Raw genomic sequence first — 115,034 nt, forward strand, 5'->3', positions numbered from 1 at the left:
GTGGCCGAGCCCCAGCGCCGGGATGGAGCCACCGGGGCAGAAGCCGGCAATGCCCCAGCCGATGCCGAACAGCACCGAGCCACCGATCAGCCGCGCGTCGATGCGACCCTTGGCCGGGATGTGAAACATGGTGTCGAAGACCGGTCGCTGACGGCGGCGCTGGATCAGGACATAACCCGGCGCGGTGACGAGCAGCGCCCCCGCCATGACGAAGGCCAGGCTCGGGTCCCAGGTGCCGGCGATGTCAAAAAAGTTCATCACCTTGGCCGGATCGGCCATGCCGGCCAGCACGATGCCGATACCGAAGATGGCGCCAATGGCGACTGCGCTCAGATATTTCATCGGATCAGACCTTCTCAGAACACGTGACGGATGAGGTAGACGGTGACGAAAGCACCCGCCATGAAGCTTGCGGTCGCGGCGATGGATCGAGGCGAAAGCCGCGCCATGCCGCAGACACCGTGACCCGAAGTACAGCCGGAACCAAAGGTCACACCCAGGCCGGTGACGAGACCACCGACGATCAGGGCACCGAGCGAGATCGGCACGGAAAAGCTGGCCTCGTAGCCGGAAAGCGCCAGAAGCGCCGGGGCACCGATCGCGCCAACAAGAAAGGCCGCGCGCCAGGCCCAATCGGCCGACAATGGCGGAAAAACGCCGATGACGATAGCCGACATGCCGGCGATCCTGCCCCAGAAAGCCATCAGCAGGACGGCGGCAAGGCCGATGAGCGCGCCTCCGGCAAAGGAGAGTAGTGGCGTGAATTGGGTCATGCGGGCTTCCTGAAACGGTGCGACTGCCCGCCCATAGCGGAGGCGGGGCTTGGTCGCAATCTACAGCGCCGCCCGCCTGAGATATAGCAAAGACATTATATTTGCGGACACAACCGGGAAACGCTTTTGCGCACTATCACGCTGCGGCGAACAAAGGCGGCGCCTCGGCCGGCAGGGTCGCGCTCAGAAAGCGATCTTGACGTCCAGCGCACCGAGCGGTTTGACACCCGAAAGAAGAGCCCTCGCCTCGTCTTCGTCCTGGCGGATCTGGGCAACCAGCGGCTCCAATCCGGCAAACTTCAACTCGTCCCGCAGATGACCGAAGAAGGACACCCGACACGTCTCGCCATAGAGATCGCCGGAAAAATCGAAGACGAAGGTCTCCAGCAGGGCCGCACCGTCCTCGGTCACGGTCGGGCGATGGCCGAAGCTTGCGACGCCGTTGTGGAGGCTGCCGTCGGCACGGCGCAGCTTCACGGCATAGATACCCGGCTTCAGCTCGGCCTCCGGAGCAAGCGCCATGTTGGCAGTCGGATAGCCGAGCGTGCGGCCGAGTTGCTGCCCCTTGATCACTTCAGCCTCAATGGTGAAACGGTAGCCGAGCAGGCCCGCGGCCTGCGCCACATCGCCCTCGCCCAGCAGGCGGCGGATGCGGCTCGACGAGACGACATCAGCGCCCTCGTCGCGGAAGGCGTCGACCAGTGTCACGCCGAACCCATGCCGCCTGCCGGCCTCCATGAGATAGGCCGGACCGCCCTCGCGGCCTTTGCCGAAATGGAAGTCAAAGCCGGTGACGACTTCTGTCGCGCCGAGCCAATCGACCAGAATGGAGTCGACGAACTCCTGCGCCGAGCGGCCGGCAAATTCACGGTCGAACGGATATTCGATCACCGAATGAAAGCCCATAGCCTCGAGCAGGTGGGCGCGAAGTGGTGCCGGGGTCAGGCGAAAGACCGGCTTGTCAGGATTGAATACGGTACGCGGATGCGGCTCGAAGGTCAGCACGAGGGCGGGAACGCCCCGGGTCTTCGCCAGATCGAGCGCCCGCTTGAGCACAGTCTGGTGGCCGCGATGCACGCCGTCGAAATTGCCGATGGCGATCACGCCGCCCTTCAGCTTCTCCGGCAGCGGATTCTTCTTCTCGTTGCGATGAAAAACCGTCATCCCTATGCCCCGATCAGGCGAGCCTCTGCATCCAGTATTGCGGCTCGGCGTTCTCGCGCTTCAGGTAAGCGTTGAGGATGGCCTCGTCCGGCCGGCCGTTGACCGTGTATTCGGCGGCGTGGATGCCACCGGAGATGTAAAGCAGGTCGAGACCTGCATTGAGCGCACCACGCACGTCGGTCGGCATGCCGTCACCGATCGCCAGCACACGGCCCTTACCCGGCTCGGCGTGGCGATGATCGCTGGCTGCCGCAAGCGAGGCTGCATAGATCGGCGCGTGTGGCTTGCCGGCGATGCGGGTTTCACCGCCAAGCTGCTGGTAATAGGCGGCAACCGCCCCGGCGCAGGGAATCATCCGGCTGCCGCGCTCGACAATCAGGTCGGGATTGGCGCAGATCAGCGGCGCCTTCCGGGCGGCAAAAACCGTCAGCATGTCGTGATAATCTTCCGGCACTTCCGTCTCGTCGTCGAAGAAGCCGGTGCAGACGATAGCCTCGGCCTCTTCCGCACTGACGCGCACGACGTCAAGGCCGTCGAGCAGGTTGAGGTCGCGATCGGGGCCGAGGAAGAAGACCTTCTTCGGGCCGGCGGCGATCAGCGTACGGGTGACGTCGCCCGAGGTGACGATCCGGTCATAGGCCGTATCGGCGACGCCGATCATGCGAAGCTGGCTGATGACATCCTGCGAGCGACGCGGCGAATTGGTGATCAGCACGACCGTCACGCCCGCCGCACGTGCCGCCGTCAGCGCCTCGGAGGCGGCCGGGAAGGCATCGATGCCGTTGTGCAGTACGCCCCAGACGTCGCAGAGGATGACGTCATAACGTTCGGTGACATCGCTCAAGGTGGAAATGCGCTCGGCCATTCGCTGATCCTGACTGTAGTAAATGCAGGGCTGACATTGCAAAGGAATGCCGGGAAGGCAAGGGCCTTTGCGGCTTCCAGCGGAAATTTGGCAGGAGGCGGAGGCTCAGCGCAGTAGTCGGTAAAGGAGCCCGAGGCCCGCCGCGGCAATCAGGGTGCGGCCCATTCCCTGCTTCAGCACGAAGATCATCACAGCCGAGAGCACGGCCAGCCCCAGGGCTGCCGGATCGAGTGCCGTCGGGTCGGGCAGCGGCAGGGAGAAGGAAAAGAACGGGGCCGTCTCATCCACACCTTCTCGGGGGGACGGCCAGATAGTCCATCGGTCGACCTTGGCGAACAGCACATGCAGGGCGAACCAGACGGCAAGATTGAGAATAACGCCGACTACAGCCGCAGTGATTGTCGAGAGCGCGGCCGTGATCATACGATTGCCGCGCAACCGCTCGACATAGGGCGCACCGGCAAATATCCACACGAAACTCGGCACGAAGGTCGCCCAGGCGGCAAGCAGTCCGCCGAAAATTCCACCGAGGAAGGGCGGCATGCCGCCGGCATCACGAAAGCCGGCGAGGAAACCGACATAGGAGAGCACCAGTACCAGCGGCCCGGGCGTGGTCTCGGCCAGCGCCAGCCCGTCGAGCATCTCGCCGGGTTTCAGCCAGTGATACTGCTCAACCGCCACCTGCGCGACATAGGCGAGCACCGCATAGGCGCCGCCGAAGGTGACGAGTGCCATGCGGGAAAAGAAGGAAAAGATCTCGGCAAGGCCACTCGCGCCGGAGAGCAGCCAGAGGCCGAGGATCGGCGCCTGCCAGACGACAAGCCAGAACGCGAGTGTGACAAGAGAACGGACAAGCGGTCGACGTGGCACCTCGCCCAAATCCGCCCCTTCGTCCAAGCCGATGGCAGCGGGTTGCCCGTGGTGGGCCGCGGCCAGCGCCTCGGCCAGGCCCGCGACACCGGCAAAAAGCACGACAAGGGGAAAGGGTAGCGAAAAGACGAACAGGGCGACGAAGGCGGCAAAGGCGACGATGCGGTGGAAGCGCGTCGTCAAGGCACGGCGGCCGATGCGCACAACCGCCTCGACCACAATCGCCAGAATGGCCGCCTTCACCCCGAAGAACAGGCCGGCGACCCAACCAAGATCATGATAATGGGCATAGAGGGCGGAAAGTCCGAGAATGACGGCAAGCCCGGGCAGAACGAAGAGCAGGCCCGCCGCAATGCCGCCGCGCACGCCGTTCGTGAGCCAGCCGATATAGGTGGCGAGCTGCTGCGCCTCCGGGCCGGGCAGCAGCATGCAGAAGTTCAACGCGTGCAGGAACCGCGCCTCGGAAACCCAACGCCTTTCATCGACGCATATGCGGTGCATCAGCGCGATCTGGGCCGCCGGCCCGCCGAAGCTGAGGAGACCTATGCGCAGGAAAGCGGACAGTAATTCGCCGAAGCTCGGCTGTTGGATGGTTTCCTGTTCATCGGTCGTCACATGCTGCTCCCTGATCCGGCGCGCCACCAAAACGACAAATGCCCAAACGAATCAAGGCAAAAGGCGCGGCCCAGCGCCAGTATGGCGCAAGTCGTCATCAGGATTGCGAAGGGGACAGGCATCAAGAGACAGACAGCCACAGCCGATGCAGGTGTCGAGCTGGTCACGCAGCGCCGCCATGCTGGCGATCCGCGCATTGAGATCATCGCGCCAGCTGGCAGACAGGCGCCGCCAGTCAGCCGCAGTCGGCGGCCGGTCGGCGGGAAGTGTCGCCAAGGCCTCGGCGATCCGCGCAAGCGGCAAGCCCAGGCGCTGCGCGGTCTTGATGAGGGCGACGCGGCGCAGCACGCCGCGCGGATAGCGGCGCTGGTTTCCCGCACTGCGCCAGCTGCGGATCAGCCCCTCGCGCTCGTAGAAATGCAGGGCCGAAACCGCCACGCCGGCGCGTTCCGCCACCTCGCCGACGCTGAGCGACGCGATCGTTCCAGCTCGAGCCGGGGTTTCCAAATCTTTGCGCTTGATCTCAACCATTGTTGAGGTTCTACATTCCTGGGCGTCCATCGGCAACCAGCAAAGGAATTCCCGGATGAGCGCAACATTGCAGCACCAGATCGACACGACCGCCCAAGAGGCCATGGCGGCGCGATCGGCTTCCAGCATCTTCAGGATAGACACATTCGCATGCCCTATGGCGCACCAGTCCGTCTTCGAGGACCGACTGGCCATAATTCACGGCTATTTCGACACCCTGCCCGGCTGCCTCTATAATCGCGTGGTCCTGTCGGCGGATGAAAATGACAAGATGGTTAAGATTGCCACCATCATCGAGTGGCGCGACCGCCAGGCGTTGGACGCGGCAAAATCCGCCGTTAGCGCTTTCTATGCCAAGTCGGGTTTCGATCCCGCCGCATTCATGGCCGAGCGCGGCATAACAGGTATTTTCGGAGTCTTCCGGCCTATGGAGCGGTGAGCCACAGGCCTCGGATCCAGTGACCGCCAGCCCGTCTCGCAAACATGATCGCCATCCGTCAGGAGTGGCGATCTTTTTTCGAGCCCGCGCTTGACTCGCCCATGGCCCGTCCTTATCTCCAACCTGCTAGCACTCGCCCGAGGGGAGTGCTAATAATATCCACACGGGTCCTTTGCGGACCCGCCCGTGTCATTTGATCGAGGGATTAGACAATGGCAAGCACCAATTTCCGTCCGCTTCACGACCGCGTTGTAGTCAAGCGCGTCGAGTCCGAAGAAAAGACCAAGGGCGGCATCATCATTCCCGATACCGCCAAGGAAAAGCCGGCTGAAGGCGAAATCATCGCTGTCGGCTCCGGCGTTCGCGACGACCACGGCAAGATCGTTCCGCTCGACGTCAAGGTCGGCGACCGCGTTCTGTTCGGCAAGTGGTCGGGCACCGAAGTCAAGCTCGACGGCGTAGACCTTCTGATCATGAAGGAAGCCGACATCATGGGCGTTATCGGCTGATTGAGCCGGTTTACCCTTCCCGAAATCAACAATTCACCAAAGGGCTGATGCCCGGGAGTTTTGAAAATGGCAGCTAAAGAAATCAAATTCGGCCGCACCGCGCGCGAAAAGATGCTGCGCGGCGTCGACATCCTCGCAGACGCTGTGAAGGTTACGCTTGGCCCGAAGGGTCGTAACGTCATCATCGACAAGTCCTTCGGCGCTCCGCGCATCACCAAGGACGGCGTATCGGTCGCCAAGGAAATCGAACTCGAAGACAAGTTCGAAAACATGGGCGCCCAGATGGTCCGCGAAGTTGCTTCGAAGACCAACGACATCGCCGGCGACGGCACCACCACCGCAACGGTTCTCGCCCAGGCCATCGTTCGCGAAGGCGCCAAGGCAGTTGCTGCCGGCATGAACCCGATGGACCTGAAGCGCGGTATCGACCTCGCTGTTGCGGAAGTCGTCAAGGATCTCCAGGCCAAGGCCAAGAAGATCAACACTTCGGAAGAAGTCGCACAGGTCGGCACGATCTCGGCAAACGGCGAGCGTCAGATCGGCCTCGACATTGCTGAAGCCATGCAGAAGGTCGGCAATGAAGGCGTCATCACCGTCGAAGAAGCCAAGACCGCCGAAACCGAACTCGAAGTCGTTGAAGGCATGCAGTTCGACCGCGGTTACCTGTCGCCTTACTTCGTGACCAACCCGGAAAAGATGGTTGCGGACCTCGAAGACGCATACATCCTCCTTCACGAAAAGAAGCTCTCGAACCTCCAGGCCATGCTGCCGGTTCTTGAAGCTGTCGTTCAGACCGGCAAGCCGCTCGTCATCATCGCTGAAGACGTCGAAGGCGAAGCTCTTGCAACGCTCGTCGTCAACAAGCTGCGTGGCGGCCTGAAGATTGCTGCCGTCAAGGCTCCGGGCTTCGGCGATCGCCGCAAGGCCATGCTGGAAGACATCGCCATCCTCACGGGCGGCACCGTCATTTCCGAAGACCTCGGCATCAAGCTCGAAACGGTTACGCTCGACATGCTCGGCCGCGCCAAGAAGGTCTCGATCACCAAGGAAAACACCACTATCGTTGATGGTGCTGGCCAGAAGTCCGACATCGAAGGCCGCGTTGCCCAGATCAAGGCTCAGATCGAGGAAACCACTTCCGACTACGACCGCGAAAAGCTGCAGGAACGTCTTGCCAAGCTCGCTGGCGGTGTTGCCGTGATCCGCGTTGGCGGCTCGACGGAAATCGAAGTGAAGGAAAAGAAGGACCGCATCGACGACGCCCTGAACGCGACGCGCGCTGCTGTTCAGGAAGGCATCGTACCGGGCGGTGGTATCGCCCTGCTGCGTTCCTCGGTCAAGATCACCGTCAAGGGTGCCAACCAGGACCAGGAAGCCGGCATCAACATCGTTCGCCGCGCCCTGCAGGCTCCTTGCCGTCAGATCGCAGAGAACGCTGGTGACGAAGCCTCCATCGTTGTCGGCAAGATCCTCGACAAGGACCAGGAAAACTTCGGCTACAACGCTCAGACCAGCGAATATGGCGACATGATCGCCATGGGCATCATCGACCCGGTCAAGGTCGTTCGCACCGCCCTGCAGGACGCAGCTTCGGTTGCCGGCCTGCTGGTCACCACCGAAGCCATGATCGCCGAACTTCCGAAGAAGGAATCGGCCGGCGGCGGCATGCCTGACATGGGCGGCATGGGCGGCATGGGTGGCATGATGTAATAAGGCGACTGCCTTATTACTGAATAAAACCCCTAGAGCTTCACCCATGCCTATAAGGGGTTCAGCGCGTCAAGCGCGCTGAACTGGCGGCACGGGTGGCGTGATGTGATAGGCGAAAGCCTGCCACACGGACCCAAACGGTTACGGAAAGGGCGGTCTTCGGACCGCCCTTTTTGCTTTGTGCGATTCGACAGATGCATCGCCGACAAGCCGATCGGGGTCCTCCCGTCACAACGGCTTCATACAACCCCACGTCACTTCCGACCTTTCGTTTCTACTCACATTCGGACATATTAATGAAACCTGCAATATCGCTCGCCATCCCGGCGTCACCGACAGAAGCGCGTTTCAGCGCACTCTTTATCCGCCCGCCATCAGATGGATGACCTGCTCAGAGAGGTATCGCAATAGCCAGTTTTGTAACGCGCGGCCAACGAATGAAGCCTCCTCATATTCGGGTTTGCATGCTAACAGTGCCGAATCCCCTACTTCGATAGGGGGTAAGGCAGGCAAAAAAGCGAATATGTGCGATGTTCAAAAAATACACGCAAAGGTAAAAAATCGCATTGCGGACGGCGTGAAATATTTATAACGCTGCGATACAGAATTGAAATTCCATGGTGGAGGCTACGGGGGTGGCGCCACCATTGGTAACTGGCCGACGAGCCAGATACGACGGGGAACGGGGTGGTTGTAACCTATGCGCGAAGCGCCTACTCTACAGCATGCGTTTATGATTAGTTTATAATACTTCGCGCACCTTACGAGCCGCAGGCGTCTGTGACGGACATGTGGCTTGTTCGATCGCGAAAAGAATGAAATCGACGGGCGCTTTCACGCGGCCGAAATTGAAACTGATCCGAGAGCAATACGCGTAAATCGGCAAATGCCTGGGGACAGCCTTGTTTAAGATTGCCAGAGCCAGCCTTTCAGCACCGTTCAGCATGGGTTTTCCCGAGCGTGAGCGTGAAGACCGCGAGAGCAGTGTTTCCGCTCAGTTCTCCGTTTCGGAGGGCTGGGTCGGTGACCTATCCAATGGTGTAATCAAACTTGGCGAACGGGCAACCCAGCTGCATGGGCTCAACAACCCGGAGTGCGGTCTTCTCAGCATGATGCGCTGCTACGATCCCAATGACCGCTCTCATATTCTCGAGCTTTTCGAACAGGCGGCAACCGCGTCCTCGCACTTCTGCTATTCCACGACGATCAGCCTATCGAATGGCCATCGCCAGCCCGTTTTCTGCATCGGCGAGTCCGATGGACTGGAACAGTCGTGTGCCGGACGCATGCTCGGCATTTTCGTCTTCCCGCGCTTCAGGCTGGTCGCCCCGGCGACCGTTCGCGCCTACTCCTGATTCAATCCTTCCAAAGGTCGACCACAAGGACGGCAAAGGTGTATCCGCTCGCCCTCATCGTTTCTCTTTAGCGAACGATCAGTCAAAGATTGTCCGCCTATCGCCGACAATCAAGACATGAAACAACCGCTCCAGGAAATCAAACAGCAAGGCACGCGCCACTCCGGTCGCCCGTGCCCCAGGAGCCGAACATGTCCAACAGCAACAATGCCCTCATCCTTATCGCCCGCGTCCTTCTCTCCTTCATTTTCATCTATTCCGGCTTCGGCAAGCTGATCGACCCGGCCGGCACAGCCGGCATGATCACCGGTGCCGGCCTGCCCGCCGCGACTGCGCTTGCCTATCTCGCCGGCCTGTTCGAATTCGTCGCCGGCCTGTTCGTTCTCGTCGGCTTCCAGACCAAGATCGCCGGCTGGCTGCTCGCTCTCTTCTGTGTCTTCACCGGTCTCGTGTTCCATTCGGGCACCGTTGCCATCGAGGGCTGGCCGGAAGGTGCGCTCGGTTGGATCAACACGCTGAACCAGATCATGATGATGAAGAACATCACGCTGGCCGGCGCCTACATCCTGCTCGCCACCTTCGGCCCGGGCGCCTACTCGCTCGACGCCCGCCGCGGTGCCGCCGTCGCAGCCTGAGGTAGTCCCTGCCCTTCATCGTACGGATAGAGAAAGCCGCCGGAGCGATCCGGCGGCTTTTATTTGTATCGTCTTTCCGTTGTGACATAGTGCTGCGGCTGAACAACACGGGAGACAGCTGTGATGATACTGAAAGCCCTTTTTACATCCCTATCGCTTTCCCTGCTCGCGGGCGTTGCCGCGGCCGAAGACGTCGCCAAGCCGAAGCTTGGCCCGGAAGCTATTCCGATCACCACGGACCACGCTTACCTCAGCACAGCCGCAGCGCCCGACTACTGGGCAATCTCTCCCTATTACATCCACCAGCAAACCTCTTCCGCCTGCTCGCTGGCCTCGATCACGATTGCCGTTAACACCATGCGCGGACTGCCGGCGCTATCTGAAAACACGCTGGTGACGCAGAACAACCTTCTCGAAGCGACCAAGGATAAGCGCTGGGCCGAGCAGGCGGCAGAAGAGGGCGACGGCGTCACCTTCGCCGACCTGGTCGCGGACACAGCGCAAAGCCTGAAGGCATTCGACATCAAGGCCGAGGTAACGGCGGCACAGCCGACCAAGGACAAGGCCGCAACGCTTGAGGCTTTCCGGGCGATGCTGGTTGAAAACGAAACCTCGGCCAAGGACATGGTGCTGATCTACTTCAACCAGGGTGTCGTCACCGGCGACTGGGACGGGCCGCATGTCTCGCCAATCGGCGCCTATGACGCGGCGACCGATCGGGTCCTGATCATGGATGTCGACCGCGAATGGTATGTACCTTACTGGACCAAGACCGAAACGCTGTTCAAGGCCTTCCAGCGCCCGGCACCTGCCGACCAGGGCGTGCTCGCCGGCGAGACCGGCGGCTGGGTACGCATCACCAAGAGCTGAGCTGGACGAGCGGGGTTGCCTGATGCGAACGCGGGCAACCCTTCCCAAGAACAAGCCGGGCCTCGCCCTCCCCGCCCAAGGATCAAAGGATGGCGCGAACCGCTTCTATGATTCTTGCCACGGCGGCATTGCCCTCATGCTCGGCCTTGCGGGCCCGTACCAGGCAGGCCTCGGAGCGCAGGATCACGCCATCGGACAGGATCTTCAGATGGTTGGCCTTGAGCGTCGAGCCGGTCGAGGTGATGTCGACGATGATGTCTGCCTGGCCGGCAGCCGGGGCCCCTTCCGTCGCGCCGAGACTTTCGACGATGCGGTAGAGCTGAATGCCGTGCTGACGTGAGAAAAACTGCTGGGTGAGGCGCCAGTATTTGGTGGCGATCGCCAGCCGGCGACCATGGCGGGCACGGAAATCGGCAGCCACATCGCCGAGATCGGCCATGCTGTCAACGTCAAGCCAGATCTCCGGCACGGCGACAACCACGTCTGCATGGCCGAAGCCGAGACGGGCGCAGATCTCGACACGGCTGTCGGCTTCCGCCAGCCCCTCGCGGATCAGGTCCTCGCCGGTGACGCCGAAATCGACGGTGCCGGCGCCGATTTCCCGCGAGATTTCAGAGGCCGAGAGAAAAGCGATCTCGATGTCATCGGCACCTTCGACGCGACCACGATAGGAGCGGTCGTTGCCGACGGCGACGATCTTCATGCCGGCCTTTTCGAAAATGGCCGATGCGTCGTCCTTCATCCGGCCTTTGGAGGGCAACCCGATGGTGATGGTCATTTTGCCGCCCTCGCGGTTTCGATACGATCGAGCCAGAGCGAAAAGCCGACGGCCGGTATATGATCTTCGGCGCCCAACAGCGTCAACAGCCGGTCGAAACGACCGCCGCCGGCCAGAACTGCCGGCTCCTCGGCTATCCCGATCTCGAAGACGAGGCCGGTATAATAGTCGAGCGGACGGCCGAAGGCGGCGCGATAGTTGATCCGGCCAAGGTCGAGGCCGAGATTGGCAAGCGCCGCAACCCGCTCGTCGAAACGCGACAAGGCCGGGCCGAGCCGCAGGCCCGCCGCGTCGGCAAAGCCGGACAGTGCGGCCGAAGCTTCCGACAAGGGTAATTCGAGCGAGAGGAACTCGCGCAGCAAAAGAAGAGCTGCGCCATCAAGACGAGTCTCGGCCAGTTCCAGCTTCTCTTTGAGGCGCGTGGCGATCTCTCTTGGCGAACGGCTGGCATTGGTCGAATAGCCGGTCGCCTGCATGGTGTCGTCGAGGTGGGCGATCAGCGCCCTATCGTCGCCGGAAGCAAGCAGCGCCGTCACCATCGGGTCAAACCCCTGGACATGGTTGGGGCTTGCGAGTTTCTTCAGCAACTGGTCGAGCTGCTCGGAATTACCGAAGGCCTGAATCAGGCGCTTTTGCCAGCCTGCCGGCAAGCCGAGCGCCTTGACCACGGCTTCGAACACCGCCTGATCGCCGAGTGTCACCGCCAGCGGTTTTCCCGGCAGCAGGCGGGCAAGGACGGCGCAGGCATCACCGATGGCGCGGGCATCTGCGCTGGCAATGCCGGTATCGCCGAGATCCTCGATGCCGGCCTGGTAGAACTCATTGGCGCCATCGCGGCGCTGGCGAAAGACCTCGCCGAGATAGGCATAGCGCTTCGGCGTACCGGTCGCGGTCTCGATATGGCGCAGACAGACAGGAATGGTGAATTCTGGCCTGAGGCAAAGGCTTTCGCCGCGCTCGTTCTCGGTCATGAAAATGCGACGGCGCAGGTCTTCACCCGCCATGTCGAGAAAGGGCTCTGCCGGCTGGATGACAGGCGTGTCGACGCGCACAGTCGAGCGCGCGGCAAACTCATCGAGAAGCATGCCGGCAAAATCCGGCATATTGATCAATGGCATGGGAAGACTCCCTCCATGCTGAAGGCACGTCCCCTCTGACCCGCCAGCCATCTCCCCCACAAGCGGGGCGACGAAATGCCGTATCCGCTCGCGTGCATGGAAGCCTTGAGACGTGGTGTTTTTCCTGTTGCGCCTGGCGCACGTGCGATAGCGGGCAGTGGCCGCATCGCTGCGGCTTGCGGCAGGCTCCGACCTGACCTCTCCCCCTTGTGCGGAGGGGTGGGGAGGAGATAGCCCAAGAACTCAGACATCGGCCTGCTTCGCCCGGCGACGGTCCTCGGCCTGGGCGGCAAGGATTTCCCTGACCTTGGCGACCAGGTCTGCTTCCGACACCACCTCCTGCGCGACGCGGGCCTCGCGCCATTCGGCATTGTCGGAGATCTCACCCGACAGCCGCTTGCCCTCGATCAGGTCCTTGATCTGCACCACCCCTTGCGCACGCTCGTCGCCGCCCTGGATGATGGCAATCGGTGAGCCGCGGCGGTCGGCATATTTCAGCTGGTTGCCGAACTTCTTCCAATTGCCCTGATACATTTCGGCGCGGATGCCCTCGTTGCGCAGTGCCTGGGTGAAGCGCTGGTAGCGGCCCATGCTCTCGACATCGCCGTCCATGACGGTGACCAGCACCGGCGCCAGGACTTCGTCCGCGCCGAGCTTGCCGAGGTTCTTCAGAGCCGTCATCAGGCGCGAGACACCGATCGAGAAGCCCGTGGCCGGAACCGGCTGGCCCATGAAGCGCGAGACGAGCCCGTCATAACGCCCACCGCCGCCGACCGAACCGAAGACGACCTTCTCGCCCTTCTCATTGGTGACGTCGAAGGTGAGTTCGGCTTCGTAGACGGGGCCGGTATAGTATTCGAGGCCGCGAACGACAGACGGATCGATCTTGATGCGATCCGGACCATAGCCCGCTCCCATGACCAAGCTGCGGATGGTGTTCAGTTCGTCGACGCCTTCAACACCCTTCTCGGTACCTGCGACCAGTTCGGCCAGATGCACCGCGCTTTCGACGTAATCGGTGATGCCGACGAAGAAGAGGACCTTTTCGATTTGCTCCGCATTGAGGCCGGCTCCCTTGGTGAAGTCGCCAGACTCGTCCTTGCGGCCCTCGCCAAGCAAGAGCGTCACGCCTTCCGTCCCGAACTTGTCGAGCTTGTCGATGGCGCGCAGCACGGTCAAGCGGCGAGCAAAGTTCTCATCGCCGCCGACGCCGATCGCTTCCATCACGCCATCCAAAACCTTGCGGTTGTTGACGCGGATCACATAATCACCGCGCTTGATGCCGAGGGCTTCCATGGTATCGGCCATCATCATGCACATTTCGGCATCCGACTGGACGCCGGGGGCGCCGACGCTATCGGCATCGAACTGCATGAACTGGCGGAAACGGCCGGGGCCGGGCTTCTCGTTGCGGAAGACATAGCCGGCGCGGTAGGTGCGATAGGGCAGCTGGATCTCGTTGAAATTCTCAGCGACATGGCGAGCGAGCGGCGCAGTCAGGTCATAGCGCAGCGACATCCACTGCTCATCATCGTCCAGCAGCGAGAACACACCCTCGTTCGGCCGATCGGCATCAGGCAGGAATTTTCCCAGCGCGTCGGTATATTCAAACAGCGGCGTTTCGACCGGATCGAAGCCATAGCGCTCGTAGACCTCGCGGATCTTCGCAGTCATCTCGTTGACAGCGCGAATGTCGGCCGCTTCGCGATCAACGAAGCCGCGCGGCAGGCGGGCTTTGAGTTTTTGCGGCTTCTTGTTCTTTTCGCTCATGATGCGGGCACCGGATTCCATCGTTTTCAAGTGCCGGTGTCTTAGAGGATCAAGGATTTGGCGACAAGAGCCGAGAGACAGCGAAGGGGTGCCCAATGCCGGAAAGTGGTCGTGGCGAGTGGCATATTCGGGGATGAAAACAAAGAGCCGGCCTATTTGAAGAGAAATAGGCACGTCTCAAAGGCCCAAAACAGATTGCGGACGGCTTGCAGGGTTCGAGGCTCGACCAGTATTGGCGTTACCGGCTTGGCGACAACCGGATCATCTGCGATATCCACGATCATAAGCTGGTCGTGCTCATCATAGAGATCGACCAGTACTCGCAAGTCTACCGGTAGTCCATGATCCTCGAAGCCCTGAATTATGCCGCCAGCTGGCCACTGACCACGCCCGGTCATCGCCCTTTCATCCGCTATTCGGTCAATCTCTGGTCGCGGGCCGCCCGCTGTTCCAGCGACTGGCGGACGCACGAGGAAAACTGCAAGGCGGCAGTACTTGCGGCGGTAGCCGGGCTCAAGCAGCGGCGCACCGCCGTCGTGCTTGGTTCCGGCCTGCTGCGCGACGTGCCGATCATCGAGCTTTCGCGCGCTTTCGACACCGTGGTTCTGTTCGATCTGGTGCATCTTGCCAGCGTTCGGAGCTGGCTGGCCCGAAAGCGCCTTAAGAACATTCGGCTGATCGAGCGTGACCTTTCCGGCTACGCGGACCTTGCGGCCGGCAAGGAGCCCGATCCGCTCGGCTTTCTGCGACAGCTGCCCTATCTCGACTTCGTCGTCTCGGCCAATCTGCTGTCGCAGATCGGCATGGGGGCAAGCAAGCGGCTGGAACGGGATGCGAACCAAAGCACAATGCCGGACGATACAGTGGCGCGCCTGATCCGCGCCCATCTGGCCGGCCTGGGCAATCTTGCGGCCGACATCTGCCTGTTGACCGATATTGCCTACGAGGTGATCGATCGCACCGGCAAGGTCCACGAGCGCTTCGACCTGCTGCATGGCGTGGCGGTCCCCGAACATTGCGCGGAATGGCTGTGGCCGGTCGCGCCGCTCGGCGAAGAGAGCAAGGATTACCGGGTCGTACATCGGGTGATTGCGGCCTGAACCCTGCCGGACAGAGCGCAGATCACGAAATCGAGACCGGCCTTGCTTTCGACAAAAGCCCGCTTACCTTCGGCGTCATGAAATTGCTCGTCCGCACTTTTCTCGCGCTTGCCGCTCTGACCTATGCCGCCATGCCCTTTGCCGGCATGGCGGCGGTGACTCCGGCCGGTCCAGGCGGGGCCGTGGCGAACATGGTCGCAGAGGTGGTGGAAACCGGTCAGACCATGCCCGGCCATGCGAAGCAAGCCGTGGAAAAGGTGCCGATGGATACCGTTTCGTCAGACGCCGATTGCCCGCATACCGACTTGTCAACCGGCAAGTTGTCCGGCAAGTCTGATCGGGCGCTGCATTGCGCCGCCTGCCTGACCTTGGCGGCCGATCTTCGCATTGCGACTTTCGGCAGACAGGCGCGCGCCGCCGAGGCGCAGACGATCATGGTCGTCTTCACCTCCTGGCCGGCTGCGCCGCTCGATCCCCCTCCCCGCGTCTGACGAACCCGATTTCAAACCTGCGGCGCCTTTGCGCCGAGCTCTCAATTCCGTCTGATAGACAAAGGAAGCACAATGCTCACCAAAGCACTCTTTACAGCTTGCGCCGTTCTTATCGCCACCACCGCCTCAGCCGAGGACAGCAGCAGCCACGAAGGCCATACAGCAACAATGGACATGAGCCAGCCGGTCGGCGACCAGTCCCCCTCGAGCCACGCCTTCGCGGCGGTCAATGGCAAGATGCACACCGACATGGCGATCGAATATTCCGGCGATACCGATGCGGACTTCGTGCGCGGCATGATCCCCCATCATCAAGGTGCGATCGACATGGCGCGGATCGAACTGCAATACGGCAAGGATCCGGACATCCGCAAACTCGCCGAAGGGGTGATCAAGGCCCAGGAAGGCGAGATCGCTATGATGAAAGAATGGCTGGCCAAGCACGGCAAGTGATTTTCCTCAACCGGGAAAGCTAGGGCTCGTTCTTCCCCGGCAAGACCTCCCGGCTCATTTTTTCCAGCATGGACGCCGCCTGGCTTGGGCGGCGTTCCTTGTGCCGCAGGATGGAAAACTGCCGTGCAGGCAAGGCGAAGTTCGCCGCGACGACGTCGCCGTCGTGAAGCCGACCGGCAGCCGCCATCCCGGACACGACGGCAGCGCAACGACCGGCAACAACGGCCGAGAGCACCGCCTCATTGGATGGCAGCGTCAGCACGGTGCGCAAGCGTGCGGGATCCTCGCCCAGACGCCGCAGGGTCTCCTCGAACGTCGAACGGGTACCCGATCCCTCCTCGCGCATCACCCAGCCGCTCTCCTCGATCAGTTGACGCGGCGACAGGGGCCGCCCGTCGGCAAACGGATGGTCCGCTGCGGTCACGACCAGAAGAGCATCGTCTGCCACCTTGGCGACCGCGAGCGCGGGGTCATTGATCACTCCCTCGATGAAACCGACGTCGGCCTCGCCCTGGCTTACGGCCTGCGCGACCGAGCGGGTGTTGCCGATCGTCAGAGCGAGTTCGATGCCCGGATAGTTGGCATGAAAACGCATCAGCACCGGCGGCAGCCAATAGCTTGCCACCGTCTGGCTGGCATGGATGCCGATCCGGCCGCGCGACAGTCCGCCCAGTTCCGACAGCATCAGTTCGGCAGCCCGCGCCCGGGCAAGGGTCGCACGCGCCTCGTCGAGGAAAAGCCGCCCCTCGGCCGTCAATTCGATGCGGCGTCCGACACGATGAAACAGCGCCACCCGATAATAGGCCTCGAGATTGCGGATGGCGGCGCTGACCGCGGACGGCGTCAGACCGATCGCAGCCGCGGCGCGCGTCAGGTGCTCACGCTCGGCAACGGCGACGAAGATGGAAAGCTGTTCGAACGTCATGGCAAACCATTCGTTTTTATCGAATAATTCATACGGAATTATGCGATGGAAGTCGAGAGTTACACGCGCGACAACAGCCCGGTCATCAACTGGTCTCCGTCTTCATGATCTCCTCATCTCGCTTGCTCTCATATCTTCCCGGCCTTGCCCTGTCCGTCACGGTCGCAACCGCCGCCTTGCTTGTCGAAAAGGCCGAACTTGCGGTATTCGACACCCGTCCGATCGAAAGCCTGGTCTTTGCCATTCTTCTCGGCACGGCGCTGCGCTCCGGGTTCAGGCTTTCGCCCGCCTTCACCCCCGGTATCAATCTGTCGGCACATTTTCTGCTGGAATGCGCGATCGTCGCCCTTGGCGCCTCGATAAGCTTCACGGCCATTCGCGAGGCCGGGCCGCAGCTCGTGGCGGGTATTGGCGTGGTCGTGCTTCTGTCTATTGCGACCAGTTTTTCCCTCGGCCGCCTGCTCGGTCTTAAGCCGAAGCTCGCCTTTCTCATTGCCTTCGGCAATTCGATCTGCGGAAACTCCGCGATCGCCGCATCGGCGCCGGTGATCGGAGCCAGCGCCGAGGACGTGGCCGCGTCGATCGCCTTTACCGCCGTGCTCGGCGTGGTCGCCGTGCTGACCATGCCTCTAATGAGCATCGCCGCCCATCTCTCAGCGGTTCAATACGGGGTGTTTGCCGGGCTGACGGTCTATGCCGTACCGCAGGTTCTGGCGGCGACGGCACCGATCGGGCTTGTCAGCCTGCAAACCGGGACGCTGGTCAAGCTCACCCGCGTGCTGATGCTCGGTCCGCTGTTGTTCATCGTCGGCATCGCACGCGGCCTTGGCGGCCGGCGCGTGTCCATAACTCATGTCTTGCCCTGGTTCATCGTCGGCTTTGCCATCATGGCGGCGCTGCGATCAGCCGACCTCATTACACCCGCGCCGCTTGCGCTGCTCTCCGCAACCTCGAGCCTGCTGACCACCGTGGCCATGGCAGGGCTGGGCCTCTCCGTCGACGTGCGCAGCCTCAGGCAGGCGGGCGGGCGGGTGGTCCTGGCAGCGCTCGCCTCGCTTCTCGCGCTCGGTTGCCTCAGCATGACCATGATCACGCTGATCGGCGTGGCGTGATCATCACCTAGCCTCGCCATTGCCAAGATAAGGCGCTATTTTACATCATTCATCTGGCAATAGAGAGACCTGCATGAACACGCGACCCCTTGCCGTGATCGGCTTCGACGCCGACGACACACTCTGGCAAAACGAACAGTTCTACCGCCTGACGGAAGAGCATTTCCGCGGGCTGCTTGCGGATTTCGCCGAAGGCGAGCAGATCTCGCAGCGGCTACTGGAGGCAGAGAAGCGCAATCTTTCCCACTACGGCTTCGGCATCAAGGGCTTCACGCTGTCGATGATCGAGACCGCGCTGGATGTGACCGAGGGCCGGGTCCCGACAGAGGTGATCGGCCAGATCCTGTCGATCGGCCGGGACCTTCTCCGCCACCCGGTCGAGACCATGCCCCATGCCCGCGATGTTCTGGAGACGTTGGCAGGCGACTACTACCTGGTGCTGATCACCAAGGGCGATCTGTTCGATCAGGAGCGAAAGCTGGCCCAGTCAGGGCTCGGCGACTATTTCGACGCGGTGGAGATCGTCTCGGACAAATCGGCCACCACCTATCGTCGCATCTTCGGCAAGGCCGGCGACGGGCCGGAACGAGCGATGATGATCGGCAATTCGTTGAAATCCGACATCGTGCCCGCGATCGCCGCCGGAGCTTGGGGTGTGTTCGTGCCGCATGAGCTAACCTGGGTGCTGGAGCAGGTGGAAAAGCCGGCGGAGGCTCCACGCTTCCGCGAGATCGCCAACCTTGGCGAACTCCTTCCACTGATCCGCGAAATCGGCCGGTAGCACAGGGAACAGAAATGCGATCATTCGATGAAATCTGGAAGATTGCCGCCGACCGGAAGGGCGGTGATGGCGCGGTGGAAGCCGCACTGCAGTTTCCGAAGGCAAGGGACGAGATCGCCGCGACACCGGACGACCGTCTTCTGTCATTGATGACCAAGTGCATTTTCCAGTCCGGCTTCAACTGGAAGGTCGTGGAAGCCATGTGGCTGGGCTTCGAGGCGGTGTTCGACGGCTTCAACATCGCGCGCTGCGCCATGCTCCATGACGAGGATTTCGAACGGCTGGTCTCCGATACGCGCATTGTCCGGCATGGCCCGAAGATCCGCTCCGTTCAGCAAAACGCGGTCTTCCTGTCGGATCTGGCGCGCGAATACGGCAGCCCCGCCCGCTTCTTCGCCGACTGGCCGGCGGACGACTATTTCGGGCTCCTCGACATTATCAAGAAGCGCGGCTCACGGCTCGGAGGGAACACAGGCCAGTATTTCCTACGCTTTGCCGGCATCGACGGTTTCATCCTGTCGCAAGGCGTGGTGAATCGCCTGATCGCCGAGGGCGTGGTGGACAAGACGCCCTCCTCGGCAAAGGACAAGGCTGCGGCTCAGACCGCCTTCAACGGCTGGCGCGCGCAATCCGGCCGCTCGCTGACCGAGATCAGCCGGGTGCTGGCGATCAGCATCGACTGAACGGCATCATCACGGACGAACGAACTGCGCCCGCTGAACCTCCAGCGGCTCGCGACAGCAACAGCCCTCGATATGGTCGTTGACCAGGCCCATGGCCTGCATGAAGGCATAAACGGTGGTCGGGCCAACGAAGGACCAACCGCGTTTCTTCAGGTCCTTCGACAGGCGCACGGAGGTCGGCGAGGTCGGATTAGCCCTTAGCGTCGCCAGATCAATGCGAGCCGGGCGCTCGTCCGATTGTGGCTCGAAGCCCCAGAAATAGCGGGCGAGCGAACCGAACTCGGCCTGGATATCGATGGCACGACGCGCATTGTTGATGGTCGAGACAATCTTGCCGCGATGCCGGACGATGCCGGCATCGGCGAGACAGCGGGCGATGTCGTCATCGTCGAACTGAGCGACCTTGTGGAAATCGAAGCCGGCGAAGGCCGCGCGGAAATTCTCGCGCTTGCGCAGGATCGTCAGCCAGGAGAGGCCTGACTGGAACCCCTCCAGGCAGATCTTCTCGAACAAGCGGCGATCGTCGGTGACGGGCCTGCCCCATTCCTCGTCGTGGTAGCGACGATAGTCTTCGAGGCCACCATGCCAGAAGCAACGCTCCAGTCCGTCCTCCCCTGTAATCAGGCCTGTCGTTTCCATGCGTGGTGATTCCTTCGTCAGCTGAACGTCGTTTACCATGTTTACCATTTGTTCACTGTTTTTCCAAACGCGCCGCTAACCCTGATGAAAGGTTCACGGGCTCCGCGGCATTTTCATCAACCGCCGTTTACCAATTGTCGCGACGACGCTGGCACGATCGGAACGACAGCCTGACAAGGCTTGCTTCTTCGGTCCCATGTAGAGAGTTGTCCGATGTTCGATAAGTCCATTTTCCTGGCCACGCTTGTCGGCCTTTCCGTCACACTGCCCGCCGTTCAGCCCGCTCATGCGGGCGATCGCTATCAGAGCCGCCCGCCGGTCATAGTCAGCCCCGATCTCTCCGCCCCCTGGGTGATGCAGCTCGGCGGCGCCCAGCAACGACCGGTCGTCTATGCGCCGCGCGCCGCGCAGCCACAGGTTCGCACCTATCAGCGCCAGGTACAGCGCCGCGCGCCGCGCACCACGCTTGTCCAGCCGGCGGCCGTGCGGCCGAACAAGCCGGTGCGCACCCAGCTCGACCCGGCCTTCCTGCCGCAAATGGTGGCCTACGACACCCCGCAGAAGCCAGGAACCATCGTCATCGACACCAACAACCGCTTCCTCTATCTGGTGACCGGCAACGGTCAGGCGCGGCGCTACGGCGTTGGCGTCGGCAAGCCAGGTTTCGAATGGGCCGGCCAGCACAAGATCACCGCCAAGAAGGAATGGCCCAGCTGGACGCCGCCAGCCGAGATGATCACCCGCGAGGCGGCCAAAGGCCACTACCTCCCCGCCCGCATGGACGGTGGTCCGGAAAATCCGCTCGGCGCACGCGCCATGTATCTCGGTTCGACGCTCTACCGCATCCACGGCACCAACGCCCCTTGGACGATCGGCAACGGCGTTTCATCCGGGTGCATCCGCATGCGCAATGAAGACGTCGTTGACCTTTACGAGCGCGTCAATGTCGGCACCAGCGTGATTGTCATGTAGAGCCACGTGGTTCTTCTTGGCCGGACCAAGTCTCGGTCCGGCCTCCATTAAATTTTAATGAGACGATGCTTAAGGACTTGCATCGGCATGGGAGTTGGCTAGGCTCGCAACCCTTATGATTTGGGGGATTGCAGCATGAAGAAATACCTGGCCGCCGTTGCGGTCGCATCGATCGCCATCGGCGGTCTGATCGCACCGGCTTCTGCAGGCGCCTTTGGCGCCAACCATCCGGCAGCACCAAGCGATGTGACGCTCGTTGTCCAGCAGAAGCAACCGGCAGAGAAGTTCAAGCGTCGTGCCGTACGCCTGATCACCGACGAAAAGCCCGGCACGATCATCATCGATACCAACAACAAGTTCCTCTATTACATCGAAGGCAAGAACCGTGCGACCCGCTACGGTGTCGGCGTCGGACGTGAAGGCTTCGGCTGGTCGGGCGTGGTCAATATCGGCCGCAAGGAGGAATGGCCGAGTTGGCGTCCGCCGGCGGAAATGCGCCGTCGTGAAGCCGCAAAAGGTCACCATCTACCGATCGTGCAGGAAGGCGGCATCGATAATCCGCTCGGCGCGCGTGCCATGTATCTTTACAAGGGCGGCCGCGACACGATCTTCCGCATCCATGGCACCAACCAGCCCTGGACCATCGGCCTCAACATGTCGTCCGGCTGCATCCGAATGATGAATAAAGACGTCGAACACCTCTACCAGCGCGCCGACGTCGGCAACAAGGTTATCGTCGTCGGCCCCGGCAACCGCCAGGGCAAGGTGAGCTTCGAAGACAAGGGCATCGATATCCTGCGCACGATGTTCGGCGGCTGATTGTCGCCATTGGCTCTTCAACAGGCGCGGGAAGTGGCATGCTCCCGCGCCTGTTTGCGTCGTGACGGTCGATAGTCGATCGGCAGAACAGAAGAACGCACCACTTCGAAGTGACGATCGACAAAAAATGTCACCAATTTTGGTCGTTCCGAAAAAGGTGATGCAAAATGGAAACAGACTTGGCGGACAAAATCGCCTATCAAAATGGTGAACATAACCAGATTCGCGGATTGCACCCATGAACACCAAGCTTCGTATCCTGTTCGGCACCACCGCCGTGGCCAGCATCCTTGCCCTGTCTGCCTCCCTGGCCAACGCCGAGATGGCGATTTCGGTCTACGGCGGCGTCCAGTCGGCGCCGCACAGTGATGTCGAGGTCTCGGACCAGCCAGATTTCACCGCCGGTTGGGAAGGTCGTTCCTTCGAAATGCCGCCCTATTACGGCGTGCGCGGTACATGGTGGATGGAAGAACTCGGTCAGCCGAACATCGGTGTCTCGCTCGATTTCACCCATGCCAAGGTTTACGCCAACAAGAGCACGCTGGCAGAAGCCGGCTGGGATCATTTCGAGTTTTCCGACGGCATCAACCTTCTGACGCTGAACGCTCTCTATCGCATGCCGATCGAGGGTACGAAGTTCGTGCCTTATGTCGGCGCCGGCGTCGGCATCAACATTCCGCACGTCGAAGTGACGCGCGCCTCAGGCACGACCTTCGACTACCAGGTCGGCGGCGCCACCGTTCAGGCCCAGGCGGGCGTTGCCTACGACTTCACCAAGAACTGGTCCGGTTTCGTCGAATACAAGGGTAACTACTCCTGGGTCGACGTCGACATCGACAGCGGTGCGACGCTCAAGACCGACGTCATGACCAACGCCGTCAACGCCGGTATCAGCTATCGCTTCTAAGTCGGGTTGACCCGACCAAGGATTATTTGACTTCGCAGAATATCGCGGCCTCGTGCGACAGGATTATGTCGCGCGGGGCCGCTCTCTTTTCGTCGGCGCTTTCGACCGTCAATGTGTAGCGTCCGGTGAAGCGGTCGCGGTTGTCTGCGCTGGCATGTGTGGCGATCGACAGCTCGAAGGTCTGGAATGGCCTTGCGTCGCGGTTGTCGGTATAGATCCGCAGGCGCAGTTCGTCGCCATCCATCCACGACTGCCTCAACATGCCCGAATTGAGCTTGAGACTGGCAAAGGCGTCTGGTGCCTTATCGCTCATGAGGTCGACAATGCCACGGAAGTGGACCAGTCGCTTGCCATCCCGGGCGGCAAAAGCGCTCTCGATCGACATCTTTGCAGCCGGGTCTGAAGCAGCGCAATAAATGCGCGCCGTCGCGGCAGCCGGAAGGGCGCTCGCCGCCAAAAGCAGAGCCGCGGTGATTGTCTTGAGATACATCGGCGTCCTCCTTGCGGGACCTTCCAGGCCCCTTTTGCAGGAAGTACTTTATCAGCAACGCCTTAATGGTTTTGGCCCCGCCGCTCGACGTCCGGACAGCCGGGTGTGCCATTTCTGGGCACCCCGGCCTCTCTTTCTCGATCAGACGCCAAGCTTTGCCGGCTTTGCGCCGCCATAGGCCCAATCCAGCAATTCAATCGTGTGGACGATCGGCACCGCGGTTGCGGAGCCGATCTGCGTCATGCAGCCGATATTGCCGGTGGCGATGACATCCGGCCTTGTCGCCTCGAGATTCTTGACCTTGCGCACCTTCAGCTTTTCGGAAATCTCCGACTGCATGATGTTATAGGTGCCGGCCGAACCGCAGCACAAATGTCCTTCGGCCGGATCGCGCACGGTGAAGCCGGCGTTCTTCAGCAGGATTTTTGGCGCCGTGGTGATCTTCTGGCCATGCTGCATCGAGCAGGCCGAATGATAGGTGACGCTCAGATACTTCTTTTCCATCACCGGCAGATCGAGCGTCGAGAGATATTCGGTCACATCCCTGGCCAGCGCCGAGACGCGCATGGCCTTTTCAGCATAGGCCGGGTCGAGGCGCAGCATGTGGCCATAATCCTTGATCGTCGTGCCGCAGCCGGACGCCGTGATGATGATCGCATCGAGCCCACCACGCTCGATCTCGCGCGTCCAGACATCGACATTGCGCCGGGCGCTGTCGAGCGCCTGGGTCTCGCGACCCATGTGGTGGACCAGCGCGCCGCAGCAACCCTCGCCTTCCGGAACCACCACTTCGACGCCGAGGCGGGTCAGAAGGCGGATGGTGGCGGCATTGATACCGGGATCAAGGACCGGCTGTGCGCAGCCGGTGAGGATCGCCACGCGGCCGCGTTTGTCGGCCTGCGGTGCGTGGGTCGCGGGACGCGCGCTGTCGCCGGCGGCGGGGATGCTGCGCGGGGCCAGATCAAGCATGGCCCCCATCGGCTTCAGCGCCGGGATGCGCTTCAACAGGCCGGCGAAGGGGCGACCGAGCCGGGCAAGACCAAGAGCTGCCCGGAAACGCGCCGGATAGGGCAGCGTCATCGCCAGAATACCGCGCGTCAGCCGGTTGAGCAGCGGCCGCTTGTAGGTCTTTTCGATATGGATACGGGCATGGTCGACCAGGTGCATATAGTCGACGCCGGACGGGCAGGTCGTGGTGCAGGCCAGGCAAGAGAGACAGCGGTCGATATGGGTGACGACCTGCTTGTCGGCAGGGCGGCCGTTTTCCAGCATGTCCTTGATCAGGTAAATGCGGCCACGCGGGCTATCCAGCTCGTTGCCGAGCGTCACATAGGTCGGGCAGGTGGCGGTGCAGAAACCACAATGCACGCATTTGCGAAGAATAGCCTCGGCTTCCGCGACATGCGGATCGGCGAGCTGTTCGGCGGTGAAATTGGTCTGCACGTCGGTTCTCCCGAAGAGCGGCAGGCGACCTTTGTCGCCGCCGTGAAATAGTCAAATGGCTCACACCCACCAGGTCTCGGGCTTGGCGATGGCCTCACCCGCCGTCGCCTTCTGCAATCCGATGATGCAGCGAACGACGACCCAGACCACGGTGGCGACAGCCAAAAGCACGCCAATCACGGCCAGCGACAGGACGGCCGAGACCAGACCATAGAGCAGGCCGATCCAGAAGGTGCGGATGGCATAGGTGTAGTGACTGTCGATCCAGCCGCCCACCTTGCCACGATTGAGATAGGCGAAGACAAGGCCGATCAGACCGGAAATGCCGATCAGGAAACTGAGGAGATAGAGGGCGTAGACCAGCTGGACGTTCAGCTTGCCGGGCTCCAGCCAGCTTTCCGGCTGGCGCGGATCGGGCGAAGTCACAGGCTCGGTCATGCGACCTCTCCTCTGGCCATACGGCCCGGATTGAAGATGCCGCGCGGATCGAACTTCTCCTTCACCCGCTGGGAAAGCAGGGCGACGGCCGGCGATTGCGGCTCGAACGCCTGGACCTGGGCACGCGCCGCGTCAGACGCGCGGACGAGCGTCGCATGGCCGCCGCCGGCCGCCTTGATGTGGCGCCGCAGGAGGTCGGCTTCCAGATCCCCCTCGAGACGCATCCACACCAGTCCGCCCTGCCAGTCGTAGAAGGCGTCGACGCCGGCTTCGAGGCGAAGAGCGGCCACCAGCTTCCAGCCTTCGGACGGCGCGACCGACACGCGCCAGAGCGCACGCCGGGTGCCATCGGCATAGGGGTGCACATTGCGGATTTCGCGCCAGAGCGCCGCCGTATCGGCCGGCTCCAATCGCGACACCGGGCAGAAAGCGCTCATGGCAGCCGTCAGCGTGTCGGCACGGACGCTGACCGATGCCTCCAGACCTTCAATACGAAGCACCGTGGCGGCACCGTCCGGCAGAGCCCCGCCAATGAAACGACCACGCACGCTTTCCGGCAGATGAGCGGCACCCGAAACCTCGACCGACAGCGCCATGGCCGCCGCCATGGCGCGCACGGCCTGTTCGTCCTCCAGCCCTGACAGCACGATGGTGACGGCGGTCTTCGGCGCCGGCAGAACCTTGAAGGTCACTTCGGTCAGAAAACCGAGCGTGCCGTAAGAACCGGCGAGCACCTTGACCAGATCGAGCCCGGTGACGTTCTTCATCACCCGGCCACCGGCCTTGACGATCTCGCCATGGCCGTTGACGAAACGGACGCCAAGCAGATGGTCGCGGGCAGCGCCCGCCGTCATGCGTCGCGGGCCGGACGCATTGACGGAAAAGAGTCCGCCGATTGTCGGCTCGCCGGACGTACCCATCATGCCGCGATGGTCCGGCGGCTCGAAGGCAAGTGACTGGCCGTTGACGGCCACGGCCGCCTCGATCTCGGCCACCGGCGTGCCGGCGCGTGCGGTCAGCACCATTTCGGCCGGATTATAGGCAACGATGCCGGAAAGCCCGGTCGTGCCGAGCACGGTCGCGTTGGCGGTCAGGGGATTGCCGAAACCTGCGCGCGTTCCGCCGCCCAGGATGGCAAGCGGCGCGGAACGTTCGGCGTGATTGCGAATGAGGCTCGCCACCTCGGTTTCGTTTGCGGGGAGGAAAGCTTCGGTCATGCAGCACTCCGGCCGTCGAGCGGGAAAACCTTGGAGGGATTGAGGATCCAGTCGGCATCGAAGGCGGCCCGCACGGCCATCTGCTGCGCAAGGTCCGCTTCCGCATATTGATGCCGCATCAGGTCGCGCTTCTCGATGCCCACGCCATGTTCGCCAGTCAGGCAGCCGCCGGCATCAACGCACAGTTTGAGGATTTCCATGCCGGCCGCTTCGGCCTTGGCCGCGTCTTCCGGATCATTGATATTGTAGAGGATCAGCGGGTGCATATTACCGTCGCCAGCGTGGAAAACGTTGGCGACACGCAGGCCATAGCGGTCGGTGATCTCCGAGGTCTTCTTCAGCACATAGGCGAGCTGACTCAACGGCACCGTGCCATCCATGCAGATATAGTCGGCGATGCGGCCAGTCGCACCGAAGGCCGATTTGCGACCCTTCCAGATCAGCGCCGATTCCATCGCCGACTGGCTTTCGCGGACGGTCTTCACATCATGGCGCTTGGCGATCTCGACGATCGAGGCGAGCATGGCCTCCATCTCGGCTTCCGAGCCCTCGACCTCGATGATCAGCAAGGCCTCTGCATCGAGCGGATAGCCCGCATGGGCGAAGGCTTCGCAGATCTCGATCGCCTGCTTGTCCATAAACTCGATGGCGACCGGCACGATACCGGCGCCGATGACGTCGGCAACGCAGGAACCGGCAGCCTCGGCGCTGTCGAAACCGAACAACACCGGACGCGCGCCCTCCGGCTTGGCGATCAGGCGGACCGTCGCCTCCGTGATGATGCCGAGTTGGCCTTCGGAGCCGCAGACGAGGCCGAGCAGGTCATAGCCGGAGGCGTCAAGCGCCTTGCCACCAAGCTCGATCACAGTTCCGTCGACAAGCACCATCTTGACGCCGAGCAGGTTGTTGGTGGTGACGCCGTATTTCAGGCAATGCGCACCGCCGGAGTTCATGCCGATATTGCCGCCAATCGTGCAAGCGAGCTGGGAACTGGGATCGGGCGCATAGAAGAAGCCATCGCCGCCGACGGCATCGGAAATCGACAGGTTGGTCACCCCGGCCTGAACGGTGGCGCAGCGATTGGCATAGTCGACGTCGAGGATCTTCGTCATCGCCGACAGACCGAGCACGATTGCGTCTTCCTGGGGAATGGCGCCACCCGACAACGAGGTGCCGGCGCCGCGCGGTACGACCGGGATGGAATACTTGTGACAGTATTTCATGATCGCCGCGACCTGGGCCGTGGTTTCCGGCAGGACGACGGCCAGGGGGCGGCGGCGATAGGCGAGGAAACCGTCGGTCTCGAAGGGCACGAGTTCGATCGGCTCGTGCACCAGCCGCTCGGCCGGGACAAGCTCGGCGAGATCGGCGACGATCTCCTTGCGGCGCGACATGATCGCGGCATTCGGCTCAAGGAACTGGATGGCTTCGGACATAGACCCCTCCCTCGCTCATGGTCATCCCGCATACACCGCGGCACGCCTCGCAGCAATTGGTATTCTTTCTTTACCACTTCAACCATAGTCGCGCAAATGCTATGGACTTATGACGAAATCGGAAAGAATGAGCGAGCCCATGACCAATCTCGGCGATCTGGAAGTCTTTGCCCGGGTGATCTCGTCCGGCAGCATGTCGACGGCGGCGCGCGACCTCGGCCTGTCGCCTGCAGTGGTGTCGAAACGGATCAAGCGACTGGAGGACCGGCTCGGCACACGGCTCTTGCAACGCACCACGCGCCAGATCTCGCTCACCGAGGCCGGGCAGGGCTTTCACGAGCGGGTGCTGGCCGTTTTGGCGGGCCTGGAAGAGGCCGAGGCCTATGCCTCAGGGCGCTCCTCGGAAGTGGCCGGAACGCTGAAGATTTCCGCGCCGACCTCGTTTGGCCGCCTGCATATCGCGCCGCATCTGAAGGCTTTCATGGAAGCCCACCCTGACCTTGCCATCCATCTGGTGCTGACCGACGAATTCACCGACATCGTCGCCGGCGGCTTCGACTTGGCCATTCGCATCGCCGAATTGACGGATTCAACCCTTGTGGCGCGGCGCCTGGCACCGGTTCGCCGTATCCTTTGCGCCTCCCCCGAATATATCGCCGTCCATGGCATGCCGGAGACGATCGATGACCTGAAACAGCATCTTTGCCTGCCGGCGCACAATTACGACGCGTGGAAACTCGAGGGGCCGCAGGGTTCATTGAGCTTGCGGCCCGAGGGCAGGCTGATCACCAATTCGAGCGAGGTGATCCGCGAGGCGGTGATCGCCGGTCTCGGCATCGCACTACGCTCGACCTGGGATGTCGGTCCCGAACTGAAGGCCGGCAGACTGGTGCAGGTACTGCCCGCCTTCGAGGGATCGCGCGGCGTTTCGCTGTCCGCCGTTTATCCGAGCCGGCAGTTCCTGCCGGCCAAGGTGCGGCTGTTCATCGACTATCTCGCCGAGCTTTACGGCCCCGTCCCCTACTGGGAGCACTGAGCGCCGGCCTGATCAGCGCAAATCCTCCGGCACTTCGCTCCAGAAGCCGAACTTCTTCGGGTGGGTGCGGCGCAGGGTATCGACGAAGTCATCGTGATGCTGGAGCCGCGCATCGGCCGGCAAATGCGGCGCGAGACGGACAAGCTCTTTCAGGTAACGCGCGGCGAGGGGATAGGCGACACCGATGCCGCGGCGCAGAATATCGCTGATCAGGACGCGGTAGAGCACGGTCGCGGCCAGCGGCTGCTGGTCGGCCAAAGCCTCCGCCGCCGGCGCCAGATCCTCGTAGTAGCGCCCCTCCCAGCGATCCTTGTGGTGCAGAACCTGAGCGGCGGCGCGGTCGAGCTTCGGCCAGCAAACGAAGAAATCGAGCGCCGCATAAATGTCGTCGGACTCTTCAACCAGGGCAAATGCGCGGTCCATCTCGTCGAATTCGGCGAAATCGTCGAGCTTCGACAGATAGAGCTTCAGCACGACAGGATCGAGCGTTTCGGAAAACTCCCGCCAGCGCAGGTCCTGCGCATCGCCGCGGCGTTTCAGCTTGTCGAGGATTTCCGCCTCGAGAATGCGGCGCTCCCGTGCGCCATATTCCGGACCGACAGCAGCCAATTCCCCGTTGACCGGCAGGAGGCGCATGCCCGTCGGGCGGCGGCGCGCCCAGTCCAGCGCCTGCTCGTGGCGACCTGCGGCCTGCAGCATGGCGGCAACCGTCAGCGTGTCGCGGCGATTTTCCGCCTTTGCTTCTTCAAGCGCCACATAGCCGTCGACATCCCTCCGGTGCAGGGCAATCGCCTGAAGGAGATCGAGCGCGCCGAACTTCCCCGGCTCCTTCGGCATGGCCTCGCCAAGCGTGGCTTTCCACGCGTTGGCGGCAGGCTCGCTGATCGCACCCGTCAGAAGATGTAGGAAACCGGTATGCTCGCCATAGCGATCGCGCCGGCGCAAGGTCTCGAACTGTGGCACGAGCAGTACCTGGTCTTGCGCCGGGACCGAACGGATCAATTCGGCAGCGGCCACTTCCGCCTCATCGAACACTTTCCACAGGCGCGCACTATCGGAGACCAGCCGGGGCGAAAGAGAAAAACGCAAGCCGAGGAAGCGCAGCACACGCTGGGCGCCGGCCAGGGGATCCAAACCACCGAGCTCCGAGAGGATAGTGCGGGCAAGGCCGGCGAATTCGACCGCCAGGTCCTTGGCGCGCGCATTGTTGATCCGCGTCTTCGATTGCTCGTGCGTGTCGAGCCGCTTGTCGATCAGCCGGGCCATTTCCGCCGGGCCCGCCTCACCGGCCAGCGCCGCCTGAAGTCGCGCCTTCAGCGCCTTGTTCGCCGAGGCCTCCTCAAGCAAGATTTCGACCAGCTTGTCGAGACCAAGCCCACTCAGGCCCTTCTTGTCGAGTTTTGCGCGTTTCTGCCGGGTCATTCCGCTCTGTTTTGCATATCGATTTCAGGGACGTCCAAGGCCTTCAGGGCTCAGCCTGTTGGCAACCTATATCGGGCAGGAAGCGCTAGGGAGCAAGTTCGTTCACGTCGCAGAACATCCGCCCAGCAAGGCTGGAGGTCCATAAACCCCACGGCGGCGGCTTGCCATCTCAATGCCCCTCGCCGTGACGCTTTCGGATCCCGCGCACGACCCACCAGACGCTCAGAACGGCAAGCGGCACCGAAAGTCCGGTGATCACCGCCGGGTCGACCGGCAGCAAGTCATGGCTCACCGCCTTGGCGGCATAGCCGACGAGACCGACGATGTAATAGGAGATCGCCGCGACCGACAGTCCTTCGACCGTCTGCTGGAGGCGCAGCTGCATTTCGGCGCGGCGGTTCATCGTGGCCAGAAGTGCCGAGTTCTGCCGCTCCAGCTCGACGTCGATCCAGCTTCGCACGAGCGCCGTGGCGCGGGACAGCTTGCGCGACAGGTTGGCCTGACGCTCCTCAATCGACTGGCAGGTGCGCATGGCCGGCGCCAGGCGCCGCTCAAGAAAGGACCCGAGCGTCTCGTAGCCCGGCTTCGGCGTTTCATCGAGGGTCTTGATGCGTTCGCGCACGATGCCTTCATAGGCGCGGCTCGCGCCGAAACGGTAAAGGCTGAGCGCCGCATTAGCCTCAAGCTCGGCGGCCAGCCGCGTCAGTTCGGTCAGCATGGCATCGGCTTCTTCTCGGGCATGGGCCTTCATCCGCTGGGTGACCGCGGTCAGGCCGTCCTCGCTTCGGCGGATGTCCGGAGACAGTGTCTGCGCCAGCGGCAGGCCCAGCATGGCGAGCGTCCGATAGGTCTCGATGTCGAGCAGCCTCTGGACCAGGGCGCCGCGTCCGGCCTCGGACAGGCTCCTGTCAACAACGAGAATGCGGGTCAGCCCGTCGCCGTCCTGGCGAAAATCGGTCATCACCGTCGCCTGTCCATCCTTGACGTCGCTGTAGCAAAGGCTCGTCAGATCGAAGAGATCCATCGCGGCCGCTATTTCCGGCCCGTCGCGGCGGATCTCAAGACGGATCCCCGACATCAACGGCCCCGGTGCGGAAAAACCGTCGCCGAAAGGATGGGCGGGGATCTCTCCGCCGAAGGCGTCCGGCAGAGGGCCGTCCCAGAACCAGGTGGAGAACTCGGTGTGGCGCTCCCAGCGCAGCGTGCCCTGCCCCCAGGGCATGGCGTGATGACGGACATTACGATCGGGCACCGCGACGCCACGGGTGCGCGACAGTTCGGCCAATGCGCTATAGTGCACGGCCGACCCGCCATCCATCATGAAAGCGAGCTGGATGATGACCCGCTCGGATTTCACCAGCGCATAGGGCCGCGCGTGGACCTCTCCCAGTGCCAATGCCCGCTCCGGCGACACCGGAAACGCGAAACTGCCCTTCGCCATCAAGCGCTCTCCTTCGAACCTTTCACGCCTTTTAGCAAATGCGTGGGGCAAGCGGCAGAGGGATACGGCAATGAAGCGCAGAGATGGCGCAAGATCGCACCACAGCCTGAAAACAAGTGCATAACAGTCAAATATAAAAACATATCAATATGCATATTTAGCTGTTGTTGACGACCGCGAAGTCGACGAAAATAACTACCGGGCGCGTAATCGCCCTCACCTTTCCCTTTCCTGGATGATCGGCGCGTCGATGGGAAACACTGTTTCCGGCAGTGCCAGTCCCGCCGGCTGCACAATGGAGAAACGACATGAAGCGACTTATTCCGGCAACCCTGCTTGCGCTGTCGATCAGCCTGCCCGCCTTTGCCGGCGAGTTCGGCGACTTCGAAGCGAAACTGCGCGCCGCCTACGGCGACTATCGGACCGCCCTGTTCACCACCAACATGGGGAAGGGGCCGGAATCAAAGGCATCGCTCGGCAAGTTCGCCAAGGCATGGTCCGAGCTTTCGTCCGAACCCGCGCCGCCGCAATATGCGGATGATGCCGCCTATGCCGAAACACTGCAAGCCGTGACCAAGATCACTGAAGCCGCAACCGCCGAAGTCGCGGCAGGAGAGCTTTCCAAGGCACACGACACGTTGGAAGACATTCGCGGCCAAATCGGCGATCTCCACATCCGCAACGACATCTACAGCTTTTCGGACCGTATGAACGCCTATCACGCTCGCATGGAAGAGGTGATCGCCATGGACCCGGCGAATAGCGCCGGCGTGCATGCCCAAGCCGCGGTACTGAAATACCTGCTCGGCGACGTCGTCGCCCATCCGCCGAAGGAGGCGGACGCGAGCTACAAGGAATTGCTCGGCACCATGGAAGCGAGCGTGGCAAAGCTCGAGGCGGCATCGTCTAGCGGCGACGCAGCGGCGACCAAGGCCGCCATCGGCGGACTGAAGGCACCTTACTCCAAACTGTTCCTGAAGTTCGGCTGATGGCAAAGATAGCGTGGCTGAATCCGTCCTTCTCGCTGCCGCGCGTCTGACGATAGGCAACTGGACAAATTAATTGACCAATCCTTCGGCGGCTTGCTACACAAATCGCCGAGGGAGAATGTCGTGACCGACAAGGATGAAGGGCTTTTTGCCCAGATCAGCCACAGCCGCACCGCAAGCGAAGTGATCCAGCAAATCGAACTGCTGATCCTCGACGGGGTTTTGCGCGACGGTGACCGACTGCCGGGAGAGCGCGACCTCGCCCAGGATTTGGACGTGTCGCGGCCCATTCTGAGGGAAGCGCTGAAAGAACTCGAAGCGCGCGGGCTGCTCGTCGCCCATCATGGCGGCGGCACCTTTGTCGCCGACATCATCGGTCAGGTATTCTCCAGGCCGATCACCGAACTGATCTCCCGCCATGCCCGAGCCACGCGCGACTATCTCGAATACCGCCGCGAGCTTGAGGGGTTGACCGCCGAACTTGCCGCAAAACGCGCGACCGATACAGACCGGGCGCTCTTGAGCCGCATCATCGAGGACATGAAAGAGGCGCACGAGAGCGGCAATCCGGAAAACGAACTCTCCGCCGACGTCGAGTTCCACAACGCGATCGGCGAGGCGGCGCACAACATCATCCTGCTGCACACCATGCGGGCCTGTTACCGGCTGCTGTCGCAAGGGATCTTCTTCAATCGCAAAGCTGTGTTCGCGCTCGCCAACGCGCGCGAACGTCTGCTGGAACAGCATCTCGCCATTCACGCGGCCATTCTGTCCGGCGATGGCGATGGCGCCAAGCGCGCCGCCCAGGCCCATATCGATTTCGTTATGCAGGCGGTCGACGACGCGGCCCGCGCCGACGAATGGGGTCGGGTGGCGAAGCTTCGGCTCATCCGACGCGACAACAATCCGCAGAACGCACGAACGGCCCGCATCGGCGGCCAGGACAAGACGGAGACATCTTGATGACCGCACCTCAATCGCGCCCGCGCGTCGGATTGTTCGCCACCTGCCTGGTCGATCTCTTCCGTCCCAGCGTCGGCTTTTCCGCGGCGAAGCTGATTGAGGATGCAGGCTGTGAGGTGGATGTGCCGATGGCACAGACCTGCTGCGGCCAGCCGGCCTATAATTCCGGCGACCGCAAGGATGCGCGCGCGCTGGCGATCCAGGTGATCGAACTGTTCGAGGGCTATGACTATATCGTCGCCCCCTCCGGTTCCTGCGCGGCCATGCTCAAGCACCATTATCCGGAACTGTTCAAGGGCGACGCCAAATGGGAAGAGCGCTGTCGGCGCTTTTCGGACAAGGTGTTCGAGCTTGTGTCCTTCCTGACTGACGTCATGTTCGTGCCGAAGGTCGATGCAGCCTTCAAAGGCGCGATCACCTACCATGACAGCTGTTCGGGGCTTCGCGAACTTGGAGTCCAGACGCAGCCGCGCAAGCTTCTGGCGAGCGTCGAGGGACTGGAAATCAAAGAGATGGCCGGAAGCGACGTCTGTTGCGGCTTCGGCGGCACTTTCTGCGTCAAATATTCCGACATCTCCGGAACCATCGTTTCCAAGAAGACGGCGAACATCACCGCGACCGGCGCCGACATGCTGCTCGCCGGCGACATGGGCTGCCTGATGAACATGGCCGGCAAGCTGAAGCGCGAGGGCTCGAGCATCGAAGTGCGCCACGTCGCCGAAGTGCTGGCTGGCATGACCGACACGGCGCCGATCGCCGGCTCCGGCAAGTGAGGGAGGCAAGCCCATGCAGTTCACCGCCCCACAGTTCAAGGATAATGCCGCCAAGGCCCTTCATGACCCACAGCTGCAAAAGGCGCTGCTGAACGTCGAGAAAGGCTTCATCTACAAGAGGGCGACGGCGGTCGCCGCACTACCGGAATTCGATCAGTTGCGCGACAATGGTCGCGACATCAAGAACCATACCCTGGCCAATCTCGACCTCTATCTCGAGGCCTATGAGAAGAAGGTGACGGCTGCCGGCGGCCATGTGCACTGGGCGGAAAGCGCCGAAGACGCGCGCCGCATCGTCCTGGATATCTGCCGCAGGGTGAAGGCCAAGTCCGTCACCAAGGGCAAGTCGATGATCACCGAGGAGATCAACCTCAACGAATTTCTCGAGGCTGAGGGCATAGAGCCGGTCGAGACCGATCTCGGCGAATATATCATCCAGCTGCGCGGCGAACATCCGAGCCACATCATCGCCCCGGCGGTGCATCTCAACAAGGAGCAGGTGGAGGAGGATTTCCGCCGGGTCCACACCCACCTCCCCGCCGATCGCGACCTGACCGCGCCGGAGTCGCTTCTATCGGAAGCGCGCGAAGTGCTGCGCAAGCGCTATTTCCAGGCCGATGTCGGGATTACCGGGGCGAATTTCCTCATTGCCGAAACCGGCTCTTCGGTGATCGTCACCAACGAAGGCAACGGCGATCTCACCCAGACACTCGGCAAGGTGCATGTCGTGGTCGCCTCGATCGAGAAGATCGTGCCGACGCTGGAGGACTGTTCGCAGATCCTGCGCCTGCTCGCCCGCTCGGCGACCGGCCAGGACATGTCGGTCTACACCACGTTTTCGACCGGCCCGAAGCGGCCGGAAGACCCGGATGGTCCCGACGAGTACCATGTCGTGCTGCTCGACAACGGCCGCACCGCGATGCTCGGCACAGAGTTCCAGGAGATGCTGCGCTGCATCCGCTGCGGCGCCTGCATGAACCACTGTCCGGTCTACCACGCGGTCGGCGGCCACGCCTATGGCTCGGTCTATCCGGGCCCCATGGGCTCGGTGCTGACCCCATCGCTGTTCGGTGTCGAACAGTCGGCGCACCTGCCGAATGCTTCGACTTTCTGCGGGCGCTGCGAGAGCGTGTGCCCGATGCTTATCCCGCTGCCGAAGATGATGCGACATTGGCGCGAACGGGAGTTCGAGCGGCATCTGACCCCGGCCGCGACCCGCTATGGGCTTTCGGTCTGGGCCTTCTTCGCCAAGCGGCCCAGGCTCTACCGTATGGCCAGCTCGCTCGCCGCCTCCACTCTCTCCCTACTTGGCGGCAACAAACATCGGATCGCCGCGCTGCCGTTGGCCGGCGGCTGGACAAAGTATCGCGATCTGCCGGCGCCCGAGGGGCAGACCTTCGCCCAGGCCTGGGCCGCCCGCCAGGCGAAGCGACAGGGAGCATGACCATGGACGGCAGAACCGCGATCCTGACGAAAATCCGCGCCTCGCTCAAAGTCCCTGCCGACGACGACCAGCGCCGCGCCACTGTGGCCGCACGTCTGGCCCAGGCGCCGAAGGGCATCATCCCGGCCCGCGGTCAGTTGCCGGTGCAGGAGCGCATCGCGTTGTTTCGCGCCATGGCGGAAAAATACAATGCCACCACCGAAGCCATCGACAGCCTCGACATGTTGCCGACGGCCGTCTCTGCCTATCTGAAAGGCCGCAACCTGCCGGGCGCCATTCGGATCGGCGGCGACCCACGCCTTGCCACCGCGCCATGGACCGCTGAGGCCACGCTGGAAATCCGCCATGGCGCCTCCGACGGTCACGACCTCGCAGCCGTAAGCCACGCTTTCGGAGCCATTGCCGAGACCGGAACGCTCGTTCTGCTCTCCGGGCCAGACAATCCGGTGACGCTCAATTTCCTGCCCGAACATCACATCGTCGTCATCCGCGCCGACGAAATCTCGGGGGACATGGAGGCGATCTGGGCACGCCTTCGCGCAGCGCAGGGCTCATCGATGCCGCGTACGGTGAACCTCATCACCGGGCCGTCTCGCTCGGCCGACATCGAGCAGACCCTTTTGCTGGGCGCCCATGGTCCACGGGCATTGCATATCATCATCGCCGGCACAGCCGTGGATTGAAGCCTCTCTCCTCAGGGTCATTTTCGGGCCCTGAGGAGAAAATCGCCCGAAAGAAAATAATTCCGTCACAAAGGAACATTCCCGCCTCAGGCGTGTTTGCACCTTGTGTTTTTGGGACGAATTTTCTATTATGGGCGACATGACAAATTACAACGATGTGAATGCAGCGCCGCGGATCGCGCTCGTCTCTACCCATGGCTATGTTGCCGCACAGCCGCCCCTTGGCGCGGCTGATACCGGCGGCCAGGTTGTTTATGTCCTCGAATTGGCGAAGAAGCTCGCCCAACTAGGCCACAAGGTTGATATTTTCACCCGCCGCTTCGAAGACCAACCGGAAATCGACGAAGTCGACGCCGACGTGCGGGTTATCCGCATTCCCTGTGGTGGCCCGAACTTCATCCCGAAGGAATATCTGCATCGCCACCTCAACGAGTGGAACGAGAGGGCGCTGCGCTATATCAAGCGTGAGAACCTGTCCTACCTGTTCGTCAACAGCCATTACTGGGACGCCGGCGTCGCCGGACAGCGGCTTTCGGAGGCGCTCAGCATTCCACATATCCATACCCCGCACTCGCTCGGGCTATGGAAGAAGCGGCAGATGGAGACCGACTATCCCGAGAGGGCCGACAGGTTTGAAGCGGAGTTCAACTTCAAGGAACGGATCCAGCACGAGCTGATCATCTATCGCAGCTGCCAGCTGGTGGTCGCCACGACGCCGATCCAGCTCGACATGCTGATCGAGGACTATAGCGTGAGCCGCAACCGCGTGCACATGATACCGCCGGGTTACGACGACAATCGTTTCTATCCGGTGTCGGAATCCTCGAGGCAAATGATCCGACAGCGGTTTGGTTTCGAGGGCAAAGTTGTGCTCGCGCTTGGACGCCTTGCGACCAACAAGGGCTACGACCTGCTGGTCGACGGCTTTTCCGTGCTCGCCAGCCGCGTACCCGAGGCGCGGCTACGGCTGGCGCTTGGCGGGGAGAACCTTGATCCACAGGAACAGGGCATTCTCGACGGCCTGAAGCGTCAGGTCGCGGACCTTGGCCTGACCGATCGCGTCGATTTTTCCGGCTTCATCCCTGACGACGAACTGCCGGACTATTACCGTGCCGCCGACCTCTTCGTTCTGTCGAGCCGCTATGAGCCCTTCGGCATGACGGCGATCGAGGCGATGGCGAGCGGCACGCCGACAGTCGTCACGGTGCACGGTGGCCTGTTTCGTGCGGTGAGTTACGGCAGACATGCGCTGTTCGCCGACCCGTTCGACAAGGAGGATCTCGGCATCACGATGATGAAGCCGTTCCGCCACGCCCGCCTCTACGGCCGACTGTCGCGCATGGGGGCCCACAAGGCCCGCAGCCTGTTTACCTGGACCGGCATCGCCCAGCAGCTGGTGGCACTGGTCGAAGGGCGACCTGTGGCGCAGGCGCTTGAGGATGTCGATTGGGCGGAACCATGGAACGACGGCGATTGAGACCGGTCCGGCTGTTTTCAACCGACATTGACGGGACGGTTGCCGGCGATCGCGAGGCATCCAGGCGCTTCTCCGCATTCTGGCAGAGCCTCGAGCCTGAAGGGCGCCCGCTTCTCGTTTACAACAGCGGGCGGCTTGTCGATGACATCCTCTCGTTCACGGAGAAGGAAGACCTACCAGTCGCCGACTTCGTCATCGGCGGCGTTGGAACGATGATGTCCGGTGGCGCCATTTCCGGCATGGACGTGGAATATGCCGAGTTCATCGCCGAGGGCTATGATGCCGCGAGCATTGGCGTTCTGCTGAGCGACCTGCCCGACATCGTTCGACAGCCCGACCGCTTTCAGCATGAACGCAAGTCGAGCTGGTTTCTGCATGACGCGACGGCCGACCGGCTGTCTGCGCTGGGAGACCAACTCGAGGGCACCGGCCTCAAGGTCAAGATCGTCTATTCGAGCAATCGCGACCTCGACATTCTCCCCGCCAATGCCGACAAGGGCCAGGCGCTGACGTGGCTCTGCCGCAAGCTCGGCATCCGGCTGGACGAGGTGGTCGTCGCCGGCGATACCGGCAACGACAGCGACATGTTCACGCTCGACGGCGTGCGCGGCATCATCCCGGCCAATGGTCGCGACGAGTTGCGACTACGGTTTTCCCAAGACGACCGAGTGTATCACGCGAAAGGTCGCGAGGCCGACGGCGTGATCGAAGGCCTGTGGCATTGGCTCGGCGAGCGGACCGCATCCGGTTGACCAAAAAAGCACTATTGCGATGTGCCGCTTGACGCATTCGCGCAAGCGCACAAAATCGCCTGGAATCCCGTGCAATTGACGGTGGACTGTCGCGGTCAGGATGACCGCTTTCGGACGAATCAGAATAAGCTGATGTTAAATTGAGAATGAGGCGCACAAACCCTTGACCATTATGAGCCGGATCGCTTCTGACATGCAGTTGATGCTGCGGCGCCCGCCCCGCCAGCAGTATGCAGCGCTGTGCTTTCGCAAGCGCAAGAAGCAGCCGGCGCCTGAGGTTCTGCTTCTCACCAGCCGCGATACCGGACGATGGGTTATCCCGAAGGGTTGGCCCATGCCGGGCAAGAAGTCCCATATCGTTGCGGAGCGAGAAGCCTATGAAGAGGCGGGCGTGCGGGGCAAGGTCGAACGCGAACCGATTGGCTACTACAGCTACCAAAAGGGCATGAACGGCGGACTGAAGATCAACTGCCGTGTTCAGGTTCATGCCCTTGAGGTGAAGCAAATGCTGAAGGACTTCCCGGAAAAGGGAACCCGACGGCTGGAATGGGTCAACTGCGAGGAAGCGGCAAGCCGCGTGCAAGAGCCCGAGCTTAAAGTTCTCTTCCATATCTTCGCGCGGCGCTTCGCCAACGTCGAAAGCCGGCCAGAGGGCGAAGAAAGCACTGAATATTAGCCTGTCACATAACTGTCATATTGAAGCGATGCGCATTTGCTACTAGGCAGTCGCTAGACGGGAACGCATCGGCATGCCCTCTTGGATCAGCCGACCCCTCTCCGCAAACGAGACACCCGGACGCCGTCCTGATCGGCGCTCCGCAAGAGAGAACCTTTGATGGCCAAGTCAACGCCGAAGCTCGTCAAGCCGACCCTCGACAAGGACCTGGACAAGATCGCCTTCGTCGAGGAGGCCGCGCAGCATGTTTCGCGCAGCTATGCGCCGCTTGGTATCGGACTGATCTTCCTGATCCTAGCGACGCTCTTTTCCGGCCTTTACGTGATGAACCAGCCCGGTGCGATCATGGTGGTCGCGGCTGCCGCCATCGGCGCCTACATGGCGATGAACATCGGCGCAAACGACGTCACCAACAATGTCGGCCCCGCCGTTGGTTCGCGCGCCATGACGATGACCACCGCGCTGATCATCGCGGCGATCTTCGAGACGGCCGGCGCGATGATCGCCGGCGGCGACGTCGTTTCCACGATCTCCAAGGGCATCGTCGACCCGGCACAGGTTCCCGACGCGACCGTGTTCTCCATGGCGATGATGGCGGCTCTCCTCTCCTCGGCGCTTTGGGTCAACCTCGCCACCTGGATCGGCGCACCGGTCTCGACCACGCATGCCGTCGTCGGCGGTGTCATGGGCGCCGGCGTGGTCGCGGCGGGCTTCGGGGCCATCAACTGGGATTCCATGGCGGGTATCGCCGCGAGCTGGATCATATCGCCGCTGCTCGGCGGGGTCATCGCCGCGCTGTTCCTCGCCTTCATCAAGGAATTCATCATCTATCGCCCTGACAAGATTGCCTCGGCGAAGCGCTGGGTACCGGTGCTGAACGCCGTGATGGTCGGTTCGTTTGCCGCCTACCTGTCAATCAAGGGCCTGAACAAGCTCGTGTCGATCAGTCTCCTCTCGGCCCTGCTCATCGGCCTTGCCTTCGGCTGCCTGGCATGGCTTGCGAGCGTGCCGCTTATTCGCAAGCAGGCGATCGGCCTTGAAAACCGCAACCAGTCGCTGAGGAAATTGTTTCGCCTGCCGCTGATCATGTCGGCAGCCCTGCTTTCCTTCGCCCATGGCGCCAATGACGTGGCCAATGCCATCGGTCCGCTCTCGGCGATCGTCCACTCCGCCCAGGCCCATGAGATTGCCACCAAGGTGAGCATTCCGATCTGGGTCATGGTGATCGGTGCGGCCGGGATCTCGCTCGGATTGTTGCTGTTCGGCCCCCGGCTCATCCGCTTGGTCGGCGAACAGATCACCAAGCTCAACCCGATGCGCGCCTTTTGCGTCGCTCTGTCGGCCGCCCTGACCGTCATCGTCGCCTCCGGGCTCGGACTTCCGGTGAGCTCGACCCATATCGCCGTCGGCGCGGTGTTCGGCGTCGGCTTCTTCCGCGAGTGGTACACCCGCAATTCCAAGCGGCGCATCGAATACATGAAGATGAAGGCCGACTTCTGGGAGATCGAGGAGACGCGCGAGCGCAATCCCGACGAATTGCGCCGCCGCTATCTCGTCCGTCGATCGCACTTCATGACGATCGTCGCAGCCTGGATCATCACAGTTCCGGCCTCTGCCGTCCTTGCCGCACTGCTCTATTGGGTTATGTTCAAGCTCTTCCTCTAGGACGGACATCAGTATGCGCGCAAACTATCGGATGCAAAGGCTCTATCTCGATGCCACGCTCGGCCCCGGGGTGACCGTCGCGGTGAGTTCCGAACAATTCAACTATCTTGCCAACGTGCTGCGGCTTGCCGAAGACGCGGAGATCCTCGTCTTCAACGGACGCGACGGCGAATGGAAGGCGAAGCTTACCTTCCCCTCGCGCAAGAAGATCCTTCTGGTTCTGGTCGAGCAGACCCGCAGCCAGCCCGAGGATTGCGACCTGCAGTTCCTGTTCGCGCCGCTCAAGGTCGGTCGAATGGACTATCTCATCCAGAAGGCCGTTGAGATGGGCGCCGGGCTCCTGCAGCCGGTGATGACGCAGCATGTTCAGGGCAAGATCACCAGCCTTGAGCGCTTACAGGCCAATGCCGTCGAAGCGGCCGAGCAATGCGGCGTGCTGGCGATCCCCACGGTCTCTCCGCCGCAGAAACTGAGAGACGTGCTTGAACGCTGGCCCGCCGAGCGCCGCATCATCTTCTGCGACGAGGATAGCGAAACGCAGAACCCTCTGCCGGCGCTATCGCGTATCGCGGAGCGGAAGCTGGCGCTGCTGGTCGGTCCCGAAGGCGGTTTCTCCGACGAGGAACGCCTGTTGCTACGCTCCCTGCCTTTCGTCACCGCGATCCCGCTTGGCCCACGAATTCTCCGGGCAGATACAGCCGCGGTGGCCGCGCTTGCGGTGGTCCAGGCGGCAATCGGCGACTGGCGCTAGAACCCCACTCCCGTCCACTAAGACATTGGTGTCGGTCTTTCGCAGCCCGGTTTTTTTTGACCTGCCTTTAAGAGATTTTCACTTGCGCCGCCCCGAAATCCGGTCCAATCACCTTGCTCATTGGGCCGGTGCGCGCGCCGGCGACGCCAAACAAGGTCTATTCCATGGCTCGTGATACTACCGACGACACGCCCCTGACATCCGTCGCGCAGATGGCGGATTATCTCGCTTCGGGCTGCAAGCCGAAAGAGGCGTTCCGCATCGGTACCGAGCACGAAAAATTCGTCTTCTTCCGCGCCGACAATTCGCCCGTCCCCTATTACGGCGAAGCGAGCATCCAGGCGCTTCTCAACGGCATGCAGTCGAGACTCGGCTGGGAGCCGATCATGGACGGCACAAACATCATCGGCCTTGCCGAGGCGGATGGCATGGGCGCGATCTCGATCGAGCCGGGCGGTCAGTTCGAGCTTTCGGGCGCGCCGCTCGAAACGCTGCATGAGACCTGCCGGGAATCGAACCATCATCTGGCGACACTGCGCGAAGTAGCCGAGCCGCTGGGCATCCGCTTCCTCGGCATCGGCGGCAGCCCGAAATGGACGCTTGCCGAAACGCCGCGCATGCCCAAATCGCGATACGAGATCATGACGTGCTACATGCCTAAGGTCGGCAGCCACGGCCTCGACATGATGTACCGTACCTGCACGATCCAGGTGAACCTCGACTTCTCCTCCGAGGCCGACATGCGCCGCAAGATGCGGGTCGGCATGAAGCTCCAGCCGCTGGCGACGGCTCTGTTTGCCGCCTCGCCTTTCACCGAGGGCAAACCGAACGGGCTTTTGTCGTGGCGTGGCGAGATCTGGCGCGATACCGACAACGCCCGCGCCGGCATCCTGCCCTTCTCGCTCGCGGACGACTTCGGCTTTGCCGATTATGTCGAATGGGCGCTCGACGTGCCGATGTATTTCATCGTGCGGGACGGCCGTTACCACGACTGCACCCATGTGACCTTCCGCCAGTTCATGGCCGGAGCGCTGAAGGGAGAAGTCACGGCCTGGGAGCCGACGCTGGGCGACTGGACCAACCATCTGTCCACCCTGTTCCCGGACGTGCGGCTGAAGCGCTTCCTCGAAATGCGCGGTGCCGACGGTGGTCCATGGCGGCGCATCTGCGCCCTGCCCGCGTTCTGGGTCGGCTTGCTTTATGACGACGCCACCCTCGAAGCCGCCGACGCGCTGACCCGCGGCTGGAGCTACGCCGAGGTCAACGCGCTTCGCGACGCGGTGCCGGCGCAAGGACTGAAGGCAGAGATCGCCGGACGCGGCCTGCTCGACGTGGCGCGGGACGTTGTCTCCCTGTCTCGCCAGGGGCTCAAGAGCCGCGCCCGCCTCAACGGAGAAGGCCAGGACGAGAGCCTTTTCCTCGCGCCGCTCGATGAGGTCATCGCCAAGAAGGCGACGCTCGCCGACGACTTGCTCGGTCTCTACCACGGGCGGTGGAACGGTGAAGTCGACCACGTGTTCGACGAATACCAGTACTGATGTTTCGACGCCGGGGCAAATGCCCCGGCCCCTCCTCCCCGTGACGGCACCGGGCCGGAAAAACCGGTTTGCGCCCGGCCTTTTCCGGCTATAGTGCGTCGAACTGCTTTGCGAGCACGGAGAAGGGATGCCGATGTTGCCACTTTTTGATATGATGCTGCGGGCACAGAACGGAACGGGCATGGACGCCATGGCCAGCCAGTTCAACCTTGCCCAGGAGCAGGTGACGAAGGCCATGGCGGCGCTGATGCCGGCTTTTTCCTCCGGCTTCAAGCGCAACACCGCTAATCCCTACGATTTCTCCGCGCTGATCGGCGCCATGGCATCGGGTGGTTACGCCAAATATTTCGAGGACATGAGCAAGGCGTTTACGCCGCAGGGCATCGCCGATGGCAACCAGGTGCTGGAAAAACTGTTCGGCTCCAAAGAGGTGTCGCGTGCCGTCGCAGCCCAGGCCGCCCAGCTCACCGGGATCGGCCAGGAGGTCCTGAAGCAAATGCTGCCGGTCATGGCCGACACGATCATGGGCGGTCTGTTCAAGCAGACCACCGGCCAGATGGGCGACAGCAATCCCTTCGCTGGAACGCCGATGGCCGCGATGATGCAGCAGTGGCTGGAAAGCACCGGGTTCCAGCCCAAGCCGGCGCCGAAGCAGCCGAACATCTTCGACAACCCCTTCACCAAGGCCTTCCAGGACATGATGGGCGGCGCCCAAAAACCACAGGCGCAGGCTGCCAACCCGTTCTTCGACAATCCCTTCGCCAAGGCGTTCCAGGACATGATGCGCACCAGCTACGGCAATCAGGGCGCAGCCGCCGCGGCCAAGGAGGAGCCTTCGAAACCCGAGGCGGAAGCTGCCCCGGCGGCCAAGGTGACCGAACTGGTGAACGCCATGTTCGACAGCGGGCTTGTGGTTCAGAAGAGCTACCAGAAGAGCATGGAGCAGATCTTCGACAGCTATCTGTCCGCCAACGGGCAGAAGGCGCAGCCAGCACCGACTCCCGATGCTCCGCCGGAAGAGCCCAAGGCCTGACACAGGTCCGCGAAGACAGGACGGGCGGCAGCGGCACCTCCTTTGGCGAAGAAGCGGATCCCCGGCCGATAATGGCATAAAAACCGCCTGAAGCATGAGTGCTGCGGGCGCCTGTTTTGCCGACATATCTTCGTGCGGCATTCCACAAGCGCCACGGTTGCAAAATGTCCGTTCTTGCGACAACGCGTGACATCCCCTTTTGGCCCAAAGTGCTCATTCGGGGATATTGCCTTGAAACGGCATGCCTGTGTTCTTTTGGCTTTGATGAGAAGCAGTTGAAACAGACTGGAGACGTGCATGTTCAATGAAGGACGGACTGTCGTCGCGGGAGACGTCACGCTGTTTGTCTCCGAGGCTGGCAAGGCTGACGGGATGCCGATTGTCCTGCTGCACGGCGGCCTGGGAAGCCGTGAAGACTTCGGAGCGCTGGCTGCGCATATGGCGGCAGATTACCGATTGGTCGCAATCGACAGTCGTGGACATGGCCGTTCCACCATCGGCAGGGCAACAATGACCTACCGCCAATTGGCGGACGATATTGCAGCCGTTGTCGATCAGCTTGAACTAAGCGACGCCGGAATCATCGGCCACAGTGACGGCGGCATCCTCGCATTGCGTCTTACTGCTTCCGGGCTGCGGCAGCCCCGCTTCATCGTTGCGGTAGGGGCGCATTGGCAATTGCCGGATGATGACCCCACCCGCGAGACTTATCAGGGCATAACCGTCGAGGAGTGGCGTGGAATGTTCGGAGCACAGGTGGAACGATACGAATCCGAAAACCCCGATCCAGATTTTGCCCGGCTGTTTAAGGCAGCCCGGACCATGTGGCTCGGGAGCGGGCAAGACGCCTATCCGGGCGAGACGGTTCGCGCCATAACCGCACCGCTTCTGGTCGTTCATGGCGACAATGACTTTCTTGTGTCACGCGCGCAGGCTTTCAAACTTGCTGAAAAGGTCGAAGGTGCGCGGTTGCTTAACCTGCCTTTTGCATCGCACACGGTCCTAGAGGACAGCCCGGACGATGTCTTGCCCGCTCTCTCTGGCTTCATCACCAATGTATGCAACAGTGCGAAGGCAGAGTAACAACGGCAACGAAGCCCACACCGCCGCAGTGTCCACTGCCAAGGTATCGTCGTAAAATTCAGTCGCGAGGCAGTCGTTTTAGCTGAGAGCTTTGCAACAAGAGGTGGCAAATGAAAGCTGCGTCTACCGGCACTTTGGAAATTGCTTACAACGAAATAGGTGCGGCGGATGGCCTGCCAGTCGTCTTGTTGCACGGCTTCCCCTATGACATTCATGCCTATGACAAGGTTGCGGAGATACTGGCCGCATCGAACCACCGCTGCATCGTGCCTTTCCTCCGGGGCTTCGGATCCACTCGCTTTCTGTCGGAACACTCGCCCCGTTCCGGTGAGCAGGCGGCCTTGGGCGCGGACCTGTTAGGGCTATTGGATGCCCTTTCCATCGAAACAGCCATCCTCGGCGGTTATGATTGGGGCGGGCGTGCCGCTTGCATTGTCTCGGCCCTCTGGCCGTCTCGGGTGCGCGGCCTGGTGAGCTGTGGCGTTGGCTACAACATCCAGAATATTGCTCAGGCCGGAAAACCCGTACCTCCGGAGGAAGAAGCGCGGTATTGGTATCAATACTACTTCCACTCCGACAGGGGCCGTAGGGCTCTCGAAGAAAACCGCCGTGGAGTCTGCGAATTCATATGGAAGATCTGGTCGCCGACATGGGCCTTCACCCGGGATACTTTTGATCGCACAGCCGCCTCTTTCGAGAATCCCGACTTCGTCGACATTGTGGTCCACTCGTATAGGCATCGCTTTGGCGGCACCGCCGGCGATCCTGCACTTGCAGAGGTCGAGGCCCGACTAGCGAAGCAACCGCACATTCTCGTTCCAACGATCGTTCTTCAAGGGAGCGATGACGGCGTCGACCCTCCGGCATCGGTCGATGATGATGAACGCCATTTCAAAGCGGCGTACGAGCGGCGAATTGTGCCAGGCGTCGGACACAATCTCCCCCAGGAAGCCCCCGAAGCCTTCGCGCGGGCTGTTCTCGAGTTGTCGCGACATTCCTAATTCTGATACATCCGGAAGTCAGCTTACAAGCTGACGCGAAACTCTGGATGGCTTTCCCTGAACATTCTATGGGAAGCCGTCATCATAGATGGGATCGGGACTATGACACTGATGGCTTTGCTCATTTTTGCCGGTGCCTTGGCCGCTGACTCGATCAGTCCTGGACCGACTGTCAGCGCGCTCGTCGCTCGCGTCCTATCACAGGGCGTTCGTAACGTGCTGCCTTTTCTCATTGCTATATGGCTTGGTGAAGCCATCTGGCTGAGTGTCGCGTTGGCCGGCCTCGCTGCGCTGGCCGTATCCTTCCAACTGCTTTTCGAAATCATAAAGTGGGCGGGCGTGATTTACCTGTTCTATCTCGGCTGGGCGCTGTTCACCAGCAAGCCAATAATCGGCGACACCAAGCTTCCTATGAAAGGCGAGGGCATCACAGCTTTCCTATCCGGGCTTTCAATTTCGATAGGAAACCCAAAGAACATGCTATTCTACCTCACTCTTATGCCCTCGCTCATCGATATGCAAAGTGTGACCGCTATGGGTTGGCTGCAACTTGTGGCAACACTGCTCGTAGCGCTGGCTGCCGTCGATCTTTGCTGGGTTTTCCTGGCGGCAAAAGCGCGAACGTTCTTTCAGAACAGCCGCGCCATCCGGCGCGTTAATCAGGTCAGCGGAGCGGCTATGGCCTTGGCTGCGGCAGCCATAGCAACGCGGTAGACTGCCGATCGGGATAAGACGTTAAAAATACGCTCACCGACCATAAAACCGGGAGTTGCGCCTAATCGCGGGTTTTGAACAAGGCTATCGCTGGAGGAGCTTTCTGTGAAAACGGCAATCATATTCGATTGCGAGTTTCTTTGTATCGAAGGGTCGCAGCGCCGGTTTTGGTGTGCTGCGATCGATCCCGATCCGGTTATAGCTCAAGTCGGAGCCGTCAAGCTCGGCCTTGAAGGTAAATTCCCTATCTTGGAAACGTACAAAGCGTACGTCCGCCCGGTCAACCGATATGGCAAACGATACCCGCTCGATCCTTATTTCACGAACCTAACCGGCATCACCGAACAGAACATCGATGCCGAGGGTGTCGCCTTGGAAGATGCGCTTGCCGGTATCGAACGCTTCTCGAACGGTGCTCGGCTTTGGTCATGGGGTAAGGATGAGCTGAATATGATTGCCATCAGTTGCTATATCTCAGGGATCCTGCCCCCTATCCCGGCTGATCGGTTCGATAACGCCGTCAAGCTGCTGATCGCGGCGGGGATGCCGATCGAGGATTTGGCGAAAACACCCAGCAACAAGCTGGCTGATTACTACCATGTCGAACACCCTCCCTTGCAAGGGCATGACGCACTCGACGACGCTTTGTCCGTCTCATACACGCTGCAATATCTGATGAAGACCGGAAAACTGGCGCCCGAGGTGTTCGAACGGGCATAGTCTCGGAAATCCGCACTTTCGCGGCAGAATCGAGATTGTTGAGCGAATTGGAGAAATTCTGTTGCGAAAGTTGGCCGCAAGAGCCGGGGTTTTGCGACCATTTTCCATGGCAGTCAGTCTTCCACATTAGAGAGAGCGGCGCGTCTTTTCAGACGCGCCAAGGGCGCCGGTGACCGGCCCTTTCTCCTGTCGTTGCGATGCCTCTCTCAGAACTCTTCCCAGTTCTCCGCGTCCTTGCCTTTTGACGGCGGTGCGGACTTTCCGAAGCCGGTCGACAACTTGTCCAGCAGTGCCTTGGCCGGCGAGGAGAATGCCCGATTGTTCGGACCGGCCGGCGCCACGCGCGGCGGAAGCGACTTGACCGGCTTTGCCGGCGTTATCGGGGTAAAGGTGCGATCGGCCATGGAGAAGCTCTTGTCGCGCATGTCGGCGAATTTGCCGGCCGTCGACACCATGCCCTTCTCGACGGTGAACTGGCCCACGAGGCCCGCCAGGGTTTCGGCATCCCGGACCAGAGAGGCCATTTCGGCGTTGGTCTGTTCCGCAGCGCGGGCATTCTGCTGCGTCACGTCCTCCATACGGGCGACAGCGCCGGTGACTTCCTTGAGACCGGTCGACTGTTCGCGCGCCGCGCCGGCGATCGAATGGATGTGGTCGGCGATCTGCACCACCTGACCGGCGATCGAGGACAGAACCTCGCCCGTCTGCTTGACCAGGCCAACGCCGGACGCCACTTCCTCTCCCGACTTGGTGATCAGCGCCTTGATGTCCTTGGCGGCATTGGCGGAACGCTGCGCCAATTCACGCACTTCCTGCGCCACGACAGCAAAGCCCTTGCCGGCCTCGCCCGCACGGGCCGCCTCCACGCCGGCATTGAGCGCCAGAAGATTGGTCTGGAAGGCGATTTCGTCGATCACATTGATGATCTTGGAGATCTCGCTCGACGCGGTCTCGATCCGCTCCATGGCGTCGACGGCGCCGCCGACAATCTTGCCGGACCGGTCGGAATTGGTTCGCGCCTCAAGGGCCAGCTTCGAAGCGGTCTCGGCCTTGTCGGTCGAGTCGCGGATCGCGTCCATGATCTGCCGGACGGCAGTCGACGTCTGTTTCAGCGCCGCGGCCTGCTCTTCGCTGCGCTTGGACAGGTCAGAGGTGGCCGAGCCGACCTTGCCGCTTTTCTGATTGATCTCCTGCACGTTGCCATGCACGGCGGAAATGGTCTGCGACAGCCGTTCGAGCGAAGCGTTGAAATCGACGCGCAGACGGTCCAGTCCACTGCTGGCGAAGGGCTTGTCGATCGTCGCCGTCAGGTCACCGCTGGCCAGACGTTGCAAGGCGGCACCGAGAATCTCGACCGTTTCGGTGAGACGCGCCTGCTCGGCCGTCTTCTCGGCGTCGCGCGACCGGCGCTCGTCTTCGCTGGCCGAGCGGCGATGTTCGGTTTCGGCCTCCAGTTCGCGCTTCTCGACTTCCGCCTGGCGGAACACCGCCACCGAGCGAGCCATGTCGCCAATCTCATCCTCACGCGTCTCGCCCTGCAAGGCGATATCCGTATTACCGCCGGCGAGTTCCTCCATCGAGTGAACCAAACTGGAGATGGGACGGGTCAGGCTGCGCGCATAGACGACGGCAACGGCCGAGCCGACGATGATCAGAAGGAAACCAACTCCGACCGAAGCCAGAGCATTCGACCAGAGATCCGCACTGACCTCGGCCTCGGAGATCAACGCGATCACGGCGAACTGCGCACCGCCGAACTCGAGCGGCGAGGCGGCAGCATAGCTCTCCATCCCGCGATAGCCGGCGACAGTTCCCACAGCTTCGCGACCGGCAATAGCCTCGGCGACAAGCGGAGAGTCAACCTGCGCCACCAGGGCGTCGTTATCCACCGTGTGCACGCTGTCATTGATCACTCGGGCCTTTGAATCGACAAGGATCGTCTCTCCGGTTTTTCCGAGCCCTTTCTTGTTGGCATAGAGCGTGTTGAAGCGATCGTTCGGCAATTGGTATGCGAGAACACCGATGGCACGACCGTTCTGCAGGATCGGCGTCGCCATGAAAGAGGCCGCAGCGCCCTTTGACGGGGCGTAGGCTTCGAAGTCCGACATGAAGACCTCACCGCCCTCGGCCTTGATCGCCTTCTGGAAGACATGAGCAAGGCCCGTATCCTTATAGGGACCGCTGACCAGACCCGTCCCATAATCCCGTTCCTTCATCACCGTATAGACGATGGTACCAGCCGGATTGATCACAAAAAGGTCGTAGTAGCCTTGGGCCTGAAGATGTTTCAAGAAACCCGCGTGATACTGCTTGTGAGCCCGGTCGTAGGCATCCTTCTTGGCGGTTTCGAGCTTGTACTTCTCGCCCTCGGGATTGGGATTGCCGTCTATATAACGGGCTTGCATCTCCTTGAGCGGATCATCGCCGAGGAAACTCATCGCACCGGTGAAAGCGTAGAGCGCCTGCTGGGTGGTGAAGCTCGACGCAAGCGTCGACATGTCGAGCCTGATGCTGTCGAGATAACCCCTCGCTTCGTTGCGCCGGCCGTCAGCTGTTGCTTCCAGCTTCTGGTAGACCTGATCCGTCAGGATCTGACCTTCAAGATAGGAATTGATCGCCATCGAGGCGCTCAAGGAAACCAGGGCGAACAGGGCCGCAGCAAGGGGCAATTTTCTGGAAAGGCGCATGACAAGGGCTCCGCTGGTCGGACTTACAGCTTTTGTGCGGCATGGTTCCAGAACAGCGTTAGCAAGCCGTTACCCAACACGCTCCGCTTGTGGAAATCCACGGGTTTTTTCGTCTGCGCAGACAAAAAAATGCCCGGCATGGCGGACCATAACCGGGCAAGCGGCAGGGCTTATTGGCTGTCGCCCTGCGGGGATGGAACGGTTGGACTCAATCGCTCTTCAGGCCGCGAAGGGCGCAATGCGAACGATTGGCGGATAAGCGCATCAACTGCTGCGAAGGATCGTCCGCAAAGCCGTATGATCCGACTATCTGCTCGATGTCGGAGCGGCGGAGCCCGATGTCGTTCAGCTGGAAATCATCAAGGTCGGCGAGGCGGTTCGCGGCACGTCGATTGCACACGGCACGCCAGACGGAATTAATTCGCGTAAGCGCGGTTCCCAGGCGCGTCATAAGCGCCCGCCGCGGTTCGGCGATATCGAGTTCGATCATCTGTTCGGCCGTGCGCATGGCTTCATCCTTTCGATTGGCACGAGTTTGACAGGCCCTGCCGCAAAGCGACAAAGGTCGGCCGGACTTGGTCGGCAGCGTCCGAAGACAGGTCGGTGACTGCTGAATTGCAGCGTCAGAATGCGGAAATGCCATCCATCAGTCCAACGAATGTTTCTGATAGCTAGCATCAAGGATGCTTATGTTCGCTTTTGTGCCTGCGTTCCGGTCAACCCGGCGACGAACAATACCGGCAAATGTCCGTAGGGCGTTCGGCCGCATTCTGCTGACGATCATGTGGGAAACCGAGGGAGATGGACGCGCTGATTTGCTGCCTTACGATACTGAAACGCCATTGATCAGCAAGGCGAATACTTCTAAGAGTTAGCATCAATCGTTCTTATGGATGTTTCCCATGTCGGCGCCCCTCGATATTGACCAGCTCCAGACCTTCATTGCCATCGTTGATACCGGCAGCTTCACCAAGGCCGCAGCCCGCGTTTTCAAGACCCAGTCCGCGGTGTCGATGCAGATGCGGCGGCTCGAGGAACGGATCGGCAAGCAACTCTTCGTCAAGGACGGTCGCGGCAACCGCCTGTCGGCCGAGGGCGACAAGTTGCTGAACTACGCCCGGCGCATCATCCGCCTGAATTCCGAGGCGATCGCCGCCTTTGACGACAACCGGCTGGAGGGCACACTCAGGATCGGCACGCCCGACGACTATGCCGACCGCTACATGCCCGAGATCATCGGCCGCTTCGCCAAGACCCACCCGAATGTCGAGCTCTACATCGTCTGCGAGCCGTCTGTCGATCTGGCGGAAAAGATGGCAAAGGGCGAGCTGGACATTGCCCTCGTCACCCACAATCCGCAGCTTCGCACCTCCGATGTGGTGCGCACCGAGCCGCTCTGCTGGGTCGGGTCTGCCAACCATCCGCTGAAGGACGATGCGCCGGTGCCGCTCGCCGTAGGCCGCCGTGACTGTAACTGGCGTCAACTCGCCTGTTCGGCGCTGGACGCCGACGGGCGCGACTACCAGATCCTGTTCACCAGTTGGTCCTCGACCGTGGTCGCCGCTGCGGTTCTTGCCGGCATGGCCGTCTCGGTCCTGCCGGAATCGGCTCTACGCACAGGCATGAAGGTCTTGAGCCAAGCCGATGGCTTCCCCTCGCTTCCGCCGGTGCAAATCGGCATCATGAAGCGTCCGGGGCTTTCCGCCTCGCTGATGAATGCGATCACCGATCACATTTCCGCCTGCCTCGATAACATCACGCCGAATATCGTCGAGGACGATCTGGAAAACGATGTGAAGGCTCTGCCGCGCTTTTACCCGCGGTTGAGAACCGGCGGCATGGCTCCCGGCTGGTAACCTCAACCGACTGCAGCACTTGGGCGATAGCCTCAGGCGGTGAACATGGTCCCGCGAATGCTCCGCTTCCATTCATCAAGGATGCAACGCGCCTTTTGATCATCCTCGATCATCGCGCGACGGACGACGGCGCCGGTCAGATAGACGAAAAGCATGACGCGCGTCTCGAGGTCGACCTTGCTGTCTTCTGGCAACAAGGGACGAAAGATGTCGCAGAGCATACCGGTCAGCCGGGCCTGGTGATCGGTGTTGAGCCGCTGCAGGTCCGGGTCGGATAACGCCGCCAGCCAGACAGGCAGGTAGACGGGATCATCGCGAAAGGTTGTGAAGAAGGTGTCCACCGCGTCGCCCATCAAGGCCTCAGCTTCGGCAAGCGTGGTCACCGTCGAAAACACGCGCCGGGCCCCACTTTCAACGCGCTCGGTGTGGCGATCGTGCAAAGCCCTCACGACGGCAGCCCGCTCGGCAAAAAACTGATAAAGAGAGCCTATCGGAACACCGGCACGGGCAGCTAGGTCCGTCATTTTCAAAGCACTGACGCCACCCTGCGCGATCAATTCCACCGCGGCTTCCATGATCGCATCAAGGCGCTGGATACTCCGTTCCTGCTGCGGCTTCTTGCGCAGTTGCAGGCGTCCATTCGGCTTTTTCGCGCTCATTTTTCCCGCTTCGACATTACCCGTGTGGCAATCTCCGATGAGCCTTCCAGCTCACCCGGCCGCGGTTCTATTCCCTTTCCGCCGAAAGGAAAGATCGTATTTTGCCGATATGGTAAAAAAGCCGTGAGAGAACCGGGCGAAAGAGACGCCCCGCTTGATGGAAGCCAGCCGTGGCCCGGCACGGTGGCCGTGCTGGTGTTTGGTTGATCGAGGCTGCGGTGTGTCCCCGCAGCCTCGACAGAAACCCGCAACGCGGATCAGGCGATGTCGAAGCGATCGGCGTTCATCACCTTGTTCCAGGCGGCGACGAAGTCGTCGACGAACTTCTGCCGCTGGTCGTCCTGAGCATAGACCTCGGCGAGAGCCCGCAGGATCGAGTTCGAGCCGAAGACAAGATCGACGCGCGTGCCGGTCCACTTCAGTTCACCCGTCTTGCGGTCGCGACCTTCGAACGCGGTTTGCGCCTTGGAAACCGGTTTCCACTCTGTGTCCATGTCGAGCAGATTAACGAAGAAATCCGTCGTCAGCGCGCCCGGACGCTTGGTGAACACACCATGCTGCGAGGAGCCGTAATTGGCTCCAAGCACGCGCATGCCGCCGACCAGAACCGTCATTTCTGGCGCTGTCAGCGTCAGGAGTTGCGCCCTGTCGACCAGCAGCTCCTCTGCGGACACCGTGAATTCCGTCTTCTGATAATTGCGGAAACCGTCAACGAGCGGCTCCAGAACCTCGAAGGCTTCAGCGTCGGTCTGCTCGGCAAAGGCGTCCGTCCGGCCCGGGGTGAACGGGACCTCGACGAAATGACCGGCGGCCTTGGCGGCCTCTTCCACCGCGGCTGCACCGCCAAGGACGATCAGATCGGCGAGCGATACCTTCTTGCCGCCGGTCTGCGTCGTATTGAATGCGGTCTGAATGCCTTCGAGAGCGGCCAGGACCTTCACGAGTTGAGCCGGCTGGTTGACTTCCCAGTCCTTCTGCGGGGCAAGACGGATACGCGCACCATTGGCACCGCCGCGCTTGTCCGATCCACGGAAGGTCGATGCCGAGGCCCAGGCGGTCTGGACGAGTTCGGAGATGGACAGGCCGGAGGCCAGGATCTTCGCCTTGAGATCGCCGATGTCCTTCGCGTCGATCAGAACGTGATCGACAGCGGGGATAGGATCCTGCCAGATCAGATCTTCAGCCGGAACTTCCGGGCCAAGATAGCGCGACTTCGGTCCCATGTCGCGATGGGTCAGCTTGAACCAGGCGCGAGCAAAGGTGTCGGCGAATAGATCCGGGTTCTCCAGATAGCGGCGGGCGATCGGCTCGTAGATCGAATCGAACTTGAGGGACAGGTCAGCCGTGGTCATCATCGGACGATGCTTTTTCGACGGGTCGTGCGCGTCGACGACCATGTCCTCATCCGCCACGTCCTTGGCCAGCCACTGTTGCGCACCGGCCGGGCTCTTGACCAGTTCAAAGTCATATTTGAACAGCGTCTTCAGATAGCCCATGTCCCACGTGGTCGGATTGGCCTTCCAGGCGCCTTCGATACCGCTGCTGATGGTGTCTCCGCCCTTGCCGCTGCCATAGCCGCTTTTCCAGCCGAGGCCCATTTCCTCAATGCCGGCGGCTTCCGGTTCCGGGCCAACCAGCGCGGCATCGCCGGCCCCATGGCACTTGCCGAAGGTGTGACCACCGGCGACCAGAGCGACGGTCTCCTCGTCGTTCATCGCCATGCGGGCGAAGGTTTCGCGAATGTCACGGCCTGAGGCGACCGGGTCGGGGTTTCCATCAGGCCCCTCGGGGTTGACGTAAATCAGGCCCATCTGCACGGCGGCCAGGGGATTCTCGAGATTGCGCTCGCCAGAATAGCGGCTGTTGTCCTTGTCGCTCGTGGCAAGCCATTCGGACTCAGAACCCCAATAGACGTCTTCTTCCGGTTCCCACACATCCGCGCGGCCGCCGGCAAAACCAAACGTCTTGAACCCCATCGATTCCAGCGCGACATTGCCGGCAAGGATGAGCAAATCCGCCCAGGAAAGCTTGTTTCCGTATTTCTGCTTCACCGGCCAGAGCAGGCGGCGGGCCTTGTCGAGATTGACGTTATCCGGCCAGCTGTTGAGCGGCGCGAAACGCTGTTGGCCCGTACCAGCCCCCCCGCGGCCATCGCCCGTGCGGTAAGTGCCGGCGCTGTGCCAGGCCATTCGGATCATCAGCGGCCCATAGTGACCATAGTCGGCCGGCCACCAATCCTTGCTGTCGGTCATCAGAGCGGTCAGGTCTTTCTTAACCGCCGCCAGGTCGAGCGTCTTGAACGCGTCGGCATAGTTGAAGGCCGGGCTCATCGGATTGGAAAGCGCCGAATTCTGGTGCAGCATTTTGAGGTTCAGCTGGTTCGGCCACCAGTCGCGGTTGGACCGCATCGACAAGTTCGTCACCCCGTGCATGACCGGACATTTGCCCGTGCCGTCGTTGATCTCTTTCTGCTTCGTGTCCATGATTTCCTCCTGTTTATTGGTCTTGGTATTGGTCTGAGGACATCATCGACGAAGACCATGATAATTTCCAATTGTATTTAATGCATTTTTCGATAGGAAAATCAGATCATGATTACCATCCGTCAAATGCGCTATTTCGAGGCGCTCGCCACCACATTGCATTTCGGTCGAGCCGCCGAGATGGTGCATATCAGTCAGCCGGCGTTGTCCGCCCAAATCATGGAAATGGAGAAGCATCTCGGCGTGCAGCTTGTGGAGCGCACCCGTGCCAGCACGCTGCTGACCGACAAGGGCCAGGACGTGCTGAACCATGCGCGCGCGGTTCTTGCCGCCGTGGATCGTCTGGAGGAAGCCGCCCGGCGCTCGTCAGGAACCCTGGAGGGCCTGTTACGGCTCGGCATCATTCCGACGGTCGCGCCCTATCTCGTGCCGAAAATAGTGCCGTATCTCCGACGCGAGCATCCGCTGATCGAGATCGAGCTGAAGGAGGCGGTGACCGACCGACTGGTGGCAGACCTGGCCGAGGGACGGCTCGACGCCATTATCGCGGCGATCCCGGTCGAAGCAGAAAACGTGGTGGCTAGGCGCCTGTTCATCGATCGCTTTTATATGGCGACAAGCGCCAACGACAGCGATGTCCTGCTCTCGCCCATGACTGAGACCGAAGTCGACCCCGACCGCCTGCTTCTTCTCGAGGAGGGCCATTGCCTGCGCGACCAGGCGCTTGCGGTCTGCAAGTCGGCGAACAAGCGCAGCCTCGTCAATTTCGGCGCCACCTCAATGACCACGCTTCTACAGATGGTCTCCAACGACATGGGCATGACGCTTATCCCGGAATTGGCGATCGAGACGGAAACTGCGCGTACCCCGATCCGTATCGTTCCCTTTGCCGACCCTGCGCCATCACGCGAGATCGGCCTCGTCTGGCGCCGTTCCAGTCCGCGCCGGGCCGACATGGAGGCGCTGGCGGAGGCGATCATCGCCAGCCGGGATCAGTCCGTTCGCCAACCGTGACAATGTAATGCCGGGCAATGAAGAGGGCCAACGGTGACCCAGAACGTCGCCTACGAATGACACAAAGGTAGTGGGTCCAGCCCACCACCTTTGTCATGTGCCACTTGCTATCGCAGGATCAGGCCAGATCGAGGACGATACGACCGTCGATCTTGCCCTCTTCCATGCGGTGGAAGATGTCGTTGATGTTCTCGATCTTATCCCAAGAGAAGTGCGTGACGACCTTGCCCTCGCCGGCGAACACCAGTGATTCCTCAAGATCTTGGCGCGTGCCGACGATCGAGCCTCGTACGGTGATGCGCTTCAGCACAGTTTCAAAGACCGGCAGCGAGATGAAACCCGGCGGCAGACCGACGAGCGCCATTGTGCCCTTGGAACGCAGGAAGCCATAGGCCTGTTCCATCGCCTTCGGCGAAACGGCGGTGACGAGTGCGCCATGCACGCCGCCCGTTGCCTTCTGCACCTGCTCGATGGCGTCCGTGGCTGTACCATCGACGACGACATCGGCGCCGAGCTCCTTGGCGAGTTTCAGCTTGTCCTCGTGAATATCCGCCGCCACCACATGCATGCCCATGGCCTTGGCATACTGCACGGCCATGTGACCAAGGCCGCCAATACCAGAGATGACGACCCACTCGCCAGGCCGCACTTCGGTTTCCTTCAGCCCCTTGTAGACGGTCACGCCAGCGCAGAGCACCGGAGCTGCCCGACCGAACTCCAGATTATCCGGAAGGCGGCCGACGAAATCCGGATCGGCAAGCCCATACTGGGCAAAGGTGCCATTGACGGAATAGCCGGTGTTCTGCTGGCTGCCGCAGAGCGTTTCCCAGCCGGTGCGGCAGGGCGAGCAATAGCCGCAGGCGGTATGCAGCCATGGAACGCCGACACGGTCGCCTTCCTTGATGCGAGAGACACCCGTGCCAAGCTTGGCAACATAGCCGACACCCTCATGACCCGGAATAAACGGCGGGCTGGGTTTGACCGGCCAATCACCATTAGCGGCATGCAGGTCTGTGTGGCAAACACCAGTGGCCTCGTATTTAACGAGGATCTGGCCCGGACCCGGCTCCGGAATCGGCCATTCCTCAATCGTGAGCGGCTTACCGAATTCCCGGACGACGGCAGCTTTCATCATATCGGCCATGCTGATCTCCTCTCCTGCTCCCTAAGACGTAGAATGACCGGCAAAACTCATGGACAGCCGGTTTCGCGACCAAGATACACGCAAAAGGCGAAATTGGCTTGACGCACATCAATTCTGAAAACGCTATACGTCGGTGGGCGTCGCGTTATTGCGACAGTATGGCCTCCCTTGCGAAGCGGATCAGCCGCCTCTTGTCCAGCAGAACGCAGCTTGCCGCCGAGACGGCAGAGGACGTCAGTTACCGCTTCGACGCGCCCTTGCCGAAGAACGCCAGCCTGACGACGAGGATAGACGAGACCGAGACCAGGATGAGCTTGACGCGGGTAATCCACGGCAGGATGTCCGGCAGGTTCCGGGCCAGCCAATCGCCCGGTGTGGCCGGTGGGAAATAAATGAGGAAGCCGACGTTCTCTGTGTAGTCGACAAGGCCATAGGCAAGCGGGAGGAGACAGAGGAGCCGCACGTGGCGCATCTCGAGCCTGCGGCCGTAAAGCACGGCACCGGGGGCAAATCCCCGCATGAGCAGGCTGAGAGCGAGGGTCACGGCAAGCGGCAGGACCAGATCGGGACCGAGATACATGAACCGCAGCAGGTCACGCGCCTCCGCCCGCGCCGGATCGGAAAGCGCCGTCGCCATGGCGACGACCGACTCCGCATCGTAGCCAGACAGACGGACGTCAAGGAAGCTGCCTGCCCCGCTGAGCCTCTGGAACTCCGGGTCGAGGCCAAATTTCATCCAGGCCAAGAGGCCGGCACAAAGGGCGAGCAGCAATGCGATCATCTTACCAATCCCCTTGCTGCTCGCCGCCATCAATCTACCCTCATGCACCGCCCGGATAGTTCGGGCTTTCCCGGGTGATGGTCACGCCATGCGGATGGCTTTCGCGCAGGCCTGCGCCGGAAATGCGCACGAAGGTCGCCTTTTCCTGGAAATCCTTGATGTCCTTGCCGCCGACGTAACCCATGGCAGCCTTCAGGCCGCCGGCGAGCTGATGCAGGACGGCCGAGACCGGTCCCTTGTAGGGAACCTGGCCCTCGATGCCTTCCGGCACGAGCTTGAGCGTGTCGCGGACTTCCGCCTGGAAATAGCGGTCCGCCGAACCGCGCGCCATGGCGCCGACCGAACCCATGCCGCGATAGGCTTTGAAGGAACGCCCCTGATAGAGGTAAACTTCGCCGGGGCTTTCGTCCGTGCCGGCGAGCAGCGAGCCGACCATGACGGCCGATGCGCCGGCTGCAATGGCCTTGGCCACGTCGCCGGAAAATTTCAGGCCTCCGTCCGCGATGATCGGGATGCCGTGCTTGTTGGCTTCCTCGACCGCCGCCATGACGGCTGCGAGCTGCGGAACGCCGACGCCTGCGACGATGCGGGTGGTGCAGATGGAGCCCGGACCGATACCGACCTTGATGCAATCGGCACCGTAATCGATCAGCGCACGGGTGCCTTCACCGGTTGCCACGTTGCCGGCGATAATGCGGACAGCGTTTGACATCTTCTTCACTTCGGCAACCGCGTCGAGCACCTTTTGGCTGTGACCGTGAGCGGTATCGACGACAATGACGTCGACGCCGGCGTCGATCAGGCGCTCGGCCCGCTCACGCCCGTCGTCGCCGGTGGAGATGGCAGCGGCAACCCGCAGGCGACCCTGGGCATCCTTGGCGGCATTCGGGTTGAGCTGCGACTTCTCGATGTCCTTGACGGTGATCAGGCCGACACAACGGCCCGCATCATCGACAACCAGCAGCTTTTCGATGCGGTGCGAGTGCAGGAGGCGCTTGGCCTCACTCTGCTCTACGCCGTCCCTGACCGTGATCAGGTTCTCGTGGGTCATCAACTCATGGATCTTCTGCGACGGATCGGAGGCAAAGCGCACGTCACGATTGGTCAGGATACCGACGAGGCGACCCGGCCGTCCGCCGTTCTCGACGACCGGGATGCCGGAGATGCCGTGCGACTTCATCAGCGAGAGCGCTTCGGCAAGTGTCGCGTCCGGGCCAATGGTGACCGGATTGACCACCATACCGCTCTCGAACTTCTTAACCTGCCGGACTTCTTCGGCCTGCTCGGTCGGGGTGAGGTTGCGGTGGATGACGCCCATACCGCCTGACTGCGCCATGGCGATGGCCAGACGGCTCTCGGTGACGGTATCCATGGCGGAAGAGAGGATCGGCAGGGAAAGATCAATATCCTTGGCGATACGGGTGGAGATATTGGTCTGCCCCGGCATGATCTCCGAATGCCCCGGCTGAAGCAAGACGTCGTCAAAGGTAAGCGCTTCCACGCCGGTTGCCGAAACTACGATCCGTGCCATTGCCAATTTCCTTCAGTTGAATAGGCAGAATCCTCCGGAAAAGGGAAAGTCCCCGGATGCTCCTGCATGAAATGCTTGGAAGTTGGCGAGGGCAGGTAACACGTTCATGACAGGAAGGGAATAGAAAAACGCGCACCGGCAGGCCCAGGAGGCGAATAATGGTGCGATGCGCAAAACTTTACGCATTCTCTGCACGAAATCTGAATACCGGCAAGTTAAAAGCCTTACATGACCTTCACGAAGAGAGGTCAACAACAAGAAAACGGGGCTTAAAATGAATTCTCTGAAGCAACGCGCCGATGCCTTTGAAAGCCAATACGCACGCCAGCAGGAACTTCTCTTCAAGGTGAAAGCCCGCCGCAACGCTCTGGTCGGCCGCTGGGCCGCCGCCGCCATGGGCAGAACGGATGCCGAAGGCTACGCCCGCGATCTCGCAAGCGGCCAAGCCAACGAGCCGCACCGCCTGCTGGAGCGGCTGCGTCAGGACTTCGAGGCTGCCGGCGTTTCGGTCAAGGACAGCGAGATCGAGGCACGGATGACTGAACTGCTCGACCAGGCTACGGAAGATCTCTACCGCCGCGCCTGACCACCGCGCCTTTGGCCGGCCCGAAGGGGCCGGCGCACGATCTCAAATGTCGAACTGGTAGCTCTTGGGCACATAGCGATAGCCGGTATCGACCTTCTCGACATAGCCAACGGCCGGGAACGGCATATGATAGCCAAGGAAGGCCAGCCTGTCGGTGGAGATCATGTCGAACACCCGCCTGCGGGTCGCGGCGGCTGCGGTCTTGTCCATGTCGAACTTTACTTCCCATTCCGGCTTTTGCAGCGACAGCACGAAATGGTTCGCCGTGTCGGCGGCCAGAACCAGCTGACGTCCCTCCGATTCCAGCCGATAGATCATATGGCCCGGAGAATGGCCGAAGGCGGCCATGCCCGTGATGCCGCTGACGACGTCCCCGCCGTCGACGATGAAGGTCATCTTGTCCGCCAGTGGTTTCACTTTGGCAAGAACGCCCTTGTGTCCGCCCTCGGCAGGCGTTCCGGCGCGAGCCGGGTCGACCCAGAAATCGTATTCCACCTGGCCCGTCACATAGCGGGCATTCGGGAAGGCCGGTTGGCCGCCCTCCATCAGCCCGCCGATGTGGTCGCCGTGCATGTGGGTGAGCACGACGATCGACACGTCCTCGCGCGTGTAGCCGGCAGCGGTTAGCCCTTCCACCAGCCGGCCGAGACCGTTGGCGCGACCGCCCTCGCCCATCCCGGTATCGAACAAGATGACGTCCGAGCCGGTATTGACCAGCACGGGGGCAAAGCTGTTCACGAAATTGTCGGGCGGCAGGAAGTTGGCCTGCAGAAGCTCGCCCACGGCGTCCGGCGTCTGGTCGATGCCAAAGATCGCCTGGGGTTTGCCAGAGGCACGCGCGCCATCCTTGACCACCACGACCTCGAAGTTTCCGACCTTGAAGCGGTGGGTTTCCGGTGGCATAGCATGGTCGATGTCCATGGCGCTATCGGCAGCCTGCGCCACAGCGGCGCGGGTCATGATCAGCGGCGAGGCAAGCGCCAGGCCCGCTCCACCCAAAAGAACGCGTCTGTTGATTTCGACCATCTTCATCTCCTCTTGTTCGGCCCGCTGTATCCGCATTTCGCGAACATCCGGCGTTTCAAATAGAAGCAAGCACAACAAGGGAAAGCCGCTTCACCAAGACGTGATCCACGAAGCTGAAGCCAGGGCGCGCGGGGTTGGCAGATAGCACGCGAACCGCTAAGTCGAGCGCTTGGACTTGCCCACCACGCACCGATGCCAATTCAGCCCCGCGATCTCCAGATGAACCGCATAGTCCCGCTCATTCTCGCCGTGGCCCTGTTCATGGAACAGATGGATTCAACCGTGATCGCGACGGCGCTGCCGGCAATCGCAGCCGATCTCGGCGTCGGGCCGATCACACTGAAGCTGGCATTGACCTCCTACATGGTGGCGCTCGCCATCTTCATCCCGGTGAGCGGCTGGATGGCCGACCGACACGGGGCAAAGAAGATCTTCCGCATCGCCATCCTCGTGTTCGTCATCGGATCAATCCTCTGTGCCGTAGCCAGCTCGCTCCCCGCCTTTGTCGCAGCGCGTTTCCTGCAAGGTATGGGCGGCGCGATGATGACGCCGGTCGGACGACTCGTGCTGCTGCGCACCACCAAGCGCAGCGAACTGGTCTCGGCCATGGCGCTTCTGACCATTCCGGCGCTGGTCGGCCCACTCACTGGCCCTCCGGTCGGCGGCTTCATCACCACCTATTTCAGCTGGCACTGGATCTTCCTGATCAATGCTCCGATCGGCATCGTCGGCATCTGGCTGGCGACGCTCTACCTGCCCGCCGTTGCGCCGATCGAGACCCCGCCAATCGACCTCAAGGGATTCGTGTTGAGCGGTCTTGCCGCCTCCGGCGTGGTGTTCGGTCTGTCGGTGATCAGCCTGCCGGCCCTGCCTATCGAAGTCGGGATCGGCACCACGGTGATCGGATTGATCGCCACCGCCCTCTACGTGCGTCATGCCCGGCGCCACGACGCGCCGCTGCTTGCCCTTGGCCTGTTTGGCGACGTCGCCTTCCGCGTTTCCGCGCTCAGCGGTTCGATCTTCCGCATCGCCACAGGAGCCGTGCCCTTCCTCATGCCCCTGATGCTACAGCTCGGCTTCGGCATGAACCCGTTTGAATCCGGACTCGTCACCTTCATCGGCGCACTCGGCGCGATCACCACAAAGTTCATGGCCAAACGTGTTTTTGCCGCAGCCGGATTCCGCAAGGTCCTCACTGTCGCCGCAACGGCCGGCGCGGCAACCACCGCCGCCAACGCCTTTTTCACGGCGGCAACCCCGATCGTTGTCGTCATGGGTTTCCTGCTTTTCGCCGGCTTTTGCCGCTCGTTCTTCTTCACCGGCATCAACACGCTCGCCTATTCCGAGATCGACGACCGGCAGGTGAGCCAGGCGACCTCAATGAGCTCTGTCTTGCAGCAGATCAGTCTGGCACTTGGGGTAGCCGTCGCCGCAGCGATCCTTGAAGCAGCGACCGCGATCCATGGCCGGGCGCTGTCGCTCTCCGACTTCCACATCGCCTTCGGCGTGGTGGCGGCCTTGTCGCTGCTCGCGGTCTTGCCGATCCTCAGACTGACGCGCGAAACGGGCGCGGCCGTCTCTGGCCATCGCCTGGCCAGCGCTGAAGACGAGGTCGCCACCGAAGTCACGGTGAAGTAAGCGAAAGCTGCGCCTTACCTTACTCGCTGCCGACGCGGCCCTCAGTCTCACTCACGGCGCTCTGCTCTGCCGCGTCGACCAAAATCGCCGGCTTGCGCCCTTTGAAGCTCTTGGCCAGCAGGAACATCTCGACCGATTCGGCGCGCGACGAACTCGGCTTGATGTGCACGACCTGACGGAAGTTCTGCTTCAGCAGGTTGAGCAGGTCCTTCTCCGTACCGCCCTGGAAGGTCTTGGCCAGAAAATGCCCGCCTTCGGCCAGAACCTCGATGGCGAAATGAGCCGCGACTTCGCACAGATGCATGGTACGCAGATGGTCGGTCTTCTGATGACCGGTGGTCGGGGCCGCCATGTCGGAAATCACCACATCCGGCGTACCGCCGACCGCTTCGATCAGCAGGCGCGGGGCCTCCGGATCGAGGAAGTCGAGTTGCAGGATCTTCACTCCCGGAAGCTGCGTCATCTCGAGGAAGTCGATCGCCGCGACGCGGATGTCGTCATCGGTCGAACCGGTGACATTGGCGGCGATCTGCGACCAACTGCCGGGTGCCGCGCCAAGGTCGATGATGCGCCGGGCACCTTTCAGGATCTGGTGCTTCTCGTCGATCTCGAGCAGCTTGAAGGCGGCGCGCGCGCGATAGCCCTCGAGCTTCGCCCGCTGCACATAGGGGTCGTTGATATGGCGTTCGATCCAGCGTCGCGACGACGCCTTCAGCTTACCTTTCTTGACCTTCTGGCCGAGCTTGCGGCCGGTACGATTGCCTCCGATCGGTGGCTTGGTCATGGCGTTAACGCTCCCTGTCGTGCGACGGCCTGCGGCGATTGCGCCGCCAGACCCCATCGTCGGCCATCATGTCAGTCAGCAATCCCTCGCGCAGCCCCCGGTCGGCAACCCGCATGCGGTTCGAAGGCCAGCGGCGGCGGATCGCCTCGAGGATCGCACAGCCGGCAAGAACCAGATCGGCGCGGTCCGGGCCGATGCACGGATTGCCAGCCCGGCCAGCATAATCCCAGGACAGAAGCTTCGCCTGCATGGCGGAGACCTCATCATCCGAAAGCCAGAGCCCATCGACCCTGCGGCGATCATAGCGCGGCAGGTCGAGATGGACACCGGCCAGCGTCGTGACCGTGCCCGAGGTGCCGATCAGATGAAAGTTCTCCGGCGGGCGACCGGTGTTGTCAGTGAGCGGCGGGCAGTCGAAACGAGCCAGCATGGCCTCGACCTCCTGCGTCATCGCCTCGAAGATCTCGGGCGTCACATGCTGGCCACCATGGCGTTCCGACAATGTGACGACGCCGACCGGCAGCGACGTCCAGTGGGTGATGTGATTGGCAAGCCGGCTTGAACGGTTCTCACCGATCGAGATCACAGCGATTTCCGACGATCCGCCGCCGATGTCGAACAGCACGACGGAACGGGCTTCCCGGCCTACCAAAGACGAGCAACCAGAGACGGCAAGCCTCGCCTCTGTCTCGCGGTTGATGATCTCCAGTTCCAGGCCGGTCTCGACCAGAACGCGAGAGAGGAATTCCTCGCCATTCTCGGCGGCGCGGCATGCCTCGGTGGCGATCAGCCGCATGCGGCGGATGTCTCGCCCGGCAAGCTTGGCGGCGCAGACCTTGAGCGCCTCGACGGCACGATCCATGGCCTCGGCCGAGAGGCGGCCATGGGTGCCGAGACCCTCGCCGAGCCTGACGATGCGCGAAAATGCGTCGACAACGCGGAACTGGCCCGGACGGGTCGGCTGGGCGATCAGCAGGCGGCAATTGTTGGTGCCGAGGTCGAGCGCGGCATAGAGATCGTCCGGCCAAGGCTCGGAGCCGGGCGAACGGAAACGCTCAACCGTTGCGCTGCGGCGCGGGCCCTGCGCATGATGGGTATTGTGCCCGGAGGCGACCGGAGCGATTGCGGGCGTCGACTTTGTCGCCTGCACCGGAGCCGCAGGCGTCAGCGGCCGACCTTGCGGACCGCGCCCGCCGCGATTGCGTCGACGCTTGCGTCCGGGCTTGCCGACGCCGGCAGACGCATTGGCGGCACCTGCCGACAATGGTTGGCTCACGGCGGAGGAAACACTCTCGGGCGGGGTCGAGGGCGACTGCGGCGCACGCTTTCGCCGTCGACGCTTGCGCTTGCGGGCCGGTCCTTCGGCGTCTTCGATTTCAGGACGTCGCGACGCGCGTGGCTCTGTCACCACCGCCTCCAAAGCTGGAACAGCAACGCCCGTATCTTTCGGAACGCCTTTTCCAGCCTTGCCGCGCCGGCGGGATCCACCGCCCTTGCGCTTTCCCGTCGACGCCCCCTCGCTTGACGGCTTGGAGCCGCGATCGGGGTCTGTCACTGAACTTTTCCGTTGCACCGCGCAAGGCCCTCAAAGGCATGCCGCTGGCGCCATTTTCGATTTTCGTTGAAAAAAGAATATCAGCGACGGGCGTTTTAGCCAAACTGTTTTTCCGCCGTCCCACCAATCCCGCCCGAACTTCTCCCGGACCCTATCCCTCTGGTCGCCCCACGCCCTCACAAGCGAGACGTTGTGCGGCTGCAAAGAGCCTCTCCACAGGCACGTCATTTTTTTTCGCAACAGGTATTTGCAAGTCGCCGGCTTTTGTTTATAAGCCCGCCTCACCGACGGGTCACACGCAAGTGTCACCCACTGCTGGGGAATAGTTCAACGGTAGAACGACGGACTCTGACTCCGTTAATCTTGGTTCGAATCCAGGTTCCCCAGCCAATCTCCGCAGAATTTCTTGCAAGCTAGCGGAACACCGGAAAAACTCTCAATAATTCAAACGCTTGTGCTGCGGCCAAGTTTTGGCAGACAGCAAAAGGCCGCGGAACGCTGCCATCTTGAGCCTTGAGTCTGCCCTCGCCATTTCCAGATTTGCAGTTTGAGAATGCCGCATCGGACGCGGATTGTAGAGCGTCGAATCTGAGGAGCAGCGCGGCTCACAGCGTCGTAATGATTTGCCGCTGGGCGAGCCAATCCGGTGGCATCGGATTGTTCGACAACCATTTGGTGGTCAAGCCCATCGGCTGGTCACCAGTTACGATCGATTGGACGATGGTTGGCGCCAGGAAGGCCAGGTCGATGATCTGCATCACCCGGCGCGTGGAAAGGTTTTCGGTTTTGGCGATCTCTTCGAAGCTTTGACCCTGCTTGATAGCATCGTAATATTGCTGCGCCTTGGCGACGTTGCGGATCAGAACTTCGTCGCGGGATTTCACGGGTCCGGCACCAATGATCAGTTTTGTTTCCACACCCCGCTTCCGGTATTGGAAACCTGTGGTGAAGGTCAGAGCATCCGGGTTGATCCAGTCAAGATGCACTTCAAGCATCTCAGCGATCCATTGGTCGATCAGCACCACATCGATCTTGCCCTGAGTAATCGTCGCTCGATCGATAGATTTCAACAGCGCTGGCAGATGGTGTTCGGTGTCGGATGCCATTGTCTCAAGCCGACGCTGCACCTGTTCCATCTCACCCACCGACGGGGAAACAGACAGGTCAATCGGAAGGCGATCGATGAGGTGCCGCACAATGGCATTGCTAAGCTGGCTTTCCAGCATCGGCGCCGGAAGCCGCCATCCCCGATCCATTGTCGCTTCATCCTGTTTCTTTCCGCTAATCAGACGGTTGGAGATGTAATAGCGCAGACGCGCGCCATTCTTGTTGGAATGACTCGGTGTGAAGCGGTCGCCGGTGTCGTCGATCAGTTTTCCGGCCAAGGGCGAGATCTTGGCACAATTGCTGACACCGCGTTGACGGGCCGCCGATGCCGCAAGCTGTTCCTGCACCAGATCCCACGTCGCAGAATCGATGATCGCCGGGTGGTTTCCTTCGTGGGTTTGAGCGCGGTGACGAATGCGCCCGGCATATACCGGGTTGGTCAGGATGTAATAGATATTGGTAGCCCCGAATGGCGCCGGGCCGATGACTGACGGCGCGGCGCCGTCTTCAGCGTCTTGGTATACACCCGAGCCATCAGGCCGACCTCGACCTCCCTTGGCGTTGCCTTTTCTGCCATTGCTATACTTCTTCGCCCCCAATCTCGGACGGCCTTTGGTGCGCAAGCCAAGGTCACTGGCTGCCTGCCGCACCTCATAGATCGACCCGAGTTGCAGGTAGAGGTCGAAGATGCGCCTCACCGTCTCAGCCTCGTCCTCGACGATCTTCAACGAGCGGCCATCCGGTTCGTAGCCAAGCGGCACCTGACCACCCATCCAGAGCCCCTTCCGCTTCGAGGCAGCGATCTTATCGCGGATACGTTCCGCCGTGACTTCCCGCTCGAACTGCGCAAAGGATAGCAGGACGTTCAGAGTAAGCCGTCCCATGCTGGTTGCCGTGTTGAAGGATTGGGTGACCGAGACGAATGAGGCATTGGCCTTATCCAGGCGCTCCACCAGTTTGGCGAAGTCCGCCAGCGACCTCGTCAGCCGATCAATCTTGTAAACGACGATCTGGTCGACCACCCCGGAGTCGATGTCTTTCAGCAGGCGCTTCAGCCCCGCCCGCTCCAGGGTACCACCGGAGATGCCCCCGTCATCGTAATACTCTGGCACCAGTACCCAACCCTCATGCTTCTGGCTGGCGATATAGGATGCGCAGGCCTCCCGCTGCGCATCGAGTGAGTTGAACTCCTGGCCTAATCCCTCCTCCGAAGATTTCCTGGTGTAGATGGCGCAGCGGACGATCTTCATGTTCTGGCCAGCCCGAAGAACCGAGGCCCCGACCAGATCGTGCCGGTGATCTTCTGAGCGATCGCCGAAAGCGACCCATAGGCCTTGCCGTCCATTACAAAACCATTCTCCGTCACCTCTACCCTGTAGGGTCGGCCGTTCCACTCGCGCACAAGATAGGTGCCTGGCCGCAGCGTCACGGGAGATGGCACTGCCTTTGAAGCATCCTTTGGCTTTCCCGTTTCGACCTCCTTCAAAATCGACCTGAGGACATGTCGAACCGCTTTCGAATGGCCGCCATAGATCTTGACCTGCGCCTCGAATGCAAACGCGCGGCGCATGAATTCCACCGACACGTAACGCGGAGGCTCGTGACCAAATTGCTTACGCCAGTGCTTGAGGCAGGCCTCACGTTCGAGAGCCTCAAACTTGGTCATAGGAGCAGACGTGACAGGCACCGTCGCGACTATGTTCACGATGCCACCTCCTCCGGCGCAGTCACACCGGTTTGCATCGGCGTCATCAGCCGATAGACCGCTTCACCCGTTTTCGGCGATTTGGATGCCAGGATCTGATGGCCCTGCTTGCGCAATCCCGACAGTGCTGCCCGCACCGTATGCGGCTGCCAGCCAAGCCGCTCAACCAGGATCGTAATGCGCACGCCATCAGGCTTTGATATCATCGCAGCGAGCTGATCTTTCTTGGATTTCTTGCCGGCGCGCGCCTGACTACCGGCCTTCGTCGTCACTGGCTTTGCGAACGACTTCGGTGACGTTGCCACGGTGGCCTCAGAAGTGGTCTGGTCTATCGATGATGTCATCTTGGTCTCCACGCGGTTGGACCCGGATATCGGGCCTTGCACCGCGTGAAGCCCGACGCTCGGGCTCGGGCATCCGCCGACCAGTGGCTCGCCTCAATGCACTACTGCTTCCTTGCCAACGGAAGTCCAGTCGCAAAGCGACGGGTCAAAATTGTTCGCTAACAATGATCGCCTTGAACAGTTTTCGCCGACAGGGGCGGACATAAAGAAATAATTCCACAGCCAATTCTTTTTCACACGTATTTTTCAATGACTTATCGGCGGGTCGGCCTCACTGCGCGCGCCAACATATCGCTCTGCGACGCCTGACTAGGTATCATTCATTTTGACACCACATATCGCCCCTGTAGCGCCGTTTAAGCATGCCCGCCAGTTGAGCACCGGCACGCCCTAGAACGCGCGTTATGGTCGTATTGGCCCAAGTGAAGAATGGGAATCCCCCGATGGCTGAGGCTTGAGAGCTTCGGGCTGCCGTCGTCTCAGCCCTTCTTCATCCGTGCCAACAGCGCCAGCGCCTCTTCAAAGCTTAGGTTCTCGCCGGTTGTGGGGTCGAGATAACGCGGGTGGAGGAGATAGGCGGCGGCAAAGATTTGCTCCACAGTCAGGCGACGGGTGCGGCGCGAGCAGGTCTCGCGATCATCGGTTGCGCCCCAGCCAGCATAGAAAGGCATGCCGAAACAGGTGACGGGTATGCCGCGGATCAACGCCTCTAGGCCGGACAGTGACGTCATGGTGTAAACGCGGTCGACCGTCTCGAAGGCATCGGCAAGCGCAACGTCCTCGCCGAGCACCAGACAGATGTCACGCACTTCGTCGGGACTGGATTGCACCGGCTTCTTGCGAATACCTCTCAACACTTCCGGATGAGGCTTGTAGATAACCTGTGCATCCGGGTTTTCCCTGACAACGGCGCGCACAAGATCATTGTTGGTCATCTGCCGGGTCATGCCCTTGATCATAGACATGTCGCCTTCGACCTGACCGACCACCAGGATGCGCGGTGTACGCTTGGGGCCATATAGCGCCTCAATGTCGGTATCCTGGCCGCTGTTGTATTTGCTCAGTCGCGACGCGATGAGGGCCGCAATGCCGGCCCGCGCGCGCTCCATCAGGCCGGCGTCGGCGACGAAATCGTAGGTCTGAAGCAGATGTTCCAGATCGCTTTCCACGGTTGCATCGAAATAAAGCGCTCTTTCCGCAAAACAAAGCGACAGCGGCGGCACATGCATCGCACCGAGCTGGACCGAGCGCAGAAAGCCGTCTTCCACCCGGACCAGCGGAACAGCAAAAAGGCGGCAGAAGATCTCGACCACGCGCGGCGACTTGTAGCTCCAGACATAGATCTGCGACCGCCGGTCGCGAAGAATACGTGGGATCTTGCGTACAAAGGAGGCAAGGGTTTTCGGCCCCGTGGAGAGGCGGATCACCTGATGATCTGGAAACCATTGGTCCATAAAAGTTTTCCACGAGATGAAGCCGACGAGGAATATCGGCGGCTTCAGGCTTTGCGCCTCGCCCGCCGCAGGAACGCCTGCCGTGCCGCCGCAGGGCCCCATCTCGGAGACCATCGTGTCGGCGGGGACCCCGGGGGGGGCGGGGGCGGCCAGGGGAGTCTTCATCGCGGTTCCAGTCTTCTTGCATTCCCCTGCCTGCGGACAGCAGGGACGATTCGGCGGCGAAAATGCCGTATGGCGGCGCGGGGGTCAAATCGACGGGGCCCCGAGACCTCCTGCATGCAGAATCTCTGCAGATGGCATGCGGCCATTATAAGGCTTGACGAAGGATGATTGTTCCGGGGAAGACTGGTCGCCATTTCTTTCACGCCCCTTCGCCACAAGCAAGACCCAGACCAGGACCGATGCGATGACAACCTATCCCGTTCTCCGTTTCCATGGTGCCGCCGGCACAGTGACCGGATCCTGTTTCCTCATCGATCTAGGCCAAGCGAAGGTACTGGTCGATTGTGGCATGTTCCAGGGCTCCAAGAGCGAGAAGGAACTGAACTATCGCGAGTTCCCCTTCGTCGCCTCCGAGATCGACGCGGTCATCCTGACCCATGCGCATATCGATCATTCCGGCCTCTTGCCGAAACTCGCCAAGGCCGGCTTCGAGGGACCGATTTTTGCTACGCGCGGCACCGTCGATCTGTGCTCCGTCATGCTGCCGGATTCGGCCCATATCCAGGAGAGCGAAGTCAACCAACTCAACCGTCGCAACCAGCGTCGCGGCCGCGACACGGTCGAGCCAATCTATGATGCGGCGGATGCCGCCCGGGCCGTGACGATGATGCGCTCCGTACCGCTGAAGAGCTGGCAGCAGGCGGCGCCCGGTCTGCGTTTCCGCTTCTGGAACGCCGGTCACCTGCTCGGGTCGGCCTCGGTCGAGATGGAGATAAAAACCCGCGACAAGATGCTGCGCCTGCTTTTCTCCGGCGACCTTGGCCCGAGCCATAAGCTGCTGCAATACGACCCGGAGGCGCCGCAGGATTTCGACTACGTGATCTGCGAGAGCACCTATGGCGACACCGACCGCGAAATCGTCGACGAGCGCACCAGGCGCCATGCGCTGGAGGCCGAGGTGCGCAAGGCGGCCAATCCGAACGGTGCGCTGCTGATCCCATCGTTTGCCGTCGAGCGGACCCAGGAACTGCTGGCCGACCTCGTCCAACTGATGCGTAGCGGAGCGATCGAGACTTGCCCGATCCTGATCGATTCGCCGCTCGCCACCCGTGCCAGCGAGATTTTTCGCCGCCATGCGCGCGAACTGGAAAACGGCAAGCTGCTCGCAGAGGCGATGGAGGCGCATAATGTGCGCTTCACCGAGAGCGTCGAGCAGTCGAAAGCGATCGACAACATGCGCGGGTTCCACATCGTCATTGCCGCCTCCGGCATGTGCGAGGCGGGGCGCATCCGCCACAGACTGAAAAACTGGTTGTGGCGGGAAGAGGCAACGGTGCTTCTGGTCGGATACCAGGCCGCCGGCACGCTCGGCAGGATCCTTCAGGAGGGAGCCTCGACCGTGCGCATCCAGGGTGACGAGATTACGGTGCGGGCCCGCATCCGCGAACTCGACATTTATAGTGGCCATGCCGATGGCCGAGAGCTGACCGAATGGGTGAAAAAGCGTTTGCCGATCCATGCCGGCACTTTCCTTGTCCACGGCGAAGAGGAAGCCCTCGCGGCCTTCGGCCAACGCCTGTCCGCGTTCCTGCCGGCCGAACGAATCCTCGTGCCGCGCATCGATTCAACCTTCGAGCTAGGCGCCGACGGGGCGATCGACAAATCCGAAACGAAGCCGCCACGCATCGATCCGGCGCGCCCCGGTCACCGCGACTGGCACAACGACCTGCAATCGCTGGTGCTTGATCTGCAGCAGGAGCTTGCCAAGGCCGGCGATGACAAGGCTCGCGGCGTCATCCTGCGCCGGCTCCGGCGCGCCCTCGAGGAATAGCGCGCAGAACGGCAAGGCGGCTCAATTACTCGGCATCGGCCGAGTGAGAACGAAAGCCGCGCAGGCGACGAGGATCACGCCAACGAGCAGTTTCAGCCAGAGCTGCGGCGGGCCGACGAACCAGACGAGCAGATAGCTTGCCGACATCAGTGATACCGAGGCCACCTTGGCCTTGCGGGAGATCGCCCCTTCCCTACGCCAGTCGAGCAGCGGCTGGCCGTAACGAGGGTGATCGATCAGCCATCGCTCGAAACGCGGCGAGGAGCGTGCAAACAGCGCTGCGGCGAGTATCATGAAGGGCGTTGTCGGCAGCACCGGCAAAAAGACGCCGACCACGCCGATGCCGACCATCAGCCAACCACCCGCCAGCATCAACATGCGCATTGCGTTCCTCCGTCACCTCCCGCGCCATGAATCTCGGGCGGTCGCTGGACGATACTTGATTTGATATGGCGAGAAAACAATGCAGCCGAGCGCGGCGACGCTGCGGCATTAGACCACGCCGTTTCCCTGCCCCCAACAACATCGCAAAACGGAAAGGCGCGGCGCGTATTGGTAGCATGCGACCGATGCGCTTCAGCCACAGGCAGAAAAAGCCTGAGACTGCCGCGGCACACCTCCCACATTTCTGCAACGCCCGTAGGGAAATCGGCAATTGCGGTATTTTTTCGTTTGCACAACAAGGAACGCGATTGCATGGTCCGGGTCTCATTATCCATACGGAATTCAGGGAACATGACTGCAGATACCATCGTGCTCGGCGCCGGCATTATCGGCGTTTCCACTGCCATTCATCTGGCGCGTCGTGGACGTTCGGTGGTGCTGGTCGATCGCCGTGGCGCGGGCGAGGAAACCTCCTTCGGCAATGCCGGCCTGATCCAGCGCGAGGGCGTCGTACCCTATGGTTTCCCCCAGGATCTCGGCCTGATCCTGCGCTACGGGCTCAACAACCGGATCGACGCCCACTATCACATCCGGGCAATGGCGAAGCTGGTGCCGTTCCTGTCACGCTACTGGTGGAACTCCAACAAGGCGCGTCACGAGGCCATTGCGCGTGCCTATGCGCCGTTGATCGAGAACTCGGTCAGCGAACACAAGGACCTGATCGAAGCCGCCGGTGCCGGCAACCTGATCCGCAAGGATGGCTGGGTCGAGGCCTTCCGCAGCGATTCCGTGCGTGACACCGAATTTGCCGAGGCCGACCGCCTTACCCGCGAATACGGCATCAACTACACCCGTCTCGACAAGGCCGAACTCGCCAAAGCCGAGCCGCACCTGAGCCGCGATTTCGTCGGCGGTCTGAAATGGAACGACCCTTGGTCGGTGCTCGACCCGCATGGACTGACCGCGGCTTACCTCAAGTATTTCGAGAGCCTCGGCGGGCGTTTCGTCATGGGCGATGCTACCACGCTCGCGCCGCGCCCCAGCGGGGCCGGATGGCAGGTGAAGACCGATGAGGGCATCGTCGAAGGCAAGGACGTCGTCGTCGCGCTCGGCCCCTGGTCCGAGGAAATCACCCGCAAACTCGGCTACAAGTTCGTGCTCGGCGTCAAGCGCGGCTACCACATGCATTACGCCCCCGCCGGAAATGCCACGCTGAACAACTGGCTGATGGACAAGGAGCGCGGCTATTTCCTCGCGCCGATGAACAAGGGCATTCGCCTGACCACCGGTGCGGAGTTCGCGTTCCGCGACGCACCGAAGTCGCCGGTTCAGGTCGAACGCGCCGAACGGGTAGCGCGCACCATCTTCCCGCTCGCTGGGCGGCTTGATGCAGAACCGTGGATGGGCGCGCGCCCCTGCACGACGGACATGATGCCGATCGTCGGCAAGGCGCCGCGCCACCAGGGCGTCTGGCTTGCCTTCGGTCACGCACACCATGGCCTGACACTTGGCCCGGTCACGGGCCGCTTGATCGCCGAGGCTATAACCGGAGAAAAGCCTTTCCTCGACATGTCGGCCTATCGCGCAGAACGCTTCAATCCGTAAGCACTGTCAAAGGACCTAACTCACGGCTTAAAATCCTATGCCCCCCTCCTCGGCATGGAGCCCGGACACCGCAAAAAAGGAAAATCTCGCACCAGGATTGGCCGAAAAAGGCACCGCGTGCCGCGACAGGCTGGAAATGCCGGTATTTTGCTGGTATGGTTATTTTGGTCAACCGACCAAATATCCGTCTCTGCAGACGGAGGACCGGACAACAAGCGGCGCACATGATGCGCCACCGGTCGAGGGGTTAGCAGGCACTGGCAAGGTTATGATACGTTTTTTGATCTATAACGCGAAGTCGGCACACCGTTAGCGGTGCACCCTTGTGTGCGCGTCTTCTCAACGCCTCCAGATCCGATCGACGTATCTTTTTTCCTTTTTACGGTGCCTCATGGACATTGATAGTTACGCACGAAACTTTTTTGCCGAAAATCCCGATATCGAAGTGCTCGAAGCCTTCGTCATCGATGTCAACGGCGTGCCGCGCGGCAAGTGGATCCCGCGCGAACGGGCGCTGGACGTCCTGACCAAAGGCATGGCGATCCCGCGCTCGGTCTATGCGCTCGATGTCTGGGGCCGCGACGTGAATGCGGCAGGTCTGGCGGAAGGCACGGGCGATCCAGACGGCATTTGCTACCCGGTGTGGGGAACGCTGTCGCGTGTCACCTGGCTGTCACGTCCCACGGCACAGGTTCTCCTGGCGATGAAAAACACGGATGGCACCGGCTTCTACGCCGATCCGCGAAATGTGCTGGCCGCCGTGCTGGAACGCTACAAGAAGCTGAAGCTGACGCCGGTCGTCGCCACGGAACTCGAATTCTATCTGATCGACCCGGTCCGCTCGGCGCTCGACCCGGTGCGTCCGCCGAATACGCGCGACGGCCGTTGGCATACCGGCCAGACGCAGGTGCTGTCGATTTCGGAACTGCAGGACTTCGAGGCCGTGTTCTACGGCATCGCCTCGGCGGCCCGCGCTCAGAATGTGCCAGCCGACACGACGCTGCGCGAAAACGGCCCCGGCCAGTACGAAATCAATCTCAACCACGTGCCGGACGCTCTGGCCGCCGCCGACTATGCGGTTCTCCTGAAGCGTATCGTCAAGGGCGTCGCGCGCAGCAACGATCTCGATGCGACCTTCATGGCCAAGCCCTATGGCATGCAGGCCGGCAGTGGCATGCATGTGCATTTCTCCGTCCTCGATGAGGACGGGAAGAACATTTATGTCGGCGAAGACGGTCCCTCGGAACGCCTGATGCACTCGGTCGGAGGGCTGTTGGAAGCCATGGGCGAGAGCATGGCAATCTTCGCGCCGCACCAGAACTCCTATCGCCGGCTCACGCCTTCGGAACACGCGCCGACCTATGCCTCGTGGGGCTTTGACAACCGCTCGGCAGCGGTGCGTGTCATCACCGCGCCGAAGGCGGCAACCCGCATCGAGCACCGCGTCGCCGGCGCCGATACCAATCCCTATCTGGTGATCGCAATGATCCTTTCCGCGGCCCTTGCCGGTATGAAGGAGAAGACTTCGCCCGGCGGAGCCATCTCCGGCGACGACCATGCCGTCAGCCACGAACCGCTGCCGACCAATTGGGACTACGCGCTTCAGCGCTTCGCCAAGTCGAGCTTTGCCTATGCGGCGCTCGGCCCGCAGTATCGCAGCCTTTACGCAGCCTGCAAGCATCAGGAACTGTCGGAATTCGCGCTGCGCGTAACCGATGTCGAATACGACGCCTATATCCGGACCGTGTGAGAGGAAAGCCACGATGAACACGTCAGCCACCAATCCCGGCCATGCACCTTCATGGTATGCAGCCTCCGCAAACGACAAGTCGGTGCGCCCGAGCCTCAAGGGTGAGCGTACCGCCGACGTCTGCGTGATCGGCGCCGGTTTCACCGGCATTTCGGCCGCCCTGCAACTCGCCGAAAACGGCTATTCCGTCATCGTGCTTGAAGGTGAGCGGGTCGGCTTTGGTGCCTCGGGCCGGAATGGCGGCCAGATTGTCAACGGCTACAGCCGCGACCTCGAAACGATCGCTCGGCGCTACGGTCAGCAAAATGCCGTCGAACTCGGAAAAATGTCGCTGGAAGGCGGGCAGATCATCCGCGAGCGCGTCGCCAAATACAACATCGCCTGCGATCTCGTCGACGGCGGCTTCTTCGCCGCTTTCACGGACAAGCAGATCCGCGAAATGGCGCATGTGAAGGCCCATTGGGAAAAGCACGGCCATACGGGCCTGGAAATGGTCTCCAAGGCCGAAGTCGGCAAATATGTGAAGGCTGATCGCTATGTCGGCGGCATGATCGACAAGCTCGGCGGCCATATCCATCCGCTGAACCTGGTGCTCGGCGAGGCCGCAGCGGTCGAAAGCCTTGGCGGCGAGATCTTCGAAAACTCCCGCGTCACCGGCGTCGACATGGGCGCCAACCCAGTTGTCCGCACGGCACAGGGCTCCGTCACCGCCAAATACGTTCTGGTATGCGGCAATGCCTATCTCGGCTCGCTACTGCCGAGGATCACCGACAAGATGATGCCGGTCTCGTCGCAGGTCATGGCGACCGAACCGCTCGACGCCAAGCTGATCGAGGAGCTGCTGCCGGCCAATTATTGTGTCGAGGATGCCAATTACGTGCTCGATTACTACCGTCGCACGGCCGACAACCGCCTGCTCTATGGCGGCGGCATTGGTTACGGTGGCCAGGATCCGGCCAATCTCACCGGCGTTATCCGACCGAACATGCTGAAGACCTTCCCACAGCTCGAAAACACCAAGATCGATTTCGCCTGGAGCGGCAATTTCGCTCTGACGCTGACGCGCATTCCGCACATGGGCAAGCTGGCCGACAACGTATTTTTCTCGCATGGCGACAGCGGCCATGGCGTGACCACGACACATCTGCTCGGAAAGATCCTCGGTGAGGCGGTCGCCGGCCACGCCGGCCGCTACGACGTCTGGTCGTCGCTGACCGCATTGCCCTTCCCCGGCGGTAAGACCTTCCGCGTGCCGCTCACCATGCTCGGCGCATGGTGGTACGGCATGCGCGATAAGCTCGGTGTTTGAGGAACAGGACATGAGCCGTATCATCACCGTCGCCGCGACCCAGATGGCCTGCACCTGGGACATTCCCGGCAATATTGTCCGGGCGGAAAGCCTGGTTCGCAAGGCTGCCGCTGACGGTGCGCAGATCGTGCTGGTCCAGGAACTGTTCGAAGCGCCCTATTTCTGTCAGGACCAGATCGCCGAATTCTTCGATCTGGCAAAGCCCTTCGAGGGCAATCCACTGATCCGGCATTTCTCCCAGCTCGCCGCCGAGCTGGACGTCGTGCTTCCGATCAGCTTCTTTGAAAAGGCCGGGCAGAGCTATTTCAACAGCGTGGCGATCATCGATGCCGATGGAACCGTGCTCGGGTTCTACCGCAAGAGCCATATCCCGGACGGACCGGGTTATACGGAGAAATACTACTTCTCTCCGGGCGATACCGGCTTCGAGGTCTGGCAGACCAAGCATGCGACGATCGGTGTCGGCATCTGCTGGGACCAATGGTTCCCGGAGGCCGCCCGCGCCATGGCACTGCAGGGTGCCGAACTGCTGCTTTACCCGACGGCGATCGGCAGCGAGCCGCAGGATCCGACCATTGACAGCGCCGCCCACTGGCAGCGCGTCATGCAGGGCCATGCGGCTGCAAACCTGATGCCGGTGATCGCGTCCAACCGCATCGGCTTGGAGCCGGGCCGCAAGGGGACGGAACTGATCTTCTACGGTTCATCCTTCATCACCGACCAGACGGGTGCGAAGGTCGCCGAGGCCGACCGCATCAGTGAAACGGTGCTGACCGCCAGCTTCGATCTCGACGGCATCGCCAGACAACGCGCCGCCTGGGGCCTTTTCCGCGACCGCCGGCCGGAGCTTTATCATCCATTGTTGTCGCTGGATGGGCAGGGCTGAGGCGAAATTCCTCTTGCGCAAGTGGCATGGACCGGTTGGCTAGCCCTTTAGCCCTGCCAATGCCTCGGCGACAATGCCCTCGATGCTTTGTCCGATATCCACAGTGACGACACCGGGCTCGCCAGTCGGCGCCTCCAGAGTGGCAAGCTGGCTGTCCAGCAGCGACAGCGGCATGAAATGGCCAGTGCGGGCGCCCATGCGTTCCGTCAACAATTGGCGCGAGCCGTGCAGATAGATGAAGGCGAGATTTCCGTCGGTCACGGTGCGCAGACGGTCACGATAGACCTCCTTCAGCGCAGAACAGGACACCACGATCCCCTCGCCCCGCTCCAGCGATGCGGCTATTTCGCCACCGATGATGTCCAACCATGGCCAGCGGTCGTCATCCGTCAGCGGAGTACCCTTGGCCATTTTCTCAACATTGGTGGCCGGATGCAGGCTGTCGCCCTCGATGAAGGTCAGGCCCAGTTTTTCGGCCAATCCCGCCCCGACCGAGGATTTGCCGCAGCCGCTTACACCCATGACAATGATCGCCGCCGGGCGGCTGGTCGAGATTTCCTGCAAGATATCGCATGCTCCTCATTCGTCGCGGTGCCGTTTCGCGGCGACCTTAATGAGCGACGCCGCGATTTCCAAGCCGTCGGACGCAGCAGGCCGCCAACCGTCAGACGCGACAGCCTAACCGGCCCGAAGCGCGCCCGCGATCTTCTCCGCCATGGCGATCACCGGCGCATTGGTGTTGCCGCCGATAAGGGTCGGCATCACCGAGGTGTCAACGACGCGTAGGCCGTCCACGCCGCGCACCTTCAGGTCCGTGTCGACGACGGAAGCATCGTCAGCGCCCATGCGGCAAGTGCCGACCGGATGGTAGATCGTCTCGGCCCTAGCCCGGATCGCCGCTTCGAGTTCCATGTCGGACGAGCCAGCTGGATGAAGTTCGCTCTTGCGATAGCGGGACAACGGGGCGGCCTCCATAATGTCGCGCATAACCCGTGCGCCGGCGAGCATGCCATCGACATCGCGCCGGTCGGACAGATAGGCCGGGTCGATCAGGGGGGATGCCATCGGGTCCGCGCTCTTCAAGGACACGCGGCCACGAGAATGGGGTCTGAGCAGACAGACATGGCAGGAATAGCCGTAGCCCATGTGCATCCGACGCGCATGATCATCGACCATGGCGGTGACGAAATGCAGCTGGACGTCGGGCCGATTCAGCGCCGGATCGGTCTTGAGGAAACCGCCGGATTCGGCAAAGGTCGAGCGCAGGATGCCTGTGCCGTCGCGTCGCCATTCTCCCGCCGCCCGCGTCATGTCGCGTGCACCGGTCAGGCCGATCCCCATCATGTCGGTATCGGCGGAACGGTAGACGCTGGTATAGTCAAGATGATCTTGCAGGTTCGCTCCGACCTCCGATCTGTCCGCGACCACCGCGATACCGTGACGCTGCAGCGTCTCGGCCGGGCCGATGCCCGAGAGCATCAGCAACTGCGGCGACTGAAGCGCGCCGCTTGATACAATCACCTCGCGCCCGGCCAGCGCTTTTTCCTGCCGCCGCCCGAGGCGATAGGCGACACCGGTCGCCCGGCCCTTGTCGGTGAGGATACGGCTCGCGCGCGCGCCAGTGACGATCGTCAGGTTCGGCCGAGCCAGATGATCATGCAGGTAGGCGGCCGACGCCGAGCAGCGCTCGCCCTTCTTCGGCCCACGCCAGAACTGCGTCGCCTGGTAGAGTCCCAGCCCCTCCTGGTTGTCGCCGTTGAAATCCTCATTGTGCCGATAGCCCCGCGAGACACCCGCCTCGATGAAGGCCTGGTTGATCGGCCGTGCCCAGTCGGCGTTGGAGACCTGTAACGGGCCACCTGCCCCATGCAGAGGGGAAGCGCCGCGCTCATTGTCTTCGGATTTCACGAAGAAGGGCAGCATGTCGGCAAAGGACCAGCCCTTGCAACCGGCCGCGGCCCAATCGTCATAGTCACCGGCGTGGCCGCGTACATAGAGCATGGCATTGATCAGGCTCGAGCCGCCCAGCCCGCGACCACGCGGCTGATAGGCGCGCCGGCCATTGAGTTCGGACTGCGGTTCACTCTCAAAGCACCAGTTGGCAGAACGGAGCCATCCGGGCACGACCGCCGCGGCCCCGGACGGAACGCGCAAGAGCAGATCACGGCCATTGCCGCCAGCCTCAAGCAGGCAGACCTTGATGGCCGGATCCTCGCTCAGCCGCGCCGCCAGCACCGAACCCGCCGATCCACCACCAACAATCACGTAATCGAACATGTGAGTTGCTCCTCCCAAAGCTACTCCTGAGCACCAACGCGCGCCCTCCCCGCCCGGTCGATCGAGTCGACCTTCCGTTTACGTGAACGTACGTTTCTTGATGCTGACGCTCAAGGGTCGACGTGATGCGAAACGCGGTTTTTCAGCGATCAGGTCGGCGCCGGGGCAAAGAAAAACCCCGCCGCTTGGGATGAGCGACGGGGTCGAATGGAATGCAGGATACTCAGGAGGCGGAAAGGGGCACGACCGGCCTCGGAGCGCTGGGCCCCTTGCCAAATTCGTCGATGCCGAGCAGGAAATTGATTTGCGGCCGTGTCTTCACCAGATCGTCGATCGTGTAACCAGCCAAAACATCGAAGAAGGCGTTAAGTGCCTTGCGCAGAGCCGAGTTGAGGCCGCAGCTGTCGATCAGTGGACAATCGCTGTCACCGTCATCCTCGAAGCATTCCGCCATGGCGAAACTATCCTCGGTGACCTTGACCACGTCAAACAGAGTGATCTTGTCGGCCGGGCGTCCGAGCCGGATGCCACCATTGCGGCCTCGCACGGTCTCGACCAAGCCGGCCTTGGTCAGCGGCTGGAGAATCTTGAACAGGAAAAGCTCCGATACGCCATAAGACCTGGCGATTTCCGGAATACGGCTGAGATGATCCTTGTTCGCCGCCGCATACATCAGCATGCGAACCGCGTAATTCGTCTGTTTTGTCAAGCGCATGCGGATCTCCCTAGGCTCGTCGTGAGTCTCATATAGCGGATTTCGTAGTTTTGAACAATTCCAAAACACTCAAGTTCAGCCATCACGTGTCTGTGACGAAATGACGACGCCGTTGACAGCTCGGACCAATTCATGAATATGCCACTCAACAAAAAATAGGGACCCAAGGAAGGAGTTACCATGTTTTCTATGAGAAGCCTGCGCGCCGCATTGCTCGCCACCGCTGCGATCGGGGCCTCCGCCGCAGCCGCGCGGGCCGATGGCGAGGTCAATATCTATTCCTATCGTCAGCCCGAACTCATCCAGCCGCTGATTGACCAATTCACCAAGGAGACAGGAATCGAGGCCAACGTCCTCTTCCTCGACAAGGGCCTGGTCGAGCGCATCACCGCCGAGGGTGCCAATTCGCCAGCCGATGTCATTCTGACCGTCGACATCGGCCGTCTCGTCGAAGCCAAGGATGGCGGCGTTACCCAGCCGCTCGTCGACGAGACCATCAACACGAGAATACCGGCGCAATATCGCGATCCGGCCGGCGAATGGTTTGGACTGACCACCCGCGGCCGTGTTGTCTATGCCTCCAAGGAGCGCGTGCCGGAAACCGCGATCACTTATGAAGAACTCGCCGATCCGAAATGGAAGGGCCGGCTCTGCATGCGCGATGGCCAGCATTCCTACAACATCGGCCTGTTCGCCTCGATGATCGCCCACCACGGCGCCGAATACACCGAAAAATGGCTGACCGGCCTCAAGCAGAACCTCGCCCGCAAGCCGGACGGCAACGACCGCAGCCAGGCGAAGGCGATCATGTCCGGCGAGTGCGACATCGCACTCGGCAATACCTATTACGTCGGCCTGATGATGACCAACGACAAGGACCCGGAAGAGAAGGAATGGGCGGCCGCCACCAAGATCCTCTTCCCCAACGCCGCCGACCGTGGAACACACGTCAATATTTCCGGCGTGGCCCTCGCCAAGCACGCGCCGAACAAGGACAATGCCATCAAGCTGATGGAATTCCTGTCGTCCAAGGAAGCTCAGCAAATCTATGCCGAACAGGTGTTCGAATATCCGGTAACGCCGGGCGCGGAACCGTCCGAGATCGTCAAGTCCTTCGGGCCAATCAAGCCGGATACCTTGCCGCTGACCGACATCGCCGCAAACCGCAAGACGGCGTCGGAACTTGTCGACAAGGTTGGCCTGAACGACGGACCGTCCAACTGATTGCCGCTTCAGCAAGCAGACATGAAAACGGGCCTCTTCGGGCCCGTTTTTGTTTTGTCTGATTTGTGAAGCGCCAGCTCCGACCAAGGCCGAAGAGCGGATCGCCCCTCCCTGTGCGAAGAGAGGGGCGATCCGAGGGGCAGCAGGCTTACTTCATCGTCGGAATGGAAAACTCTGCGCCATCCTTGATACCCGACGGCCAACGCGAGGTGACCGTCTTGGTGCGGGTCCAGAACTTGATCGAGTCCGTACCGTGCTGGTTGAGGTCGCCGAAGGACGAGGCCTTCCAGCCGCCGAAAGTGTGGTAGGCGAGCGGAACCGGGATCGGAACGTTGATGCCGACCATGCCGATATTGATGCGGCTGGCGAAGTCGCGGGCAGCATCGCCGTCACGGGTGTAGATCGACACGCCGTTACCGTATTCATGCTTCATCGGCAGAGACAGGGCCTCCTCGTAGTTCTTGGCGCGAACGACCGAGAGAACAGGTCCGAAGATTTCGGTCTTGTAGATGTCCATGTCCGGGGTGACGTCGTCGAACAGGCAGCCACCGACGAAATAACCGTCTTCGTAACCTTGAAGTTTGAAGCCGCGGCCGTCGACGACGAGCTTGGCGCCTTCTTCCACGCCACGGTCGATCAGGCCGAGGATGCGGGTCTGAGCCTCCTTCGTGACGACCGGGCCGAAATCGGCCTTCTCGTCATTGTACGGGCCGATGCGCAGCTTCTCGACCATCGGCGTGAGCTTTTCGATCAGGCGGTTGGCGGTTTCCTCACCGACCGGAACGGCAACCGAGATCGCCATGCAGCGCTCGCCAGCCGAGCCATAGCCGGCGCCGATCAGCGCGTTTGCGGCCTGATCGAGGTCCGCGTCGGGCATGATGATCATGTGATTCTTGGCGCCACCGAAGCACTGGGCGCGTTTGCCGTTGGCTGTGGCGGTAGCATAGACGTAGCGGGCGATCGGGGTCGAGCCAACGAAGGAGACGGCGCCGATCTCGGGATGATTGAGGATCGCGTCGACCACGCCCTTGTCACCGTTGACGACGTTCAGAACGCCGGCCGGGAGACCAGCTTCGATCATCAGTTCGGCTAGGCGGATGGGCAGCGACGGATCGCGCTCGGACGGCTTGAGGATGAAGGCATTGCCGCAAGCGATCGCCGGAGCGAACATCCACATCGGGATCATGCCGGGGAAGTTGAACGGGGTGATGCCCGCGCCGATGCCGACCGGTTGGCGGATCGAATACATGTCGATGCCGGGGCCGGCACCCTCGGTGAATTCGCTCTTGGAGAGGTGCGGAATGCCGATGACGAATTCGCAAACCTCGAGGCCGCGGATGATGTCGCCCTTGGCGTCGTCAATCGTCTTGCCATGCTCCTTGGAGAGCATTTCCGCGAGTTCGTCCATGTTGTCGTTCAGCAACTGGACGAACTTCATGAAGACGCGCGCGCGGCGCTGCGGGTTGGTCGCAGCCCAGGCAGGCTGGGCCGCCTTGGCGTTTTCGACGGCGGCGTCAAGTTCGGCGTCGCTCGCGAGCGCGACGGTCGCCTGAATCTCGCCGGTAGCCGGATTGAAGACGTTGCTCGAGCGTCCGCTCGTGCCGGCGACGTGCTTGCCGCCAATGTAATGGCCGATTTCTCGCATGGATATGCCTCCTCAAGGGTCTTTTGATGGTGGGAGCATCCCACTTCGATTTGTACAAAGCAATGTTCTGGAATACAGAACCGTTGTGCATTTTTCGACATAAGGACTACGAAATGAACTGGGACGATGTGCGCATGTTCCTCGCCGTGGCGCGCTCCGGTCAGATCCTCTCAGCCTCGCGCCGGCTGGGAGTGAACCATGCGACTCTGTCGCGCCGTATCACGGCGCTGGAGGAATCGCTCAAGACCCGCCTCCTCGTGCGCCGCACCAATGGCTGCGAGCTCACCCCCGAGGGCGAGGTGTTCAGCCGGGCGGCAGAGCGCATGGAGACCGAGATGCTGGCGGCGCAGTCCGACATCGGTCGGGTCGACAGCGCGGTGGCGGGCACGGTCAGGATCGGCGCGCCCGACGGCTTCGGCGTGGCTTTCCTGGCCTCGCGTCTCGGCACTCTCACCCGCCGCTATCCGGCGCTGAAGATCCAGCTCGTGCCGGTGCCACGCGCCTTCTCTCTGTCCCAGCGCGAGGCCGATATCGCAATCACCATCGAGCGGCCGGAACAGGGGCGCCTCATATCCTCCAAACTCACCGACTATACGCTTGGCCTCTACGGCTCGCAGACCTATCTCGCCGAGGCCGGCAGCCCGGCCAATGTCGAGGCGCTTCGCGAACACACGCTGATCGGCCACGTCGAGGACCTCGTCTATTCCGCCTCGCTGTCCTATACTGGCGAAATCATGCGCGGCTGGGAATCCTCGTTCGAGATTTCCTCCGCCATCGGCCAGACCGAGGCCGTGCGCTCGGGCGCGGGCATTGGCATCCTGCACGACTACATCGCCCGCCAGCACGACGAACTGGTCCGCATCCTGCCGGAGATCACCATCCGCCGCGCCTACTGGACGACCTATCACGAAAGCGCCCGCGAGCTGGTGCGGGTGCGCACAGTGGTGCAGTTCCTACAGGAACTGATCGACGAGAGCCGGCAGATCTTTGTCTGATCAGGAGCAACGAGTCTAATGGCCCGGGGTCAGACATACGCCCCAGCCGCTGCCCTTGCGATAGTGCTTCTCGTTCTGGCACGGTGCGCCGGTCGTCGTGTTCCGGGATCCGCATTTGCGCACCTCACCGCTCTTGCCGATCCCCTTGCTCCGTTCCTTGCGCAGATAGCTCAGCCATTTCCTCCGCCTGTCACGCTCGGCGGCCCAGGCTGCCTTGTGTCCGGGCAACAGCCGCAAGACTTCATTCGCCTCGGCGATCGCCTCTTGCGAGCCCTCGATGTTGGAATAGATCTCCGGCGGTATCTTGAGCCCCTTGCGCGTGCGCTCGGCGATCAGCTTGTTCTGCCGAACGATATATCGGGTTTCCTCTCGGATATGCTTGTTTTCCAGCTTCTCGGCATCCTCGTTGCGAATGACCTGATTGCGCGCATCCTCGACCAGCGTCTCATAGTGCAGGATCGCAGCATCGAAATCGCTGATCGATCCCGGAAATTTGGGCGGCTCCCCGACGTAATCACCCGGGGTCAATGACGGCCAACCTGGAATGGCGGGTAAGTTCGGCAATGATGTCACGGCAGTCCTCGATGTCACGGCAATCCTCGATGTCACGGCAATCCTCCCTCTTTTCGCGGAAGAGTGACGCACACCCTCCCCAGAGATCCCATACAAGTCGCACAAGAAATATCGGACCGAATTGCAACCGCCGTCAAATTATCTTTTGCATAGGTTGTATCCGCAGCCCCGCATGGCGGCGCGAATGATGAGCTTCAATGGCAGGAGAAGTCGATCGTCTGCGGCACCACCAGCCCACCGAAATAGGCAAGATCCAGCCTCTCCTTCAGCAGATAGGCACAGCGCCCATCGTCACCGCGGATGACCACTGGCGCCTGCTCTGCCAGTCTTAAAGCGACCACATAGTCCCGATCCCGCAGCAGCACCTCGACGGCGTGTCCCGGCGGCAGGTCGACCGGCGCGTCAAGCAGGAAAGCCAGGGTGACGGTGACAATTCCGCCTTCACTCGCCGCATGGAACGCAGCTGGCGTGGGCAGGCGGAGCGGTTGGCCGTTCGCGCTGACTTCGGCGAAGAAACCGAGGGGCTGGAGATCGGCGATCAACGATTGGCGCAGTGTAGCCGTTTCCGTTTCGTCAAAGGCACCATCCCCGTCCCGGTCATAGCGGTCGAGCAAGCGTCGGCTATAGCCGGCATCGAACGCGAGGCTTTCGACCACTGAGGACAGCCGACCGGCTTTTACATCGAAGAGCAGCCGAGCGGTGACTGCTATATCGGGGTGCGCGGCAGCCGCAAATGGCCAGGCACAGCAGAGCAGGAGCGTGACCAGACAGCGGCGGGAGCTTGGGCTATAGCGCATCTACTTTCCCGCCCCATCGAGTTGTTTCAGGATCGGACCGAAACCCTCATCTTCGTCCGCCCCCGACATTGCCGGGAAAGGCGGTGGCTCCGGGGCGGTCCGTTTCGAGGCGACATAGGCGCCGCCATAGAGCAGGCCGATGGCGATCAACCAGCTGGCAAAGATGCGCACCGCGATCGCAAGCCAGGGGCGGTAGAAGCCGGAGACAAGAAATGCGATGCTGACGATGAGCCATGCCTCCACCGCAAGCGCCGAAGGCAAATAACTTCTCGCATGCAGGGTCGGATCGCCGAGCAGCGTCGCGATGGCGAGAACGGCAGCGGCCGGCGCCAGCAAGGGAAAGGCGAACCAGGGCCGTATGGCGCGAGGCAGGACGAGCGGAACACCGATCAGCACGCAGGCGATCGGCCCCGTCAGGAACATGTGGGCGCCAGCACCCGGCAACCGTGCGGCCAGGACGAAAAACACCTCGCGAAACGCTATACCCAAGCCTGCTCCAACGACAAACAGCGCCATGGCGACGGCCATTCCGCCCCCTCGCATCTGCCCGAGAAGCAAGCCAAGACCGACGAGCGGCAGCAGCCGTTCGGCAGTGATCAGCGATGCGAGCGGAAAATCCACCCAACGCGCTTGGCCTGAGAGAGCGTATGCGACCGCGATCGCAACGAGGCCGGTCAGCGCCAGTGCAGAGCCTGCCCGCAGCATGACCGCACGCAACATGGGAGCGCGCCCTCCCTGATCAGGCAACGAGGAAATAGAGACCTCCGAGACCGATCAGCCCCCCCAGCGCACGGGACAATTCGCCCTCCCGGAACCGCTGAAAGGCCAGGCCAACGGCGATGCCGGCAATATGGATGAGGCCTGTGGCCACGACGAAGCCGATGGCAAAATCGGCTGGGTCGCTCGCTGCCGGCAGTTCAGCGCCGTGGGCATAGCCATGGAAGATGGCGAAAACGCCGATCACCAGCACGGCCAACCATTCCGGCGGGTGCCAGACGAAAGCGATCGCCGCGCCGAGCACGATAATGGAAAGGGCGATGCCGCTTTCAACCGCCGGCAGCGGCAGGCCGGCAATGCCCATCATTCCACCCAGCACCATGATCAGCGGAAAGACGATCGGCAACGACCAGACGGCACGCCCGCCCATCTGCGCGCCCCACAGGCCGACGCAGAACATCGCAAGAAGATGGTCGATGCCCGACAACGGATGTTCGAAACCGGAGAGGAAGCCGCCCGTCTCGCCCTGCAGGATATGGGCCTCGGCATTGCCCGGCACGGCAACCATCACCAGTACGGCAAAAAGCGAAGAAACAGCAAAGCCAATGGGCAGTCTAGAAAACGGCATTGTCCAAATCTCCAAATCGGCTGGCGCGTTTGCGGCGTTGCTTAGTCCTTGGTCTGGTCGTCGCCCTCGCGACCGAACATAAAACTGGCGCTGCGCCCAACCCCGCGCCCACCTCGACTATACCCGAATCGCCGTTGATTGTAGATGGATCTGTGTCGCAGACGAGGCAACAGGCCGTGCTGACGGCGAAAATACCGGAGATCCCACCATGACCCATTGTTCGAGGTCCGACCGTCACCGCCCGGCGACGGACAACCCAGGTCCGCGTCGATCGACGGTCTCGACCGCACTCGGCTGCCTTGCCCTCATCCTGGCCTCCAGCCCCCCTTCTACGGCGTTCGCCCATGACCTCGGTGGCGTGATGGGCGGCTTTGGAAGCGGCTTCGGCCACCCCCTTGCCGGGTTCGACCATTTCCTCGCCATGTTGGCTGTCGGGCTCTGGGGCGCGCAGATGGGCGGGCGGGCCGTCTGGTCGCTACCGGCCACCTTTCCGCTGATCATGTGCATAGGCGGAGTGGCCGGCATGCTGGGCCTCATGCCGGACGCGACGATCAAGATCGCCATCGCCCTTTCGCTGATCACCCTTGGCGGCGCCATCGCGGCGCGTTGGAAAGCGCCGGAGTGGGCGGCCCTGCTGATCGTCGCCCTCTTCGCGATCTTCCACGGCTACCCGCACGGGCAACTGACGCTGCGCGCCGCAGATCCGGCCGCCTTCACCGTCGGCTTCGTCGTCTCAACCGGTGCGATCCATATACTCGGTATCGCTGTCGGCTATGGCCTTGGCCGTATCTGGAACGGCATGCTGGTGCGCGCGCTCGGCCTCGCCATTGCCGCCAGTGGTGTCTACTTCCTCATCACCTGAGCGTAATCACCCTTTCGGCTAGGCTTTTCAGGCTGCGGACCGGTCGCGTCTTCTGACCGGCACCAGTCCGAGCACCAGGGCGCAGCCGGCGATAATGACGCCGCCGCCTGCCAATTGCATGATCGACAGCGGCTCGCCCAGGAAGACCGCGCCGACCAGAACGGCAGTGGCGGTGACGGCGAATTCCACGCTGATCGCCCGTGTCGCTCCAATCGAGGCGACCAGCCCGAAATAGAGCACATAGGTCATTCCGCTCATAACCATGGCGGCGATCAGCAGATAACCATAATCGACGAGCCGCGGAACATGCGGCACGGGCACGACGAAGAGCAATGGAAGGGTCATCAGTCCGCCGAGCAGGAAGGCGCCGATCGTCACCTCCCAGGCACCGACGCCCTTCAGCTTGTGGCTGGCATAATTGCTGCCGAAGGCGGCGCAAAGGCACGCGAAGATCGTCCCGGCACAGCCGAAGACGAAGGTGGCTGTCACCGGCACCGCGGGGAAGCCGACCAGCAGAACCACGCCGGTAAAGCCGATCAGCAGGCCGGCGAGCCGCTGCGGCGTGATCCGCTCCAGGCCCCAGACCTGGCCGATCAGCATGGAAAACATCGGGATGGTGGCGACCAGGATCGCCGCCATGGCCGTGCCGATCAGCGGCGTGGCATAGGAAAGCCCGATCAACTGGCCGGCAACCGTGGTCGCCCCGACGACCGCATAGGCCCACCAGCCACCACGAAACTTGAGGCCGCGTCCCGTTGCCCGCGCCAGAAGAAAAAGCGTCATCCCGGCGATAAAGGAACGGAAAGTCACCGCGCCGACCCAACCGAAGGCCGCAACGATTTTGAGCACCAGCAGGAAGGACAGCCCCCAGGCGATAGCCAGGAACAGATAGACGGCAACATCCTTGGGCTTCATCGGGCGTCCTGGGAAAGCGCGGAGGGAAAAGATCGCAGTGAAAAACCGAACGCTGCCTATCGCCGGCCGAGGAACCGGTCAAGGTGGACACCGCGTTAACACGCTTCGGAAGCCGGCCCGCCTCAAATCGCTCGCTGCCTGACGCATGAGTCCAAAACCGCTTACCTCAGCCGCTCACTTTTCCCGAGCCACCTCCAGCGCCATGGTTCACCGGCTAAGTCAGGTAACTTTGATGTTCTCTGTACCAATTGACGAATGCCTCGACGCCAACATCCAGACGCGTGCATGGCTTTCGATTGACAAGTGCAAGCAACAAATCGGGACTTGCGAAGGTCTGCGGTACGTCCCCCTTCTGCATCGGCAACATCTTCCGTTTTGCAGATTTGCCCATGCAGTTTTCGATTGTTTCAACGAAGTCCAACAACCCCACGGGCTGACCACCGCCGATGTTGACTATGCGGAACGGCCCTTGTTGTGACAACGTGTCGATACCGGCGACCCGATTTTCCTCAGCGGGGCGAATGAGTGACAGGTCGACAATTGCATCCACGAGGTCATCGACAAAGGTGAAGTCGCGGCTCATCTTGCCTTCGCCGTAGATCTCGATCTCCTGGTCCTCGATCATTGCCTTGACGAATTTGAAAAGCGCCATGTCGGGTCGACCCCACGGGCCATAAACCGTGAAGAAACGGAAAGCGGTCGTCGGCACCTTGTAGAGGTGAGCGTAGCTGTGCGCCATCGCCTCCATCGCTTTCTTGCTCGCGGCATAGAAAGTCAACGGCTCGTCAGCTTTGTCCGTTTCACAGAACGGCACTTGCGCATTGGCGCCGTAGACCGATGACGTCGAGGCAAGCATCAGGTGCCCCACGTTCAGCTTTCGGGCCACCTCAAGCACGTTCCATGAGCCGATCAGGTTTGAATCGAGATAGGCCTTCGGGTTTTCCAGACTGTAACGAACACCGGCTTGGGCCGCGAGATGGATGATCACGTCTGGCTGGAATGCACGCGCGGCATCCATCAGCGTGTCCTGGTCCTCCAGCATTGCCTCGACGGCGCGAAACTGCGGAAACTGCACAAGGCCGGCAACCCGCGCTTCCTTCAGACGAAGGCTGTAATAGGGCGTCATCCCGTCATAACCCAGCACCTCGTGCCCCTCCTGGAGCAAACGCCGCGCCAGGTGAAAACCGATAAAACCTGCCGTGCCCGTGATGAAATAGCGCATGTCCGTTAGGCTCCTTGCTTTATTCTCTTCCCACGCCAAAGCAGCATGAAACCATAGGCCTCTGGCTCAGATGCTCGGTAGACGTTGCGCGGGTCGACAAACACTGGCGTTTTCCTTAGCCCCTTCAGGCGGTGAAGATCCAGTGCGCAAAAAAGCACTTCACGCGATGATCGAAATCGCCGCGATCGCGTCTTGCACCGCTTTGTCGGGACGTACGGCGAAGTCAATTTCCGACGCAGGATATTCCGTAGGCATTCCGCAGAATTCGAAACCAGGATTTCGACTTCTCGAACCCGTCGAAATCTCTTCGGAAGATCTGATTTTCTGTGGAAGAAATGGTACGGTTGGGGGGTCTCGAACCTCCGACCTCAGGTGCCACAAACCTGCGCTCTAACCAACTGAGCTACAACCGCACATTCGACGCTCGAAAACGTCGTGAGGCGTCACATACGGGCAGCCGACTTTTTTTTCAAGCCCTTTCTGCACGCAACGCAAAAAGGGCCGGGCGAATGCCCGGCCCTTTGATCCTTGGGAGGATATTGACTTGAAATCAGGCGGCCTTGAAGGTCGACATGACCTTTTCAGCGGCTTCCTTGCCCGGCTTCACGACCGTTTCAGCCACCTTTTTGGCGGCTTCCTGCATGGCCTTGGCCTGTTCGACGGTGACTTCGGCCTGCTTGCGGATGAAGGAGGTCTGCAGTTCGACGAGTTCGGCGATCGACTTCACACCGAGCAGGGCTTCCATGTGCGACAGCGACATTTCGGCATTGGTGCGCAGCGCGTCGATGGCCTTGAGGCCGAGTTCGACAGTGCCAGCCTGGGCAGTCTGCATCGTGGTCTCGACGGTCTTCGTCGCATCTTCAGCGGCGGTCTTCATCTTGGCATAGGCATCCTTCGACTGGGCTGCGCCCTTTTCGGCGAAGTCGCGGAAGGTCTCGGTCACCTTGGCCGGATCGAAGGCGGTGGCAGAGAAGGAAAAGACGTCCTTGGGGGTATTGGCAGCCATTGCAATTGCTCCTTGTTTTGAGCGGGTCGCTTTCGGCGCGCTCGTATCGGTTCGATGACTTCTATATAGCACCGCCTGTTGTGCGTTGCAATATATTTGTGCAGTGCACAATGCTATTGTTACGCGTGTCACGCCGGTTAACCGTGTTCGGCAAAAGGCTCACGCTTTGCTGGACCCAAAAGCCGTGCCTAGCTATTAAAAATCTGTTAATTTGCTGTTTGTGACGGCAACTATTGTGACAGGTTTAACCATGCCCGCTCCGTACCCGTTCATCGATGTCGCTGTTCACGACAGCATTCGCCCGCGCTTTGCTCGCGGCGAAGCGCTCGTCGTGTTCTCGCCCGCGCTCGACCGGGTCTTGTGGGCCAATGGCGCGGGGGCACGCTTCTTCGGCAATGCCTCCATCTACGACTTCCTCGAGGAAGGCCCGAACCGCAGCGACGTGACCTTCCGCCAGATCGAGGCGGTCGCGCGCCAGCTCGGCTCGGTTGGAGACAACCGCACGCTGATCCTGCGGGTCGCTTCTGGCTTCCAGCGCGTTCCGGTGACGGCGAGCGCCGAAATGGTCGAGATCCGCCAAGGCGAGCCGGTGGTGCTGCTTTCCCTGCCGACGCTCGGCAAACCCGGGGGGCTCGCCGAGCGCGCCGCGGAAATGCTGACCGGCTTCGACGATCCGGACACGCATATGGCCGTGCTCGGCGGCGACGGCGAGGTCATCGTCGCATCGGCAAAATTCGCCGCGCTGGAGATCACCGCGCAAACTACCCGTACCCTTGTCACGCTGGCCGGCACCGATGCGGATCATCTGGTCAAACGGCCGATTCCAACCGGGCGGGGTTACCTGCCCGCCGCCATAGGAAAGCTGTCCGCCGATCCAGCAATGCATCTCCTGTTTGCGGTCGAAACAATCCTCGGCACCATGGATCCGACCGACCACTTCGAGTCTGCCGCCGATAAAGCGCCGGCTGACGATCTCCCTGCGGCCGTTGCAGAGCCAGTTGCCGAACCAACCGTCTCGACTGAGACCGAAATGCGCATTGCCGCCGGCGTCGCGGCGGCAGCGGAATCCGGCTTTGCCGAGGTGGTAGACGCCATCGGCGACATCGAGGAATTCGACGGAGACGAGATCGAGGCGCTGGATGAAACGAACGATGAAGAGAGCAGCCAGGCAGCCCCCGTGGCAGAGGCAACCGCCCCTGCACTGAGCGAGGCGGCGGACGTCATCGAGGCCTTCGAGCCAGAGATCGGCCCGCTGGCGGAAACGGAAATCGACACGATCCCGAACCTCCCCGACAGTGCGGCAGAACCCGAGGGTCGGCCTCCGGCCGCTTCCGCCCTGGCCGGCGACGTCTCAAACGCTGACGCAAAAAACGAGTTGGAGGCCCAAGCCGAGCCGCTTGCCGACGCTTTGCCGACCTCTGCCCTTGCGGAGGACACGGCTGAGGCAAGAGCGCCGGCGACACCGGCCGCCGCGATACACACAGGCGACGCGCCAGCTGGCAGCTTCGCCTTCTCGCCCGAACGCCGCGCCACCCGCTTCGTCTGGAAGATCGATGCCGACGGCCGGTTCTGCGATGTGTCCGGCGAATTCGCCGAGGCCGTGGGTCCGCGAGCCGCCGCCATCAACGGCGTTGCCTTTGCCGATCTGGCCGCCCTCTTCAACCTCGATCCCGATGGCAAGATCGGCGAACTGCTGCAGAGGCGAGACACCTGGTCAGGCAAGACGATCTATTGGCCAGTCGAGGGCACGACTCTGATGGTGCCGGTCGATCTCGCCGCACTGCCGACCTATACCCGCAACCGCGACTTCGACGGCTTCCGCGGCTTCGGCATCGTGCGCATGGCAGATGCGATCGAGGACCCGAACCGGACCGGCCTGACCTTCGTGGAAAGCGCGCCTCACGCTGTCTCGACAGAGACCGAGACCCGCGAAACGCCGACGCAACCCGCCCCGGCCTTCTCGCTGCTCGACGAACTGCCGGCGGACGAAGAGGAAACCGACACCCTCATGGTCGAAAGCGGGATCGACGATGAGCCGGAAACGGAGATGGCGTCTGGCGAACCAGAGATGTCGTCATCCGATACGCCTTCATCTGCCGAGCTGACGCAGGGCCCCTTGCCATCCAGCACGACCGATGATCAGACCCAGACGGGAGAGCCCGAAATCTTTGCGCCACCGGCGGATATGACCGACGTGACCCGTAGCGCCGCTGTGGCACCGCCCGCACTGCAGATCAGCGAAACGCCCGGCCGCCGCCATTCCGACAAGGTGGTGCAGCTTGAGTTGCGTCGCGCGCACGGCAGGGACGGACTGACCCCCGGCGAGCAAGCCGCTTTTCTCGAGATCGCCCGCAAGCTCGACCCGCAGGGTCTGAGGGAAAAGGCTGCGGAGGCACTGGGCGAAATTCGCCGCCACGAAGCCGCCGAAGCGACCCGCCATGCGGTTGAGTCGGAGAAGGTCACGCCCTTTGCCAATGCCGACGAAAGCGACCATGAGCATGTAGAAGTATCCGCAGAAACACCGGATGCCGGTGCTGATGCAGCCGCTGCGGCAGAAACAGTGCTCCAGGCGCCTCACACCTTACCGGCGCAAGACGAGCTCGCCGCGGAGCCTGGGCTGGGCCAAGAAGACGCCGTGGCCGAAGATTTCGCCACTCTGCGGCTCAAGCGCGACAATACGCTAAGCGCGGAGATCGTCGACCTGATGCCGGTCGCGCTGCTCGTCCACATCGGCGAACGGTTGATCCACGCCAATCCGGAATTCCTTAACCTCACCGGCTACGCTTCCGTCGAAGAACTCGACACCGCCGGCGGGCTCGATGTGCTAATCCAGCGCCAGGACCTCGAGGGCGCGAGCGAAGAGGCGGGCCGGGTGGTGATCGTTCGCGCCGACGACCGGCTGGTGCCGGTCACCGCGCGCCTGCAATCGGTCCGTTTTGAGCGGGCGACCGCGCTGATGCTGGCGCTGATCCCGGCAGCAGCCGCCGTGCAAGGCACGCCGGAAAAGCCAGCCGAGGTGGAAGCTTCGACCGTGGCACCGCTTTCCGGTGGCGAGCCCCAGGGTCAGACCGGTCAGGCCGGCGCAGAACACCTCGCCCGGCTGCAGGTCGAGGTCGACGAATTGCGTTCGATCCTCGAAACCGCGACGGACGGCGTCGTCATCCTCGAAGCCGACGGTGACATCCGCTCGATGAACCGGGCGGCAAGCGCCTTGTTCAACTTTGACGAGGCGGAAACGCGCGGCAAACCCTTCGTCATGCTCTTTGCCCACGAAAGCCAGAAGTCGATCCTCGACTATCTCGGCGGCCTTTCCGGCCACGGCGTGGCAAGCGTGCTCAACGATGGGCGCGAGGTGATTGGTCGCGAGGCCTCCGGTGGCTTCCTGCCGCTGTTCATGACGATCGGCAAGCTCACCTCGTCGAACGGCTATTGCGCCGTGATCCGCGACATCACACAATGGAAGCGGACCGAGGAGGAATTGCGCAACGCCAAGCGTGCCGCCGAAACGGCCAATGCACACAAGAGCGACTTCCTCGCCCGCGTCAGCCACGAGATCCGCACGCCGCTCAACGCGATCATCGGCTTTGCAGACATGATGGCGAATGAGCATTTCGGTGCGCTCGGCCATCCGCGCTATGGCGAATATGCCAATGACATCGTGCGCTCTGGCCGTCACGTGCTGGATATCGTCAACGACCTGCTCGACATTTCCAAAATCGAGGCCGGCGAGATGGATCTCGACTTCACCGCCGTCGGTCTCAACGAGACGGTGCAGGCGGCGGTCTCGATCGTCCAGCCGCAGGCCAACGGGCAGCGCGTCATCGTCCGCACCGCCCTGTCGCAAGCCGTGCCCAACGTCGTCGCCGACATGCGCTCGATCAAGCAGATCGTCCTGAACATCCTGGCCAACGCCATCCGCTTCACCCCATCGGGCGGCCAGATCATTGTGTCGACGGCCTACGAGGCCAACGGCAGCGTCGTGCTGCGGGTCCGTGACACCGGTGTCGGCATGACCCGGACCGAGCTGGAACAGGCGATGAAGCCGTTCCGCCAAGTGCATACGGGCAGCCGTAATCGCGGCGATGGCACCGGCCTTGGTCTGCCGCTGACCAAGGCCATGGTCGATGCCAATCGCGCCAATTTCTCGATTTCCTCGGCCCCCAACGAGGGCACACTGGTCGAGATAACCTTCCCGTCACAGCGCGTCCTGGCGGATTGAGGCGACGGGCGGGGCAGCAACCATGAGCGTTCGCCCCCTCTGCTGAAGGGCTTGTCCAAAGGCCAAGCCTCGAAGCATCCGCTCCAACTGCAAAGGCTGGCGATCGTTGCTTGTGACATTGCTCGCCACAGGCGGACAGCGACGTCCTTTCGTGCGCACAGGGCCGGAATGACAACCCATTGCCAGATCCGCAGCAGCACAGCCGTATCTGGCACCTTGCCCAAACCCGTTTCCTTCCCCGTCGGTTTCGGTTAGACCGGCTCAAACACGGTCGCGTATGAAGCCGGCCAATAGGAAGAAGCAGGGAGACGAAGCCTTGGCAGCGGACTTGCACGGCGCGCAGAGAATGGACTTCAGAGCGGTGCGGCGTCGCCTGCCTGCTCCTACGGTCGCCGCGCTGGTTGTCTCGGCCTTCGTCGCCATGCCGATTGTCGCCATTTTCCTGATCGGTATAACCGGTGGCAGCGATAACTGGCAGCACATGCTCACCAACGTCGTGCCGCGCGCCACCGGCCGTACCCTGTTGCTTCTGGCGATGACAGGCGCGCTCACTGCCGTGATCGGCATTGCCAGCGCCTGGCTGGTGGCCTCGTGTGATTTTCCGTTCCGACGCCTGCTCTCGGTGGCGCTGGTCTTGCCACTCGCCATTCCGTCCTATCTTGCGGCCTATGCCTTCGGTGAATTCCTCGATTTCACCGGGCCGGTGCAAACCTTCTACCGCAGCTTGTTCGGCTTCCAGTCGGCGCGCGACTACAGCTTTCCCGACATCCGTTCGCTCGGAGGCGCCGTGCTGGTGATGACGGCCGTGCTCTATCCTTATGTCTATCTCGCCTGCCGGTCGATGTTCCTGATGCAGGGCCGAGCCGCCGCCGATGTCGCCCGCACGCTCGGCGCCGGCCCCTGGCGTGTGTTCGCGCGTGTGCAGATCCCCATGGCGCGCCCCGCCATCATGGTCGGCCTGACACTGGTGATGATGGAGACGCTGAACGACATTGGTGCCGTCGAATATCTCGGCGTCCAGACGCTGACCTTCTCGATCTACGACACCTGGCTCAACCGCGGCAGCCTCGCCGGCGCCGCCCAGATCGCCAGCGTTCTGCTGGTCTTCGTCGTGCTGCTCCTCTGGATCGAGCGTCAGGCGCGTCGACGGCAGCGCTTTGCCAGCCAGAAGACCACCGCTGTCACCATTGATGCCGTGCGTCTCAAACTTTCCGGCTGGCGCGGTTTTGGTGCCACCCTGATTTGCGCGTTTCCCGCCCTCGTCGGCTTCGTCATCCCGGTCGCCGTGCTCGCGGGCTTTGCCCTGCGCCGCATCGGCGATTTCACCGAACCACGCCTGCTCAGGGCCTTGGGTAACTCGATCACCATCTCCTCGGCCGCAGCTTTGGCAACCGTGATCCTCGGTTTCGTCTTGGCCTATGCGGCGCGCAGCGACCGCTCGCGGCTGACAGCGAGCGCCAGCCGGCTTGCCTCGCTGGGCTACGGCATTCCAGGCACCGTGCTCGCTATCGGCGTGCTGATCCCGCTCGCCAGTCTCGACAATTTCATGGACGGCGTGCTGCGACAGAGCCTAGGAATCTCAACAGGCCTGCTGCTCTCCGGCACCGGCTTTGCCATCGTCTACGCGGCAACCGTCCGCTTCCTGGCCATGGCCGAGGGGACGATCGACTCCGGTTTCCAAAAGCTCTCGCCCCATCTCGACATGGCAGCGCGCACGCTCGGACGCAACGCCCTGCAAACGTTCCGCCAGGTTCTGTTGCCGAACATGCGGCCGGCCGTACTGACCGCAGCCCTTCTGGTCTTCATCGAAACCCTGAAAGAACTGTCCGCGACGATCCTGCTTCGACCGTTCAACTTCAACACACTCGCCACCCTGGTCTACGAGGATGCATCCCGCTCAAAGGTTCAGGATGCTTCGGTGGCCGCCATCATCATCATACTGGCCGGTCTGATCCCGGTCATTCTGGTGTCGCGTTCGCTCGATCGTGGCCGCTGATCCGGGAAAAAAGGCAAGAAAAAAGGGCAGCTTTCGCCGCCCCTAAAAGATCATGCTGTTCAACCGGAGTTAGGCATCGATCAACATCATGTGTTCGGAACCGGAAGGTTCTAAGCCGCACGTTCATGGTGGGCCTCCAAGTTGGTTAAGGTATGCCAAATCCGGCTTAACAAGTCGTTACCGGCAGTGGCGGATGTCATCCCGGTAGACGCGATCATCGAACCGGAGGCTCCGCTTCGGCACTAAAATCCCTTGGGGGTCAGGACTGAAGCTCAATGAGGCCGACGAATAGATCGAGCGCCTCCGGATTGGCGAGCGCCTCCTTGTTCTTGACCACCCGTCCATGCACCACATCGCGCACAGCAAGCTCGACGATCTTGCCCGACTTGGTGCGCGGGATGTCGACGACCTGGAGCACCTTGGCCGGCACGTGACGCGGCGAGGCGCCGACGCGGATGCGGTTCTTGATGGCCTTGACCAGATCCTCATCCAGCACGCGATCGGTCGCGAGACGAACAAACAGCACGACGCGCACGTCGTCGTCCCAGTCCTGGCCGATGCAGAGCGCCTCAAGCACCTCTTCCATCTGCTCAACCTGGTTGTAGATCTCCGCCGTGCCGATGCGCACTCCGCCCGGATTGAGCGTGGCATCGGAACGGCCATGAATGACGATGCCGTCGTGGACCGTCCATTCAGCGAAATCACCGTGGCACCAGACGTTCTCGAAGCGCTCGAAATAGGCGGCACGGTATTTAACCCCACCTTCGTCGTTCCAGAACATGATTGGCATGGAGGGGAAGGCCTTGGTGCAGACCAGTTCGCCCTTCTCGCCGCGCACCGGCTGCCCCTCGTCGTCCCAGACATCGATCGCCAGCCCAAGGCCCGGCCCCTGGATCTCGCCACGCCAGACCGGTTTCAGCGGATTGCCGAGCACGAAGCAGGAGACGATGTCCGTGCCGCCGGAGATCGAGGCGAGATGAATGTCGGACTTGATACCCTCATAAACAAAGGAAAAACCCTCCGGCGACAGCGGCGAACCGGTCGAGGTCATCATCCGCAGCGACGAAAGGTCATGGCTGGTCTTCGGCGTCAGCCCGCCCTTGCGTACAGCGTCGATATATTTCGCCGAGGTGCCGAAGAAGGCGAACTGCTCCTCGGCCGCATAGTCGAACAGCACGTTGCCATCCGGATAGAAGGGCGAACCGTCATAGAGGCATAGCGTCGCGCCCGAGGCCAGGCCCGAGACCAGCCAGTTCCACATCATCCAGCCGCAGGTGGTGAAATAGAAGAACCGCTCGCCCTTCTCCAGCCCGCAGTGGAAGCGCTGTTCCTTGAGATGCTGCAACAGCGTGCCGCCGGACGAATGGACGATGCACTTGGGGACGCCCGTCGTGCCCGACGAAAACAGGATATAAAGCGGATGCGAAAACGGCAACGGCTCGAAGGCGATCTCGACACCCTCAAAGGGAGCAACGAAATCGGCCAGCGTCTTTGCGCCCGGCACAGCCGCGGCAATCGCCGCTGCGTCTCCGGCGTAGGCGATGACGACGAGCGGCACGCCGAGCTTGGCGGAAACCGCCTTCACCTTGTCGGCCACGTCCTGCCGCTTGCCGTTGTACCAATAGCCGTCGACCGCGAGAAACAGCTTGGGCTCGATCTGGCCGAAGCGGTCGAGCACGCCCTGCTCGCCGAAATCGGGAGAGCAAGACGACCAGATCGCGCCGATCGAGGCCGCCGCCAGCATGAGCGCCACCGTTTCCGGCATGTTCGGCACCATTGCGGCGATGCGGTCACCCTTTTCGATACCCATGGCACGGAACGCCTGTTGCAGCCGCGAGACGGCAGCGCGCAGCCGGTCCCACGACCAGCGGTCTTCGGCCTTGTCCTCGCCGCGGAAGATCATCGCATCGCCTTCGCCGCTCTGGCTCAGCAGGTTTTCGGCGAAGTTCAGCCGGGCATCGGGGAAGAAACGCGCCTCCAGCATGACGTCGCCGTTTTCCAGCAGACGTTCGCCCTTCTCACCCCTGACCTCGCAATAATCCCAGACCGCCGACCAGAAGGCGGCACGATCATCGACCGACCATTGATGGAAGGCATCGTAGTTGGAAAAATCGCGCCCACTTCGCTCACCACACCACTGCATGAAGCGATACATCGGCGCCTGCTTGATCTGCTCCTCAGATGGCGTCCAGAGCGGCATATCCTGTTGCATTCGGTCCTCCTCGAAAAACCCCGCCTGTATAGCAGTTTGCGGCGCAATATAAAGACCGGGAACGCGTGCCGGTTTGCATGGTGGCGGCAATTCCTATATCCGGCAGGAACGACGCAGCCGAGCCCGGTGCCGGGCCGATGACAAACCCTGGATCGCCCATGTCCGACAAGCGCAGAAATGGCGGAAAGATTCGGTGCCGTACGCCGGTCACCCGGCGCCTCCTCGGTGCGGCGCTGGTTGTTTTCGCCGTCGTGGCCGCGATCTTCCTCGTCTCGCGCGCGGCAGCCCCTTATCTCGTCTCCTCGACGCTGGTGCGTTCTGCCATGGAACGGGCGGTCGCCGAGTGGACCGGCCACGACGTGAACATGTCCGGCATGCCGGAAATCGCGTTCTGGCCAAGGCCCCATGTGACGCTGAACGGCGTGACGATCAGCAAGCCGGATCGGGGAAAAGCCAAGATACTGGGGCAAATCGAACAGGTGTCGGCAAGCTTCGGGCTGCTGTCCGCCATGCGCGGACGTCCGCAATTTGACGCATTTGATCTCGTGCGGCCACGGTTCCATGTCGACCGGGACAGCGATGGCAGGCTCGACTGGGCAAGCGAAGGATTGCTGAATGCGGCCGTGCGCAAGGCAGAACCGGGCAATGACGGCGTCCAGTCCCTTCCCGCCGAACTCGATGCCGCTGTCGGTTCAGTGACGATCGAAGACGGTACGCTGGAAATCGAGGATGAGGCCTCCGGCCGGTTGATCACCGCCCGTCGAATTACCGCAGATGTTTCCTGGCCGCGACTTTCCTCCCCCTTGAAGGTAAGCGGGCTGGTCGACGTTGGCGGGTTTTCCATGAAGCTAGACTTCGCCTCGCCACACCCCCTGCTCCTCTTCGGTGGCAAAGACGCGACCGTCAACACGACACTCACCTCGGCGGCCTTCACCGCCCGATTCGACGGTGTCGCGAACCTGGGGAACAGCTTGTTGCGAAGCGGCGCGATCGCGCTCGGCACCAAGGACTTCGCCGCCCTGAAGGACGCGACCGGGCTTCGCCTTGTCGGTCTCGACAGCCTGAGGCAGGCGCAACTGACCGCCAACATCGAGCGCGTCGGTGAGGAACTGCGTTTCGAAGGTCTCGAATTCGACATCAACGATACCCATGGCACGGGCATCCTGTCGCTTTCCCGGCCGGCCGACGGAAAGCCGCGCATCAGCGGAACGCTCGCCTTCGATCGGTTGAACATCACGCGACTGCTTTCAGCCTTCTCGCTCGATCTCCCCTCCACCGACGAGTCCCCCGACACGGCCCAGCGCCCGCCCCGCTTGCTGCAATGGCTGGATTTCGACCTGACGCTCTCGGCCGCCCGCGCCGACCTGCCGCCCTTCGAGCTCGGCGATGTTGCCGCCAGCATCCTCGCGACCGGCAAAGCGGCGCAGTTCGACATCGCCGACGCCACTTTCGAAGGCGGCGATCTGACGGCGCGTTTCGTGGGCGCCGGCAGCGGATTCGCCCGTGGAGGCGATCTGACACTGTCGATCCATGACGCGGATTTCGCCGCCGTCGCCGATCATCTGAAGGTCGCCGGTCCGGTTGCCCGCGGCAAGGGTTCAGTGGAACTCACGTTGACCACAAAGGCCCCGGTCTGGGAGACGGGCCTGTCCGATATCTCCGGAACTTTCGCCTTTGCATCGCAGAGCGGAACACTGACCGGTGTCAATACGGCGGCGCTCCGCAAACTGGCCGCGACCAGCGCCTATTTCCAGCTGAGCGCCGGCGGCGACGGCTCGATGCCCTATGACCGACTGGATTATCGCGCACGCTTTGCAAAGGGCACCGCAGAGGTGCTGGAAGCCCAGCTTTCCGGTCCGGACGAAAGCCTGACGGTGTCCGGCGTCGTGCCCTATGCCGACAACGCGCTGGCGCTTTCAGCCGAACTTTTCGCGACCGACCCGGCGGCGAACTTGGCCTTCCCGCGCCTGCGCTTCTTCATCGGCGGCGCCTGGCCCGATCCTGTACTCACACCCATCTATCTCCCGCCGGCAAATCCCCTAAAATAACGGCGAATCAACCGTGGGACGGGGAACATCGATCCGTCCGTCCGAGCTGGGGGCTTGCGGTGTATCGCTTTTTTACGGGTCTCTTCAAAATCGCGCTGGCTTCGCTACTCGCCGGCAGCCTCATGTCGTTCATCGGCATCACCACGGACAGCATTCTTGCATTCCTTGGTCTGACTATGGACGAATTCTGGTCCGGCCTTACGTCGGCCGGCGCCTGGGCAAGCCCGCGCATCCTGCTCGGGGCGATTATCGTCCTGCCGATCTGGTTCCTAACCTACCTTCTCCTGCCGCCACGCGACGGCTGACGCGACAAGCGGTCACGCGGACCGGCACTCCGCTCGGAAATCGTGACTCACAGATCACGCAGTCTGAGCCGCCACGTGCTCGTCGCGCTGGCGTTGCAATTCATGCCGTTTGGTGGTGATCGAAGCGATGATAACCCCGATAGTGACGAGGCCGATCAGGATTGAGCATACCGCGTTGATTTCCGGCGTCACGCCAAGCCGGACCTGGCTGTAGATCTTGATCGGCAGCGTGGTCGCCCCCGGACCGGTGGTGAAGGAGGCGATGACCAGGTCGTCAAGCGACAGCGTGAAAGCCAGCATCCATCCAGAAACCACCGCCGGCATGATCAGCGGCAAGGTGATCTTGAAGAAAGTCTTGAATGGCGGGCAACCGAGGTCGAGAGCCGCTTCTTCAAGACTCATGTCGAAGGTCAGGAGCCGCGATTGCACGACAATCGCCACATAGCACATGGTGAAGGTGGTGTGGGCGATGGTCACCGTCATCAGACTGCGGTCGATACCGAGCGCCACGAACAGCAGTAGAAGCGACAGGCCGGTGATGACCTCCGGCATGACGAGCGGAGCATAAACCATGCCGGAAAACAGCAGCCGGCCGGGGAAACGGCCATAGCGAACCAGGGCCAGGGCTGCGAGCGTGCCGAGCACGGTGCCGATCGAGGCGCTCAGCAGGCCGACGCGTAGCGTCACCCATGCGGCGCTCATCAACCCCGCATTAGACCACATCTCACGATACCATTTCAGCGAGAAGCCGCCCCATACCGTCACGAGCTTGGACTCGTTGAAGGAATAGATCACCAGGATGATGATCGGGATATAGAGAAAGGCGAAGCCGAGGGTGAGAATCGTCGAGTCGAATTTTCCGGATTTCATCGTTTGGCCCTCACACCTTTTCCTGCTGGTTCTGGAAGATGGCGATCGGAACCACCAGCAGAAGCAACAGGAGCACGGCAACGGCAGAGGCCAGTGGCCAGTCGCGGTTGCTGAAGAACTCGGTCCACAGCGTCTTGCCGATCATCAGCGTCGAGGCTCCCCCGAGCAGATCGGGGATGACGAACTCGCCGGTAATCGGAATGAAGCAGATCATAGAGCCGGCGATCACGCCTGGGATCGACAGTGGAAAGGTGATCCGCCAGAAGGCCTTCCATGGCGGAGAGCCGAGGTCGCTCGCCGCCTCGAGCAGCGTGCCATCAAGCTTTTCCAGCGCCGAATAGAGTGGCAGGATCATGAAGGGCAGATAGGAATAGACGATGCCGATGAAGACGGCCGTATCGGTGCGGAAGATCTGCACCTGGTCGTCGGGGCCGTAGAGCCCGATGGTCTGCAACAGCAAGGTCAGCAGGCCTTCGGGCTTGAGAATGCCGATCCAGGCGTAGACGCGGATCAGGAAGGAGGTCCAGAATGGAAGGATGACCAGCATCAGGAGGGTCGGACGCATGGCGACCGAAGCGCGCGCCATGGCGAGCGCAATGGGATAGCCGATGATAAGAAGCAGAAATGTCGAAATCAGCGCAATCCTGAGCGACGACAGATAGGCATTGTAATAGAGGGAGTCCTCGGTCAGGAAGACATAGTTCTCGAAATCGAGTTTGGAAAAGAAATCGCCGATCGTCGACAGGCTCTCGAACACCGGCGTGTAGGGCGGCATGGCGATGGCTGTCTCCGACAGCGAGATCTTCACGATGATGAAGAAGGGCGCCAGGAAAAACAGGAACATCCAGGCATAGGGTATGAGGACCACCAGCCAGCGGGCTGGTGAGGTCAGCGGGGCTGGGGCTGCGGTTACGTCGCTCATCGGTTCGTTCCTCAGCGGGTCAGCACGAGGCCGGCATCGACCGGCCAGGTGAGCCAGACTTTGTCGTCCACAGTGATCGGGCGGTCGACGAGACGATGCGTGTTCGCCTGCGCGGCGCGGAAAGTGGAACCATCGGCAAGCTTGACGATGAAGACCGAGAAGTCGCCGAGATAACCAATATCCCAGACCTCGCCGGATAGCGCGTTGGCCGAGGGATCGGCCGGCGGATCGACGCTGATGTGGACCTTCTCCGGACGGATGGCAAAGGCCACCGAAGCGCCGGGCTCGGCCTTGCAGGACAGCTGCGCGACGACCATCTTGAGACCATCGTAGCAGGTCACGGTGGCCAGATCGCCGTCAGCGACCGTCTGTACGCCTTCAAGCTTGCCATCGACGATGTTGATGTCCCCAATGAAGTCGGCGACATAGCGACTGTTCGGCGCCTCGTAGATTTCCGCCGGAGTCGCCACCTGCATGATTTCGCCCTTGTCCATAACCGCGATGCGATCGGACACAGTCATCGCCTCTTCCTGGTCATGGGTGACGATCAGGAAGGTCAGGCCGAGGTTCTGCTGGATGTCCATCAGTTCAAACTGCGTCTCCTCACGCAGCTTGCGATCGAGCGCACCGAGCGGTTCGTCGAGCAGCAGAACCTTGGGCCGCTTGGCCAGCGAGCGGGCGAGCGCCACGCGCTGGCGCTGGCCACCGGACAACTGATTCGGCTTGCGCTTGGCGAATTCCTCGAGCTTCACCAGCTTCAGCATCTCCGCCACACGCGCGTCGATCTCGGACTTCGGCAGGTGGTCCTGTTCCAGACCGAAAGCAATATTCTTGGCAACGGTCATATGCGGAAAGAGCGCATAGGATTGGAACATCATATTGGTCGGTCGCCGATAGGGAGGCACACCGGAAATATCCTTGCCCTGCAACAGGATGCGGCCTTCGGTCGGCTCCTCGAAGCCGGCGAGCATGCGCATCAGCGTGGTCTTGCCGCAACCGGACGGACCAAGCAGCGAGAAGAACTCGCGCTCGTAGATGTCGAGGGTGAGATCCTTGACGGCGGTGAAGTCGCCGAAGCGCTTCGTCACATTCTCGAACCGGATGAAGGGGACCGACGCCGGGTCGGTCCATGGTGAAAATTTACGCTTTACCGGCCCCAGAGATTTCGCCATCGCTCGATCCAAATATCCGTTACAAAATGCAGCCCAAAAGCAACCGGGCGCCTGAAGGCGCCCGGTTAAACTGTCAGCCGATCACTGACCGGTCTTGATCTGCGTCCAGACGCGGTTCAGGACACGCTGCTCCTTCGGTCCGTAAGGCGAGATGGTGAAGAGCTTCTTCATCGTCGCCTCGTCCGGATAGACTGCCGGATTTTTGAACACTTCCTCGTCGAGCAGGGCCTGCGAGGCAAGGTTGCCGTTGGCGTATTGAACGTAATTGGAAGCCTTGGCGATAACCTCCGGCTTCATCAGAAAGTTGATGAAGGCGTGGGCCTCATCGACGTTCTTGGCGTCTGCCGGGATCGCCAGATTGTCGAACCACATATAGGTGCCTTCCTTCGGGATCACGTAATTGATCTCGACCCCGTTCTTGGCTTCCTCGGCGCGAGCCTTGGCCTGGAGAATATCGCCGGACCAACCGATGGTCATGCAGATGTCGCCGTTGGCGAGATCATCGATATAGGACGAGGAGTTGAACGTTTTCACCGAGGGGCGGATCTTCATATAGACGTCGCCGCCGGCCTCCAGATCGGCGCTGTCCTTGCTGTCCGGATCCTTACCGATGTAGTTCATCGCGATCGCGAAGGTCTCATCGGAGGCGTCAAGGACATTGATACCGCAAGCCTTCAGCTTTGCCGCGTTTTCGGGCTTGAAAATGGCGTCCCAGCTATCGACCTTGAAATCGGCGCCGAGGGCTGTCTTGACCTTCTCGACATTGTAGCCGATGCCGGTCGTACCCCACATGTAGTTGACGGCATATTCGTTGCCGGGATCGTACTTGGCGAGGCGCGCGGAGACGTCCGGCCAGAGATTGACGAGGTTCGGCAGCTTCGACTTGTCGAGCTTCTGGAACACGCCGGCCTGGATCTGGCGCGCCAGGAACGGCCCGGTCGGCACGACGACATCATAGCCCGAACCGCCGGCCAACAGCTTGGTTTCCAGAATTTCGTTCGAGTCAAAGACGTCGTAGACGACCTTGATGCCGGTTTCCTTGGTGAAGTCCTCAAGCACCGACTCGTCGATATAGTCGGACCAGTTGTAGACATGCACCACGCTCTCAGCCTTGGCAGCCGTCGCCATTGCCAGAGTGATCATTGCGGCGGATGCCAAGAAACGGATCATGTCGGTCTTCATTTTTTCTCCTGTTCCAGCCTTCAGGCAGGTCGCCCAATCAGCCATTCCCTCGTTTTTTTAACAGACTAGAAAGGAAATCGACAGGCGACAAGGGGTAATCTTCGCAGTCGCAACCGGATCGACTGCTACTGAAAATCGAAAGCGGAAAGGCCGGTGACCATCTCATCGAGGCCGAGCGGACGCGTGACCGGCGGCTCAGCACGGGCGAGACAACCCTGCCTTTCGCACAGCCGGCAGGCGGTTCCGACAGCGACCGGCCCGAACGTCGCGCCGGCTACCACCTGACCATACACCACCTCGTCACGATGGGCGATGTCGCAGGCGACAAGCAGCGCCGTGCGCCTGACCCGCTCGTTGAAGCCGGCCTGCGGACCGTCGAGCGTGCGTGATATCGTCAGGAAGCCCGTGCCGTCCGGCATCTCGACCCCGTCGACCAGCACTTGGCCCGGCTGGGCGAAGGCGGCATGAATGTTGAGCTTGGGACAGCCGCCGCCGAACCTCGCCTGGGGATACCCTTGGGCACCGGCCTTACGGAATCGGTGGCCGGCATTGTCCACCTCCAGCATGAAGAAGGGCACGCCCGAAGCACCGGGCCGTTGCAGCATGGTCAGTCGGTTGGCCGCCTGTTCGTAGGAAACGCCAAAGCGTGAACGCAGCATGTCAATGTCATAGCGCGCCCTTTGCGCGGCCGAAAGGAAGGCGCCGTAGGGCATGATCACCGCATGCGCCGCATAGCGTGCCAGCTCGAAACGGCCGAGACGCTTGGCCTCGCCGGTCGAAAACGAAAGCTCATCGAGCGCCGCGGCGATCTCCTCACCAAAGGCGAGCAGACTCGCTTCCATCGCCACCTCGCGCAACTGATCGAAAGGCGAAAGCCGCTCGGAGAGGAAGAGGCGCATAGAATGGCGGTCATAGCGCCGGCGAAGGTTCGGCATGGTGTGGATCGGCAGCGTGCGCACGACAATACCATGCTTGGTGCGCAGCCACGCCTTTAGCGCCGGCGCAAGATCCTCGCCCGGTGACAAGCCGAGGCTGGCATGGAAAGCCTCGGCCGCATCCTCGATGTGCGCATGAAAGTTCGGCCGCTTTTCGAACCTTTCGCGCACCTCGTCGATCGGCAGGCGCGCGCCCGAGATCGAGGTCTCGTGCCCTTCGCGCGCCAGAAGCTCCGCCAGATCGGTAAGGCGCGCCGCCTGCTCGCGATAGGCGCGGTAGAGCTTGACGACTGCGGCCGCCGCGTTTGGCGCGGCTTCAGCCACCTCGATCAGCTCCTGATCTCCCGGCACTTCGCCGGACAGGAGCGGATCGCCGAACACCTCGCGTAACTGGCCCGCCGTGCCGCCCGCCTCACCCTGCAGCTCGTCCAGATCCACCTTATAAACGGTCGCGAGCTTCAGCAGCAGCTGCACCGTCAACGGCCGCTGGTTACGTTCGATCAGGTTCAGATAGGAGGGCGAGATTTCCAGCGCTTCCGCCATCGCCGTCTGGGTGAGACCCAGACCATTGCGGATGCGGCGGACTCTCGGGCCGGCAAAGATCTTATTCTCAGCCATTTTGACACACCTTTTACAACTTTGATCAACAAAGCACCCAACAGGAATATTTACAATTTTTACAAATTTACACGACGAAAATGTCAAAGGCAATACATGCTAACCTCTTTCCAGGCATCGAATTCGCCTTTCTTCTGGAAGTTTTGTGCAGCGCGCTGTAAATCAAGTCACATCGAAAGCGAGATTTCTGGTGCCAAAAGGACAGAGGTTTCGTGCACCAGAGCAAGAGGGAGTTTGTTATGACTGATTTTTACAACGTCGTTCCGAATGCGCCGCAGGGCCGCTATGACGGCATTGAGCGTCCATACACCGCCGAAGACGTCAAGCGCCTGCGTGGTTCCGTCGAAATCAAGTACTCTCTGGCTGAAATGGGCGCCAACCGCCTGTGGAAGCTGATCAACGAAGAACCCTTCATCAACGCTCTCGGCGCACTTTCCGGCAATCAGGCCATGCAGATGGTTCGCGCCGGTCTCAAGGCCATCTACCTCTCCGGCTGGCAGGTTGCCGCCGATGCCAACACCGCGTCTGCCATGTATCCGGACCAGTCGCTTTATCCGGCCAACGCCGCGCCGGAACTGGCCAAGCGCATCAACCGCACGCTGCAGCGCGCTGACCAGATCGAAACCGCTGAAGGCAAGGGCCTTTCGGTCGACACCTGGTTCGCTCCAATCGTCGCTGACGCGGAAGCCGGCTTCGGTGGTCCGCTCAACGCCTTCGAAATCATGAAGGCCTTCATCGAAGCCGGCGCCGCAGGCGTTCACTTCGAAGACCAGCTCGCTTCGGAAAAGAAATGCGGCCATCTCGGCGGCAAGGTTCTGATCCCGACGGCAGCCCATATCCGCAACCTGAACGCCGCACGCCTCGCCGCCGACGTCATGGGCGTACCGACGCTGATCGTCGCCCGTACCGACGCTGAAGCCGCCAAGCTTCTCACCTCGGACATCGACGAACGCGACCGTCCCTTCGTTGATTACGACGCAGGCCGCACCGCAGAAGGCTTCTACCAGGTCAAGAACGGTATCGAGCCCTGCATCGCCCGTGCGATCGCTTATGCTCCGCACTGCGACCTGATCTGGATGGAAACCGGCAAGCCGGACCTCGAACAGGCCCGCAAGTTCGCCGAAGCCGTGCACAAGGCGCATCCAGGCAAGAAGCTGGCCTACAATTGCTCGCCGTCGTTCAACTGGAAGAAAAACCTCGACGATGCGACGATTGCCAAGTTCCAGAAGGAGCTGGGTGCGATGGGCTACAAGTTCCAGTTCATCACACTCGCCGGCTTCCACCAGCTGAACTACGGCATGTTCGAACTGGCCCGCGGCTACAAGGATCGCCAGATGGCGGCCTACTCGGAGCTGCAGGAAGCGGAATTCGCCGCAGAGGTCAACGGCTACACCGCCACCAAGCACCAGCGCGAAGTCGGCACCGGCTATTTCGACGCCGTCTCGCTGGCAATCACCGGCGGCCAGTCCTCGACCACGGCGATGAAGGAATCGACCGAAACCGAGCAGTTCAAGCCGGCCGCTGAATAATAGGGAAAGGCCTCGCTTGCGCGGCCTACCCCCACCTTAACCCTCTCCCCGCCCGCGGGGAGAGGGGCACTCGCCCGGATCAACACTTCAAGAACCCCGCATATAAGAGGAGAAATGCCATGACCCCGCAGACCCGAGTTAAAGAACGCGCCGAAGAACAGGCATCCGCCATGAGCGCCGACCAGCAGGCCATGATCCGTATGGTCGCCAACGACCTGCATCGTCTCAACCAGTCCGTCATGAAGGCGGTTGATGCTGGTGTTTCGGTCGAGCTCGTTCGTTCGGCCCGCCATCACGGTGGTGAAGGCAATTGGGGCGATCTGCTGATCCCGGTCATCGTGACCCAGGGCAAGTAAAAAGCTTCAAGGACCATCTGGGGCGTCCAAGCCCCGGGTCGGCTCCCGCGCAATGATCGCTGGCTTCGGGGGGAGCATGTGCGGTCGCTGCGCGGGATTTTCGTTTGCGAACCTGCCAGCAAAGCTCACCCGCCGTGACTCGGCCGCTTGCCGGCGAAAAGATCAGCATGGGCGATCATTAGTTTGCGCATCCTCTCGACCACGATGCGGATTTCCCGCCGGTGCCGATCGTCATTGTTCATGACGATCCACTGGCGATGACGCAAATCCTTGATCTCGCCACCCATGCGCTCCAACCTAGGCTCGAGGTCACCGACGAAGCAAGGCAGCACAGCAATGCCGGCGCCTGACAAAGCCAAGTCGCGTAGAGAACGCGGCCGATTGACGGTGACGACGATATTTCCCGCCTGATTCTCGTGCGGCCAGCGCAGATAAGCCGAGATCGCGTTCTCGGTATCGACCGCAAGCCACCGGCCCGGACCGACGTCCACGCTGTAACGGGCGCGATAGGCGGCATAGGCCACCTCCCCGACCATAACGGCCGCAAGATTCCCTTCCTCCGCCTCAAAGGCACGGATTCCAATGTCCGTCTCGCGATGTGCAAGGCTCGCGCGCCGTTCGGCAATGTGTAGATCTATGCGAAAATCGTCACGCTCCGTACAGATCGCCGGAAAATTATCGGCGAGCAGCCAGCCGTTCCAAGTGCCGGCGACGATCCGGACCAGCGCCTGCCCGGACGCTCCGCCGCGCCAGATCTCGACCTTGCGGGCAGCAGCCTCCAGTTCGGTCAAATGATCGAGCAACTGCCGGCCGTCAGCGGTCAGCCGATAGCCGGTCTGGCTGCGGATGAAGAGTTCCCGGCCAATCTCCCGCTCGAACTCGACCATGCGCCGACCGAGCGTCGCCGGACTGAGGGCCGTCACGCCGGCCGCCGCCGTCAGTCCGCCATGGCGAGCGACGGCGAGGAAGATCTGATAGTTGTCCCAGGCGATATTTTTCATCATTGAAAAATGTAGCCCGTTTTTTCGGGTTTAGCAGTTAAAATTGACCGTATAGATCAATTGATGGCTCACCGGAGGAGAACCATCATGGACGGCCAATATGGATTGTTGTTTCTTTTGGCGCTCAAGCGGCCCGCTTCCCGCGACTGCAGCGCAAAGGCCGAAGATGCCTACTATGCCTGCTTCGGCGAGAGCCCGCGCCGGCGACTGGCAAGGCTTTTCAGGTCGCTGCCTTTGGCAACGAGGCGTTCGGAGCCAAGGTATGCGGAAGCGTTTTGTTCAGAACCGCAATCACCAGCCGTTGGGGGGATAGCCGCGGAGACAAACGTGCAAGCGGTGCCGCTCAGCCATGGGACCCGCAAAGGCGCGTAAGGAAGAGGCGGTTCAACCGAACAGGGCTGCCGCACTGACGAGCGCAAGCGCGCTACAAGCGCCGAGGCTGAGGAGGGCTAGATGCCAAAGGCGAGCGCTCTCCGCTTCGCGGGTCTTGGCAATGGCGATGGCCCGTGGCTTGCTGTTTTTCATGTTCATCGACGCGATCCTGGAGACTGCCGTTGAAGAAACAATGCCGACTTAACGCGGCGATCCGGTCCGACCTCATGTCCCATCCCGCAAGGGATACCGGCATCGAACCAGCATGACTGGAGCGCGTTAACAATAGCTAAATTATGGCGATAAGCCCACACAAATCAACGCGCTCGGAAATAAAGGGACACGCGCCGCGGGCGGACGTCGCAAGTCAGACACTCTCACCGGTTGCGTGACCAGAGGCCCAGGCCCATTGGAAATTATAGCCGCCGAGCCAGCCGGTGACATCGACGCATTCGCCGATGAAATAGAGGCCGGGCACGGCCTTCGCCGCCATGGTCCTCGAATCGAGGCCAGCGGTATCGATACCTCCGATCGTGACTTCGGCTGTGCGATAGCCTTCCGAGCCGGCCGGCTTGATCGTCCAGCCATGAAGGAAAGCGGCGAGCATCTCCAACGCCTTGTCGGACAGATCGGCGAGCGGCCTGTCGATCTTCTGGCGCTCGACGACATATTGCGCGAGCCTTTTCGGCAGATGCTGCGCCAGCACGGTCTGCACGGCCTGCCGACCGTTGTCCCGCTTCGCCGCTTTCAGGACGGCCGCGAAGTCGACGTCGGGTTCCAGCGACAGGGTGACTTCATCTCCTTCGCGCCAGTAGCTGGAGATCTGCAGGATCGCCGGGCCGGACAGTCCCCGATGGGTGAAAAGCAGTGCCTCGCGGAAAGCCGTCTTGCCGTGGCGCACCTCCGCATCGACTGCCACGCCAGAGAGCGGCACGAGTTCCGAAAGCAACCCGGGATCAAGCGTCAACGGCACGAGGCCGGGCCGGGTATCGGTCAGGGCGAGCCCAAACTGTTCGGCGACCCTGTAGGCAAAGCCGGTCGCACCCATTTTAGGAATCGACTTGCCGCCCGTGGCGATCACCAGCGAACCGGCGTGGATCTCGCCGTCGCCAGTCGACAGCCGGAAACCGCCCTCCCCCTTCCCGACATCCGAGATCTCGACGCCGAGCCGCATATCGACGCCGGCGGCCCGCATCTCGTCCAGCAGCATACGGATAATGTCCCTGGCGCTGTCGTCGCAGAACAATTGTCCAAGCGTCTTTTCGTGCCAGGTGATGTTGTGTTTCTCGACCATGGCGAGAAAGTCGGCTGGCGTGAAACGGGCGAGCGCCGACTTCATGAAGTGCGGATTGCCGGACAGATAGTTCTTGGGGCCGGCATGGAGATTGGTGAAATTGCAGCGCCCGCCGCCGGAAATGCGGATTTTTTCGCCCGGCGCCTTGGCATGATCGACGAGTACGACCGAGCGTCCACGCCGGCCGGCGGTCAGCGCACACATCATACCGGCAGCACCGGCGCCTATGATAGCTACATCGAATATACGCGCCAATTTCCGGTCCCTGCGACAAATATTACCTGTCTTTTCTATCACCCGACCAAAGTCAATGCCGTTTCCCCCCTCGCCAAACGCCGAAGTCGGGGTATGATACCGTCATCAACAACCACATCGGTGAGACATGCCTCCGAAGAAAAATATGCTCAGACCCAAAGGCGCGGCTGCGAAAAAGGCGAGCATTCCTCCGGACCCCAAGTCGACCCGCGGCGTCAAAACCTGGAAAGAAGCGACTGCCTGGCTTCGTGCCCGCGGCATCGAGGACATCGAGTGCATCACCCCGGACCTTGCCGGCGTGCCGCGCGGAAAAATGATGCCGACTTCCAAGTTTACCGGCGACTCCTCGCTCGCCTTGCCCTCGGCGCTCTACCGCCACACCATTTCAGGCGAATACCCGGAGGAGACAGAGAACTTCCGCTACGAGCCGCGTGACAGCGACCTGAAGCTCTTGCCCGATCTGTCGACCCTTTCGGTTGTGCCGTGGGAAACCGACCCGACTGCGCAGGTGATCTGCGACGTCGTTGGTTCTGACGGCCAGCAGACGTCCTACACACCACGCAACGTCCTGAAGAACATCCTTAAGCTCTATGACGACAAGGGCTGGAAGCCGGTGGTCGCGCCGGAGATCGAGTTCTACCTCGTCGCGATGAACGACGACCCTGATTACCCGCTGCATCCACCGAAGGGCCGTTCCGGCCGCTCCATTCTCGGCGGCCAGGGCTATTCAATCGCCGGCATCAACGAGTTCGACGAGCTGATCGACGACATCTACCACTTCTCTGAAAAGCAGGGACTGGAGATCGATACACTGATCCACGAGGAGGGCCCGGCCCAGCTCGAGATCAACCTGCGCCACGGCGACCCGATCGAACTTGCCGATCAGGTGTTCCTGTTCAAGCGCACGATCCGCGAGGCCGCTCTGAAGCATGGCATCTACGCCACCTTCATGGCCAAGCCGATGCAGGGACAGCCGGGTTCTGCTATGCATATTCACCAGTCGGTAGTTGATGCCGAGACGGGCAAGAACATCTTCTCCAATCCGGACGGCTCGCCGTCAAAGGAGTTTTTCCACTTCATCGGAGGCATGCAGAAATACGTGCCGAGCGCCTTGGTCATGCTGGCGCCCTACGTGAACTCCTACCGGCGCCTGACCCCCGACATGGCGGCTCCCGTCAACAATGCCTGGGGCTATGACAATCGCACCACGGCCTTCCGTGTTCCGGTCTCGAATGCGGCGGCCCGCCGCGTCGAGAACCGCCTGCCGAGTTCGGACGCCAATTCCTATCTCGCGCTCGCGGCCTCGCTCGCCTGCGGCTACCTCGGCATCATCAAGGCGATCGAGCCGACGGCTGCGGCAGAAGGCTCGGCCAACGAGGGGTCCGTCGACCTGCCACGCGGCCTGCTCGAAGCGGTGTCGCTGATGGAGAACGAACCCGATTTCCTTGAGGTCTTCGGTGAGGAATTCATCGGCATCTATGCCGGCGTGAAACGCGGCGAGTTCGAGACCTTCATGCAAGTGATCAGCCCGTGGGAACGCGAATTCCTGCTGCTGAACGTCTGAGGGGGGCTTACCATGGCATGGCAAAGCCCGATCGCGCCGGGGATTTCCTGGTATCAGGCAGGTATTGACGAGCGCCCGGACTATCCAGCGCTCGACGGCTCGAAGAGTGTGGACGTCGCCATCATCGGCGGCGGTTTCACCGGAATGCAGGCGGCATATAATCTCGCCAAGGCCGGCCTGTCCGTCACCTTGATCGAAGGCGCCCGCATCGGCGACGGCGCCTCCGGCCGCAACGGCGGGCAAATGGGGACCGGC

General features: G+C 61.6%; 106 protein-coding genes and 2 tRNA genes (2 of these 108 cut by a window edge). 54 read left to right on the forward strand and 54 right to left on the reverse strand.

What is annotated here, in order from left to right; all coding sequences use genetic code 11:
- The 6 genes from RNA01_RS10140 to soxR all read right to left on the reverse strand — a co-directional run.
- Positions 1–342 carry the 5' portion of a YeeE/YedE family protein gene (locus RNA01_RS10140; protein WP_147180076.1) on the reverse strand. 102 nt of this gene lie to the left of the window's left edge, so the window shows 342 of its 444 coding nt (coding positions 1–342); it begins with the start codon at positions 340–342; its stop codon lies beyond the left edge, outside the window.
- 14 nt (positions 343–356) lie between these two features.
- Complete coding sequence (locus RNA01_RS10145; RefSeq protein WP_147180078.1) at positions 357–773, reverse strand: YeeE/YedE family protein; 417 nt, start codon at positions 771–773, stop codon at positions 357–359.
- 183 nt (positions 774–956) lie between these two features.
- Positions 957–1,937, reverse strand: a complete 981-nt coding sequence (locus tag RNA01_RS10150; protein ID WP_147180080.1) for a bifunctional riboflavin kinase/FAD synthetase — start codon at positions 1,935–1,937, stop codon at positions 957–959.
- Between the two features lie 13 nt (positions 1,938–1,950).
- Positions 1,951–2,802, reverse strand: coding sequence for a TIGR01459 family HAD-type hydrolase (locus RNA01_RS10155; RefSeq protein WP_147180082.1), 852 nt, complete (start codon positions 2,800–2,802; stop codon positions 1,951–1,953).
- 105 nt (positions 2,803–2,907) lie between these two features.
- Positions 2,908–4,287, reverse strand: coding sequence for a chromate efflux transporter (gene chrA / locus RNA01_RS10160; protein ID WP_174824544.1), 1,380 nt, complete (start codon positions 4,285–4,287; stop codon positions 2,908–2,910).
- 51 nt (positions 4,288–4,338) lie between these two features.
- Positions 4,339–4,818 (reverse strand): redox-sensitive transcriptional activator SoxR, encoded by a 480-nt coding sequence (gene soxR / locus RNA01_RS10165; protein ID WP_170253408.1) that lies wholly within the window; start codon positions 4,816–4,818, stop codon positions 4,339–4,341.
- Between the two features lie 55 nt (positions 4,819–4,873).
- Here soxR and RNA01_RS10170 point away from each other — a divergent pair, with 55 nt between their 5' ends.
- The 6 genes from RNA01_RS10170 (at position 4,874) to RNA01_RS10195 (ending at position 10,336) form a co-directional block, all read left to right on the forward strand.
- Positions 4,874–5,257, forward strand: a complete 384-nt coding sequence (locus RNA01_RS10170; protein WP_147180085.1) for an antibiotic biosynthesis monooxygenase family protein — start codon at positions 4,874–4,876, stop codon at positions 5,255–5,257.
- A 212-nt stretch (positions 5,258–5,469) separates the two neighbouring features.
- On the forward strand, positions 5,470–5,766 hold the full coding sequence (gene groES / locus RNA01_RS10175) for a co-chaperone GroES (RefSeq protein WP_147180087.1): 297 nt from the start codon (positions 5,470–5,472) through the stop codon (positions 5,764–5,766).
- A 66-nt stretch (positions 5,767–5,832) separates the two neighbouring features.
- Entirely contained in the window at positions 5,833–7,476 is a 1,644-nt protein-coding gene (gene groL, locus RNA01_RS10180; protein ID WP_147180089.1) for a chaperonin GroEL, read from the forward strand.
- A 902-nt stretch (positions 7,477–8,378) separates the two neighbouring features.
- Positions 8,379–8,831 carry a hypothetical protein gene (locus RNA01_RS10185; protein WP_147180091.1) on the forward strand — a complete coding sequence of 151 codons (453 nt, stop codon included), beginning with the start codon at positions 8,379–8,381 and terminating at the stop codon, positions 8,829–8,831.
- 191 nt (positions 8,832–9,022) lie between these two features.
- Positions 9,023–9,466 carry a DoxX family protein gene (locus tag RNA01_RS10190; RefSeq protein ID WP_147180093.1) on the forward strand — a complete coding sequence of 148 codons (444 nt, stop codon included), beginning with the start codon at positions 9,023–9,025 and terminating at the stop codon, positions 9,464–9,466.
- 123 nt (positions 9,467–9,589) lie between these two features.
- Entirely contained in the window at positions 9,590–10,336 is a 747-nt protein-coding gene (locus RNA01_RS10195) for a phytochelatin synthase family protein (RefSeq protein ID WP_147180095.1), read from the forward strand.
- Between the two features lie 82 nt (positions 10,337–10,418).
- Here the strand turns inward: RNA01_RS10195 and hisG are convergent, their stop codons facing one another.
- From hisG to hisS, 3 genes are all read right to left on the reverse strand, one after another.
- Positions 10,419–11,114, reverse strand: a complete 696-nt coding sequence (gene hisG, locus RNA01_RS10200) for an ATP phosphoribosyltransferase (protein WP_147180096.1) — start codon at positions 11,112–11,114, stop codon at positions 10,419–10,421.
- Positions 11,111–12,232 carry an ATP phosphoribosyltransferase regulatory subunit gene (locus tag RNA01_RS10205; RefSeq protein WP_147180097.1) on the reverse strand — a complete coding sequence of 374 codons (1,122 nt, stop codon included), beginning with the start codon at positions 12,230–12,232 and terminating at the stop codon, positions 11,111–11,113. Before RNA01_RS10205 ends, hisG begins: the two co-directional genes overlap by 4 nt.
- Before the next feature lie 243 nt (positions 12,233–12,475).
- Positions 12,476–14,002 (reverse strand): histidine--tRNA ligase, encoded by a 1,527-nt coding sequence (gene hisS, locus RNA01_RS10210; protein WP_147180217.1) that lies wholly within the window; start codon positions 14,000–14,002, stop codon positions 12,476–12,478.
- 206 nt (positions 14,003–14,208) lie between these two features.
- Between hisS and RNA01_RS24330 the strand changes: the two genes are divergently transcribed.
- The 4 genes from RNA01_RS24330 to copM all read left to right on the forward strand — a co-directional run bounded on the left by RNA01_RS24330 (position 14,209) and on the right by copM (position 16,046).
- Positions 14,209–14,340, forward strand: coding sequence for a type II toxin-antitoxin system RelE family toxin (locus tag RNA01_RS24330; RefSeq protein ID WP_268906691.1), 132 nt, complete (start codon positions 14,209–14,211; stop codon positions 14,338–14,340).
- Positions 14,341–14,343: 3 nt separating this feature from the next.
- Positions 14,344–15,102, forward strand: coding sequence for a hypothetical protein (locus tag RNA01_RS10215; RefSeq protein ID WP_147180098.1), 759 nt, complete (start codon positions 14,344–14,346; stop codon positions 15,100–15,102).
- Positions 15,103–15,179: 77 nt separating this feature from the next.
- Positions 15,180–15,593, forward strand: a complete 414-nt coding sequence (locus tag RNA01_RS10220; protein WP_147180099.1) for a hypothetical protein — start codon at positions 15,180–15,182, stop codon at positions 15,591–15,593.
- A gap of 72 nt (positions 15,594–15,665) precedes the next feature.
- On the forward strand, positions 15,666–16,046 hold the full coding sequence (gene copM / locus RNA01_RS10225) for a CopM family metallochaperone (RefSeq protein ID WP_147180100.1): 381 nt from the start codon (positions 15,666–15,668) through the stop codon (positions 16,044–16,046).
- Positions 16,047–16,065: 19 nt separating this feature from the next.
- On the opposite strand, the gene RNA01_RS10230 is transcribed toward copM, so the two are convergent.
- Positions 16,066–16,971 carry a LysR family transcriptional regulator gene (locus RNA01_RS10230; protein WP_147180101.1) on the reverse strand — a complete coding sequence of 302 codons (906 nt, stop codon included), beginning with the start codon at positions 16,969–16,971 and terminating at the stop codon, positions 16,066–16,068.
- A 104-nt stretch (positions 16,972–17,075) separates the two neighbouring features.
- On the opposite strand from RNA01_RS10230, the gene RNA01_RS10235 reads away from it, so the two are divergent.
- The 3 genes from RNA01_RS10235 to RNA01_RS10245 all read left to right on the forward strand — a co-directional run bounded on the left by RNA01_RS10235 (position 17,076) and on the right by RNA01_RS10245 (position 19,547).
- Positions 17,076–18,083, forward strand: coding sequence for a YeiH family protein (locus RNA01_RS10235; RefSeq protein WP_147180102.1), 1,008 nt, complete (start codon positions 17,076–17,078; stop codon positions 18,081–18,083).
- Positions 18,084–18,156: 73 nt separating this feature from the next.
- A complete protein-coding gene (locus RNA01_RS10240) occupies positions 18,157–18,864 on the forward strand; it encodes an HAD family hydrolase (protein ID WP_147180103.1) in 708 nt (235 codons plus the stop codon).
- Positions 18,865–18,878: 14 nt separating this feature from the next.
- On the forward strand, positions 18,879–19,547 hold the full coding sequence (locus RNA01_RS10245; RefSeq protein WP_147180104.1) for a DNA-3-methyladenine glycosylase I: 669 nt from the start codon (positions 18,879–18,881) through the stop codon (positions 19,545–19,547).
- A gap of 9 nt (positions 19,548–19,556) precedes the next feature.
- On the opposite strand, the gene RNA01_RS10250 is transcribed toward RNA01_RS10245, so the two are convergent.
- A complete protein-coding gene (locus tag RNA01_RS10250; protein ID WP_147180218.1) occupies positions 19,557–20,186 on the reverse strand; it encodes a DNA-3-methyladenine glycosylase I in 630 nt (209 codons plus the stop codon).
- A 213-nt stretch (positions 20,187–20,399) separates the two neighbouring features.
- Between RNA01_RS10250 and RNA01_RS10255 the strand changes: the two genes are divergently transcribed.
- The 3 genes from RNA01_RS10255 to RNA01_RS10265 all read left to right on the forward strand — a co-directional run bounded on the left by RNA01_RS10255 (position 20,400) and on the right by RNA01_RS10265 (position 22,884).
- A complete protein-coding gene (locus tag RNA01_RS10255; RefSeq protein WP_147180105.1) occupies positions 20,400–21,158 on the forward strand; it encodes a L,D-transpeptidase in 759 nt (252 codons plus the stop codon).
- A 135-nt stretch (positions 21,159–21,293) separates the two neighbouring features.
- On the forward strand, positions 21,294–21,977 hold the full coding sequence (locus RNA01_RS10260; protein ID WP_147180106.1) for a L,D-transpeptidase: 684 nt from the start codon (positions 21,294–21,296) through the stop codon (positions 21,975–21,977).
- A gap of 238 nt (positions 21,978–22,215) precedes the next feature.
- Complete coding sequence (locus tag RNA01_RS10265) at positions 22,216–22,884, forward strand: outer membrane protein (protein ID WP_147180107.1); 669 nt, start codon at positions 22,216–22,218, stop codon at positions 22,882–22,884.
- A 22-nt stretch (positions 22,885–22,906) separates the two neighbouring features.
- Here the strand turns inward: RNA01_RS10265 and RNA01_RS10270 are convergent, their stop codons facing one another.
- From RNA01_RS10270 to RNA01_RS10290, 5 genes are all read right to left on the reverse strand, one after another.
- Positions 22,907–23,374 (reverse strand): hypothetical protein, encoded by a 468-nt coding sequence (locus RNA01_RS10270; RefSeq protein WP_147180108.1) that lies wholly within the window; start codon positions 23,372–23,374, stop codon positions 22,907–22,909.
- A 141-nt stretch (positions 23,375–23,515) separates the two neighbouring features.
- On the reverse strand, positions 23,516–24,817 hold the full coding sequence (gene glcF, locus RNA01_RS10275; RefSeq protein ID WP_147180109.1) for a glycolate oxidase subunit GlcF: 1,302 nt from the start codon (positions 24,815–24,817) through the stop codon (positions 23,516–23,518).
- Between the two features lie 60 nt (positions 24,818–24,877).
- The gene (locus tag RNA01_RS10280) at positions 24,878–25,255 is read right to left on the reverse strand and encodes a DUF4870 family protein (protein ID WP_147180110.1); all 378 of its coding nucleotides are present in this window, start codon (positions 25,253–25,255) and stop codon (positions 24,878–24,880) included.
- The gene (gene glcE / locus RNA01_RS10285) at positions 25,252–26,472 is read right to left on the reverse strand and encodes a glycolate oxidase subunit GlcE (protein WP_147180111.1); all 1,221 of its coding nucleotides are present in this window, start codon (positions 26,470–26,472) and stop codon (positions 25,252–25,254) included. Before glcE ends, RNA01_RS10280 begins: the two co-directional genes overlap by 4 nt.
- Positions 26,469–27,908: an FAD-linked oxidase C-terminal domain-containing protein gene (locus RNA01_RS10290; RefSeq protein WP_147180112.1), complete on the reverse strand. Its 1,440-nt coding sequence runs from the start codon at positions 27,906–27,908 to the stop codon at positions 26,469–26,471. Before RNA01_RS10290 ends, glcE begins: the two co-directional genes overlap by 4 nt.
- A 139-nt stretch (positions 27,909–28,047) precedes the next feature.
- On the opposite strand from RNA01_RS10290, the gene RNA01_RS10295 reads away from it, so the two are divergent.
- Positions 28,048–28,944, forward strand: a complete 897-nt coding sequence (locus RNA01_RS10295; RefSeq protein ID WP_147180219.1) for a LysR family transcriptional regulator — start codon at positions 28,048–28,050, stop codon at positions 28,942–28,944.
- Between the two features lie 12 nt (positions 28,945–28,956).
- On the opposite strand, the gene RNA01_RS10300 is transcribed toward RNA01_RS10295, so the two are convergent.
- Both RNA01_RS10300 and RNA01_RS10305 read right to left on the reverse strand, forming a co-directional pair.
- Positions 28,957–30,366 carry a DUF6880 family protein gene (locus RNA01_RS10300; RefSeq protein ID WP_147180113.1) on the reverse strand — a complete coding sequence of 470 codons (1,410 nt, stop codon included), beginning with the start codon at positions 30,364–30,366 and terminating at the stop codon, positions 28,957–28,959.
- A 169-nt stretch (positions 30,367–30,535) separates the two neighbouring features.
- Positions 30,536–31,807, reverse strand: a complete 1,272-nt coding sequence (locus RNA01_RS10305) for a DUF3422 family protein (protein WP_147180114.1) — start codon at positions 31,805–31,807, stop codon at positions 30,536–30,538.
- A gap of 308 nt (positions 31,808–32,115) precedes the next feature.
- On the opposite strand from RNA01_RS10305, the gene RNA01_RS10310 reads away from it, so the two are divergent.
- The 16 genes from RNA01_RS10310 to RNA01_RS10385 all read left to right on the forward strand — a co-directional run bounded on the left by RNA01_RS10310 (position 32,116) and on the right by RNA01_RS10385 (position 48,069).
- On the forward strand, positions 32,116–32,796 hold the full coding sequence (locus tag RNA01_RS10310; RefSeq protein ID WP_147180115.1) for a hypothetical protein: 681 nt from the start codon (positions 32,116–32,118) through the stop codon (positions 32,794–32,796).
- Positions 32,797–32,919: 123 nt separating this feature from the next.
- Positions 32,920–33,759, forward strand: coding sequence for a FadR/GntR family transcriptional regulator (locus tag RNA01_RS10315; RefSeq protein ID WP_147180116.1), 840 nt, complete (start codon positions 32,920–32,922; stop codon positions 33,757–33,759).
- The gene (locus RNA01_RS10320) at positions 33,759–34,532 is read left to right on the forward strand and encodes a (Fe-S)-binding protein (protein WP_147180117.1); all 774 of its coding nucleotides are present in this window, start codon (positions 33,759–33,761) and stop codon (positions 34,530–34,532) included. Before RNA01_RS10315 ends, RNA01_RS10320 begins: the two co-directional genes overlap by 1 nt.
- A gap of 13 nt (positions 34,533–34,545) precedes the next feature.
- Positions 34,546–35,976, forward strand: coding sequence for a LutB/LldF family L-lactate oxidation iron-sulfur protein (locus RNA01_RS10325; protein WP_147180118.1), 1,431 nt, complete (start codon positions 34,546–34,548; stop codon positions 35,974–35,976).
- 2 nt (positions 35,977–35,978) lie between these two features.
- The gene (locus tag RNA01_RS10330) at positions 35,979–36,659 is read left to right on the forward strand and encodes a LutC/YkgG family protein (RefSeq protein WP_147180119.1); all 681 of its coding nucleotides are present in this window, start codon (positions 35,979–35,981) and stop codon (positions 36,657–36,659) included.
- A gap of 130 nt (positions 36,660–36,789) precedes the next feature.
- Positions 36,790–38,136 (forward strand): glycosyltransferase family 4 protein, encoded by a 1,347-nt coding sequence (locus tag RNA01_RS10335; RefSeq protein WP_284728019.1) that lies wholly within the window; start codon positions 36,790–36,792, stop codon positions 38,134–38,136.
- Positions 38,133–38,888, forward strand: a complete 756-nt coding sequence (locus RNA01_RS10340; RefSeq protein WP_235916561.1) for an HAD-IIB family hydrolase — start codon at positions 38,133–38,135, stop codon at positions 38,886–38,888. Before RNA01_RS10335 ends, RNA01_RS10340 begins: the two co-directional genes overlap by 4 nt.
- A 163-nt stretch (positions 38,889–39,051) precedes the next feature.
- Positions 39,052–39,564 carry an NUDIX hydrolase gene (locus RNA01_RS10345; RefSeq protein WP_174824545.1) on the forward strand — a complete coding sequence of 171 codons (513 nt, stop codon included), beginning with the start codon at positions 39,052–39,054 and terminating at the stop codon, positions 39,562–39,564.
- Between the two features lie 159 nt (positions 39,565–39,723).
- Positions 39,724–41,229 (forward strand): inorganic phosphate transporter, encoded by a 1,506-nt coding sequence (locus RNA01_RS10350; RefSeq protein WP_147180121.1) that lies wholly within the window; start codon positions 39,724–39,726, stop codon positions 41,227–41,229.
- 13 nt (positions 41,230–41,242) lie between these two features.
- Positions 41,243–41,980: a 16S rRNA (uracil(1498)-N(3))-methyltransferase gene (locus RNA01_RS10355; RefSeq protein WP_147180122.1), complete on the forward strand. Its 738-nt coding sequence runs from the start codon at positions 41,243–41,245 to the stop codon at positions 41,978–41,980.
- A 164-nt stretch (positions 41,981–42,144) separates the two neighbouring features.
- The gene (locus tag RNA01_RS10360; protein WP_147180123.1) at positions 42,145–43,518 is read left to right on the forward strand and encodes a glutamate--cysteine ligase; all 1,374 of its coding nucleotides are present in this window, start codon (positions 42,145–42,147) and stop codon (positions 43,516–43,518) included.
- A gap of 133 nt (positions 43,519–43,651) precedes the next feature.
- Positions 43,652–44,551 (forward strand): DUF937 domain-containing protein, encoded by a 900-nt coding sequence (locus tag RNA01_RS10365; RefSeq protein ID WP_147180124.1) that lies wholly within the window; start codon positions 43,652–43,654, stop codon positions 44,549–44,551.
- A gap of 297 nt (positions 44,552–44,848) precedes the next feature.
- Entirely contained in the window at positions 44,849–45,634 is a 786-nt protein-coding gene (locus tag RNA01_RS10370; protein WP_147180125.1) for an alpha/beta fold hydrolase, read from the forward strand.
- Between the two features lie 110 nt (positions 45,635–45,744).
- Positions 45,745–46,635, forward strand: a complete 891-nt coding sequence (locus RNA01_RS10375; protein ID WP_147180126.1) for an alpha/beta fold hydrolase — start codon at positions 45,745–45,747, stop codon at positions 46,633–46,635.
- A gap of 102 nt (positions 46,636–46,737) precedes the next feature.
- Positions 46,738–47,349: a LysE family translocator gene (locus RNA01_RS10380; RefSeq protein ID WP_147180127.1), complete on the forward strand. Its 612-nt coding sequence runs from the start codon at positions 46,738–46,740 to the stop codon at positions 47,347–47,349.
- Positions 47,350–47,454: 105 nt separating this feature from the next.
- Positions 47,455–48,069 (forward strand): 3'-5' exonuclease, encoded by a 615-nt coding sequence (locus RNA01_RS10385; protein ID WP_147180128.1) that lies wholly within the window; start codon positions 47,455–47,457, stop codon positions 48,067–48,069.
- A gap of 206 nt (positions 48,070–48,275) precedes the next feature.
- On the opposite strand, the gene RNA01_RS10390 is transcribed toward RNA01_RS10385, so the two are convergent.
- Both RNA01_RS10390 and RNA01_RS10395 read right to left on the reverse strand, forming a co-directional pair.
- Positions 48,276–50,756 (reverse strand): methyl-accepting chemotaxis protein, encoded by a 2,481-nt coding sequence (locus RNA01_RS10390; protein ID WP_147180129.1) that lies wholly within the window; start codon positions 50,754–50,756, stop codon positions 48,276–48,278.
- Positions 50,757–50,964: 208 nt separating this feature from the next.
- On the reverse strand, positions 50,965–51,264 hold the full coding sequence (locus tag RNA01_RS10395; RefSeq protein WP_170253409.1) for a DUF1127 domain-containing protein: 300 nt from the start codon (positions 51,262–51,264) through the stop codon (positions 50,965–50,967).
- A 394-nt stretch (positions 51,265–51,658) separates the two neighbouring features.
- On the opposite strand from RNA01_RS10395, the gene RNA01_RS10400 reads away from it, so the two are divergent.
- Positions 51,659–52,612, forward strand: a complete 954-nt coding sequence (locus tag RNA01_RS10400; protein WP_147180131.1) for a LysR substrate-binding domain-containing protein — start codon at positions 51,659–51,661, stop codon at positions 52,610–52,612.
- Positions 52,613–52,644: 32 nt separating this feature from the next.
- On the opposite strand, the gene RNA01_RS10405 is transcribed toward RNA01_RS10400, so the two are convergent.
- A complete protein-coding gene (locus RNA01_RS10405; protein WP_170253410.1) occupies positions 52,645–53,187 on the reverse strand; it encodes a TetR/AcrR family transcriptional regulator in 543 nt (180 codons plus the stop codon).
- 341 nt (positions 53,188–53,528) lie between these two features.
- Positions 53,529–55,754 carry a catalase/peroxidase HPI gene (gene katG / locus RNA01_RS10410; RefSeq protein WP_147180133.1) on the reverse strand — a complete coding sequence of 742 codons (2,226 nt, stop codon included), beginning with the start codon at positions 55,752–55,754 and terminating at the stop codon, positions 53,529–53,531.
- A 108-nt stretch (positions 55,755–55,862) separates the two neighbouring features.
- On the opposite strand from katG, the gene RNA01_RS10415 reads away from it, so the two are divergent.
- The gene (locus tag RNA01_RS10415; RefSeq protein WP_147180134.1) at positions 55,863–56,768 is read left to right on the forward strand and encodes a hydrogen peroxide-inducible genes activator; all 906 of its coding nucleotides are present in this window, start codon (positions 55,863–55,865) and stop codon (positions 56,766–56,768) included.
- Positions 56,769–56,886: 118 nt separating this feature from the next.
- Here RNA01_RS10415 and adhP read toward each other — a convergent pair whose 3' ends face one another.
- From adhP to guaB, 3 genes are all read right to left on the reverse strand, one after another.
- The gene (adhP, locus tag RNA01_RS10420) at positions 56,887–57,912 is read right to left on the reverse strand and encodes an alcohol dehydrogenase AdhP (protein WP_147180135.1); all 1,026 of its coding nucleotides are present in this window, start codon (positions 57,910–57,912) and stop codon (positions 56,887–56,889) included.
- A gap of 238 nt (positions 57,913–58,150) precedes the next feature.
- Positions 58,151–58,723 carry a hypothetical protein gene (locus RNA01_RS10425; RefSeq protein ID WP_147180136.1) on the reverse strand — a complete coding sequence of 191 codons (573 nt, stop codon included), beginning with the start codon at positions 58,721–58,723 and terminating at the stop codon, positions 58,151–58,153.
- 10 nt (positions 58,724–58,733) lie between these two features.
- Positions 58,734–60,224, reverse strand: a complete 1,491-nt coding sequence (guaB, locus tag RNA01_RS10430) for an IMP dehydrogenase (RefSeq protein WP_147180137.1) — start codon at positions 60,222–60,224, stop codon at positions 58,734–58,736.
- A 274-nt stretch (positions 60,225–60,498) separates the two neighbouring features.
- On the opposite strand from guaB, the gene RNA01_RS10435 reads away from it, so the two are divergent.
- A complete protein-coding gene (locus RNA01_RS10435) occupies positions 60,499–60,810 on the forward strand; it encodes an ATPase inhibitor subunit zeta (protein ID WP_147180138.1) in 312 nt (103 codons plus the stop codon).
- A gap of 42 nt (positions 60,811–60,852) precedes the next feature.
- Here the strand turns inward: RNA01_RS10435 and RNA01_RS10440 are convergent, their stop codons facing one another.
- Positions 60,853–61,842 (reverse strand): MBL fold metallo-hydrolase, encoded by a 990-nt coding sequence (locus tag RNA01_RS10440; protein ID WP_170253417.1) that lies wholly within the window; start codon positions 61,840–61,842, stop codon positions 60,853–60,855.
- A 213-nt stretch (positions 61,843–62,055) separates the two neighbouring features.
- Between RNA01_RS10440 and RNA01_RS10445 the strand changes: the two genes are divergently transcribed.
- Positions 62,056–63,474: a DHA2 family efflux MFS transporter permease subunit gene (locus RNA01_RS10445; protein ID WP_147180140.1), complete on the forward strand. Its 1,419-nt coding sequence runs from the start codon at positions 62,056–62,058 to the stop codon at positions 63,472–63,474.
- Between the two features lie 19 nt (positions 63,475–63,493).
- On the opposite strand, the gene RNA01_RS10450 is transcribed toward RNA01_RS10445, so the two are convergent.
- Both RNA01_RS10450 and RNA01_RS10455 read right to left on the reverse strand, forming a co-directional pair.
- A complete protein-coding gene (locus tag RNA01_RS10450; protein ID WP_147180141.1) occupies positions 63,494–64,258 on the reverse strand; it encodes an RlmE family RNA methyltransferase in 765 nt (254 codons plus the stop codon).
- A 4-nt stretch (positions 64,259–64,262) separates the two neighbouring features.
- The gene (locus RNA01_RS10455) at positions 64,263–65,813 is read right to left on the reverse strand and encodes a Ppx/GppA phosphatase family protein (RefSeq protein WP_147180142.1); all 1,551 of its coding nucleotides are present in this window, start codon (positions 65,811–65,813) and stop codon (positions 64,263–64,265) included.
- 316 nt (positions 65,814–66,129) lie between these two features.
- Here RNA01_RS10455 and RNA01_RS10460 point away from each other — a divergent pair.
- A tRNA-Gln gene (locus RNA01_RS10460) sits at positions 66,130–66,203 on the forward strand.
- A 215-nt stretch (positions 66,204–66,418) separates the two neighbouring features.
- Here RNA01_RS10460 and RNA01_RS10465 read toward each other — a convergent pair.
- From RNA01_RS10465 to RNA01_RS10480, 4 genes are all read right to left on the reverse strand, one after another.
- Entirely contained in the window at positions 66,419–68,170 is a 1,752-nt protein-coding gene (locus RNA01_RS10465; RefSeq protein ID WP_147180143.1) for a recombinase family protein, read from the reverse strand.
- On the reverse strand, positions 68,167–68,625 hold the full coding sequence (locus tag RNA01_RS10470) for a DUF2924 domain-containing protein (RefSeq protein ID WP_235916563.1): 459 nt from the start codon (positions 68,623–68,625) through the stop codon (positions 68,167–68,169). The genes RNA01_RS10465 and RNA01_RS10470 overlap by 4 nt, the downstream gene beginning before the upstream one ends.
- A complete protein-coding gene (locus RNA01_RS10475) occupies positions 68,622–68,969 on the reverse strand; it encodes a DUF3489 domain-containing protein (RefSeq protein ID WP_147180144.1) in 348 nt (115 codons plus the stop codon). The genes RNA01_RS10470 and RNA01_RS10475 overlap by 4 nt, the downstream gene beginning before the upstream one ends.
- A 479-nt stretch (positions 68,970–69,448) precedes the next feature.
- Positions 69,449–70,588, reverse strand: coding sequence for a capsular polysaccharide export protein, LipB/KpsS family (locus tag RNA01_RS10480; RefSeq protein ID WP_235916564.1), 1,140 nt, complete (start codon positions 70,586–70,588; stop codon positions 69,449–69,451).
- Positions 70,589–70,832: 244 nt separating this feature from the next.
- Between RNA01_RS10480 and RNA01_RS10485 the strand changes: the two genes are divergently transcribed.
- Positions 70,833–72,419, forward strand: coding sequence for an MBL fold metallo-hydrolase RNA specificity domain-containing protein (locus tag RNA01_RS10485; protein WP_147180145.1), 1,587 nt, complete (start codon positions 70,833–70,835; stop codon positions 72,417–72,419).
- A 21-nt stretch (positions 72,420–72,440) separates the two neighbouring features.
- Here the strand turns inward: RNA01_RS10485 and RNA01_RS10490 are convergent, their stop codons facing one another.
- Complete coding sequence (locus tag RNA01_RS10490) at positions 72,441–72,803, reverse strand: YbaN family protein (protein WP_147180146.1); 363 nt, start codon at positions 72,801–72,803, stop codon at positions 72,441–72,443.
- Between the two features lie 351 nt (positions 72,804–73,154).
- On the opposite strand from RNA01_RS10490, the gene RNA01_RS10495 reads away from it, so the two are divergent.
- From RNA01_RS10495 to aguB, 4 genes are all read left to right on the forward strand, one after another.
- Entirely contained in the window at positions 73,155–74,408 is a 1,254-nt protein-coding gene (locus tag RNA01_RS10495; protein WP_147180147.1) for an NAD(P)/FAD-dependent oxidoreductase, read from the forward strand.
- Between the two features lie 391 nt (positions 74,409–74,799).
- Positions 74,800–76,158 carry a glutamine synthetase family protein gene (locus RNA01_RS10500; RefSeq protein WP_147180148.1) on the forward strand — a complete coding sequence of 453 codons (1,359 nt, stop codon included), beginning with the start codon at positions 74,800–74,802 and terminating at the stop codon, positions 76,156–76,158.
- Positions 76,159–76,171: 13 nt separating this feature from the next.
- Positions 76,172–77,467 (forward strand): NAD(P)/FAD-dependent oxidoreductase, encoded by a 1,296-nt coding sequence (locus RNA01_RS10505; RefSeq protein WP_170253411.1) that lies wholly within the window; start codon positions 76,172–76,174, stop codon positions 77,465–77,467.
- 10 nt (positions 77,468–77,477) lie between these two features.
- Positions 77,478–78,353, forward strand: a complete 876-nt coding sequence (aguB, locus tag RNA01_RS10510) for an N-carbamoylputrescine amidase (protein WP_147180150.1) — start codon at positions 77,478–77,480, stop codon at positions 78,351–78,353.
- Positions 78,354–78,392: 39 nt separating this feature from the next.
- Here the strand turns inward: aguB and RNA01_RS10515 are convergent, their stop codons facing one another.
- From RNA01_RS10515 to rirA, 3 genes are all read right to left on the reverse strand, one after another.
- Entirely contained in the window at positions 78,393–78,875 is a 483-nt protein-coding gene (locus tag RNA01_RS10515; protein WP_147180224.1) for a gluconokinase, read from the reverse strand.
- Positions 78,876–79,031: 156 nt separating this feature from the next.
- On the reverse strand, positions 79,032–80,630 hold the full coding sequence (locus tag RNA01_RS10520) for a GMC family oxidoreductase (protein ID WP_147180151.1): 1,599 nt from the start codon (positions 80,628–80,630) through the stop codon (positions 79,032–79,034).
- Between the two features lie 223 nt (positions 80,631–80,853).
- Complete coding sequence (gene rirA / locus RNA01_RS10525; RefSeq protein WP_147180152.1) at positions 80,854–81,345, reverse strand: iron-responsive transcriptional regulator RirA; 492 nt, start codon at positions 81,343–81,345, stop codon at positions 80,854–80,856.
- A gap of 189 nt (positions 81,346–81,534) precedes the next feature.
- Between rirA and RNA01_RS10530 the strand changes: the two genes are divergently transcribed.
- Complete coding sequence (locus RNA01_RS10530; RefSeq protein ID WP_371864059.1) at positions 81,535–82,569, forward strand: Fe(3+) ABC transporter substrate-binding protein; 1,035 nt, start codon at positions 81,535–81,537, stop codon at positions 82,567–82,569.
- A 148-nt stretch (positions 82,570–82,717) separates the two neighbouring features.
- Here RNA01_RS10530 and RNA01_RS10535 read toward each other — a convergent pair whose 3' ends face one another.
- Positions 82,718–84,214, reverse strand: coding sequence for a CoA-acylating methylmalonate-semialdehyde dehydrogenase (locus tag RNA01_RS10535; protein ID WP_147180154.1), 1,497 nt, complete (start codon positions 84,212–84,214; stop codon positions 82,718–82,720).
- Between the two features lie 113 nt (positions 84,215–84,327).
- Between RNA01_RS10535 and RNA01_RS10540 the strand changes: the two genes are divergently transcribed.
- Complete coding sequence (locus RNA01_RS10540; RefSeq protein ID WP_147180155.1) at positions 84,328–85,209, forward strand: LysR family transcriptional regulator; 882 nt, start codon at positions 84,328–84,330, stop codon at positions 85,207–85,209.
- A gap of 15 nt (positions 85,210–85,224) precedes the next feature.
- On the opposite strand, the gene RNA01_RS10545 is transcribed toward RNA01_RS10540, so the two are convergent.
- From RNA01_RS10545 to RNA01_RS10560, 4 genes are all read right to left on the reverse strand, one after another.
- Positions 85,225–85,818, reverse strand: a complete 594-nt coding sequence (locus RNA01_RS10545; protein WP_170253412.1) for a hypothetical protein — start codon at positions 85,816–85,818, stop codon at positions 85,225–85,227.
- A 158-nt stretch (positions 85,819–85,976) separates the two neighbouring features.
- Complete coding sequence (locus tag RNA01_RS10550) at positions 85,977–86,579, reverse strand: DUF1007 family protein (RefSeq protein ID WP_147180157.1); 603 nt, start codon at positions 86,577–86,579, stop codon at positions 85,977–85,979.
- Positions 86,580–87,299, reverse strand: a complete 720-nt coding sequence (locus RNA01_RS10555; protein WP_147180158.1) for a hypothetical protein — start codon at positions 87,297–87,299, stop codon at positions 86,580–86,582.
- A 19-nt stretch (positions 87,300–87,318) separates the two neighbouring features.
- Positions 87,319–87,924, reverse strand: coding sequence for a HupE/UreJ family protein (locus RNA01_RS10560; protein WP_147180159.1), 606 nt, complete (start codon positions 87,922–87,924; stop codon positions 87,319–87,321).
- Between the two features lie 208 nt (positions 87,925–88,132).
- Here RNA01_RS10560 and RNA01_RS10565 point away from each other — a divergent pair, with 208 nt between their 5' ends.
- A complete protein-coding gene (locus tag RNA01_RS10565; RefSeq protein WP_147180160.1) occupies positions 88,133–88,786 on the forward strand; it encodes a HupE/UreJ family protein in 654 nt (217 codons plus the stop codon).
- A gap of 27 nt (positions 88,787–88,813) precedes the next feature.
- Here the strand turns inward: RNA01_RS10565 and RNA01_RS10570 are convergent, their stop codons facing one another.
- The 4 genes from RNA01_RS10570 to RNA01_RS10585 form a co-directional block, all read right to left on the reverse strand.
- Positions 88,814–89,701, reverse strand: a complete 888-nt coding sequence (locus RNA01_RS10570) for a DMT family transporter (RefSeq protein WP_147180161.1) — start codon at positions 89,699–89,701, stop codon at positions 88,814–88,816.
- A gap of 214 nt (positions 89,702–89,915) precedes the next feature.
- Positions 89,916–90,923 (reverse strand): NAD-dependent epimerase/dehydratase family protein, encoded by a 1,008-nt coding sequence (locus tag RNA01_RS10575; RefSeq protein WP_147180162.1) that lies wholly within the window; start codon positions 90,921–90,923, stop codon positions 89,916–89,918.
- A gap of 336 nt (positions 90,924–91,259) precedes the next feature.
- A tRNA-His gene (locus tag RNA01_RS10580) sits at positions 91,260–91,336 on the reverse strand.
- 137 nt (positions 91,337–91,473) lie between these two features.
- Positions 91,474–91,929, reverse strand: a complete 456-nt coding sequence (locus RNA01_RS10585; RefSeq protein ID WP_147180163.1) for a phasin — start codon at positions 91,927–91,929, stop codon at positions 91,474–91,476.
- A 250-nt stretch (positions 91,930–92,179) separates the two neighbouring features.
- Between RNA01_RS10585 and RNA01_RS10590 the strand changes: the two genes are divergently transcribed.
- Both RNA01_RS10590 and RNA01_RS10595 read left to right on the forward strand, forming a co-directional pair.
- Positions 92,180–96,148, forward strand: a complete 3,969-nt coding sequence (locus RNA01_RS10590; protein WP_147180164.1) for an ATP-binding protein — start codon at positions 92,180–92,182, stop codon at positions 96,146–96,148.
- A gap of 346 nt (positions 96,149–96,494) precedes the next feature.
- Positions 96,495–98,144, forward strand: coding sequence for an ABC transporter permease (locus RNA01_RS10595; protein ID WP_147180225.1), 1,650 nt, complete (start codon positions 96,495–96,497; stop codon positions 98,142–98,144).
- 259 nt (positions 98,145–98,403) lie between these two features.
- On the opposite strand, the gene RNA01_RS10600 is transcribed toward RNA01_RS10595, so the two are convergent.
- Positions 98,404–100,356, reverse strand: a complete 1,953-nt coding sequence (locus tag RNA01_RS10600) for an acetoacetate--CoA ligase (protein ID WP_147180165.1) — start codon at positions 100,354–100,356, stop codon at positions 98,404–98,406.
- A gap of 158 nt (positions 100,357–100,514) precedes the next feature.
- On the opposite strand from RNA01_RS10600, the gene RNA01_RS10605 reads away from it, so the two are divergent.
- Both RNA01_RS10605 and RNA01_RS10610 read left to right on the forward strand, forming a co-directional pair.
- Entirely contained in the window at positions 100,515–102,404 is a 1,890-nt protein-coding gene (locus tag RNA01_RS10605) for an AsmA family protein (RefSeq protein ID WP_170253413.1), read from the forward strand.
- A 59-nt stretch (positions 102,405–102,463) separates the two neighbouring features.
- Entirely contained in the window at positions 102,464–102,709 is a 246-nt protein-coding gene (locus RNA01_RS10610; RefSeq protein ID WP_147180167.1) for a DUF6460 domain-containing protein, read from the forward strand.
- A 54-nt stretch (positions 102,710–102,763) separates the two neighbouring features.
- Here RNA01_RS10610 and RNA01_RS10615 read toward each other — a convergent pair whose 3' ends face one another.
- The 5 genes from RNA01_RS10615 to RNA01_RS10635 all read right to left on the reverse strand — a co-directional run bounded on the left by RNA01_RS10615 (position 102,764) and on the right by RNA01_RS10635 (position 108,408).
- Positions 102,764–103,579 carry an ABC transporter permease gene (locus RNA01_RS10615; protein ID WP_147180168.1) on the reverse strand — a complete coding sequence of 272 codons (816 nt, stop codon included), beginning with the start codon at positions 103,577–103,579 and terminating at the stop codon, positions 102,764–102,766.
- Positions 103,580–103,589: 10 nt separating this feature from the next.
- On the reverse strand, positions 103,590–104,501 hold the full coding sequence (locus RNA01_RS10620; protein WP_147180169.1) for an ABC transporter permease subunit: 912 nt from the start codon (positions 104,499–104,501) through the stop codon (positions 103,590–103,592).
- Between the two features lie 11 nt (positions 104,502–104,512).
- Positions 104,513–105,673 carry an ABC transporter ATP-binding protein gene (locus RNA01_RS10625; RefSeq protein ID WP_147180170.1) on the reverse strand — a complete coding sequence of 387 codons (1,161 nt, stop codon included), beginning with the start codon at positions 105,671–105,673 and terminating at the stop codon, positions 104,513–104,515.
- An 81-nt stretch (positions 105,674–105,754) separates the two neighbouring features.
- Entirely contained in the window at positions 105,755–106,816 is a 1,062-nt protein-coding gene (locus RNA01_RS10630; protein WP_284215410.1) for a polyamine ABC transporter substrate-binding protein, read from the reverse strand.
- Between the two features lie 164 nt (positions 106,817–106,980).
- Entirely contained in the window at positions 106,981–108,408 is a 1,428-nt protein-coding gene (locus RNA01_RS10635) for a helix-turn-helix domain-containing protein (protein ID WP_147180172.1), read from the reverse strand.
- Between the two features lie 239 nt (positions 108,409–108,647).
- Between RNA01_RS10635 and aceA the strand changes: the two genes are divergently transcribed.
- Positions 108,648–109,937, forward strand: a complete 1,290-nt coding sequence (gene aceA / locus RNA01_RS10640) for an isocitrate lyase (protein WP_147180173.1) — start codon at positions 108,648–108,650, stop codon at positions 109,935–109,937.
- Positions 109,938–110,056: 119 nt separating this feature from the next.
- Positions 110,057–110,293, forward strand: coding sequence for an SMc00767 family acetate metabolism repressor (locus RNA01_RS10645; protein WP_147180174.1), 237 nt, complete (start codon positions 110,057–110,059; stop codon positions 110,291–110,293).
- A gap of 125 nt (positions 110,294–110,418) precedes the next feature.
- On the opposite strand, the gene RNA01_RS10650 is transcribed toward RNA01_RS10645, so the two are convergent.
- The 3 genes from RNA01_RS10650 to RNA01_RS10655 all read right to left on the reverse strand — a co-directional run bounded on the left by RNA01_RS10650 (position 110,419) and on the right by RNA01_RS10655 (position 113,215).
- Positions 110,419–111,294, reverse strand: coding sequence for a LysR family transcriptional regulator (locus RNA01_RS10650; protein ID WP_147180226.1), 876 nt, complete (start codon positions 111,292–111,294; stop codon positions 110,419–110,421).
- A 384-nt stretch (positions 111,295–111,678) separates the two neighbouring features.
- Positions 111,679–111,825 (reverse strand): hypothetical protein, encoded by a 147-nt coding sequence (locus tag RNA01_RS23670; protein WP_170253414.1) that lies wholly within the window; start codon positions 111,823–111,825, stop codon positions 111,679–111,681.
- Positions 111,826–112,033: 208 nt separating this feature from the next.
- Entirely contained in the window at positions 112,034–113,215 is a 1,182-nt protein-coding gene (locus tag RNA01_RS10655) for a BaiN/RdsA family NAD(P)/FAD-dependent oxidoreductase (protein WP_147180175.1), read from the reverse strand.
- A 127-nt stretch (positions 113,216–113,342) separates the two neighbouring features.
- Between RNA01_RS10655 and RNA01_RS10660 the strand changes: the two genes are divergently transcribed.
- A complete protein-coding gene (locus RNA01_RS10660) occupies positions 113,343–114,779 on the forward strand; it encodes a glutamine synthetase family protein (RefSeq protein WP_147180176.1) in 1,437 nt (478 codons plus the stop codon).
- Between the two features lie 12 nt (positions 114,780–114,791).
- Positions 114,792–115,034, forward strand: the beginning of a protein-coding gene (locus tag RNA01_RS10665) for an NAD(P)/FAD-dependent oxidoreductase (protein WP_147180177.1). It continues 1,044 nt past the right edge of the window; 243 of the gene's 1,287 nt are visible here — the first part of the coding sequence; it begins with the start codon at positions 114,792–114,794; the stop codon falls past the right edge of the window.

This window comes from Paenirhizobium naphthalenivorans, assembly GCF_007992095.1.
Taxonomy (GTDB): domain Bacteria; phylum Pseudomonadota; class Alphaproteobacteria; order Rhizobiales; family Rhizobiaceae; genus Allorhizobium; species Allorhizobium naphthalenivorans.

Coding starts and splice junctions, on each gene's coding strand:
- RNA01_RS10145 (WP_147180078.1), bottom strand. CDS start 773: ATGACCCAATTCACGCCACTACTCTCCTTTGCCGGAGGCGCGCTCATC.
- RNA01_RS10150 (WP_147180080.1), bottom strand. CDS start 1,937: ATGACGGTTTTTCATCGCAACGAGAAGAAGAATCCGCTGCCGGAGAAG.
- RNA01_RS10155 (WP_147180082.1), bottom strand. CDS start 2,802: ATGGCCGAGCGCATTTCCACCTTGAGCGATGTCACCGAACGTTATGAC.
- soxR (WP_170253408.1), bottom strand. CDS start 4,818: ATGGTTGAGATCAAGCGCAAAGATTTGGAAACCCCGGCTCGAGCTGGA.
- RNA01_RS10170 (WP_147180085.1), top strand. CDS start 4,874: ATGAGCGCAACATTGCAGCACCAGATCGACACGACCGCCCAAGAGGCC.
- groES (WP_147180087.1), top strand. CDS start 5,470: ATGGCAAGCACCAATTTCCGTCCGCTTCACGACCGCGTTGTAGTCAAG.
- groL (WP_147180089.1), top strand. CDS start 5,833: ATGGCAGCTAAAGAAATCAAATTCGGCCGCACCGCGCGCGAAAAGATG.
- RNA01_RS10190 (WP_147180093.1), top strand. CDS start 9,023: ATGTCCAACAGCAACAATGCCCTCATCCTTATCGCCCGCGTCCTTCTC.
- RNA01_RS10195 (WP_147180095.1), top strand. CDS start 9,590: ATGATACTGAAAGCCCTTTTTACATCCCTATCGCTTTCCCTGCTCGCG.
- hisG (WP_147180096.1), bottom strand. CDS start 11,114: ATGACCATCACCATCGGGTTGCCCTCCAAAGGCCGGATGAAGGACGAC.
- RNA01_RS10205 (WP_147180097.1), bottom strand. CDS start 12,232: ATGCCATTGATCAATATGCCGGATTTTGCCGGCATGCTTCTCGATGAG.
- hisS (WP_147180217.1), bottom strand. CDS start 14,002: ATGAGCGAAAAGAACAAGAAGCCGCAAAAACTCAAAGCCCGCCTGCCG.
- RNA01_RS10215 (WP_147180098.1), top strand. CDS start 14,344: ATGATCCTCGAAGCCCTGAATTATGCCGCCAGCTGGCCACTGACCACG.
- RNA01_RS10220 (WP_147180099.1), top strand. CDS start 15,180: ATGAAATTGCTCGTCCGCACTTTTCTCGCGCTTGCCGCTCTGACCTAT.
- copM (WP_147180100.1), top strand. CDS start 15,666: ATGCTCACCAAAGCACTCTTTACAGCTTGCGCCGTTCTTATCGCCACC.
- RNA01_RS10230 (WP_147180101.1), bottom strand. CDS start 16,971: ATGACGTTCGAACAGCTTTCCATCTTCGTCGCCGTTGCCGAGCGTGAG.
- RNA01_RS10235 (WP_147180102.1), top strand. CDS start 17,076: ATGATCTCCTCATCTCGCTTGCTCTCATATCTTCCCGGCCTTGCCCTG.
- RNA01_RS10240 (WP_147180103.1), top strand. CDS start 18,157: ATGAACACGCGACCCCTTGCCGTGATCGGCTTCGACGCCGACGACACA.
- RNA01_RS10245 (WP_147180104.1), top strand. CDS start 18,879: ATGCGATCATTCGATGAAATCTGGAAGATTGCCGCCGACCGGAAGGGC.
- RNA01_RS10250 (WP_147180218.1), bottom strand. CDS start 20,186: ATGGAAACGACAGGCCTGATTACAGGGGAGGACGGACTGGAGCGTTGC.
- RNA01_RS10255 (WP_147180105.1), top strand. CDS start 20,400: ATGTTCGATAAGTCCATTTTCCTGGCCACGCTTGTCGGCCTTTCCGTC.
- RNA01_RS10260 (WP_147180106.1), top strand. CDS start 21,294: ATGAAGAAATACCTGGCCGCCGTTGCGGTCGCATCGATCGCCATCGGC.
- RNA01_RS10265 (WP_147180107.1), top strand. CDS start 22,216: ATGAACACCAAGCTTCGTATCCTGTTCGGCACCACCGCCGTGGCCAGC.
- RNA01_RS10270 (WP_147180108.1), bottom strand. CDS start 23,374: ATGTATCTCAAGACAATCACCGCGGCTCTGCTTTTGGCGGCGAGCGCC.
- RNA01_RS10280 (WP_147180110.1), bottom strand. CDS start 25,255: ATGACCGAGCCTGTGACTTCGCCCGATCCGCGCCAGCCGGAAAGCTGG.
- glcE (WP_147180111.1), bottom strand. CDS start 26,472: ATGACCGAAGCTTTCCTCCCCGCAAACGAAACCGAGGTGGCGAGCCTC.
- RNA01_RS10290 (WP_147180112.1), bottom strand. CDS start 27,908: ATGTCCGAAGCCATCCAGTTCCTTGAGCCGAATGCCGCGATCATGTCG.
- RNA01_RS10295 (WP_147180219.1), top strand. CDS start 28,048: ATGACCAATCTCGGCGATCTGGAAGTCTTTGCCCGGGTGATCTCGTCC.
- RNA01_RS10300 (WP_147180113.1), bottom strand. CDS start 30,366: ATGACCCGGCAGAAACGCGCAAAACTCGACAAGAAGGGCCTGAGTGGG.
- RNA01_RS10305 (WP_147180114.1), bottom strand. CDS start 31,807: ATGGCGAAGGGCAGTTTCGCGTTTCCGGTGTCGCCGGAGCGGGCATTG.
- RNA01_RS10310 (WP_147180115.1), top strand. CDS start 32,116: ATGAAGCGACTTATTCCGGCAACCCTGCTTGCGCTGTCGATCAGCCTG.
- RNA01_RS10320 (WP_147180117.1), top strand. CDS start 33,759: ATGACCGCACCTCAATCGCGCCCGCGCGTCGGATTGTTCGCCACCTGC.
- RNA01_RS10325 (WP_147180118.1), top strand. CDS start 34,546: ATGCAGTTCACCGCCCCACAGTTCAAGGATAATGCCGCCAAGGCCCTT.
- RNA01_RS10330 (WP_147180119.1), top strand. CDS start 35,979: ATGGACGGCAGAACCGCGATCCTGACGAAAATCCGCGCCTCGCTCAAA.
- RNA01_RS10335 (WP_284728019.1), top strand. CDS start 36,790: ATGGGCGACATGACAAATTACAACGATGTGAATGCAGCGCCGCGGATC.
- RNA01_RS10350 (WP_147180121.1), top strand. CDS start 39,724: ATGGCCAAGTCAACGCCGAAGCTCGTCAAGCCGACCCTCGACAAGGAC.
- RNA01_RS10355 (WP_147180122.1), top strand. CDS start 41,243: ATGCGCGCAAACTATCGGATGCAAAGGCTCTATCTCGATGCCACGCTC.
- RNA01_RS10360 (WP_147180123.1), top strand. CDS start 42,145: ATGGCTCGTGATACTACCGACGACACGCCCCTGACATCCGTCGCGCAG.
- RNA01_RS10365 (WP_147180124.1), top strand. CDS start 43,652: ATGTTGCCACTTTTTGATATGATGCTGCGGGCACAGAACGGAACGGGC.
- RNA01_RS10370 (WP_147180125.1), top strand. CDS start 44,849: ATGTTCAATGAAGGACGGACTGTCGTCGCGGGAGACGTCACGCTGTTT.
- RNA01_RS10375 (WP_147180126.1), top strand. CDS start 45,745: ATGAAAGCTGCGTCTACCGGCACTTTGGAAATTGCTTACAACGAAATA.
- RNA01_RS10380 (WP_147180127.1), top strand. CDS start 46,738: ATGACACTGATGGCTTTGCTCATTTTTGCCGGTGCCTTGGCCGCTGAC.
- RNA01_RS10390 (WP_147180129.1), bottom strand. CDS start 50,756: ATGCGCCTTTCCAGAAAATTGCCCCTTGCTGCGGCCCTGTTCGCCCTG.
- RNA01_RS10395 (WP_170253409.1), bottom strand. CDS start 51,264: ATGCGCACGGCCGAACAGATGATCGAACTCGATATCGCCGAACCGCGG.
- RNA01_RS10400 (WP_147180131.1), top strand. CDS start 51,659: ATGTCGGCGCCCCTCGATATTGACCAGCTCCAGACCTTCATTGCCATC.
- RNA01_RS10405 (WP_170253410.1), bottom strand. CDS start 53,187: ATGGAAGCCGCGGTGGAATTGATCGCGCAGGGTGGCGTCAGTGCTTTG.
- katG (WP_147180133.1), bottom strand. CDS start 55,754: ATGGACACGAAGCAGAAAGAGATCAACGACGGCACGGGCAAATGTCCG.
- RNA01_RS10415 (WP_147180134.1), top strand. CDS start 55,863: ATGATTACCATCCGTCAAATGCGCTATTTCGAGGCGCTCGCCACCACA.
- adhP (WP_147180135.1), bottom strand. CDS start 57,912: ATGGCCGATATGATGAAAGCTGCCGTCGTCCGGGAATTCGGTAAGCCG.
- RNA01_RS10425 (WP_147180136.1), bottom strand. CDS start 58,723: ATGGCGGCGAGCAGCAAGGGGATTGGTAAGATGATCGCATTGCTGCTC.
- guaB (WP_147180137.1), bottom strand. CDS start 60,224: ATGGCACGGATCGTAGTTTCGGCAACCGGCGTGGAAGCGCTTACCTTT.
- RNA01_RS10435 (WP_147180138.1), top strand. CDS start 60,499: ATGAATTCTCTGAAGCAACGCGCCGATGCCTTTGAAAGCCAATACGCA.
- RNA01_RS10440 (WP_170253417.1), bottom strand. CDS start 61,842: ATGAAGATGGTCGAAATCAACAGACGCGTTCTTTTGGGTGGAGCGGGC.
- RNA01_RS10445 (WP_147180140.1), top strand. CDS start 62,056: ATGAACCGCATAGTCCCGCTCATTCTCGCCGTGGCCCTGTTCATGGAA.
- RNA01_RS10450 (WP_147180141.1), bottom strand. CDS start 64,258: ATGACCAAGCCACCGATCGGAGGCAATCGTACCGGCCGCAAGCTCGGC.
- RNA01_RS10465 (WP_147180143.1), bottom strand. CDS start 68,170: ATGAAGATCGTCCGCTGCGCCATCTACACCAGGAAATCTTCGGAGGAG.
- RNA01_RS10475 (WP_147180144.1), bottom strand. CDS start 68,969: ATGACATCATCGATAGACCAGACCACTTCTGAGGCCACCGTGGCAACG.
- RNA01_RS10480 (WP_235916564.1), bottom strand. CDS start 70,588: ATGAAGACTCCCCTGGCCGCCCCCGCCCCCCCCGGGGTCCCCGCCGAC.
- RNA01_RS10485 (WP_147180145.1), top strand. CDS start 70,833: ATGACAACCTATCCCGTTCTCCGTTTCCATGGTGCCGCCGGCACAGTG.
- RNA01_RS10490 (WP_147180146.1), bottom strand. CDS start 72,803: ATGCGCATGTTGATGCTGGCGGGTGGTTGGCTGATGGTCGGCATCGGC.
- RNA01_RS10495 (WP_147180147.1), top strand. CDS start 73,155: ATGACTGCAGATACCATCGTGCTCGGCGCCGGCATTATCGGCGTTTCC.
- RNA01_RS10500 (WP_147180148.1), top strand. CDS start 74,800: ATGGACATTGATAGTTACGCACGAAACTTTTTTGCCGAAAATCCCGAT.
- RNA01_RS10505 (WP_170253411.1), top strand. CDS start 76,172: ATGAACACGTCAGCCACCAATCCCGGCCATGCACCTTCATGGTATGCA.
- aguB (WP_147180150.1), top strand. CDS start 77,478: ATGAGCCGTATCATCACCGTCGCCGCGACCCAGATGGCCTGCACCTGG.
- RNA01_RS10515 (WP_147180224.1), bottom strand. CDS start 78,875: ATGGGTGTAAGCGGCTGCGGCAAATCCTCGGTCGGGGCGGGATTGGCC.
- RNA01_RS10520 (WP_147180151.1), bottom strand. CDS start 80,630: ATGTTCGATTACGTGATTGTTGGTGGTGGATCGGCGGGTTCGGTGCTG.
- rirA (WP_147180152.1), bottom strand. CDS start 81,345: ATGCGCTTGACAAAACAGACGAATTACGCGGTTCGCATGCTGATGTAT.
- RNA01_RS10530 (WP_371864059.1), top strand. CDS start 81,535: ATGAGAAGCCTGCGCGCCGCATTGCTCGCCACCGCTGCGATCGGGGCC.
- RNA01_RS10535 (WP_147180154.1), bottom strand. CDS start 84,214: ATGCGAGAAATCGGCCATTACATTGGCGGCAAGCACGTCGCCGGCACG.
- RNA01_RS10540 (WP_147180155.1), top strand. CDS start 84,328: ATGAACTGGGACGATGTGCGCATGTTCCTCGCCGTGGCGCGCTCCGGT.
- RNA01_RS10550 (WP_147180157.1), bottom strand. CDS start 86,579: ATGCGCTATAGCCCAAGCTCCCGCCGCTGTCTGGTCACGCTCCTGCTC.
- RNA01_RS10555 (WP_147180158.1), bottom strand. CDS start 87,299: ATGTTGCGTGCGGTCATGCTGCGGGCAGGCTCTGCACTGGCGCTGACC.
- RNA01_RS10560 (WP_147180159.1), bottom strand. CDS start 87,924: ATGCCGTTTTCTAGACTGCCCATTGGCTTTGCTGTTTCTTCGCTTTTT.
- RNA01_RS10565 (WP_147180160.1), top strand. CDS start 88,133: ATGACCCATTGTTCGAGGTCCGACCGTCACCGCCCGGCGACGGACAAC.
- RNA01_RS10570 (WP_147180161.1), bottom strand. CDS start 89,701: ATGAAGCCCAAGGATGTTGCCGTCTATCTGTTCCTGGCTATCGCCTGG.
- RNA01_RS10575 (WP_147180162.1), bottom strand. CDS start 90,923: ATGCGCTATTTCATCACGGGCACGGCAGGTTTTATCGGTTTTCACCTG.
- RNA01_RS10585 (WP_147180163.1), bottom strand. CDS start 91,929: ATGGCTGCCAATACCCCCAAGGACGTCTTTTCCTTCTCTGCCACCGCC.
- RNA01_RS10590 (WP_147180164.1), top strand. CDS start 92,180: ATGCCCGCTCCGTACCCGTTCATCGATGTCGCTGTTCACGACAGCATT.
- RNA01_RS10595 (WP_147180225.1), top strand. CDS start 96,495: ATGGACTTCAGAGCGGTGCGGCGTCGCCTGCCTGCTCCTACGGTCGCC.
- RNA01_RS10600 (WP_147180165.1), bottom strand. CDS start 100,356: ATGCAACAGGATATGCCGCTCTGGACGCCATCTGAGGAGCAGATCAAG.
- RNA01_RS10605 (WP_170253413.1), top strand. CDS start 100,515: ATGTCCGACAAGCGCAGAAATGGCGGAAAGATTCGGTGCCGTACGCCG.
- RNA01_RS10615 (WP_147180168.1), bottom strand. CDS start 103,579: ATGAAATCCGGAAAATTCGACTCGACGATTCTCACCCTCGGCTTCGCC.
- RNA01_RS10620 (WP_147180169.1), bottom strand. CDS start 104,501: ATGAGCGACGTAACCGCAGCCCCAGCCCCGCTGACCTCACCAGCCCGC.
- RNA01_RS10625 (WP_147180170.1), bottom strand. CDS start 105,673: ATGGCGAAATCTCTGGGGCCGGTAAAGCGTAAATTTTCACCATGGACC.
- RNA01_RS10630 (WP_284215410.1), bottom strand. CDS start 106,816: ATGATCACTCTGGCAATGGCGACGGCTGCCAAGGCTGAGAGCGTGGTG.
- RNA01_RS10635 (WP_147180172.1), bottom strand. CDS start 108,408: ATGGCTGAGAATAAGATCTTTGCCGGCCCGAGAGTCCGCCGCATCCGC.
- aceA (WP_147180173.1), top strand. CDS start 108,648: ATGACTGATTTTTACAACGTCGTTCCGAATGCGCCGCAGGGCCGCTAT.
- RNA01_RS10645 (WP_147180174.1), top strand. CDS start 110,057: ATGACCCCGCAGACCCGAGTTAAAGAACGCGCCGAAGAACAGGCATCC.
- RNA01_RS10650 (WP_147180226.1), bottom strand. CDS start 111,294: ATGAAAAATATCGCCTGGGACAACTATCAGATCTTCCTCGCCGTCGCT.
- RNA01_RS23670 (WP_170253414.1), bottom strand. CDS start 111,825: ATGAACATGAAAAACAGCAAGCCACGGGCCATCGCCATTGCCAAGACC.
- RNA01_RS10660 (WP_147180176.1), top strand. CDS start 113,343: ATGCCTCCGAAGAAAAATATGCTCAGACCCAAAGGCGCGGCTGCGAAA.